Source organism: uncultured Paraglaciecola sp. (assembly GCF_963977085.1).
In the GTDB taxonomy this organism is placed as follows: domain Bacteria; phylum Pseudomonadota; class Gammaproteobacteria; order Enterobacterales; family Alteromonadaceae; genus Paraglaciecola.
On record NZ_CAXBNC010000007.1, the window covers coordinates 115344 to 230686 of the forward strand.

Sequence of the window (115343 nt, forward strand, 5' to 3'; positions counted from 1 at the left end):
CTTTGTAGTCCGTACCACTTTTTACCTGAGTGTGACCAATTGCCTGGGTTACCTACGCCCCCCACAATAAGGCTGCCATCTGGCGCCCATTGCAAGCGATTAACTCCGGCTTCTAATCCTTGGCTAAAACGAAACACCACACCTTGCAAACGACCATTTACCCGCTCGGCAAATACCCGCTTAATTCCACCATGAGTCACATCTCCATGGATCATTTGATTTTGATAAGGGCCAACGTTTAAAGGTGCAGGCTGACTAGCTGAGTTACCAATATCACCTTGGGGTAACCATACAACTGGCAGCGTTTCTTCTAGGTTAGCGGTGCCTTCAAAATCCACCGAGCGTGAGCCATACCAAGCATCTTGCGAGAGTTCGACAATTTTACAGGCAGGCACCCAATCGCCTTGGTTATCGGCAATAAACAATTGGTTACCGATACCACGACCAATACTATTAGGGGTGCGCAAACCCTGGGCAATAAATTCCACTTGGCCGCTATCTTTAGATATTTTAACTGCTTTACCACGGCTCGACGCTTGTGGGCTTGCGCTGGCACCACCGGGTAAAATCGCGGTAGCAAAGGCGGCATAAAAGTAGCCGTCTTGATATTCTAAACCGAAGGCAAATTCATGGAAATTTGTAGTGACAGACCAATCATTAGAAACTAGCTCATAACGGTCAATTATATCATCACCATTGGTATCGACTAAACGCGTCAGTTCTTGCTTTTGTAATACGTAGATCTCTCCATCGACTACCTTTACACCAAGCGGTTCGGCCAAACCTAAGGCTATACGTTTTACCTTTATGTCATCTGGCGCAGCATGGAAATTTTCTACTAAATAAACAGAACCTTCAGGATCCCAAGTCGACACCACCATGCGACCGTCGTCAAGAAAATCAATCCCTCCAACCATAGGTTGAAATGCGTCTGGCCTAGCTTGGCTAAGATCAAATGAAGGGTGCACACCCGCCACTTCCATTTTATCACCAGCAATGCTTTTAACTAAGTTAGGGTCTGTTGATACTGCCACCACTTCCCGCAGATCTTGTTGCTGTACTTGCAACATGGCAGCAGGAATAAGTTCATAGGTTTGTGTGGCTGGGTCCAACCATTGCAACGAAAGAGACGCACCACCACCACCTTGATAGTAAAAGATCTCAAGACTATGTAACCCTGGCTCAAGCTGCACTTCAGCGTCTATGGCAATTGGACCGTGAGCGCCCCAATTATCAATAATTCGTTCGCCGTTTAAATACAGATATGAACCATCATCTGACACCAATCTTAGTCGCGTGTGCACACTCTCTTTTAGGTTCAAGTGTGTTTTGATTTGATACATAAAGTTGCGATTAGTTGGCCGAAAATCATCCTCACTGGGAAGATGGATCTGCGACACTAAACCACCCAATGAAGGCGCATTTTTACGTGTTTTTTCAATATCAGCAGTGTTATCAACTAAGTTATGTTGATAAACATAAACACCTGACATACCTTCCTTAAATTCAGGGGTTTTATTGCTTAACGCTACAGGCACTGCGGGCAGCCCTAGTAAAATATCAGTAGCATCGGCAGTTGTATTGTCAGATTGATTTAAGCTAAAAATATAATCAAGCATGAGTCCTGCATCAGATTCACTTAGTTGTGAATGAGGCGTCATAGGTATTTGCCCCCAACGTCCTGTTCCACCTTGAATAATTTTTTGACTCAGCATCTCTCTTGCACCGCTCAAAAAAGCGTAACGTTGAGCTATGGCTTGATAGGATGGCCCTACGGTTTTGACTTCTGCATTATGGCATCCCACACAATCGCTATTATTAATCAAAACCAAACCAGGATGTTCTAATTCGTTCTGTGATCCATCCTGTAGCGAAGATATTTCTACTATCCCATTATATTCCTGACTAAAAGTTGACTCTCCGTTTGCCAAAAATAAGGTTTTTATCCTTTCATCATAGATTGCTGCGCCAGAAGTTCGCTGAGTATTGGAAGGACTAAGATTATCCAAGGTTAAATCTAGGTTGGCGGGCAAACCTGACACATTAAACTGTCTACTAAATACAAGGCCAGACTCAGACAAAGAGGCCATAGGCGTCTCTTTTATGTCTACTTGCCACTGAACAGCATTTGTTGTGCCTTTTGCTCGGTATAATAACGTTACCTTACCCGCATAAATTTGATGTCCAACATAGGTAACATTGCCACCCTCAATCGACCATTTTGATTGACCACTCAATACATAAGCTTGGCCCATAGCAGTTGGTTGGGGGCCATGTTTTTGATCAAATACGGCCCCTGTAAGGTCCAAATTTCCATGCCACAATTTAAACAGAACCGAATGCTTAGTGTCGTAAGCTGCTGTAATATCATTACCAAGCTTAAGACTAATCACTCTACTCTCGCCATCTAAAGTAGAACGCATGGCTTTAACATCAGAGACATCACCTGTTACGAAAGATTCTGCTAAATTTTTACCCTTTGTTGAATTCGGTGAACAAGCTTGAAAAAAGCAACTACAGCATAAAAGTACGGCAATGCGCCGAATCAAAGGCCAGCAAATAGTATCTTTGAGCATTCTGTTTCCTTATAAGACTTCGCTATACAGAGGAGCGCAATGTTGAGCACATCTGATAAATGTATCAATACAAAAAATTAACAAACTGTGTAAAAGATAAAGTCCTAACCAGAAAATAGATAGATGAATACGTATGCGCGCGGGATCTTAAATGACATTATTCGGATTGGTGTGACAGGGGGAAATTAAATAATAAATTTCCCCCTGTCATGTTTACTGTTGTGCTTCAGTGAGCATCAAGCTGAAATATTTCCTCCATGACTTGCCACTTTCCAGCATTTGCTTGAGTCGAATCAACTCTTTGAAAACGCTCCATTAACCGCTCCCACTGCTGCACTTTGGGGTTAGCACCATCTGCCTTCGCTTTAGCTTCAAAGCTAAAGTGTGGGGCCACATCCAATACCATGACCAATTGTGTACCAAGTCTGAAAATTTGCATATTTTCAATGCCTGATTCACGGATGCTGTCGAGTATTTCGGGCCATACATTTCCTGGCTGATGATACTGCTCGTATTGATGAATCAATTCATCATCATCTTGTAATTCTAGGGAAAGACAATAACGCTGATTATCCATAAATTAAGCCTTGTAAGTGTGATGGGCGCGATAGCCATAAATTGCAATCACCACGTAACATAATAAGGGCAACAAGAATGAGGTTTTTACAGATGGGATTGCGCCAATTAGAGGGGCACCGTCAATCAATGCCGCTTGTAGCGGTGGCATCAACGCTCCGCCAACAATCGCCATGACCAAACCAGCTGAACCTAAACTAGCATCATCGCCCAAATCTTTTAAAGCTATGCCGTATATAGTTGGAAACATCAACGACATACAAGCAGAAATTCCAATTAAGCAATATAAGCCAAGCATACCGTCCAAGAATATAGTGCCCAATGCCAACACAATCCCAGCTAGCGCTAGCAGCATAAGTAAATGTCCAGGACGGATAAAGCCGAGCAAAAAGGTACACACAAAACGGCTGACTAAAAACAGTGACATAGCAACAATGTTATAACCCTGGGCTTCTGATGCTGTAAGACCCACAGCAGTCATGCCGTAGTGGATAATAAAGGTCCAACACATTATTTGTGCGCCAACATAAAAAGCCTGTGCGACTACGCCTTCAATATAACGGCCATTACTAAATAAACGTCTAAATGTAGCGCCTAACTCCTTTAGCGTAAGTGGGCTGTTATGAGAAATAGTACTAGGTAACTTAACGAACAAAAACAACAAAAATAGCAAGACCACTACCGCTGCAATAGCAATGTATGGGCCGCGCACTGTGACTAAGTCGGCGGCTTGCATGGCCTGATGGGCAACAGGCTGATTCACAGCAAATTCGCTTAGCGCAGTTGTCAGTTTTCCATCCACGACACTTGGCAACATTTCAGCATATTCTGGGTGAGCGGCTCGCTCGGCAGCACGAAACTCTTCAACTTGCAGTTTATTTAAAATCACAGTTGAAGCGACAAACATACCGGTCAAGGAACCAATAGGATTGAAGGCTTGGGCTAAATTGAGCCTTTTAGTGGCAGTAGCTGGGTCACCCATCGACAGAACATAGGGATTAGCCGTGGTTTCCAGCAGTGCCAAACCACAAGTCAAAATACACAATGCCGCCAAAAAATAGTTAAATTCTTGCTGCACACTAGCAGGAATAAACAACAAAGCACCTAAAGCATAAAGAGCAAGGCCCAATAAAATCCCAGACTTATAGGAATATTTACGAATAAATATCGCCGCTGGCAACGCCATAATTCCGTACCCTAAGTAGAAAGCAAACTGCACTAAACTACTTTGCGCATTAGTGATTAAGAAAATATCTTTAAAAGCCTTAACTAATGGATTAGTGACATCGTTGGCAAAGCCCCATAATGGAAAAAGCATGGCGACCAGAATAAAGGGAACAATCATTTCTTTTGCAACTACTGGGATTTTAGACATCACACTTTCCTGTCGGTTATTATTTATCATTATTTTCTTCGTTTTTATTTTTAAATTTGCTGGGGTTAATTGAGGTAATCAACATAGGCATAAAAAGCTGGTAGCCTATCTGTTGTTAACTTAGGGTCAGAATTATTAGTAAACCAACCTAATATTTTTACAGGTCCTCTTTCGAGTTTTACACGGAACTCAACTCCAGATGCTTCAGCACCTATGTAATGGGTGTATTCTTTACCATTGATATTAAGAAACGCAAATTGCTTACCGATGGGACTTTGAGCAGGCTTGTCATACATAAAGAGGCGAATACGATATTCCCCAGTATTTTCAACTTGTACTTTCCATGGCAAAGGCTCATAACTACTCGGGTCATGGATCCAACCAGAGTGTGAGTCATCCAAAAATAGTGTTTTAAATCCTGGGTACCAAGCGATTTGACTAGTAGATTCGGCGTCAGCCCAATCATTAGCATTTAATCTTACTGGGTTTTCAAAGGGACTACCGACAATGGGTAACACTTGCCCACCAATATCTGGAGTGAGTTCAGTCCACCATTGTTCTAAATAAGCTCTATGCTCTTGAGCAATGTCTGGATAATTAGATATTAGGTTATTAGTCTGACTAGGATCTTCAGTAATATTGTAAAGCTCTTCAAGACCTGAATCCCGCTCTGATATAAAGCGCCAGTCACGACTAAGTACCGCCATAGGACGACCAATTCTGGGGATATTTACACGCTGATTAGTAATAACAATCTTTCTATTTTCATAAAATGGCGAATCAATTGTTTTAGACTCATTTTCTAAAATGGGTAAGAAACTCACTCCATCCATTTTAATTGGATCACTCTTATTGGACGCAATATCCAACAAATCTATCAAAGTTGGCAACACATCAAAATGAGCGGTCAAACTAGCAATATTTCGGGGGGAACCAAAATTGCCTTTTGGATAATGAATAAAGAAAGGCACTCGATGCCCCCCGTCATAAACTTCATTTTTATAGCCACGCATTCCAGCGTTAATGACCCAGTTTGCATAACGTGGATCCGATTTAAACGACTTCAAAAACTCTTCAGGGTCATTATCACCAAACATAGATGATTCAGGTCGTAAAGAGGAGGTGCCATTGTCTGTCATAAATATCAGCAGGGTATTGTCATCAATTCCCAAATTTATAAGCTCAGATCTTATTTCTCCAACGCCTTTATCGATATTAGTAATCATTGCATAGAATCTAGCCATAGGCTCTGGTAGTCCTAAGTCACGATATATCTGCACTTCAGACTCTGGTGCTCGCCAAGGAGTGTGTGGAGCATTAGTTGAAATATATGCGAAGAATGGTGCAGGTGAAGTAGCCTGCTCACGAATATAACGAATAGACTCATCAAACCAATTGTCGGTCGCATAACCTTTAAAATTTTCAGGCTGACCATTTCGAAAATATGTATCGTCAAATTGTGTATTTCCCCAATAATCACCTGACTGACCGACCCCACCTCCTCCGTGGATAATCGCAGTATCAAATCCGTGATCCTGAGGACGAAATGGATAATTTTCACCTAAATGCCATTTACCAAAAATAGCCGTGTTATACCCGGCTTCCGACAATATTTCAGCCATGGTTTCATGTTCTGCAGATAAATTCGAACGCCCCATAACGGTATGCCACACTCCCGCTCGCATAGAATGCTTACCAGTCATAAGTGCAGCACGTGTTGGAGAACAAGTGGGATCTACATGAAAATTGGTTAAACGAATGCTTTGTTTAGCAAGCTTGTCAATATTCGGGGTTTTAATAACCGGATTTTGATGAGCACCAATATCACCGTAACCTTGATCATCGGTCATAATTATAATGATATTCGGATTTAACTTTTGTAGGTCATTACCATTGCTTATCATGTCAGCCAAAGGGTGTGACTCAATTTGAGAAGTAGGTGAATTTTCAATAACTTGACTACAACTGCTGATACTAAACAGAGTGCCAGTTAATAATAGCCAACTGACAACACTAGCCGCTGATAAAGTTTTAAACGATTGCATTTACCTACTACCTACCATTGATTTCACAAAAGTTAATACATCCGAAACTTCACTATTAAACACCTTTTCTCCATACATCTGTCGAGTATCCGGCGTTTTCAAAGCTAATAACTGGATTTTCCAAGTCTATTGGATCTTCAAGTTCAGTCATCAATTTCAAGAGTTCGTCTTGCAACATCGTCAATTGCTTTCTATAGGCTGGCTTCGCACTAAGGTTATGCAATTCGTCCGGATCATTTTTAAGGTCAAATAACTGTGTTTGACCAATGACGGGATAATATATGAGTTTAAAGTTGTCACTTCTCACCATGCGTTGGTAATGACGATAAGACCCATATATATACTCATTCATGGAATCTTTTTCTTTCCTTAACAAAGGCATAAAACTTGAGGCTTGGACAGATTTTGGTACTTCAATACCTGCCAGTTCAGCGGTAGTGGGAAATACACTATTAAGATAAATATTACCCTTAATTTTTTGGCCTTTATCTATTCCTTTACCTGCAATAATAAAAGGGGCACGAATAGAATGATCATACTGATTTTGTTTACCTAATAAGCCATGTTTACCCACGGCCAATCCATGGTCTGAGGTAAAAATAATAATGGTATTTTCGGCATAGGGAGACTTCTCTAGTGAATCCAATATACGCCCTACCTGTGTATCCATATGATTGATCATGGCGTAATACTCACCAATAAACTGTTTCACTTCATCTGGTTTACGGGGGATATCAAGTAGCACTTCATCACGAACCCAAAAATCGCCCTGATCTACCGTATTTTGCTTTTTAAATGCCTTCGGTAAGGGAATAGACTCCTGTGGGTATTTATCAACGTAATTTTGCGGAGATTGCCTTGTATCATGTGGCGCTAAGAAACCCACATACATTAGAAATGGCTTATCATTAACGTCCGGTTTTTTCTCTAGGTACTCCACAGCTGCGTCAGCAATGATTTCGCTACTGTGCTTTATCGATGGGTATACCTCAGATAATTTGTGAGTTTTTCTATCCAAGTCAACCATACTGGCGTTGTATTGGTCATAAGTCATTCCCCCTTCATGTATGGCGGTACCTAGATCAAAGCTACGAAGTAGCGCTTCTTTTGAGACATGCCATTTTCCAGTCAAGAATGTTTCATAACCCGCTTGTTTAAACGTCTCTCCCCACAAAAGGTATGACGTCTTTTTTTCGAGTTTTAAAGTACCGTCAGTAATGCCGGTACTATAAAGATTTCTTCCCGTATTAATCATTGCGCGACTTGGGGCGCAAACAGCAGGAGACCATGATCCCTGATTAAATGTGTGAGTTATTTGCGTTCCTTGTTGAGCTAACCGATCAATATTTGGTGTTTCTAATTCATGATTACCGGCAGCTCCCAATGCAGAATAACTTTGATCGTCTGTCAAAATAAATAAAATATTAGGTTTTACATTTTTAGCTGATGCACTAGAAATTAGACCTAATACTAATAAAACGCCCCCCATTACTCTTAATATATATTTTGTAATCTTTTGATTTGAATAAACGTTCATGATAACTCCAAATATCGCGATATTAACCATATTGTTACTAGGTACTTAGTAAGTAAAAAATAGAAATTCAGTATTATTACTTTAGTCAATCAAGTTAATAGAGACCGACTGTAGCTGTTGGTTTCGTGAGATGACTATTTCTAACACACCGCGCCATTTTCTTGACTGATAAGAGGCAAGAAGCTCGTTCACGCCTAGCACTTTGTCACTGCCACCAAATTGACTATCAACTACTTCTAAAATAACGTCTGAGGTCTGTATACCTGCAACAGCCATTTTGCTGTTAGGGTCAACTTTCAGTACCATAGCACCGGCTATTTCTGCGATACCTAATGCCGATTGTTCACCCAAAGTTTCCACCGATTTAAGTGTGGCTCCTAACAATTCATAGGTTTTACCAACCTGACTATCTTCAGCCGCAAGAAATAGATCTGGACTTTTAGGCGTTTCAGCCAACGCTTTGAGCGCATCATTTTGGACACCAAATTGATCCATTGGAAAATTTTCAAAACCTAATTTAAGCCCTAATGAACCTTCTGCCAGTTGATAGTTTCCTTGCTCTGGAGCGACAAATTGTGGTTCACCATACTTTGAATGTTTATCTAAACCTAAAGCCTGTGCGGCCTCTAAATCGGCTTGATTCACAAACAAATTGTGATCAATCTGCTGGCCCCAATAATCATTCAAAATTGGTTTATGCCCAGATAACAAAATATTGTGGGTGAACACATCTTCACTGTTTTCAAACCACACATGAGGATGGAAGGAGTTATTCAAAATAATATTGTTAGTCGCAATACGTTTAAAACCTTCACGCAATTTCAAACCACCGCTGAGCATGACATTATTGTAAATTTCATAGTTTGAGGAGCCATCATCAAGATCAATATCCCATCCGTGATCACATTGGAAACGATTATTACGGAGGATAGTTGGTTTGATTGCATCTAAAAGGTACATACCTGGATTACGTTGATTTATGTCATCCATTTTCGCTCGGTCTGGGTGCCAAAACCTGTCTCGTCCCCATGAATTAAATGCACCGTGGTCACCGGTTTCTAACACTGTATCGAACACATCGTTGTATTCAATAATATGCCCCCCCCAAGTACCTTCGCTTACATTAATACCGGCTCTTGGAACGCGATAAATCGAGTTATGACTTACAGTGATTTCAGATGTCATCGACAACTGCACACCCGCCACTTGTTTTTCAATTAACCCGATATCATGAATAAGGTTGTTATCAACTAACGATTGGCTTGGATATTGGTCGGATTTAGGTCCAACCTGAAAATCTAAGTCTGTTTCTGAAACAAACTCATGGTATTCAAAACTAGGTGATCGAACTGCACTTGGGTTGCCCACAAAACTCACGGCACTGGCCCCAATATCATGGATATGGTTATTAAATATTTTGGCAAAACGATTATAATTGCTGACAAAAATAGCATTGCCACCCAATTGACTAAATTTTGAATCATTCACTTGGATATCTTCAGTACCATCTAACAAAATGGCACCTCCTCGATATATCGCCCAGTCACTGCGTAGAAGTGGTTCTTTAGTTTGCATAAAAGTAGGCTGGGTGTGGCTAAATTGAATACCACTAATTTGTACATGTTTAACCGGCTGACTTTGAGTACCACGCAGTTCTATCAAGTTATCGAGTTGCGGCACTTCTACTTTTGCTTGGTGAATATCTACACCTTTAGGGGGATAAAAATAAAGCGTATTATTCGCTTTGTCCAAAAACCATTCCCCAGGGGCATCAAGCTCTTCAAATATGTTTTCTACAAAACGGTATGTCAGGTGCATAGGTGAACGACGGTTATTCTGATAGCCCCCCTCTAATTGCAAACTTTTATCGCTATTTAGGCCAGTAATTTGATAATGCATATCTCCCCAACGGCTTTCGTGTAGTGCATGAACAAAGCCACCAACGGGATTTGACCATGTTGCAATGCGCTCAGGCGCTATTGCGTCTTCTGCATAACCATTAAAAATTGCTACATCGGGGTTAAAATTAGGATACCTAGCCATAGGTTGTAAGGCGCCATTGATATAAAGCTGGGTAAATTCTAGGTCACTAATTTTAGCTTGGAATATTTGTTCGGTATAAGGTTGCCAATTCAACTCAATTGTTTTGGCACCGCTAATAATCACTTGGGCATTCTCTTTTGCTGCAATCACAAAAGGTTGCTCGGCCGTTCCTGAAAATTGTGCGTCTAGCACTATTGTTTGGTTTAAATAATAGGTGCCTGCAGCTAATTCAATCTTCACTGACTGCTTAGTATTAAGTAAAGTGCGGCTATGCTCTATCGCATCCGCTAAATCAGAATAATCAGATGAAACTTCGCCCACAGTTAAAATTCTGGGGACTTGAGATACTTGACTTTCAGTGGCCACATCTTTAGTTTCTGAACAACTAACCAAAGTTGTTATTGCTGTCACGATCAAAGTCAAAAATACTAATCTCATACTTACCTTACCCATATTTGTGTGAATCAAGACGTAAAAATGGGGCGCAATTAAAACGCCCCATAAGTTCAATTAAGTGCTTTAGAACTTAGCACGCACTCCTAATGTGAAGCGTTTACCCACATCTTCCAAACCGCGGTTTATGCCCACTGAATTGAGTTGTATTAAAACTTCATCGGTTATATTGAGTGCTTCAAAATCAATTGATACATTTTCGGTCACGTTATAGCTGGCTGAAAAATCTAACTGACTGTATTCGTCAGTGAACGAACCATCTCCAAAATAGTTTGTGCCATTATTTACAAAACCATCGCGGTAGTTATAAGCAAAACGAGCACCAAAGACGTCGTTTTCGTAATAAGCAACTAGGTTGTAACTGGTCTCTGAAAGGCCATCTAAAGTAAGTAAAGGACCATCTTCAGAAGCTTGTACTTTATCAGCATCTACCAAAGTGTAATTGGCAGCAAATCCTAAACCTTCAACTAACATGTCCAATGGTTGTTGCCAATTAAATTCAATACCGGTTAAATCACTGCCTTTACCATTGTCTGGTAAAAAACGAGTAAAGGTACTTGTCACAGAATTACCACCATCTAAATCACTATAAGTGACTTGCTCTTGGTTGGTAGAAGCCACCACAAAAGAATCGATGAATTTGGCAAAAGGAGCAATCGAGAACATTCCACCTTCTTCAAAATACCATTCAACAGAGAAATCCAGTTGGTCAGCTAAGAAAGGGTCAACGTCAGGGTTACTTGAATTAATCGTTCTGACATTCACATTAATAGTCGTTGCTGGTGATAAAACACTCAACGACGGACGCGACATCACACGAGCGGCACCAAAGCGCAATAACACGTCATCTGTTAAATCGTACTTAATGTTCAAGCTAGGTAATATTTCGGTATAAGTACGGCTAACAGAGCTTTCACTAGTATCAACAAAGGTCTGCGCACCACCTTGGTCAAAACGAATTGTACTAAAGTCTGGAATATTCCCTGAGGATTCCTGATCTGTCGAAACAACCCGGATACCAAAGTTACCGGTAAGACGGTCATTCATACCTTCAAAATTTACTTTCGCATAAGCCGCTAATACGTTTTCTTTAACATTAATCTCACTGGCTCCGCCTTCAGTCAAGGTACCGTTTGACACCAATGTAGACAAAGAAACAGTATCTAACAATTTACCTACATCAGCAGATAACCACTGGCTTGGGTAGCTTGCGGACCCACCATAACCATCAAAGAAACCACTTGGATTATATGCAGTCATGTAAGCACTAGCATCAAAGCTTCCACCTTCGATTGTTGGGTCATAAGTTTCGCCCAATAAACCGGCCAACACCTCGGCACTAACACCTAAACTCCTGAAACCATTAAATTTTTCACGAGCGGTGTATTTCGCACCAAATTCAAGACTATAAATGCCCATACCCCAGTCGACTGAATGATCTACGTCAATTCGAAAATCGGTGCTAGTATCCTCTGTGGGCCGATCAAGATTACCGTTAACGCCTATTGAACGAAAACTACTGCCATCTAGTGGATCATACCCTGCAGAATAACCCACTTCAGGTACACCGCCATAATCGTTACTGAAATCGTAATAAGCATTGGCTCTACCGATAACTTCAAGAGATAAAGTTGAAATGACGTTTTCTGACTTAGCATGAGACAATTCAGCCTCTATTTCCCAATTTTCATTTATTGTGTGTTTTGCTCCAAATGAAAAAGAAGTCAACTTATCATTAGAGTTTGTAGTACGTGCATTATTGCGATTATCAACACCCGCTATTTCTAGGCGCTGAATCAAACCTTCAGAGCCTAATGAGTCGGTAACAATATCGCTGTCCACCACTGAACCTAATACATTGGTCCAACGGAATGAATTAAGCGGTAACGCCCCTACAATATCGAATTCCGAATACATGGTTTCGAGCCAAATATCGGTATCAGCACTAGGACGAAACTGCATAGTGGCTAATAAGGTAGTACGCTCTCTTTCTTCACTTAACTGGGAAAAATTAGTGGCATGGTTAAATCGAAATGAATCATCTGTATCGCCATCTAAATTATAATCAAGAGTAGGAGTAGGTCCTCGACTCCCTTCGCTACCAGGCTCTAGGCCAAATGCCTCATATATATGTGACTCTACTGAACGACTGTCATAATGCGCACCTAAAGTAATACCGAAGGTTTTATCGTCATTAACAAAGTTATACAAAGCGGAAATATCAGGACTGGTCTCTCCTGAATTATCTTCTCTAACAGCTTTAATACTGGTCACCAAAGATGTTTCAGCCGATGTTAATGGGCGAGGAGTACGCACATTAACTGTTGCTGATAAAGCACCTTCTTCCATATCTGCCGACGGCGTTTTGTAGACTTCTAACGCACTTACAAAATCTGAAGGCAAAATAGTAAAATCAAAGCTACGACCACCTGTGGCGGATGGCAATGTACGTCCATTAAACTGAACACGAGTAAAGTCAGGACTAAGACCACGAACAGTAACATCTGATCCTTCACCTCGATTACGAGAAATTTGCACGCCACTAACTCGTTGCAGTGATTCTGCTAAATTTTGGTCTGGAAATTTACCAATATCTTCAGCAGATATAACATCAGCAACCACACTAAGTGAACGTTTAACTTCAGTCGCTTTTTCTAAACTACCTCTTATCCCAGAAACTTGGATGACCTCAACATCATCTTCATTTTCTTGAGCAAAGCTTGGATTAGTAAAAATTAGCGTACTAAGAGCTAAGCCAGTGAAAGTAGTATTCATCACTTTTGTGATTTTATTCTTTTTATAACTGCTTGTACTAGTTGTTAGTTTCATGTGTTTATATCCACTTAGTTATGTCAATTATCAGCGGGGGAAATCATTTTTCACCAGCAAAAAAAATATTTACATTTACAAAACGAGGTAGAGAATCTCACATTTATTTTACAACTGCAACTACATTTCACATGTGGAATTGAATTTTATATACAATAACTTCAAAACCAACCCATAAATAAGAGCTGTAAGACCAGCCCTTAAAAATAAAGTTAACAACTAGTATTAATAAATAAAATTTAGTGGATTTGAGTTGGTCAGGATTAGAACTATTTTTAAGCAATGAATACAACGACGGAAGTCTTATGACTTTTATCCTGGGTCGTACCCTAATGCCACTGAAATATCTCTAGCGGCTTGTTTAATTGTACTATGAGCATCTTCTGCAACAGTTTGATGAGACCCATCTAAATATTCAAAGAAAGGCACAATTAAAGCGGCAACAGCTTGATCTTGATAATCAAACACTGGATAACCAATATCTTGGATCCCCTGAGCTTGGGCACTATGAATACTTTCATAACCTTGACTCAACACCTTCCTAACCATTTTATCAATATCTAAAACGTCTTCATTAGGGTGGTGAACTGGGATACGACTTAACATTTGTTTACGAGTGTATTCATCAGAAAATGCTAATAACAAATGCCCTGAACAGGTATTCATTAACGGCGCTTCTGCCCCCAATCGCACACTAAACACCCTTTCAGAAGGCGAGTCTTGTTGGACTACTACATGCCCTTTGCCTTCATAGTAAATAACAAGGTGGCAAGATTGTTCGATATCATATGACAACCTACGCAAAACAGGTGCAGACACACTCGTCAGCCTTTTAACAGGCGGAAAACGATGGGCTAAACCAAACATTTTAAGTGTGAGGGTATACCTATCACTACCCTGCTCTAGTGATACATATCCCCTCTGTTGTAGCACCACCAACATCCGGAATAACTCTCCCACCGACCTATTAAGTTTTTTGGTAATCTCTGAGATGTTTAAACCTTCTGCTTCTACAGCCAGCAACTCCATAATATCCAGCCCTTTTTCTAATGCTGGAGCACTGTATGTTTTACGTTTTCCTGGCTCTTCTTTTTCAACCTGTTTTGTCATTAATTACTCCTTCTGTGCTGGGCATGAAAATCATGTGCAACTGTAAAACTATAATACTGCGTTACATTCATAAAGAGAACAAGTGGCGACCTTTAGATAACAACTGCCTAAATATTCCATTCAACAGTTACCACTAATCTGTTGACATTTTAACAACAAACCGCTAATTTCATATGCGAGTTTTAATTTCACATATAAATAAGAGCGATTATGAGTCAAACAAACAAAATTATTTCACTGGAAACTCACGACATTCGTTTTCCAACTTCAGAATCATTAGATGGCTCAGACGCCATAAATAAAGATCCAGATTATTCTGCTGCTTATTTATGTTTAGAAACTGAACAAGGTAATAAAGGTTACGGTTTAGTTTTTACCATAGGCAGAGGCAACGATATTTGCTGCGTAGCTATTGAAGCGTTGAAACATTTGGTTATAGGTAAAGACTTTAACGATATCATTAAAGATATTAATCATTTTTACGATTGCCTACGTTCAGACAGCCAACTTCGCTGGCTTGGCCCTGAAAAAGGGGTAATTCATATGGCGATTGGTGCAGTTGTTAACGCAGTATGGGATATGTGGGCACGGGCCGAAAATAAACCACTGTGGCGCCTATTAGCGGATATGAATCCAGAACAATTTGTTAACTGCATCGACTTTAGATATCTGAGCGACGCGTTAACGAAAGAAGAAGCCTTGGAAATAGTCAGCAAAAATCATGCTACCAAGCAGCAGAGAATTCAATATTTAAAACAAAATGGCTATCCTTCCTACACCACATCTGCTGGTTGGTTAGGATACAGCGATGAAAAGCTTGCACGACTTTGTGAAGAAGCCATTGAGCAAGGTTTTAAACATGTAAAATTAAAAGTAGGGCAAGATCTAAAAAGTGACATTAGGCGTTGTGAAATTGCTAGGCAAGTCATTGGTGACGAGACAAAACTAATGATTGACGCCAATCAAATTTGGGAAGTGGATGAAGCCATTAATTGGACTAACCAACTTGCTCATGTGAAACCCTGGTTTATTGAAGAGCCTACCAGTCCAGATGATATATATGGACATAAAAAGATTAAGCAAAATATTGGTGACATAAAAGTGGCAACAGGTGAGCATTGTCACAATAGGATCATGTTTAAACAATTTATTGCTAATGATGCTATCGATATTGTGCAGATTGATTCTTGCAGACTGGCAAGTGTTAATGAAATATTAGCCGTCTATATGCTGGCCGCAAAATATAACAAACCCGTTTGCCCTCATGCAGGTGGTGTAGGTTTGTGTGAATATGTACAACACCTATCTATGATTGACTATGTACATATTTCGGCAGATTTAACTGATCGTGTGGTTGAGTTTGTTGATCATTTACATGAACACTTTACTGATCCCTGCGTGATCAAAGATGGGGCTTATGTTGCTCCAAGCAAACCAGGCTACAGCATTGAAATGTTCGAAAAAAGTGTCGCTGCCTTCACCTACCCAACAGGAAGTGAATGGCAAAAACGTCTTAACAAAGTAGATAAGATAGCCTCCTGATGAATGATTTTTTTGACCCACAATTACCTGATGTAAAATCATTAAAACAAAGAGCGCGCCAGCGTATACCCAGCTTTGCTTTTGATTACCTTGAAGGTGGTTGTCATGATGAAATTGGCTTACTGCGAAATCGAGATGCTATTCAAGCGGTGCAGTTACGCAGTCAGCTTTTAAAACCTTTTGAAAAATCGGATATGTCAGTTGAGCTATTTGGGCACAAGTATTCTGCCCCTTTTGGCATCGCTCCAATAGGGTTACAAGGGTTAATGTGGCCTAAAGCGCCAGAAATTTTGGCTAAAGCAGCGGCCGATTTAAACATTCCTTATGTGCTTAGCACTGTGTCTTCTGCCAAGTTAGAAACCATTGCGGAAATATCTGAAGGTAAAGCCTGGTATCAACTTTATAATCCAACCGATAGCGTTATTCGAGAAGATTTACTTAATCGAATAAAAGTGGCCGGTTATAAAGTGTTAGTAGTCACCGTTGATGTGCCGACTTTTGGGTATCGACCACGAGATATGAAAAACGGTTTGGCGATGCCTCCTAAAATGACCTTAAGCAATATTTTACAAATGCTGAGCTGTCCGCGCTGGTTATACGAAACCGCGCTCGCCGGTAAACCTGAAATGCAAACACTCAAGCCTTACATGCCTAAAGGCATGCCCACTGACCAACTCGCCGCTTTTATGAATAAAACCGTAATGGGCAGAGTGGACATTGACGGACTGAAACCTATTCGTGACTTTTGGCAAGGTCCACTGGTTATTAAGGGCCTAATTAACCAAGATGACGTGGCTGCAGCTATATCCTTAGGAGCCGATGCCGTAGTGATGTCAAACCATGGTGCCCGCCAGTTGGATGCAGGTGAGTCGCCAGTTGCTCCTTTACAAAAAGCGGCTGCCAAATACGCCAAAGATATTAAAATATTTATGGACAGTGGCCTACGATCTGGGACCAATATTGCGTCAGCCCTCGCCTGTGGTGCAGATTTCACCTTTTTAGGCCGCCCTTTTGTATATGGTGTGGGTGCTCTGGGCAATAAAGGCGGTGTACACACTATTAATTGCTTAAAGACGCAGCTTGAACAAGTGATGAATCAATTGGGCTGCTCTTCGGTCGCAGACTTACCGCAATTTTTGGTCAAGCATGAATAGAGTGAATACGATGCAAAATTCTCCACTATTAAAGCAACAGATACCCAAAAAGCAAATCGCAACGACAGATCTAAAAGTTGATACTTTAGGTTTTGGCTGTGCCCCCCTAGGCAATTTGTACCACAGTATCAGTGATGATGAATCTAAAGCAGTATTGAATGCTGCTTGGCAAGCAGGTTTTCGTCACTTTGATACTGCGCCCCATTATGGCCAAGGATTAAGTGAAAGACGCACAGGCGATTTGTTACGCCCTCTGCAAGGCAAAGATTATATACTTTCAAGCAAAGTAGGTCGTATTCTAAAACCCGCTGGTTATGCTAAAGAACGTCATGGTTTTGTCTCACCTATGCCTTTTGATATTCATTATGACTACAGTTACGACGGCATAATGCGCTCTTTCGAAGACAGTCTGCAGCGTTTGGGATTAGATAGAATTGATATTCTGTATATGCACGACATTGGCCGTGATACTCATGGTGCTGAAAATGACAAACATTTCCCCATCGCCATGCAAGGTGGATATAAAGCAATGGATGAGCTTCGCAGCCAAGGCTTGGTAAAGGCAATTGGACTAGGAGTGAACGAATACCAAGTGTGTGAACAAGCCATGGATCATGGTGATTGGGATTGTTTTTTATTGGCCGGACGTTACAGTTTGTTAGAACAAGCATCTTTAACAACCTTTTTACCTAAATGCCAAACACGTCAGTGTTCGGTTATTGTAGGCGGGCCATATAATTCAGGGATTTTAGCGACAGGCGTTAGAGGCAAAGGCATTGCCAATTATAACTATGCGCCTGCTTCTGCTGAGATAATTGAACGAGTGGCCAAAATCGAAACTATTTGTGATGACTATCAAGTCACGTTAGCCGCCGCTGCATTACAATTTCCATTGGCTCACCCAAGTGTCGTCTCAGTCATTCCAGGATTAGGTAACGTCTCTCGTATACAAAAAACTATCGACCTATTTAATCAATCCATACCTAGTGAATTTTGGCAAAGTTTAAAAACCGCCAATTTACTTAGTGAAGACGCCCCTGTACCCGCGATCACCAAATTATCGAGTATTGAAAATGCGAATTGATAGCCATCAACACTTTTGGAAAAGAGAACTTGGTTATTACAATTGGCTAACCGAAGACATGGGCGCCATATACCGAGATTTTTCACCTGAAGATTTACGTCCTCAGTTAAGAAAATCAGGCATTGATAAATCAGTGTTAATACAAGCCGCACCTGATATTGCAGAAACTGAATACATGTTGTCTTTGGCCAACAATACTGACTTTATTGCTGGGGTAGTTGGCTGGGTCAATATGCAAGAATCAGATGCCCCCTTTCAACTTGCACGGTTATCAAACAATCCTTATTTTAAAGGCGTCAGACCTATGATCCAAGATATTGTGGATGATAACTGGATGCTGAACCCTGCTCTTGAACCTGCATTCTTAACCTTGATAGAACTTGGATTGTGCTTTGATGCATTAGTTAAACCCAGGCATTTAAAACAATTATTAACACTGGTTAAACGCTACCCCTTACTGAAAATTGTCATCGACCATGCCGCTAAACCTAATATCCAAGGGGCTGAGTTTGAGCAATGGGCGCTAGACATCCAAGCACTCGCAGAAAAGCCTAACGTGTACTGTAAATTGTCAGGCTTAGTGACCGAGGCGGGATATAACCCTAATTTTGATATTTTAGTGCCCTATATGCGTCATTTATTGAATTCATTTGGAGCCACGAGACTGATGTGGGGTAGCGATTGGCCAGTATTAAATTTAGCCACAGATTACACAGAATGGGTGAGTTTAACTGAAGCCTTCTTAGCCCAATCCAGTGAAGAAGAAAAATCACAGATTTGGTCAAAAACGGCCATTAAATTTTATCAATTACAGCATTTAGATGAGATGTCCTTCACCTCATCTATGAAATAAAAGGTCAACTATGAAGCAGAATTTAACCGATAAAACAGCATTAGTTACAGGTGGTGGCAGTGGCATTGGCAGAAGTATATGTCTGCGATTAGCCGCCGCTGGTGCCCACGTATTGGTACTGGATTTAGACGAGCAAGCAGCAGAAGATACAGTCGTCTTAATTCAATCGGAAAATGGCTCAGCCAGTGCTCACCCATGCAACATAGCTGATCATGACAACGTACAGCAAATCATTAACGATATTTTGCAGGATAGGCAGATTGATATTCTCATCAATAATGCGGGTATAGCCCATGTTGGTAATTTAGAAAACACCAGTGAAGCCGATCTAGATCGCCTCTATCAGGTAAATGTAAAAGGTGTGTATAACGCTATGGCAGCCACCATACCTTCCATGAAAGCCCGCAAATGTGGGGTAATAATAAACATGGCGTCGGTTGCATCTTCAGTGGGGATCGCAGATCGCTTTGCTTATTCAATGAGCAAAGGTGCAGTGTTAACCATGACATATTCTGTGGCTAAGGATTATGTGAATGATGGTATTCGCTGTAATTGTATTGCACCAGGACGGGTACATACCCCTTTTGTGGATAATTTCTTAGATAAAAACTATCCAGAAAACCGTGACGAAATGTTTGATAAGTTGTCAAAAAGTCAGCCGATTGGTCGTATGGGCCAAGCTGATGAGATAGCTGGGTTGGTCGCCTACTTGTGCTCTGATGAAGCCTCTTTTATCACAGGCTCTAACTTTCCCATTGATGGTGGTTTTGTCACCTTAAATAACTAAATTAACCTGACCAAGAATGAAATAATTTAAATATGTATTGGAGTAATAAATGAAATTAGTGCGTTTTGGCCAAAGCGGTCAAGAAAAGCCAGGTATTGTTGATGACAATGATCAGATCCGTAGCCTTGAAGGCATAGTTGACGACATTGATGGACAAGTACTTAACGAGGTAAATTTAGCCAAGCTTAAAACGCTAGATATCACTACCCTGCCTTTAGTACCTGCAGGCGTTCGTATCGGCCCTTGTGTTGCTAAGGTGGGTAAATTTATATGTATTGGATTGAATTACAGTGATCACGCAGCTGAATCAGGAATGGCGTTGCCAGCCGAACCCGAAGTATTCACCAAAGCCACCAGCGCTATTTGTGGTCCAGACGACGATATCATTAAACCCAAAAACAGTACTAAAATGGACTGGGAAGTAGAACTGGCCTTAGTTATTGGTAAAGAAGCCAGCTATGTTACAGAGGAACAAGCTGCATCTCACATAGCAGGTTATTGTGTATGTAATGACGTGTCAGAAAGAAGTTTTCAACTAGAGCGCGGTAGCCAATGGGACAAAGGTAAAGGGTGCGACACCTTTGGACCAATAGGCCCATGGCTGGTGACCAGTGACGAAGTCGGTGATCCTACCGATTTAGATATGTGGTTAGAGGTGAATGGTAAGCGTTATCAAAATGGTAGCAGTCGCACTATGGTTTTTAAGCCCGCTTTTATTGTGAGTTATTTAAGTCAGTTTATGAGTTTACAACCGGGCGATGTTATTTCAACGGGCACACCTCCTGGCGTGGGCTTAGGGCAAAAACCACCGGTTTATCTTAATGTGGGTGATAAAATATCGTTGGGTATTGAAAAGCTAGGTACACAAACCCAAATCGTTGTTGAACACACCAGTTAAGCTATATTTTCGGGCATTTGATTTTCCATAGGATTAAACTTAAGACGCAAAAAACCTATAATACAACACTCGCAATATAGTGGTTCCTTAGCTCTATATAGCCTAAGGAACTACTACTCTTTGGATTACCTTTCAATCAACACCAAGCTCACACTTAAGCAGGCATCAAACTGATTCACTTATGCTGTTGTATGCATCCACGCAGTTTAGGAAAGGGATAATTCACCAATTCGTCAATGTACACATCAACATTTATAGAGTTGTGGCCGTGTATTTTAAGGAGTATTCGTTAACAGTCTGTAAATTATAGAGTGACGTGAGTGGAGATTACTTCCATCTTCATTGAGTTATAAAATCCCAACAAGTCCAATAATTCCTTCCTTCTACAATTAAAATAGCAAAAATATATTTTTCAAAAATTAAAGACGTTTACTGAAAGAAAAGGTTTAGCTTTGCTCCCAGTAAACGTCCATTTTCTAAGTTGAATTATGGCGTAACTTCAATTCGGTCCAGAACGCAGTAATAGCCCCCTGAACTAGCGTTATGAGTACCCGTAGGATAGATTTCAATCGTATGATTGCCAGTGCTCAAGCTTAAGTCTTCAAAGATTTTAACCTTGTGCTGGTGTGACGGGTGATAAGTATCTACAGTGTCAGCAACATTACCATCAATTTCAATTCTACAATCCCCGTGGTTCTTACCCTTTCGGCTATACACAGTTACCCCAGATCCATTAAACGTATAGGTTGCTGTTGTATTAGTCGTATTCGAATAATAAACCGTATTGGAATATGCCTCGTCATTTTCTTGATATTTCCATCCAGCATCATAATCAATATCATGGTGGTTGGCGTCAATCACATAACCATTAGGTAATGTTTCATTCACTTGTATGTAATCTAGATGAACATATTTATTGTTCGAAGCTGGGTTCGTGTCGGCTCTCGCGGTGATTTTTATTTCATGCTCTCCCGGAACCAAAATTTCGCTAGCGAAAACTAATTGCTGGTGAACATAACTTGGCGTGTAGGTATCAACAGTCGCTACTACTTCATTATTAATAGACACATCAAACTTGCCACCATCGGGACCAACTTGTGAGAAAATTTGAAACTTATCTCCTGTAAAAGTGTAGGTGGCCGAAGCATCAGTGCTTCTAGTGTAATGAATTGTATCGTTATAAGATGCACTACGTGTCCGTGAATTCCAATTGCTGTCGTAGGTAAATTGAGCACCATCAACTTTGGTGGGTAACTCAGGGGTGTACAAGATGTGATCAAGATGACAACCAGTGCCCCCAACCGAATTTTTCAACTGAACCGTATGACTGCCTGAAGCCATCATGCCACTGTCGAAGACTTTCTGTTGAAATATGTCAGATGAGCTGTACTGGCTATGAGTACCATGGCTAACACCATCGATGAGTACCTCGCAGTTACCGGCAGTCGAACTCTTTTTCGCCCAAATTTCAACTTGTGAGCCATTAAATGAGAAAGTGGCGGTAGCGCCAATAGTAGTAGAGTACGCAATGGTTCGATCCGAATTCCACGTTTGGCTAATATCTCCATCGAAATTTACATAGACGATATTTGAAGCGGTATTAGAAACGTATTCTTTACCCTTACGCATCACTTGGCCTATTACTTCCATTTGAGCCGCACTTCTAGGATCGATGCTGCCGTCAATGTAAGGCGCCATATTCCAGTTCATTACCGCACCAACAGACCTTGTATCTTTCATATATTCTAAAAGATTGTCCATTGCATATCTTGGATGGTGAAAATAGCTAGGTACATCTTCAGGAAGTGCATCAATCCACCAACCGATATTATCAATATGCTCAACGCGGTGATTGAGTATGCCGTTGCTATCAAATTTCGATACGGGTTTTAAGTAATTTAGATTTTTGTTTTTAAGATGCCCTCCGGTGTAATCTACTATCCCAGCTATTGCAGCATCGTTAGCAAAAGGAATTTGACCGGCTTGCTGACCACCAACGTTATAAGCGATAACGGCATCAGGGTTACCCGCTCTAAGCTTTTGAGCTAATAAAATTCGATCAATATCACTAGAGCCTGGTTTGGCAGTAAGACTCATGTTTTCTAGCCACCAGCCACTTACTTTTGTTCCATATTCTAATGATATCAGCTCAACTAGCTCATAAACGTTATTAAGCCAATCGCCATCGGGGTATCCCCATGCAGCTTTAAAGGCTTCACTTTCACCATCAGCAAACGCATTAAAATAAAAGTACAGTTTAATGCCTCTGGAGTTAAGTTCATTGTAAAGATCCGACATTAAGTCCCTGGTCGCTGTCCGATCGGGTTCACTGAATATATTCTGCAAATTAGTGGAGGCATTCGCGGGCAAAGGAAAAGGTAAGTTTAAATCCCAATGAGTTAGGGTAAACATCAGAAAACTCGCACCGCCCGCTTCGGCTACATCTGCCAGCGCGACGACATCAAAATTTTGAATACGATCATTCCAAGGTACATTAGCGACATCTCTTTCTACGAAATGTACAAATACTCCGTGACCATCTTTGGACATGATTTCTATAGCTTGTTGCGGGGTAGCCATAGCTGTGCCTTGCATAGCGATGAAAACAGTCATTAATGACCATTTCCATAATTGTTTATAATTTAAGAAATTCATATTGTTACAGTTCCTCTTTATGTATGAGTTATTTTTGAACCCCATGAAATCATATATAAAATAATATTTTACATATGATTTCGCATTTATACAGGTTAAAATTTGTACTTTCAATCTTTTATTAACAAAAATTTTACAAGTACTCATTTTTAGGGCGCACTATTCTTAAGCATCATTGGCTAACTCATGGTTCGTATCAGCCAACTAGGAGGACATTTTTCAAACAAAAATTAACCACTAACTTGTTAAAACTGAATCAATTTGAGGTTACAGATTTAGTTGCAATGGTCTAATTATTCTAAACACTTTGTTGGAGATATCATTGCAACAGGTAAATCACCCGATGATAGGGCAAAAACCACCGGTTTATCTTAATGTCGGAGATAAAATATCGCTGGGAATTGAAAAGCTAGGTACACAAAACCAAACTGTGGTTTAGTTGTAATTGTTGTAGTTCTAGTTTGCTATGTGTTTATACTAATTGCATAAACACATAGCGAATATAAATGGCCCCTCTCTTCGATGACATATCAAATATCTATTTTATTAATGCTCTGCATGTTAGTAGTAACACCACTAGTATCAGCCAACACCAAAGACAATTCATCACCCTCATTTGATCAATATATTGGCTCCGATGCCTGCCAAAACTGCCATCAAACTGAGCATCAACTTTGGCAGCAATCAGATCACCACAAAGCCATGCAAGCGCCCAGCACAGAAAGTGTACTCGGTGATTTTAATAATGTTGAGGTTGAGTTTCACCAGATCAAAACGCGCTTTTTTAAAAGCGATAACCAGTATTTTGTAGAAACAACCAATAAACAGGGGGAGCGTCAAACCTTTGATGTAAAATACACCTTTGGTTTCAACCCATTACAACAATACATTTTGGATACCGGCAAAGGCCATATGCAAGCCTTTAATATTGCCTGGGATACGCGGCCTAAAACCCAAGGGGGTCAGCGTTGGTATCACTTGCAACCAGATGAGTCTATCACCCCAGATCACCCTTTTTTTTGGCAACGCCATTTTCAAAATTGGAACAGTCGCTGCGCTGAATGTCACACCACTGGGTATGAGAAAAATTACCAATTAGAAACCAATAGCTTTACGACCCAATTTGCAGAGGCAACAGTAGGTTGTGAAAGTTGTCATGGTCCAGCTAAAACACATCAACAACAAGCCCAACAGGGAGAGTTTTCAACTAACAAAGGTTTTAGCCAAGCATTAGCAACACCACCGGTTTGGGGTTTTGCGGCCAATGACCCTATCGCTAATTTAGTGGGAGACAGTAACACTCAATATATGCAGCAGTGCGCCGCTTGCCACTCTAGGCGGCTACCTATCAATAATGACACTAGTGTTAATCAACAGGATTATCATAATCAGTTTTTATTAGATTTAGTCTCAGCCGGTTCATATTTTGATGACGGCCAAATCAAGGACGAAGTGTTTGTTATAGGTTCATTCTTACAAAGTAAAATGGCCAAAGAAGGCGTGACTTGCTCTAATTGCCATAACCCCCATAGTGGTAAGTTAAAATTTGAAGGCAATCAAGTCTGTACCCAATGCCATAGTGTGAGTACCTATGACGTGCCAGAGCATCATCATCACTCAGCAGAATCAATAGACTCACAAGTGAGTGTACAATGCGTTGATTGCCATATGCCAAATACGACTTATATGCAGGTGGATCCCCGTAGAGATCATAGTTTTGTCATACCCAATGCCGACGTATCTTCTACTGTAGGCTCACCCAATGCGTGTCTCGATTGTCACCAAAAGCAAGGCTTGCCATGGGTAAATCAACAGCTTAAAACCTTATTCAAACAAACAAGCAGCACTACCAGTCAAGCCGCACATTTATCACAACGACATTGGTCACAATTGCACTTACTCGATGGCGATAAAAAAGTAGCCTTCGCACAACAAAAAATGCCAAACTTACCTGCCATAGTCAGTGCAAAATTATTAGAGATCATTAACCAACAACCCAGTCAGGCCTCTATCACGTTAGCCTTACAAAATCTGACTTCCAACGAGCCGATGATAAGACGTGGTGCGATAGCGGTTTTACGTCAATTGCCCCCCGACCAAGCATTTCAATATTTATATCCCCTGCTAAAAGATCCTAATAAGTCGGTTAAATTTGATGCGGCAGGCGTATTGGCTTCTTGGTTGTCGCAAATGCCCAAGCACTTGTTAACAGATTTATCTGCTGTCATAGAGGAATATCGTACATCACTCATGATAACCAGTGACTTTCCAACATCACAAGTTACTCTTGCTCAGCTCGCGTTATCCTTGGGTGATAAAAAACTAGCGCAACAACATTTTGAACAAGCCTTAACTATTGCCCCTAACTTGCCTCTAGCTATGTTGTCTTTCGCTGATTTTTGGAGACAAACCAATAATCAAGAAAAAGAACTAGCATTACTTGAAAAAGCAGTGCAGATACATACCGATTTTTCTGACGTGTTACATCAATATGGTTTACTTTGGATACGTAAAAAAGAATACGTCAAAGCCTCTGAATGGTTAGTAAAAGCCTCTCAATTAGCAGACGCTCAACCTTATTATGCATACGTGGCAGCCACAGCATTAGACACGATCAGCCGTACAAAACACGCAGTTACATTATTGCTTGAAGCTAACCAACGCTGGCCCAAACAACAAGACTTACTTTATTCACTTGCCCTGTATGCGGATAAAACCAAAAACAAAAAAGCGTTACAAGTCGCGATGCTTGACCTCCCCTCTCTGTTGCCAAACAATGCACAAGTTAAACAGTGGATGAATTAACCAAAGGCGAGCTTTTATAGTATTTAGAAGCAGATGTTGGGGAGTCGATATACCTATTTAACGACCCCCTGACATTGTCGATTCACTTAAATCAATCCTCCAATAATGGCCTAAGCATGCCCCTCATGCTCCACGGCCTATTGTCGTAAACAAATTTCATTACTTCGGGAAACAGTTCTACCTTTTGGTTTTTACGGGTTTAGGCATTCCAGATTGTTTTAAGATCAATAGATTGCAAAATTTCCAAATACAGCATCCAAAGCAAAGAATAGAGGCTCGATAAAATGACAGTTCAAAAATATTGTGTAAAAAGTCTGCTTGCCTGGATGCTCGCTTTGCCATCACTTTGCTTCGCTCAAGCAACAGAATTTGATTATGAATACGTGGGCGTAGCATTGCAGCGTGAAGGGATGCATATTTGGGGATCTTCGCCAGTGATTGGGCCAGAAGGCAAAGTTCACCTGTACGTTGCTCAGTGGCCCATGGATACTCAGTCAAACTTCAGTGGATGGTTTAAAGACTGTGAAATTGCTCACTACGTGGGTGACACACCAGAAGGTCCTTTCGAATTTGTTCGCGTGGCTGTACCTGATCAAGACGGTTCTTTCAATTCCCCACATAACCCAACCATTAAAAAAATCGATGGCCGTTATATACTTAGTTTTATCGTTAACGAAAATAACAATTTAAAGACCCAAAGGATCGTCATGTATGTCGCTGACGATTTAAACGATACATGGAAAGCGGCAAGTGGCGCAGAGGCAGATGGAACAATATTACGCAAGTCCACTAAAGCAACAGATTGGAACTATACCGGCCAATTAGGTGTGTCAAATCCGACCTTGATCAAACGTAATGATAAATACTTTCTCTACAACAAGTCGGTAGTCAAAAAGGATCCAAAAGCTAAGCGTGGTAACTATACTTATGGCGTTGCGATATCGGATAAACTCGAAGGCCCCTACCTACATCAGGCAAAACAGGTAACCGAAATAGGGATGGGCATTGAAGACGCTTATGCCTTTAACTTTAATGATTCGGTGTATCTGCTTAGCCGTGATTTTGGAAGAATAAAAGGCTCTCATGGCGGAGGTCTGTTATGGAAATCCGCTGACGGACTACATTTCCCCAACACAAATATAAGCCGATCTTTTGAACACCTTTCCCATTATATTGGCGAAGCTCCACTGAGGGACGCAGTTGTACATAGAGGGGATAAAAGTGGTCGCTTAGAACGCCCACAGATTTTATTTATAGATGAAAAACCCGCATATCTTTATATGGCAACAGGGACCAATGCTACGGCAGGGCATGGTAGCTTGTCCCATATATTTCGAATCAAGCCATAAATAATAAAGATATCTAATGTGATAAATACGCTAGCGCATTTCCCCAACAACAAAGAATCCAAACCTGCCAATTATTTTCTCATTGGCGACCCAATCTCAATTGATTATTACCTTGAGGCGTAAACACAGCCGAAGAAGTAAATACATCGGTGGATCCAACTAAAAAAGTTTCTGATTATGTCAAGATGTTGGCGTGCAAGCATCTAACCAAAAGCCCCTCTATCCAATAACTAATACCGAGGGGCGTAGATCTGTTATTTTAACCTTTGATTCGCCTGAAATTGCATATCACACGTACAGTGGCTTGTTAATCATTGAACAGGTTAAGCACAGTGCGAATGACTATTTTCCCTTCAGCTTAACCCATTATTGGCTATCGCTCACTAACCAAAACTCCGCGAAAACTTTACCATTAGTTATAGTTAAACCAGCATCATGTTCAAAATAACCCGTAATATTTAAAGTATATGGTCTTAATTCGGAGTCCAAGGTGATTTACCTGACTTTTCTTGTAAAAACTTAGCGTCTACATCCACATACCAGTTATGCAAAATTTTGGTTAACTCGTTCAGTTTTTGCGGATTTGTCTCTGCTAAATCCACTAATTCTCCTGGATCCTTACTTAAATTGAATAAGTTTTGGCTGCCATCTTCAAATCGTTCAATCAACTTCCAATCGCCTAATCGTACAGCACTACCAGGGAAACCTCCTTGATTTGAATAATGTGGATAATGGAAAAACAATGGCCTAGTTAAGTCTTTGGTTATGTCATCACCGGCTAACAACGACTTTAACGAAATACCATCAATAACATCTTTGTTATCAGGTTTTATCCCCACTAGCTGGGTCAAGGTTGGATAAAAATCAGTACCAAATACGGGGGTATTGACCTCAATACCGGTACTAGAGGTGTTTGGAAGTTTGACAATATAAGGCACTTTTATACCGCCTTCATACAACCAACCTTTACCACCGCGCAACGGTAAATTTGAAGTAGGAGAGCCTTCTGAGGTTGATAACCCACCGTTATCAGATGTGAATACTATAATGGTATCTTTGTCTAAACCGGTTTGTTTTAGTTTGTCTAATATGCGCCCCACGTTATTATCCATTTCTTCCACCATGGCAGCATATGTAGCATGATTTTGAACAGTTCTGACTTTACGGGGCGTATCCACCGGCCACACTTGTTCTTCCACTTTAAAATCACTATCTTTATTTGTTAGACCTAGCTGTTTAGCTTTATTTTCATATTTATCTACCGTTTCCTGAGGTGCCCCTAACGGTGTATGCACTGTGTAATAAGCCAAGTACATAAAGAACGGTTTATCCTGTTTAGCATAACCATCCAGTAAATTGATTGCTTCATTGGTCAGGCGCTCTGTCAAGTATTCACCTTCTTCGCCATCACTTAAACGTGGGTTTTTGTGGGGTGAGAAATAACCACTTGGACTACCAGCAGCATGACCACCAACATTCACATCAAAACCATTATTTTCAGGCCAATGCTTTTCTTCACTGCCTAAATGCCATTTACCTAAAAATGAAGTGGTATAACCGTTTTCTTGAAAGGTTTCCGCCATCGTTTGCTCCTCTGAGGCGAGAAAGCCTTTAATAGCAGCTGGTTCAAAATTTTCGGCGCGGCGTTTACGCTTATCATGTCTGAAAAAGTCAGTGCTATCGACTCTTGAAGGATGTTTCCCTGTTAATAATGCATATCGAGAGGGGCTACAAACTGGATTTGCAGAATAACCATTGTTAAATTTGGTTCCGGTTAAAGCTAATTGGTCAACGTTAGGCGTTTCATAAAACGAGTTTTGGTTATAGGCCTTAATATCTGAATACCCAAGATCGTCGACTAAAATAAACACCACATTACTATTTTTATTTGCCTCTATTAATGTAGATGTTTTATCAATGTCCTTTGCCATTATATTCGTTTCCATATTCCCACTGCAGGCAACAAATAAATAACTGATTAGGACAAGTACGGCCATTTTTTTCATGTTTAAACCTTAATTTTATTCAAATAATGTGAGTTGTTTACATCTGTATTGTTCAGATCATTTTAATCTCGTGTCTTCACTCGACGCTGGAGGATTTGCCTTTAGAATCCCAAAGGATGAATATAATCCGCGCAACCGTCCATATCAGCTTTCTTACATTCAATTCATTGATACCTGTAGATCCATAACAAAAATGCAGGGTAAAACCGTAAACAAAATGTAATAACTTTATGTGTACTCTTAATGTAAGGTTTATTGATAAGGACATTATGAGAAACATCATATGCGCTAATTAAATAACGGGGAGTCATCAAGACACACTGATAGAGCAAAAAACTAACATCCAATTTTATGTAATACTTTCAATAACATGCAGAAATAAAGCGAAAAAAATAAACTTGTCAGCATGATAAACTGACGTAACGGGCTATCCATTCTTGTACACCAAACATAATATTTGTTTACCCTTCAATAACATTGTTAAATACTTGTTGGCAATTTTACGGTAAAAGTGCAAAACACTGTTTAATCATTAATTGACGTGGCTAATTCTGACAATCAGGATCGCTATAGACCACAAACAACTTGATAATAATTAGGAAACTAGATGAATTTAGCAAATATCGACATCGGTATTTTTGTTGTGTATGTAGTTGGGCTTTTGGTTTTAGCTTTATACATTTCACGAGCCGAAAAAAACCACGAGCGTGACACCAAAGATTACTTTTTAGCGAGTAAATCCTTACCCTGGTGGGCCATTGGAGCATCCCTTATTGCCTCTAACATATCCGCCGAACAAATCATTGGTATGTCAGGTTCAGGTTATGTACTAGGACTAGGTATTGCCTCATATGAATGGATGGCCGCTATTACCTTGATTATTGTCGGTAAATATTTCCTACCAATATTCCTAAAAAACGAAATTTACACTATGCCGCAATATTTGCAGCAACGTTATGATGGCCGTGTTAAAACAATCATGGCGGTGTTTTGGATTGCCGTTTATGTATTTGTAAATTTAACTGCGGTGTTATGGTTAGGTGGATTAGCCATCACGACTATTACTGGGGTTGAATTAGCCTACGGAATGATATTCTTAGGTTTATTCTCTATTGCTTATTCATCTTACGGTGGACTAAAAGCAGTGGCTTATACCGATATAATTCAAGTAGTTCTATTGGTACTCGGTGGCTTAATGTTGACCTATATTAGTTTAGATTTGGTGTCCGAAGGCAATGGCGTATTAGCAGGTTTCTCAATATTAACCGAACAAGCACCTGAAAAATTCGATATGATTTTCGCCGCTGACAGCCCACATTACATAAGCTTGCCTGGCTTATCTGTATTGATTGGCGGAATGTGGGTCATGAATATTTCTTATTGGGGTTTTAACCAATATATTATCCAGCGCGCTTTAGCAGCAAAAGACTTAGCTGAAGCACAAAAAGGTATTGCCTTTGCTGCATGTTTAAAAATATTGGTGCCTTTCTTTGTGGTTGTTCCAGGTATCGCAGCTTCTATCTTGTTTACCGACTTAGACAAGGCCGACCAAGCCTACCCAAGTTTAATGAATTTGATGCCTGTAGGTTTAAAAGGTTTAGTTTTTGCCGCATTAGTTGCGGCGATAGTTTCGTCACTCGCTTCGATGTGTAATAGCGTTTCTACTATTTTCACCATGGATATCTATTCACACTTCAAAAAAGATAAGAGTCAAAGTCACTATGTTAAAGTGGGTAGAATTGTCAGTGTGAGTGCGTTAATTATTGCCATGATCTGCGCCAAACCATTGCTTGGTGAATTCGATCAAGCCTTTCAATATATTCAAGAATTCACCGGTTTCTTCACTCCGGGTATAACAGTTATATTTTTGTTGGGTATGTTCTGGAAAAACATGAATTCGATGGGCGCTATATCAGCTGCAATTGGCTCAGCCGCATTATCTATCGTATTTAAGATTTTACTCCCAACTATGCCCTTTATGGACAGAGTTGGATATGTATTCTTAAGCTGTGTGGTATTGGCCGTAGTGATTTCTTATCTGACCCGAAAAAATTATGTCGCCGGTGGAACAGGTGTTGTGTCTCTCGATGAAGTGGACTTCAACACTAAAGGTTCATTCAACATATTATCCATCAGTATCATCATCATTCTAGTCGCGTTATATGCCACTTGGTGGTAGCGACTGTTAAACGTTAAATCCCAAAGGCAATGCTAATCCCATTGCCTTTTTTATTGTCTATTCAAATATCCATTAACGCCGCCTAATTGAACAACACTCTATTCACAGCACAGAAGTAATGCTCAATCGTATAAAAAACCTTTGCTGATGGTTCATTTATAGCGCTGCAAGCTAATGAATTAGGGCTGCATTCAGTAACAATGAACATGCCTATACCACTAAACAGATATAGGCATGTTTGAGATTATTATCATTTAATCTTTCGATTTTGGTGTTTCCCCATTCAGGTATCATCCAGCATCTTTTAAGTGATTCTTGAGGAAAGGGTTGTTTATTAAACCTAGGTAGGGAAATCTCCAAAAGCCAATATACCGCTTACCTTAAAAGTGAACGGCATTCGCCTTATTAGTCCACTTTATTTCTTTCTTTTATTCACCAAGAACGACTTATGTTTATAAGTTGTAAAAAAAAATCACTTCATGTTACGGCTTTCGACTTTGGATATGTCTAATAAATACTTTAGGAGAACTAGCTGAAAGAATTTTTTGTTAAATCTCAACGAATAAATCTTCTAATTCTATAAAGCCATGATCCGCTAGCAAATGTTTGATTTGTATCATAGCTATCATAATTATTAATAAAATGTACCTGGGAGTTACAATTGAAAAAATTTAATTATAAAAAAACAATTTTGGCAGTGTTAATTGGAGCATATGCGAGTGGCGGTTTTGCCCAAGAATTAGAGAAAAAAGAAAAAACAATTCAAAATGAAACAGAAGTGATTTCAGTTACCGGTTTAAGGGGGAGTAACCTTCGAGCCTTAAATAATAAAAGGTATTCTGACTCTATTGTTGATGGTATTTCTAGTGAAGACCTAGGTAAATTTCCTGATCAAAACGTGGCGGAGTCGTTACAACGTATCACGGGTATTTCTATCGATAGGAATGGCGGCGAAGGACAATTTATTACTGTACGGGGATTTGGACCAGAATTTAACTCGGTACTTTATAATGGACGAGTCTTAGCAACTGAGAACTCTGGCCGTGAATTTAGTTTTGATGTATTGGCTGCTGAAGCTATTAGTGGTGCAGATGCTTATAAGTCAGCAACCTCTGAATTAATTTCTGGTGGCATAGGAGCAACAATTAATTTAACCACGGCTAAACCTATGGATGTAAAAGGTACACGCGCTGCTTTTAGCACCAAAGCAACTCATGACACCTTATCAGAAGCGACTTTCCCCCAAGCTTCGGGCGTTTATAGTATCTCAAATGACACTTTTGGGGCTTTAGTATCTCTTAATTATGTTGAACGAGAATATAGAGTTGATACCGCCTCTACAAACGGCTGGTTGATAGATGATATAAGTTACGTTCCGAATCAAACTGGCTCGGGCGATTTTTCAAACGTTCGTATGCCTCGAGGTATTGATTTCAAAACGGATGAAGGAACTCGAGAGCGCTTGGGCGGAACCGTAGTGATTCAGGCAAAACCCACTGATAACATTGAGATGACCCTAGATATTTTGTATTCAAAATTTACCGTCAAATCATCCGTAATGACGTCAGCAAACTGGATGCACAACTGGACTGATGGTATTGAATATGCAACGGTTGATGAAAACAATACATTACTTGCTTATCAATATGATGACACACGTAATTTTGCAGCTGACTTCGTTCAGCAGTCCTATAACCGTCCTACTGAATCGAAACAAATTGGTTTCAATTTAAATTGGGTAGCATCAGATGATTTGCTCGTTACATTTGATACGGCTTTTTCTAATGCCGTCAATAACAGTGGTGGTACGGGGAAATTTGTGATTACTGGCTCTCCTGAAGCTAACCCCCACTATAGTTTTACTCCAGGGGATGATTATGGTTCATTAGTTTTTGACCGTTCTGTAGATGCGAGTACTTTACGTAGCCATGGTACAACCTTAAATGGTAGTGATGTCAGTGATAAAATTTCACAAACAAGCCTTGATGCCGAGTATATTTTAGATACAGACTATGCTGATAAAGTAACTGTGGGCGTGTACACCTCGAATAGAACTAAAGGCGGTAATGATTACAGTTCTTTTAATGGAGGCGTATTTAGTGGTTATGGTTTTGATGTTCCGGATGATATTTTTGAAGCGGTAGATCAAAGTGATTTTCTCGATGGCAATGTGCCAAGTACTTGGTTTACTTTTGACCCTTACGAATATGTTGATTTTCTTTGGTCAGATGCACACATACAAGAGTTTATTATTGATGCTGAGCATAACTTAGCTGACACTATTCAACTTCGTAAAGATAATGGCGGTGCCTACCCTAGATTACAACAAGATAGCATTCACTCTGTAAACGAAAAAGTGTATGAAGCCTTTGTGAAACTAGACATAATGGCAGAGCTTGGTGATATATCAATGTCAGGTAACGTTGGACTGCGTTACTCTAAAACAGATCTTGTTTCCACTGGTTATACATCATTCCTTACCGATATCACACAGAATCCTAATGACCCAACAGGTTTGATTTTACAATATAGTGATTCAACGCAAATAACAGAAACGAATGATTATTCGTACCTATTACCCTCTTTAAATCTAAAATTTGATGTGACAGACGAGCAAGTTGTTCGTTTTTCATCGTCTAAATCAATTGCTCGTCCAACGTTAGGACGTCTATCGCCAGGATTGGGAGGATATAACGGTCGTCTCAATGCCAGTACAGCAAGTGGTGGTAATCCACAATTAAACCCATATGAATCACTCAACTTAGACTTATCGTGGTCTTGGTATTACGGTGAAGCCAGCCATCTTGGTGCTGCCGTTTTCTCTAAAGATGTAGATAACTTTATTGCTCAAGTGACAAAGCCTGAAGTCGTACTTGAAAATAATGAGTTTGGAGAATTTTTAGTTACAAGGTCTCACAATGCAGAATCTGCAAAGATATCTGGGCTTGAACTAGCTGTGCTGCATACTTTTGAGAATGGTTATGGTCTACAAGCTAACTACACGTTTGTGGAATCAGACGATGATTATAATGCTATAACTAACCCTGATGCATTTGCTTTGGAAGGATTGTCAAATTCTTATAACTTAATCGCATTTTATGATGCCAATGATATCCAATTACGTATTGCTTATAATTGGCGTGACGAATTTTTGCAAAGTGCTTTAGGTAGTCAAAGTCAACCTGAAATGGTTGAGGCTTATGGGCAATTAGATCTTAGTGCTAGCTATGATATTACAGAGAAAGTGACAATATTTGCCGAAGGCACAAACGTTACAAATGAAAACACTCGATCATTCTCAATTTATCAAGAGCGTTATTTAGATTATACCGATACAGGCGCTCGTTTTTCGATTGGAGTAAGAGCTAGCTTCTAAATAAATGTACGTGGTTGAATTTAAATTCAACTAAATTGCACTCATTCCCCGGAACTTTATTCGGGGAATTTTTAGTTATGTTTACATAAGGATGGCCATTTTTCCTATCGCGGTCGTTGTCTTCTTCACTTCATCAAATTGACTCTTCATTTAACCCTATGATTTGTTTGGCCGGTGTGTCATAAAGCATACTCCCTAACCCACCGTTTCTAACTGGTTACCCATTATCCTAATTAACCTTAGATTGTTCGAACCATATTGATAATGGCGTCTCAACTTTAGGGTTTCATTGACAAGTCTGAACCGCCAAAAGTACTAAAAACGAAAACCACACCCCCAACCTAGAATGGATAAAGCAGAAATGGAATAAAGTTATATTTTGGAGTTTCTTCGAACCTAGCGTCAAGTATTAGGAATATAATTTACGGTTTTTCAACCTCAACTTGTTTAATGAGTCAACAAGAGAGTATTCTCTGGGGCCAAGGGCAAACAAATGTTTAAAACATTACAATTCAACCTATTATCAAACAGTTTATTGCGCGGAAATAGCTATGTGTCATCCCTTCCCATGAAAATTTGTATTAACCAGATTCTGAAGCATGTACAGGCTCAATAATATGACAAAAATTTCTCAAATTTTCATTGATAACAGCGACTTTTTAAAGCGCTTTTTAATGAAATATTTGAAGTCAGAACAAGCAATAGAAGACATTGTGCAAGAAGTGTATATCAAGGCACATAACGCAGCTTTAAGTAAGGAAATTGAGTATCCTAAAGCTTTTTTATTTACTATTGCGAAAAACTTAGCGTTAAATGAATTGAATAAAAAATCACTGCAACGAACTGTTTATTTAGAAGATAGCAATAGTGAAGAACATGAGCCAATAGGCGCAACGTTAGAGCAACAGATTGATGCGAATAAATCAGTTGAAATTTATTGCAAAGCAATGGCTGATTTACCCGAAAAATGTCGCAAAGTTTTTTTGTTGCGTAAGATCCATGGTTTAAAGCATCAGACCATTGCAACAGAACTAGGGATATCTTTAAGCTCTGTAGAAAAACACCTTAAAACTGCCATGTTAAGTTGTCGAGATTACTTAAAGCGTCACCAAATTGATTTGCATGGCGTGACAACCGTTGAAAAGAAACAACTAAAATGAAAAGTCGGAAATAAGCATAATGAATCACAATATCCTAAAATTTGCAGCTTCAAAATCCATTGAGGATATCGCCGCAGATTGGCTAGTTAAAATGGACGGTGATTTTGCGCTTAACGAGGTTGAGCGAAAGGAATTCACAGTCTGGATTAATAGTCATCCTAGTCACCGCCAAGAGTTTTTATCTTTGGCCCAAATATGGGACGATGCGCCTGTTGAACAAATCCATCAAATGTTAAGTGCTCACAAAACAACGGAGCAAACACAGACATCGACTTGGCGACAACGTATGCTAAAGCCCGCCTACGCTTTGTGTAGTGTGTTTTTTGTGATGGCGATGTTTCTTGGCTTCTCTGATGATAAAACCAATGAGTATTTAACAAATGGAATATATATAACCAATATAGGCCAACAACAGCAATATCAATTGGACGATGGTTCTTCGATATTTTTAAACACCGATAGTCGTGTTCAAGTCGAATATAATGACCAAACTCGTAACGTCTGGTTAATATATGGTGAGGCTCATTTTGATGTGGCTAAAAACCCCAACAAACCCTTCCGAGTTTATGCAGCGGGCGGAAGAGTGCAAGCAGTAGGCACGGCGTTTAATGTCAGGCTAACAGATAAGCTATTAGATGTACTCGTCACAGAAGGAAGAATAGCGTTGTCTGCGGCCATTGAAGAGTTTGTTGTCACTCCTTTTACGCTTCCCAAAACGGAAAGTGATGCCAGTAGAATGAATACTATTTTGTCCGAAGTTGGCACCTTAGACGCAGGCCAAAGAGTAGAACTTAATGCCATATTTGAAGGACCTGGTGATTTAAAACGCGTAGCCAGCAATATAGAAACTCTCAGTGAAAGCGAGTTAGCCCGCAGACAATCATGGCGCTCTGGTACATTAGTATTTGATGGACAATCCATGAGTGACTTTGTAAATGAAGTATCTAGGTTTACTCATGCAACTTTTGTTATTAACGACCCTCAAGTTGCTAATATTAAGGTAGGCGGACGTTACAAAATAGACAAACTTGATCAAGTATTAATTGCACTTGAAGAGACCTTTAACATTCATGTATCGCAGCTAAGCAATAGTAAATATTTATTGAGCAAAAAGGAAGAAAGTAAACCTTAACCTTTAGCAGTAACTTTATGCTAGTTCACTTTTAAATAACATTAAACATCAGACACTTACAACGTAGGAAAAGTTAAATTTCAATTATGATTTTTACCTGAAAATCGCTACTAATTAATCCATATAATTGTATAATGGCGCTACAAAAAATTAACATTCGTTTTCTGTTTAGGCTGGCAGCGACGACAATTGATGTAGCGCATGTTTTTCAAACAATCCTTGATTGCTTTTTTTCTGTTATTACTGAGTTCTTCAACATTTTCGGCCACCTCAAATAGGTACCCTATTCATATCAAGGCTGGTAAAACAGCCGTATCTCTTGGGGTATTGGCTGAACAAACAGATTTGCTTATTCTTTACCCTTATGAACTTGTTAGCGAAAAAAAATCAGTTGCTGTCACCGGAAACCTAACAGTTAATGAAGCGCTTACAATTTTATTAGAAAATTCTGGATTAGAGGGAAAGAGTAGCCCAAGTGGTCTGTACAAAATTAGTAAAATCCCCGCCCCAGAAATACAGCCGGTCAAAGCAAGTGCAGTCCAAAAGCAAGAGCAAGTAATAGAAGAAATTGAGACCCATCTCGATGAACATCCAAGTGAGATAATTTCTATTGTAGGTCATCTAACCAAACATCAACAGAGGCGTTTAAAACGGCGATATTCTAATTTGATTGTGGCCAACCTAAGCTTAGATAATAATCATAAACACGTTCAACATAATATTGGTGACTTACTTCACTCAGCAGTGGGCACCAGTATCGATTACCGCAAACGAGAAGGTTTATTTTTGACCGTTAGAGGCTTCGGTCCAGAACTCAACACTGTGCTCTACAATAACCACCAACTACCCACCACGAGTTTAGGCAGTGGCTTTAGTTTTGATACCTTATCATCTGAGATTTTTTTATCTTCAGATATCTATAAAACCCAAGCAACAGAGTTAGTATCAGGAGGAGTTGGTGCTACCGTTAACTTAGTAACTCAGCCATTAATCGGTGAAGATAGTTACGAAATTAGAGGGGGCCTGACACTTTCTGCTAGTGATGATGGTGATTATTTTCCTGAGCTATTTGCGTCGTTACATTATTCAGGCAAACAATTTGCCAGTATATTTTCGATGAACTTTCTTCAACAAGACTACCGTATTGAATCAGCTAATACTGACGGGTGGTTCGCAGCAGATTTGAGTGATGTTGAATACAAAGAAGGTAGCCAAGACTATAGCCAAGTATGGGTACCGAGAAATTTCGACTTACGTATAGAGCAAGCGAAAAAGAAACGTATGGGTATCACCTGGGTAAGCAAATTAAAGTTAACACCTGACTTGTACTTCACTACTGACTTAGTCTATTCACGGTTTGATGTGTTGTCGAACATTACATCATCTGGCAACTGGACACATATATATGGGAAGACAGAGAATGATACATTTGAGTCTATAACGGTCGACGAAAATGCTACTTTGACAAGTTACAGGTATAAAGCTGAACAATCATTTGCTAGTGACTTTGTACAATTAGTTCGCAATCGTCCGAGTGAAATGTTTCATCTAGGGTCGAAAATGAGCTACGACTATTCACAAGCATCTAGCATGACTATTGACCTATCTTATGCCCTTGCCAAAAGTGACAATGGCGGCAACCGGCGTTTTTCTGCTGTAGGCTCTCCCAATGCTAATCCTGAATATACGCTCCTACCCAATCGTCCATATGCCAATGTAAGTTTCGAACAGCCCATTCAGGCAGCAGATTTACGTAGTCATATTACCATTGATACTGGTGACGATGTGCAAGACAAAATATTTCAACTCAAGGTAGATATGGAAAGCATACTCAGTGATGATAATTGGGAACAAATTAATCTAGGCTTATATTACGCAGACAGAAACAAACAAAAAGTAGCATTTCGTACCCCTTGGGGGGGAGAATTCGGGGGCTATGAGTTTGATTTGCCAGATGAGTTTTTTAGGCAGATCGATGCCAGTGATTTTTTGGAAGGAGGCGTACCCGAGGTGTGGTATGGCTTTGATTCACAACAATATATAGACTACCTTTGGTCAGACGAGCATATTCAACAAGCTATTATAGATACTCAACATCCATTAGCGGACACCATAGAATTACGTAAACAATTAGGCGGCTTTAACGCCACTGAACTACCAAATAGTAGCTGGCATATTCAAGAGCAGTTGGCTGAAGCCTATATCAAAGCATTTCTAAGTGGACAAATATTCAACTTAAATTGGTCAGGACAAATGGGGTTGCGCCTATCTGCCACAAGGATTAATGCCGATGGTTACGATCAAGCGATCCAAGACCTGACTTTTAGCACCACAGACCCAACTGCTTTGCTCATTACATATGCTGAAACTTTGCCAGTGTTCGACTCAAATAGTTATTTTAATTGGTTGCCCAATATCAACTTTAAGCTTGACCTCAATAACGACAAATACCTTAGTTTTGGCATGTCAAAAACAATATCGCGACCAACCTTAAGTAAATTAGCCCCTACTTTAGGAGAATATGCAGCAAGGGCCGGTGCAAGCACCGCAATAAGAGGTAATCCACAATTAAACCCCTATGAGTCAATTAATTTAGATATAGGGTGGTCTTGGTTTTTTGATGAGACTGGATTGGTCGATCTCACCTTATATTATAAAAGTGTCGACAACTTTATTATGCAACGTGTCGAGTTTGAAACTTTACTTGACCACCCAGAAGGTGAGTTTTTAGTCGCAACACCTTTTAATTTAAGTCGTACGTCTTTCTTTGGCTATGAATTTGTTTATCAAAATCAATTCGAGTCTTTGCCCTTTCCTTTTGATGGAGTCGGGATTGAATTGCGTTATACCCATGTTGATGCCGAACCATTTGAAGCCAATGATATTGATAAAGATGACGTTATTGAAGGACTGTCAGACAATTATAGTTTGGTGCTGTATTACGCTCAGGACAAATTTAACGGGAGTTTAATCTACCATTATCGTGATGAATTTGTGCGTAAACAGAGTGGGCTACAAGGGCAACCAGAAATGGTAGAGGGTTACGGTCAGTTGGACCTAAAATTAAGTTACCAATTGTCAGATAACTTATCTATATCTTTAGAGGGGCAAAATCTGGCCAGGGAAAATCCCCGTAGCTTTTCTCTGTATAACGAACGTTTATTATCTTATGAGCAACATCAACGCAATTTTACTCTGGGTCTAAATTTTCGTTTTTAATTTAATCACCATATAAGCTTAAGCCTGATAACTCGAGTTTAAATTATCTCGACACTCCGATAATGTCGCTTTGTTTTATAGCAGAGAAAAAATCAATCTACCCATAACCGTAAATCACAGAGCTACGTTTTTACTCAGCCAAAATACAGCTCACCCTATATATCAAGAGAATTCCATCCACTTTGACATACCATCAAATTATTAGCTGAATTCAAATAATAGTCTTAATCATTGAACTCTAAACTTAACACCTAAAGTTGCTGAAAAATTAAGATTTCAGGGTTAGATGCGATCCCCCCAATTTAACGCATTCAATGGCAAAACGTTACACTCGATACCAGGAAACTATTGAGTGTGCAATTTATAACGATTGAATATTGAGTGTCTTTATCAATTCTTAATAATTAACTTCTTTGTCTGTTTTCTTTTAAAAAAATCACAAAAAAACTTACGGTTTTACGTTAAAAACTTGTTATACAACTACACAATTTAGAATCAATATCTTTTGCAATGACTTAGGAATATATCCATTAAGATATTCTGTTATTTCCACTAGGTACGAAACAAAAAGGTAATTTATGCCAAGTAACTCTGGTTTAATAAAAACGATCACAATCTTGCTGAGTTTATCGTTTCTTGGTGGCACACAAGCGCAAGAATGGCAAAATCCCGAAATATTTAGAGTAAATAAAGAACCCGCTCGCAGCTTTTTCTATAGTTATGATAATGCTCAAGCAGCCTTTTCAATGAGCCCTTGGGATCAAGCTAACCATATGTTGCTCAATGGTCAGTGGAAGTTTAACTGGGTAGAATCAGTACAAAAAAAGCCAACTGATTTTTACCGTACCGAGTACGATGACAGTCATTGGGGCAGTATTGCAGTACCTGCTAACTGGGAGGTCAACGGTTATGGTACTCCTTTTTATCACTCTCACCAGTGCTTTAAAGCCCAAGCTAAACCACCAGAAATGCCTACATACTACAACCCAGTTGGCAGCTACCGTAAAACATTTACTCTACCTAAAGATTGGCAAAATAAACAAGTCTTTGCTCACTTCGGCGCAGTAAAATCAGCATTTTATCTTTGGATAAACGGTAAAAAAGTCGGTTACTCTCAAGATTCGAAAACCGCAGCAGAATTTGATATTAGTCCTTACTTAAAAGCGGGTGAAAACCAGATGGCCATGGAGGTATACCGCTACTCTGATGGCTCTTATTTTGAATGTCAGGATATGTGGCGAGTCAGTGGTATTGAACGTGATGTGTATTTATTTGCCACCCCTAAAGTGCATATCAAAGACTTTCATGCCTATACCACTTTGACCGACAATTACATCAATGGCGAATTACAACTAACAGCACAAATTAATAACAACTTAAATAAAAGCGTCAATGGTTATCAGCTACAAATACAATTATTGGATTTAGACCAAACTGAATTACTTAATCAAAGTTTAGAAGTCAACAAACTGCAATCTAATAAAAGTGGCCAAGTAAAATTTACCACAAAGCTTAATACCCCAAATCTTTGGAGTGCAGAGCAACCCAACTTGTATGATTTAAAACTCACCCTGTTAGATGCCAAAGGCACAGCCGTCGAGCATATAGGGCAAAAGTTAGGTTTTCGTTCCACTGAGTTGAAAAACGGCAATATTTTGATCAATGGTCAACCGGTATTGTTTAAAGGTGTGAATCGCCACGAACACGACCCTGTGACAGCTCACGTGGTTAGCCGCGAATCAATGCTAAAAGATGTCATGTTGATGAAGCAATTTAATATTAATGCAGTGCGTATGTCGCACTACCCTAACGACCCTTATATGTATTATTTAGCGGATTTATATGGCTTATATGTAATGGATGAAGCTAATACAGAATCACACGGCATTGGTGCGGCAAACCAAGGTCAGGGCTACAACCCAGACAACCACCTAGTCAATAAACCAGAATGGGCTGCAGCTTATATTGACCGAGTCAGTAATATGTACCATGCCACCAAAAATAATCCATCAGTTGTATTACGCTCGTTAGGCAATGAATCGGGTGACGGACCAAACTTAGAAGCCACTTATGATTGGTTAAAAAAACAAGAGCCTAATTCCCCAGTGATTTCAGAACAGGCCCAAATGCGCCGCCATACAGATGCCTATGGACAAATGTATGCTCCTATTAAAGACATTGAGCGTTACGCTAGACGTAAACTTGATAAAAGTCGCCCAGTTATATTAATTGAATATGAACATGCAATGGGTAACTCACTAGGTAACTTTAAAGAATACTGGGATAGCTTTGAGAAATACCCCGAATTGCAAGGTGGATTTATTTGGGACTGGGTTGACCAAACGTTCGCTATGAAAACCCTAGATGGCACACCTTACTGGGGCTACGGTTCTGATATAGAGCCACCCGCTACAGTATCGTCTTTGAGTTTCTCAGCCAATGGCTTAGTGTTCGCTGACCGCACCCCCTACCCTTACCTGTGGGAAGTAAAAAGTGCCCAGCAAAATGTTGGTTTTAGCAGCGAGCAAATACAGAGCGGAAAAATCACTATAAAAAACAAACACTTTTTTATTGACTTAACGGGCTATAACCTAAGCTGGCAGCTAATGGCAGATGGTAAAACAGTAGCCAATGGGCATAACATTGCCTTGAATGCCCCCGCACAACAAATCCAATCATTACAAATTGACTATGGCACTAACCTTAAACCTGGAGTGGAATATTTTGTCAACCTACAGGTAGCAAGTAACGAAACAAATGGTTTAATCCCAAAAGGTCACGTTATTGCATCATCACAGTTATCCATCCCTTTCCAAGAGGCATCAGAATCTGAGAGTCAATCCGATCGAACCCGATTATCGGTCAGCGATAAAAAAAGTTACTACCGCTTCGAAGGTAAAGATTACGACTTTAAAATTAGTAAAGTCAGTGGTTTGATAACTGACATGCAGTATTTTGATACCGCTATGTTAAAAGCTTCTCCTCGCCCAGATTTTTGGCGAGCCCCCATAGATAATGATTTCCCCATTACTGGTTATGGAGACAAATTTGCTCCTTGGCAAAAAGCAGGAAAGGACTTGACATTAGTCTCTATAAAAATGACTAAGGAGTCTAAGTATTCTGCCAAGGTAGAAGTAGAACATCGTCTGAATACGTTTGGTAGCCGATACTTCACCACCTATAAAATTCAAGGTAATGGAGAAGTACAAGCTGATATATATTTTTACGCTGCCCCACATAAAAAGCAGGCTGAAATACCACGTTTAGGCACATTATTTGAGTTGGACAAACAATTTGACCAAGTCAGTTGGTATGGCCGTGGACCACATGAAAACTACTCTGATAGACAAGATTCAGCTTACGTTGGACTATATCAAAGTACAGTTGCTGAGTTATTTGTACCTTATGTGCGTGCACAAGAAAATGGATTCCGTAGTGACGTTAGAAACGTTGCCTTTTATAATAAACAAGGACAAGGTATCCAATTTTCAGGCGAGCCATTAATCGGTTTTGGTGCTCAGTTCCACAGTACTGACGATTACCATGCAAATTCGACTGAAGTTAAAACCAAAAACATTCACCCCCATGAACTCCCCAATAAACAACGAATTTTTGTGAATATTGATTACCTCCAACGTGGTGTTGGCGGGACCAACTCCTGGGGGGCAGAACCGCTTTCTGATTACGTCATTCCCTATTTGGATTACCAGTATTCATTCTCATTTAAACCCTATACACATCGATAAGGCCGATACATATGATCTTTAACCTTCCACCAATTAAATTTATAGGCCTGTTAGGGGCAATGAGTTTGTCCCTATTGGCCACAAGTTGTAGTCAACAGCAAGATGCTGAGGTAGCTCAAAATAGCAGCGATAAACCTAACGTAATTTACATCTTAGTAGATGACATGGGTATTGGAGACATCGAACCTTTTGGCCAAAAATTGATTAAGACACCTAACTTGCAACGCATGGCAGATGAAGGGCTGATTTTTTCTCAACATTATGCAGGCAACCCTGTATGTGCTCCATCTCGCGCAGCATTAATGACAGGACAGCATTCAGGTACTAACCAAATTCGTGGAAATTTTGAATTAGGAGGCTTTGCTGATGAGGAAGAGTTTGGGCAGATGCCATTACAACCAGGCACAGAAACAGTGGCTAAAGTGATGAAAAAGGCAGGCTACACTACAGCCTTAATTGGCAAGTGGGGCTTAGGTGGCCCAGGTTCCTATGGTGTGCCAACCAAACAAGGTTTTGATTATTTCTTTGGTTACTTAGATCAAAAACAAGCACATAACCACTACCCAAGCCATTTGTGGGAGAACGAGGAAAGATTTGCCTTAAATAATGAATACCTTGACCCTCACGGGCAACTTGATGAAGATGCCGATCCTAACGACCCAGCAAGCTATGCAAAATTTAAACGCAGTGATTTCGCTCAGCAAAGGCTCACTGAGCAAGCGTTAGACTATATAGAAGGCAATAAACAAAAACCTTTCTTTTTATACCTGTCTTATGCCGCTCCACATGCTGCACTGCAAGCGCCAGACAAAGAAATTGCGAAGTATGCACACTTTGAAGATACGCCTTACGACGGTGTAGCAGACGGTAGCTACTTACCTGCTTTTAAACCAAGAGCAACGCGAGCAGCTATGATTTCCCATATAGACCAAGGTATTGGTTTAGTTATGGATAAGTTAAAAAAATTAGGACTAGACGAAAATACACTCGTTATCTTCTCAAGTGACAATGGACCAAGTTTCGAAGGGGGGGCTGACTTAGAGTTTTTTAATAGCAATAGTAAATTCAGGGGTTACAAACGTGATTTATATGATGGCGGTATTCGTATGCCTACTATTGCTCGTTGGCCAACCAAAGTGCCTGCAGGTCAAGTATCAGACCATGTATCTGCGTTCTGGGACGTATTACCAACTCTCGCTGAGTTAGTTAAGATTGAAGCGCCCAAAAATATTGATGGTTTGTCATTTTTGCCCACATTGTTAGGACAAGAAGGCCAACAACAGCATTCTAGTTTGTACTGGGAATTCCATCATTGGAATGGCTCCCACAAACAAGCGGTACGTATTCAAGGGCAAAAAGGCGCAGACTGGAAAGCAATTAGGTTCTTTGACACGCAATCAAAAGATGGCACTGCTATTGAACTCTATAATTTAGACATTGATCCGCAAGAGCAAATAAATCTAGCGTCTGAACACCCAGATCTCATTGCCCAAGCAGAAGAACTGTTTGTCTCATCACGTACTCGTTCCTTTATGGATTCATGGAATTTTGATTATTACGAAGGTAAACAATAACAAACTGGGATGTAAAAAATACCAATTGCTTAAATGAAAATATTTATCTTGTTTTATACTTTTGTATCAGCTTATTTCATGCAATTGGATAGGCTAATACAAGGTAAGCTCTACTCAGGCTGGCAATAGTCAGTCTTTAAGTCCCGAGACCCAATATCGTTAGGATAGTAGTAGACGATTTAGGTTGTAGTGATTTTTAGATGCCCTGAAAAACAACAGTGATCTCCAGCGCTAGAAGCTATAACAACATAGATCTTTAGCGCTGGATACTAGTGTATGCACAAAGCCCCCACCTTTTAAATGAACATATAGTATCCACAATTTTGCAGTTTTGGGCTTAAAGCCAACCTGTCGAAAATCAAGTTTTAAGCTATCACGGCGGGATCATGGAGTTGATGGTGAGTAGCTATTCTTCACAAAACAGTTAGTGGATAGTCGTTCATTACACAGCCAACTTATCCCTATGCTTGATGACCCCAAACAATGTTTGATGGAGCAAATCAATTACTCACCAATGGCTATTTAGAGCAAAAACGAGAGACCAATAAACAGTGCATATTTTGCAAGATTAGTAATGGTGCCAGCAATATCTAGCCTGATATTTTTATGCGCTATACCTTTGTTTTTGCAAAAACTCTATCAACATATGTTCAGGTAAAGGTTTACTAAAATAAAATCCTTGGATTTCGTCACAGCCCATAGACGCTAAAATCTCCTGCTGCTCAAGGCCTTCAACCCCTTCAGCAATGACCTTTAAATCTAAGTTGCGTCCTAACTCGATAATAGTGCGCACTATGGATTGGTCTGCGGTTTGATGTTGGATATCATGAATAAACGACTGATCAATTTTGAGCTTATCTATATTAAACTTTCGCAAATAACTAAGAGAAGAATAACCTGTTCCAAAATCATCAATTGCCAAATGTACACCTAACTTTTTGAGTTGCGCTAAGGTATCTATGGCTTCTTGTTCATTGAAGATAATGACTCCTTCGGTGACTTCCAACTCCAAATTTTTCGCTTGTAATCCCGTCTCCTTGAGTACTTTTTTAACTTTACTTAAGAAATCTTTACGACCAAATTGCAGAGGCGAAATATTGACGGCTATCATTAAATCACCGTACCCCAGATTGACTAAATTTTGCGCTTTTTGACAGGCAGTGTGCAAGATCCAATCACCCAGAGTGTCAATCAATCCTGCACGTTCAGCCAAAGGAATAAACTTACTAGGAGCAATCCAATATCCATTACGTTTCCAGCGGATAAGGGCTTCTGCGCCGATTATTTTGCCACTACTTAGGGCTAATTGTGGTTGAAAGTGTAATTCAAATTGGGTCTTCTCAATCGCAAAACGCATATCATCGATCAATTGTTGTTCGTAATGCAGTTTTTCTCCAAGTTGAAGATTAAACAACACATGATTTTTATCTTTACTACTTGCTGATTTATCTAGTGCGGCAAGGGTGTTTTTGTGCAGTTGGGCATAGTCAGTGCCATGCTCTGGAAAATTAGTAAAACCAAAATCTAGTTGCACTTGGTATTGGCAGTGAAAAATTGTTGAGCCTATCCTCAGCTCTATTTGTTCAACCAAAGTATCTATCTGCAATTTGTCTAGACAATTGTTACTTAACACAGCAAAACTTTTTTCACCCGCATGAAAAATTTGATAACCCCTCTTATCAATGTTTGACATGATGTTGATTAACGAGGCTGCCACTTCATTCACTACAGTAGACGCAACTGTGACCCCTTGGCCTGAGATTAACTGACTAAAAGAGCGAATTTCAATAAGTCCAAAGGTAAATTTTTGTTGGGATTGACACAAAAGTGTGACAGTTTTTTCTAGTTCGTAATGATTGAGTAGCCCCGTTTGCGGGTGATAACTTGCTCTATATTGCAATTCTTGCTCAAACATTTTGCGTTCGGTAATATCGGTTAAATGCATGTCCCATTGGCGTAGGTCTTCTAACCAATGGAGATCACATTGAAAGTACAATTCTGCAATCTGATATTCAAATTGTTTAGAGTCTGCTTTCCCCTCGAGCAAGAGTTGCTTTTGATGCGCCTCAATGTCTTTTGCTAATAATAACTCAGCTTTGCCCATGTCTAAGCCTAGCTTTTTGAGTAAATTTTCAGTCGCTGGATTGAAATAGGTCACCAGATTACGATTATCAAGACTAATAACAGGGTTTGGGTTTCGGGTAGAAAACAGTGATAGCCGTTGGTTATAAACAGAAGTAGACAAGTACGCTTTGATCGCCTTTGCCACTATATATGCTACAACTAAAGTGGCTAATCCATATAACACCACAAAAAATCGCACCAACTCAAGGCCATTCAAAATAACCCTTTCCGATTCTTCAACTTTATTTTCGGTTAGGTTAATTAATTGCTGAATTTGTGGGCTAGTCGCCCTGCGTACATCACTAATAGTGCGCAATTGTTGACGAGCTAAATTCCAATTTGTTTCTGTGGACTGAATATTTAACACAAACTCATCGGCGAGTTTGTTCAACTCTTGTAAACTGGACTGAGTGATCTGCAAAGGAGGGATATCACCAAATCTAACTATTAATTCGTCAAAAACCTCTTGTGCCTGTTGATTACTTTGGGCATACCCAAGCTGGAAATCATTTTGCTGCTGCGTAGCATAGAACTCGTACAAAAAGCGTTCTTTTTCTATTAGGCTATTGTTTAATTTACTCAACAAATCGTAAGAAGGAATTTGCTTTGCAATCAGATCTACAGTGTTTTGGGCGATATTATCGCCTTTATAATAAACCACAGCACTGACAGCTACCCCTAAAACCAACACTACAGCAAATATGACGTTAATAAGCTTGTGAGAGAGCTGGTTGACAATATTAATGGACAATGCAAAAACCTATTTAGGTAACATTTGAGTAAAGGTGAAGTGATAGAACAACTTAACAACAACTTATGTTGTGTTTTTTGTTGCCCTATCAATCAGAGTATATTTTAACGAGGTGGCGGTAATCCCCCCATTCCACCAGGAGGCATCATGCCTTTCATATTCCGCATCATTTTTTTCATGCCGCCACCAGACATTTTTTTCATCATTTTTTGCATCTGAGTAAATTGTTTTAGCAGTCTATTCACATCTTGAATTTGTGTACCTGAACCTGCTGCAATTCGGCGTTTTCGTCCGCCTTTAATCACATCTGGGCGTGAGCGTTCACCTGGTGTCATTGAATTAATGATAGCTTCCATTTGAACAAAAGATTTATCGTTGGCCTTGTCTTTAATTTGTGCAGACATATTACCCATACCAGGCATTTTATCCATCAAAGACATCATGCCGCCCATGCTACGCATTTGTTCCAATTGTTCTTTGAAATCTTGTAAGTCGAAACCTTTGCCTTTTTGAACTTTTTTGGCAAGTTTTTGCGCTTTCTGTTTATCTACTTTACGCTCAACTTCTTCGATTAGACTTAGCACATCCCCCATGCCCAAGATGCGCGAAGCAATACGTTCCGGATGGAAAGCTTCCAATGCATCGAGCTTTTCACCCATACCGATAAACTTAATGGGTTTCCCAGTAATATGCCTGACCGAAAGTGCTGCACCGCCTCGCGCATCACCGTCGGCTTTGGTCAATATAACGCCTGTAAGAGGTAATGCATCGTTGAAAGCTTTTGCTGTGTTGGCCGCATCTTGACCAGTCATGGCATCTACCACAAACAACGTTTCTATGGGATCAATTGCTTTATGTAATGCTTGAATTTCTCCCATCATTTCGCCATCAACATGCAAACGACCAGCAGTATCCACTAACAGCACATCAAAGAAATGCTTACGGGCAAAATCTATGGCCGCATTGGCAATATCAATAGGTTTTTGATCTTCTGATGACGGGAAGAACTCTACACCGACTTCAGTGGCAAGAGTTTCAAGTTGTTTAATGGCAGCAGGGCGATATACATCAGCACTGACCACTAGTACTTTTTTATTTTCACGTTGTTTTAATAAGGCAGCTAACTTACCGACACTGGTAGTTTTACCAGCCCCTTGCAAACCAGCCATTAAAACAACTGCGGGGGGCTGCGCCGCTAAATTCAGAGATTCATTGACCTGCCCCATCACCGACTCTAGTTCGGATTGTACAATTTTAATAAAGACTTGACCCGGATTCAGACTTTTACTGACTTCCGTACCAACCGCACGCTCTTTAACTTGAGCAATAAAATCTCTTACAACTGGCAGTGCTACATCGGCTTCAAGCAACGCCATACGCACTTCGCGTAAGGTATCTTTGATATTATCTTCGGTGAGTCGCCCTTTACCGCTAATATTTTTAAGGGTTTTGCCTAAGCGTTCGCTAAGATTTTCAAACATCTACTATGCTACCTACAATTTTCTATGGGGTTATTATATAGAAAATGCTAGCAGATAAGAATCCACAAAAGCATATCTATTAAGAGAATTTCTCAGTTAATGCTTAAAACTGAGTTGAGCTATGTTATGTGCTGAGAATAAGTGTTATTTTCTTACTTAACGTGTTGTTACATTGTGTATGGAAAATTCAGTAAGCAAATGTTTATCTCTCCTCCCAAAACTATTGATTCAGGTATGCTGTCATGTTGATAGTCAGCATTTGTTTTATTTTTTATATGCTGACCTCAGGCATTATTGTCACTGGTATGTTTCGAGAAAAAGGGCCAAATAAACTCGCAGCAATTATGACGGTAAGTGTTGCCATTGGGCTTCACATGCTGATTTTAAGTAGCGGGATCCTGATTGAACCCGAAACGGGTCAAAACATGAGCATGCTCAATGTGGCCTCTTTAGTAGGCTGGCTAATCAGTGTGACTATGCTCTTAGCGTCTTTTAGATTGCCCAATACTATCTTACTACCCGTTGTATACAGTTTTACAGGTCTATTAGTGCTGCTGAACGGTTTAATACCTAACGCACATGTCATGCAAATCAGCGTTAAACCTAACTTACTCATCCATATTGGTTTAGCATTGTTTGCCTACGCCTGTTTAGCCATTGCTTCTCTGTATGCGGTGCAATTGTCTTACATAAATTTGCGCTTAAAAGAAAAAAATGCGTCACTATTACATTCCTCTTTGCCCCCTCTGATGGCAGTAGAGAATATTCTATTTAAATTATTACTGGTCGGCACCGTTTTACTCACCCTATCGTTAGTCAGTGGATTCATGTTTTTAGATAATATGTTTGCCACGGAGCAAGCCCATAAAACTGTTCTGTCTCTTTTAGCATGGGGGTTGTACAGTGTTATCTTAATGGGTCACTCTATGTTTGGATGGCGCGGAAAACCGGTCATTTGGTCAACCATAGTGGGTGGTATATTACTTACCCTAGCCTATTTCGGAAGCCGATTTGTAAGAGAAGTCATACTTAACGCTTGAATAGCAGCTAAATTGCCCTTAAAGTGCGGTTTCATTATTGCCATAGGATTTCCATAGTTGGAAGACATTGCCACCAGTAGTTTATTCATTATTCTCGGTATTTTGATTTTATTCTCAGCATACTTTTCAAGTTCTGAAACTGGCATGATGTCGATTAATCGATATCGTCTCAAACATCTTGAAAATGAAGGCCATAAAGGTGCGTTGAGAGTGCAAAAACTGCTCCAGCGACCAGATAGACTAATTGGGTTAATTCTAATTGGTAACAATCTTGTCAATATTGCCGCCTCCTCAATTGCCACTATTATCTGTATGCGTTTATTTGGACATTTAGGACTGGGAGTAGCCACTGCTATCACTACGTTTTCTTTGACTTTAATCATTTTGATCTTTGCAGAAGTCACTCCAAAAACACTGGCGGCCCTGTATCCAGAAAGAATATCTTTTCCTAGCTCGTTTATTCTATTGCCACTACTTACATTGCTTTACCCCTTTGTGTACTTGGTTAATGGAATTTGTAACGGTCTATTAGCGCTTTTTCGAGTGCGGCCAACTGGTGACGATGGTAATAGTCTTAGCCGTGAAGAACTCCGTACTGTAGTGCATGAAGCTGGCGCTTTAATACCACAAAAACACCAAGATATGTTGATGGGGATCTTAGATCTCGAAAACGTCACGGCTGAAGATATTATGGTGCCACGAAGTGATATTGTGTCTATCGACATTAACGACGAATGGAAAGATATTCAAAAAAAATTGGTCAACTCCCAGCATACTAGGGTTTTATTATACCGAGACAGCATAGATGACGCAGTTGGTTTTGTGCATGTGCGAGACGCGCTTAGACTGCTTTCGAAAGATGAGTTTAGTAAAGCCACCCTGCTCAGAGCGGTGCGTGAAATTTATTTCACACCAGAGTCCACCCCATTACATACTTTGATGTACAAGTTTCAAGAAGTGAAAGAACGCATAGGTTTAGTGGTTGACGAATATGGTGACATTCAAGGATTAGTCACTTTAGAAGACATATTGGAAGAAATTATTGGTGATTTCACAACCAGCTTTTTGCCTGACCACAGTAAAGAAGCTGATTTGCAGCAAGATGGTAGTGTGTTAATTGACGGTAGCGCCAATATTCGCGAACTCAACAAAGAGTTAGATTGGCAATTCCCTACCGAAGGACCTAAAACCTTAAACGGGTTGATTTTGGAGTATTTAGAAGATATCCCAGAAGCCAATATCGGCTTACGCCTTGCCGGTTATCCAATAGAAATTTTAGAAATGAAAGATAATATGGTGAAAACTGTAAGGGTAATGCCCGAATTCCATCGTAATGACGAAACGAACTATTCGGAATAATTCATATTTTGGCGTTTGCGCGATTATTTTTGATTTTATTTTTAAAAAATTCTACTTTTTCGTTCAAGTTTGTCAGGCGATCATAAATACCCTGAAGCTCGTCATCGTGAGTCAGTTGCGATTCATTAACGTGATATTCCAACGCCTGTTGTAAGACAGCTGGTAAACTTTTGCTGATCATATTCAACATATCGGTTGTGACTAAGATTTTCTTAAACTAATTTAAACGGGATGATAAATTTTTTCTATTACACCACTTCCACTGTCAGTATCATAATCTAGCACCACAATACTTGAAGTGTCGAACAACATAGTCTGTTTGTCTCTATGCACCTCTTCTAGGAAATAACTCACAAAAGGCATGTGGCTCACAATCAGTAACACATTGTTTGATGGCGCGTCGTCAATTAGTACTTTAACAAAATCGTGTGCCACTTTTGGGTCTCCCTCAGGCGCCACATCATCACAAATTTTTGTCTCTATGACTGACACTTGAGAGCTAAGTTGCTGCTTTGTTTGCTGTGCTCGGACGTAACTACTTGTTAATGCCAGATCTATTGGTATATCAGCGCCTAGGTAACTTGCCAACCATTTACCGGCGTCTGTCGCTTGTTTTTCACCGTGGCTAGTTAAGATGCGCGTCTTGTCCTGCTCTCGAAACGTTTCAGCTTCGCCATGACGCATAATAATTAATTTCATAATTCTCGCGGAATTTGTGTTTGCCACATTAGAGTATGTTACAGCTAATATAGCAAAAAATTTAATTAAAAATCTGCACCTTTAAAAAATTAGTTTATGCTTGAAATGTCTTATACCAATCAGTATAAAGAATTGCTATCTCAAAACGTCCCAGCCGATTTTGGACAATGTATCGCTATTCAGAAATGCTAATACCCTTTCACAAAGGGTAAACGCGATACAAAGCAACTGGGGCTTTCGGAAGGATCCGTATTATATGTTAAAGATTTAAAGAAGCTTAATCAGACTTGTATGTGATTTGCAGGAGTTCCCTTAGCGGCAGATACGTGAACACCACATTCACTTGCCTTGTTTGGGCGCTGAGCATGTCGTCCATTGCAACTTGCTAAGCGGTCACTTCTTTAAATGGTTCTGTATTTCAACTGAGGAAAAGAAAATTTTGCTTAAAAGTGCCTACGATAATCGTCAATTTAACCACATAGAATTGGCTAATGGCATGCGAATTTTATTAGTACAAGACCCTAATTGCGTAAAAAGTGCCTGCTCTATTACTTTTAATGTGGGTCATTTTAATGATGATAAAGATTGTCATGGAATAACTCATTTATTGGAACACATGTTGTTTTTGGGCAATACTGAGTACCCCAAGGCCAATAATTTTAACGATTTTATTGGCACCCATGGAGGAAGTATTAATGCCTTAACCGGCACCGAATACAGCAGCTATTTTTACGACATTACTACTGAATATGAACAACAGGCATTGGCGCATTTATTTGCGATGTTTAGCCAGCCTCTGTTTGACCAATCTCTCATCGCCAGAGAAATTAACGCTATTGATGCAGAGTTTTTATTAAAACAAAAAGATGATTTACGACGACTTTATCAAGTACATAAAGAGACATGTAACCCAAACCACCCTTTTAGTCAGTTTTCGGTGGGCAATAAGCAAACTTTTGCACCTTTCAGCCCATTGCAACTGCAACAAAAATTGCGACTTTTGTTCGAACGTTTTTATCAACCTCAAAATGCCTGTTTGTGTTTGATAAGTCAGCAACAATTGTCCGTAAGTGAAGATTATGTTCGTAACCAATTTAGCCATTGGTCATCAAATAGTGAATTACATCGGGACGCACTACCAGCTCTTTATCTTGAATCTAACTTAGGAGTTCAAATCAACATATTGCCTTTGCAAAAGGCAAAAAGAATGATTTTGACCTTTGCACTTCCCCAGCAACACACTTATTACAGAAGTAAACCTTTGAGCGTTTTGAGTCATATATTAGGTGATGAAGGTGAAGGAGGTTTATTACATTTCTACAAAACCAAAAACTGGGCGACAAGCCTAAGTGCCGGTGGTGGAATTGAAGGCAGCACTTTTAAAGATTTCAATATTAACCTTCAGTTAACCGATGCAGGTATTAAAAACGCAGATGAAGTCATCACGGCACTGTTTTCGTATATTCAATTGATAAAAGATAATGGAATCGAACGATGGCGAATCGAAGAAACTGCCACACTTAACCAGCTGATGTGGGACTTTCCCGATCAAGCTAAGGCAATTGACGAAGCATGTCACTTTAGTCAGGCAATGTTTGAATATCCTGCACACCACCTAATTGCAGGCGACTATATTCTAGATAAACCGGAAGTGAATATAGTTTTACAGATGTTGGAGTTTTTCTGTCCCCAAAATATGCGCATAAAAACGGTCAATCCATTTGTCAAAACCACTCAAAAAGCCAAGTGGTATCATACGCCTTATAGTGTTACCCCTATTACTACTTCGCGTATAAAGTGTTTTCTTAATGGAAATTGGCGTTCATGTTTTATGTTACCAAAAGCCAATCAATTTTTACCTCCTAAAAAAACGTTAAACGCTATTAATTTAGAATTTGTACGACCAAAAAATATTATCAGCGAGACTGGTTTAGACATTTGGTATGGGCAAGACGATAAATTTAAACAACCCAAGGGAGATTGCTTTTTAACTTTTGATTGCCAAGCCGTAAATGAAGGGGTGCAACTCACTACAGCGAAACGACTTTGGGTCGCTCTATTAAACGAAAAACTTAACCAAAAATATTATCAAGCGAATCTGGCTGGTATGCATTTTCACTTGTATCCTCACCAAGGTGGATTTTCGCTGCAAACCAATGGTTTCAGTGCCAACCAATTACAGTTCTGCACCAATCTATTAACACAAATTGTCGTAAATGAAGATTTCTCTAATAGTTTTTCTCAAGTAAAAGCGAAACAATACCAAGGTTTATCCAATGCTATTTTGAATAAACCTATCAACCGTCTTTTTTCAACACTTGCAGTTATTATGCAACAACAAAATCAACCTACATCAGACATGATACAGGTTATGGAAAATTTGAGCCTTGATGACATTGAATCAACAAAGATAAAGTTACTTGATCAATTTCACTTAGAGGGAATGATGTATGGTGACTGGTCCCCAGAAGATGCGTACCGTGTAAGTGCTGATATTAAAGAATTCCGATTGCGCCATAAAACCGCTACAAAAATTCATAGAGGCGTCGCAGATATTAGGCACAGCACAGCGATTTCTTATCAGGTAGAGTGCCAACATACAGATCCCGCAGTTGTCATCTACTTTCAAGCACCTGATGCGAGCCTAAAAAACGTCGCATTAACTATATTGGCAGAACAACTATTAGCCACACCTTTTTTCAATCAACTGCGTACTGAACAACAACTTGGTTACTTAGTGGGTAGTGGCTACATTCCTTACAACCAACACCCTGGTATAGGCTTTTATATTCAGTCCCCCCACCATCCTGCCGCGTATTTAATAGATGCTATACACCTTTTTTTACAACAAATAGTAGAAAATATTGACCAGTTCATCCACATTTGGGATGCACTCAAAAAAGGCGTTATCAAACAATTAATGGAAAAAGACTCGAATTTAAGCATGAAAAGTCAGAGATTCTGGATGTCTATAGGCAACCAAGATACAGCATTTACCTACAGTGCTAGGATGACCCAAACCATATTGGATATTGACTTTTCCGCCCTGAAAATCTACCTGATTTCATTGGTATCACGACAAGGCTTTGGAGAGGCAATTTTATGCAGCGCGAGTACGCAACATGACCCCTTCACTTTCCAAACTGAAGTGATAACAGACATTCAAAGTTTTAAATCCAGTACCCAATACCTTTGATAATTAGAATATTTAGCTAAAAAAGCAACAATCAGTCACTTTTCACCATAAGACATCTATTTAAACAAGATTAACACTTGTAGCTGCCCTATAAATTAGGCATATTTAGGAATGGCAATATGGATATGCCGACGACGAAACCCAAGTATTATAAGAAGGTAGAAGACTACCTCAAGGTGAGAGTTGCATATTCGTACTTTAATAACATTTCGCAGTTTTTTATTGCCGCTTCTGCTAGGCATCTTTTTGGTGCATGCTTCTCATGCAGCTAACAATGTATTTGTTAAGTATTCTAAATCTCAAGGCCTAGTGCAAAACACTGTCACCAATATCCTCGAAGATCCCAATGGCTTTATGTGGTTTTCTACTTTTGAAGGCTTGAGTCGTTTTGATGGTTATGAGTTCAAAAACTATAGATATTCAAGTAAGGACCCTAACTCACTTCCAAATAATTTCACCAAAAAACTAATTTTAGATTCCCAAGGCAACCTTTGGGTAGCCACCCAAAATGGACTGGCTAAATACAATCCATTGACGGACAACTTTAAAAACTATAACAAAGATAATAGTCAATTAAGCAGTAATGATATTTTTACTATTGCTCTGAATGAAGATAACAAGCTATTAGTTTCCACTAATTCAAACCTATACATTTATGATGATTTAGCCGATAGATTTCTTCCATTAACTTATAGTGGATTGGAGCTTCCCACTCAGATTAAGGTCATTTATAACGAACCGGATAAAACTTGGTTTGGCAGTATTGGCCAAGGTATGTTTATTCTTGAGCATAGCTCAAACACCCTATTCAGCTTACAAAGCTCCAATCCCTGGAATATAAAGATTGATGCGAATGTCATTTTAGATTTCAAATTCATTGACGGTAATTATTGGATAGGAACAGAACAAGGTGCTTACAAAACTGATACTCAAACGTATAAAACCCTGCGACTAAATACGCAAAGTACCCCTTCCATTGTCGGCAATCAAATCAGAAGTATTATCCAAAATCAGGATAATAAAATATGGTTAGGAACGGAAGCTGGCATTAGTATTTTTGACACCGAAACCAACCATGTATTTTCATACAATAATAAAAATAGTACTAGTTTTGGTTTGGATAGTAGTTTCATTCATAGTTTGTTTTTAGATACCAACAAATCCATTTGGATAGGTACCTATTCAGGTGGTTTATATCGCTACAATACTGATAGCTCTCAAATAAAGTTCTTTCAGAAACAAAGTGATAACTCAAACTGGCTCTCAGGAGATGTAGTTTGGGGTATAGATCAAGATTCAAATGGAAAAATATGGGTTGGAACACAATCTAAAGGTCTAAACAAGTTCGATACCAATAATTATACTTTTAAGAGATATTTGGAAAACTTCAAACACAATATATGGTCAGTTGAAGTAGACCAGTTTGACAATATTTGGATTGCGAGTTCAGGTGGTATCTTTATTTATAAGAATGAAAATGAAAACCTGCTGAAAAGTATAAAAACGCTATTCCCAGGTAAAAACATTGGCAAACTTAAATATTTTTCTGAACGTATTTGGTTCCCAGTAGAAGATAATTCCATAAAATGGATCGAGCCAAAGAATTTTGAGGTAGTGTCGATTGAATTGGCGAATAAAAATATCAACTACGTTGATCCTATGCTGCTCGACAGTGACCAAAATATATGGCTCAGAACAAACTTAGGCTTAATGCTATTTAATATAGAAAATCAACAACTCCAACGAATAAACCTGAATTTTGATAATTCAATAAGGTCGTTCAATTCTGTTATCGAAACAGAAGATAGCTTTTGGTTAACAACTCTGACTCATGGGATAATTCAGTTAGATAAGGATTCTTATCAAGTTCTAAGTATTTTGAACACGGAAAGTGACCTAGCGAGTAATCAGGTCATAAAAACTATCCGATACAAAAATAGCCTTTGGGTTTCTCACACCAGCGATGGGATTGACGAAGTTTCCTTGGAAACCGGCAAAGTTTTGCAAAATATTGCCCCAGAAAGATTACTTTACAATGAGCTGAATGAAGACGCGGGTTTACTTTCGCAAACAGGTGAGATTTTATTTGGAGGTTCCGATGGTCTGCTAATGTTCAATCCAGACGAGTTGTCTTTTATCGCAAATAAACAGAAGGCTTCAAAAAACCAACGACTGAATAACAAAGCACCAACCATTACCCAACTACGTTTATTTAATTTACCAATATCGATTCATTCCTCTAACACCCCGCTTTCAAAACCTATCAATTTATCGAATAGTATTGACTTGCCAAATGAATCGTCAAGGATAAGCATAAAATTTGCACAGCTAAACCCTGTTAGTCCAGAAGCCGTAGAATATCGTTATCGACTTTTAGGTTTATCAGACAAATGGATAGAGACCGATGCTGAGTCCTTAAGGAGAGCTGAATTTTCGAATTTGAATTTTGGCAGTTATAAATTTGAGGTACAGAGTAAAAATCCTTTAGCCGCTTGGTCTGAATCAAAATCGCTACGAATCAATATAGCCCCTCCCCTTTGGCTAGAGCAAAACGCCTTAATTTTATATGCGTTTCTTAGCATTCTAATATTGATTTATTGGTTCAAACAAATCCGTTCTAGAAATGCCATACGTCAATCCATTTTAGAAAATGAAGAACGATTAAAACTCACCCTTTGGAGCAGTGGCGATGAACTTTGGGATTGGGATATATACCAAGGTCAGGTGTTTCGTTCCAATACTTGGGGAACCTTAGACTTTCCTCAAGATGATATTAGAGTGAATAGCTCTTACGAAGCCAACATCCACGCAAATGACATTCAACGTGTGCAACAGTCATTGAATGAGCATCTGAGTGAAAAAACCGAACATTACGAAATTACTTATCGAGCGAAAACCTACAAAGGTGACTGGATATGGGTGCTCGACCGCGGCAAGGTGGTATCTAGGGATAACAATCATCAACCACAAAGGATGACTGGCACATTAAAAAATATTAGCCATTTAAAAGAGGCTGAAGAGCAACTTAAATTATTTAAGCGTTCAATCGAAACCATATCAGATGGTGTATTTATCACAGACACCTCCTTTAAATTTATCTCAGTCAACAATTCCTATTGTAAGTACACAGGGGAAACCCGTGAGCAGGCTTTAGCCAGTTATTTAACCTTTCATCAATATCCAGGCGCATTTACCGAAGAAGTCAAAAAATCATTACAACAAAAAGGTAATTGGTTAGGTGAAGTGGAATCCCGTCGTTCAGATGGGGAAAAGTATGAAATGGAATTGAATATAGATGCCATCACAGATGAAGATGGCAAAATAAGCCATTATGTTGGAGTTTTCTCAGATATTACTTCACGTAAAGTCACAGAGAAAGAACTGCTTAAATTATCCAATACCGACCCATTAACGGAGTTACCTAATCGCTCTTTCTTCCAAGCGAGCCACAGTAATATTGTTCGTAGGGATACACAGCACGCCTTGATTTGTTTGGATATGGATAACTTTAAAAAAATCAATGACTCCTTAGGGCACCAAACAGGCGATATATTAATAAAACAAATTGCCAAAAGGTTACAAAAAATAGGTGGTACAAAAGCGACCTGTTATCGCTTAGGTGGTGATGAATTTAGCATTTTAATTGATAACTCTACAGATATTCACTACATCACCCATTTTGCACAAACTATATTGGATAATATGGCTCGACCTTTTATTATCAATAAGCAAGAATTTGTATTAGGCGCCAGCTTAGGTATTGCTTTCTATCCAGAAGATGGCAGTAACCCACAAGAACTCCTAAAAAATGCCGACACTGCGATGTATTTTGCGAAAAACTCTGGTGGCAATAAGTATCAATTTTTTAGCGGCGAAATGAATCAAAATGCCGTTCGTCAATTGCAAATAGAAAACCTTATACGCCATGGTTTAAAAGAAGATTTATTTACGGTTTTTTACCAACCTAAAGTAGATATTGCCACTGGCAAGTTAGTCAGCATGGAAGCCCTAGTGCGTTACGAACACCCTGAAAAGGGCCTAGTTAGCCCTGCTCAATTTATCCCTCTTTCTGAACAGACAGGGCAAATCATTGAGATTGGTGAAGTAGTGCTTAAAAAGGCCTGTGAAGACACTAAACGCTGGGTTGACGCGGGTCTCTTTACTGGTCGTGTTGCCGTTAATATCGCTGCTCGTCAATTTGAGATCCCAGACTTGGATGAACGCATTGTCAGTATTCTGCAAAAAACGGGCTTATCACCATTACATTTAGAGTGCGAAATTACCGAAGGCACCTTAATGCAAAACCCTGAAAATGCCCTTAGGATGATGCAGCGTTTGCGTGAACGAGGTATTCACTTAGCTTTAGATGACTTTGGCACAGGTTATTCATCCCTTGCGTATTTAAAACGCTTTCCTATCAACACCTTAAAAATTGACAAAGCCTTTATCGATGATATTGCAAAAAGTGCTGAAGATAGACATATGACCCAAGCAATAATCACCATAGCCCATAATTTAGGCTTAAAAGTGGTTGCTGAAGGCGTTGAGCATGAGAATCAATTGTCAATTTTACGACGTTATAAGTGCGAAATGTTGCAGGGCTACCTCTACAGTAAACCATTAAATGCCGTCAGATTTGAGCGATTACTCAAAGAAAATCACCAACTACAAAAAGTTATTCAAAACTCTAGCGTTTGAACTTAGAGCCGCATCCCTCACTACAGCCCTTGTACAATAAGACATTAGGGTAAATTATTTAAGCTATTAGTCGAATAAAAAGTGCTATTTCAGTGGTAAATATTATTCACTTGTCAATGTTGGCACACTTCTCGCTTTTATTACTGTGACCGGCAATATAATGTCGGCATAAACGTCAATAAAACAACGAGGAAATGAAAGATGTTAAAATCTTATGCAGTAGCACTAGTATTAGCCACAACTACTCCGGTAGCCCTTAAATCTGAAGAAAGTGTTCAAGCACCTGCCAAAAGTCAGGCTGCTACAACAACAACTGCAGATACTAGTAAAAATGGGATTAAAACTAATACTCAGTGGTAAAGCAAATCGACGCTCAAATTAGTATTAATGAGTGCTTGATTGAAATGTTGCAAATAGTCAAGTTATGACTATCCGTAGCTTAGGATGTAACATCCTTTCAGTATATTTGTAACTAAGTTAACTTAAAAAACAAAAGAGAAGGAACCTCTTTTTTTTTATGCCCAGAATAAAGCTTTACTCAATCCCCTTGCTCTCACTAGTTTGATTCTTTGTCTAGATCTGAATAAAGGATAGATTACTGGACCAAAGACTAATCCCGCCAATGCCCACTTCTTCGCCGTTAACCCCGTTTTAAAAGACTGCACATAATACATCAGACTAAACAGAACTGAGCTTATAAAAAACAACAACAACTTGTGTACTCCTGCATTGGATAAAACTCGCGACCAACAAGTGGCTAACACGATTAAGTTTGTGCTAGTGATTTTATCAAAACAAATCACATAAAAAAGCCCAACTTAGCTATAAGAAAGTTGGGCTTCGAATAAGAAAAAATTATTACCTAATTATTTAGTAAAAAGAACGCCCCTCTTCAGCCATCTTTTTCAAACTTTCGGCTGGTGTAAACTTATCTCCAAGCAAAGCTTGATAATGTTCTAATCTAGCCACAACATGAGCAATTCCTAGTGTGTGCATATAGCGGAACGGCCCACCTAAGAAAGGAGGAAAACCGATACCGAAAATAGCGCCAATATCACCGTCCCGAGCATTGCGCACCACACCTTCATCTAGACACATAGCCGCTTCGTTTAGCATTAATAACACACAACGTTCGGCAATTTGCTCATGACTCATTTTAGACGCCGGAGTAATGCCTAATAAGGTATACAAAGACGCGTCTACTTCTTTTCCAGGTTTCTTACCTGAGTAATCATAGAACCCTCGTTTATTCTTTTTACCCTTACGGTCATCCGCCAAAATTTTGTCGAATCCAGGGTTAGAAGCAAAACGATCACCAAACTGAGCCTGTAGGAAAGGTCCAATTTTAGTGCCAACATCAATACCTACTTCGTCTAACAATTTAACAGGGCCCACCGGGAATCCAAACTTCACTAAAGATTTATCAATGTAGTCTATTGGCTCGCCGCTTAGCAGTACTTCTGCCGCTTCGTTCATGTATGGCGCTAAAATACGGTTAACATAAAATCCCGCTCCGTCTTTCACAACTATTGGCGTTTTACCTTGCTTCTTAGCCAACTCAACTGTGGTTGAAATGGTTTGGTCAGAGGTTTTATCGTGAGCAATAACCTCTGCAAGAGGCATTTTGTCTACTGGGGAGAAATAATGTAGACCTATTACCTGTTCTGGTCTTTTTGCTTTTTCAGCGATTTGTGTAATGGGTATAGAGGACGTATTAGAGGCGAATATTGTATGTTCAGCACAATTCTCTTCTACTTCAGCTACCATCTTTTGTTTTAAGGCTAAGTCTTCAAATACTGCTTCAATGACAACATCGGCGTCACTAAAACCTGAATAATCCACTGAGCCCGTTAACAATGCCAATTGTTTTTGCATCTCGGACTTTTGCATAAACCGACGTTTGACTTTTTTGTTAAGAATATCAAAACTGTACTTAATCGCGTTGGCTATACCTTCAGAACGAATATCTTTAATACGCGCTGGTAGCCCTGCTTTGGTCGCAGTAACAAAAGCGATACCACCGCCCATCAACCCACCACCGAGTACCCCTATTTTCTTAAGCGGTGCGGGTTGCACTCCATCCACACCGGTTTCTTTTTTCATATCAGTTGTGGCAAAGAATAAACTTCTAAGGGAAGCCGATTCAGAACTCATAACCAAATTGCCGAAATGTTTGGCTTCGACCTCTAAGCCCTTTTTAAAACCTTTATTCAAACCTGTTTCAATGCAGTCAATAATAAGCTCAGGAGAAGGATAATTACCTTGCGTCTTACTCGCCGTTTGTTTGCGGGCTTGCTTAAACATAAGATTGCGTCCAACCGAGGTATTTTCTAAGAATTTGCCCATGACATCTAACTTAGGACCTTTACGCTTTGGCTTAGGTTTTTTCGCCATTTCAATAGCAACATCCAGCAAAATGGACTGCGGTACCATATCGTCAACTATGCCGTATTTTTTAGCCTGTTTTGCTCGCACTGAGGCGCCAGTCAACATCATTTTCATCGCTTGCTGAACACTGATCAGTTTAGGTAAACGTTGGGTACCACCACTACCTGGTAATAAGCCAAGCTGAACTTCAGGCAAACCCAATTGCGTTTTTGTATCGTCACTGCAGACTCTATAATGACATGCCAACGCTAACTCTAATCCCCCTCCTAACGCGGGGCCATGGATCGCAGCAACAAAAGTGACTGGCATATCCTCGATACGCTGAAACATATCTTGACCACCTTTAGCGATAGTTGTGGCATCTTCTGCACTTTCACACGCTGCCAGCATACTGATATCTGCACCGGCCACAAAAGAATTGTCTTTACCGCTTATAACCACTACGCCCTTTATGCTGCTATCTGCATTAATTTGCTCGAGTACAGCATTGATTTGTTCGGCGAATTCCACTTTAAGGGTATTCATACTTTCGCCTGGCACGTCCATAGTCAAAATGGCCACACCGTCGTCACGCACATCTAGAGTAAAGGCACTTTGCACGTCTGTTGCTTGCTTATCTGTTGTCATATTCATCACCCTACTCAGTTTCAACTATCATAGCTGCAGCTAAACCACCTGCAGCACAGGCAGTCAGTAAACCAGAACCTCCACCGCGGCGATTCAATTCGTTTAACATCTGCGTAATCATTCGCGTACCTGTTGCGGCAAATGGATGCCCATAGGCTAAAGAGCTACCCATCACATTAAATTTATCCATATCAATCTCACCAGTGGCCTTGCTACGGCCTAATTTTTCTTGGGCAAACTTATCACTGGCAAACATTTTTAAATTAGCTAAGGTTTGTGCAGCGAATGCCTCATGCATTTCTATCAATGTAAGGTCGTTTAATGTCATACCCGCTCTATCTAGTGCCATAGGTGTGGCATAAGAAGGACCCATCAACATATCTTGCCACACGTCGATTGCGGCCCAAGCATAACTTTTAATATAACCAAGTGGGGTATAGCCGAGTTCTTTGGCGCGACTTTCGGTCATCATCAATACAGCAGAACCACCATCGGTTAGCGGTGTTGCGTTCGCCGCAGTAACTGTCCCATGCTTTTTATCAAACACCGGACGAAGTTTGGCATAGCCTTCAAGTTTAGAATCAAAACGTACGTTATTATCTTTTTCTAACGCCCCTCTGAAAGGTTCAGCGTATGCCGTCATGACTTCGTTGGCTAACTTACCCTCGTTCCAGCTTTGTGCGGCCAAAGTATGTGAACGATGCGCCAAAGCATCTTGATCTGCTCGGCTGATATTATGAGTTTTCGCCATTTGCTCTGCGGTTTGTCCCATAGAAAGGCCAGTTGAGTACTCTGCTACTGCTGGCGGTACGGGCATGAGATCTTTCAGACCTAATTTTTTAAGTACTTGCCATTTTTGCCCAAGGGTTTTAGTTTTTTGTAAGTCAGTTAAGGCTCTGGCTAATTTTTTGGAAACACCTATTGGTGAGACAGAAGTGGAATCAGCTCCCCCTGCTATCCCTACACTAATATTTCCGGCCATCATAGACTCGGCGATATTCACTGTAGATTGAAAACTGGTGGCGCAGGCTCTAGAGACACTGTAAGCATCGGTGTGCACATTCATGCCTGTGCCTAGCACTATTTCACGGGCAATGTTTGGAGCTTCAGGCATTTGTACCACCTGGCCATAAATCAATTGCTCAATAATCATAGGATCAACGTTATTGCGCACTAACATTTCGTTGACTACCATTTTTCCGAGATCCACCGCTGGTACGCCATGAAAGTAAGTGGCCATTTTTGCAAATGGCGTTCTTAAACCTGCAACTATAGCGATCCTGTCGCCTTCTCTCGTTTTGACTATCTGCTTAGCTGTCATTTTATGCCCTTGTAAATGTTCAAACGCCAGTGGTCTGACCTGTAAAGTTTAGCTGATTGTACCTAGTAACCATTATGACTTCAAGGCACCTCTATATTTCCATTAAGCAAATGATTAACTGTCTTACAATGACCTATAAAATCCACGTACACTGGCCTCCATAGATGGCCTCCATAGATGGCCTCCATAGCCGGTTCATAGAAGTCTAGATGAAGAATTGGATATCCCAAGAACACAAAGAGTTAATTAGGTGAAGAGTTGTTTAGTCTAAAACTGCTCAATTTTTCTGCATATAGTGTTTTTTAAAGCTTTGTAACATTGTTTTTCAATAGGGGAACCTTATATCGGTTAGCATAGTCAGTAATCTGGGTTTTAAATCTATTATTTCGCTATAACCCAACTCTTTATGAATTCGACTTGAATTAAAAATTTCTGAATTTCCACAAAATTAGAAGGAAGTAGTTAACACTATGGCAGCCGCACAATTTAAACAGTTACAAGCCTATTTAGACAGCCAAGTGGTGGGTCAACAAAGATTAACGCAAAATATTTTAGTTGCGCTATTAGCGGATGGACACTTATTAGTAGAGGGCCCTCCCGGTTTAGCAAAAACCCGCGCGGTTAACGCCCTAGCAAATGGCTTAGAAGGTGATTTTCATCGCGTTCAGTTTACCCCTGATTTACTACCCGCCGATTTAACCGGAACAGATATTTATCGACCAGAAAACGGAAGTTTTGTATTTCAAAAAGGGCCTTTGTTTCATAATTTGGTATTGGCAGATGAAATCAATCGTGCCCCCGCTAAAGTGCAATCCGCTTTGCTTGAAGCCATGGCTGAACGACAAATAACAGTCGGCAATACTACTTATGCCCTACCCGAGTTATTTTTGGTTATGGCCACTCAAAACCCTATTGAACAAGAAGGCACCTACCCGCTACCAGAAGCTCAACTTGACCGTTTTTTAATGCATTTAGAAATCGATTATCCAGGCGCTGAGACTGAACTCGAGATCTTGCGCTTAACGCGTAATGAAGCAATGCACGCAGAAGTAGTAAATCCGCCAAGTTTAAGCCAGCAAGATATATTTAATGCGCGGCAAGATGTATTAAAAATTCATCTAGATGAAGCCTTAGAGCAATATATAGTGCAATTAATTATTGCGACTCGCCAACCCGAGCGTTACGACGCGGATTTAGCTAACTGGATAGAGTTTGGGGCGAGTCCTCGCGCCACTATCGCTTTAGATAAATGTGCTCGCGCACATGCTTGGTTAATGGGCAGAGATTTTGTGGGTCCTGATAATATTCAAGCTGTATTTCATAACGTGTTACGCCATAGATTATTACTCAGTTATGAAGCAGAGGCAGAAGGTGTCAACAGTAATCAGGTACTGGACAAAATTATACAGCTTGTGGCTGTTCCTTAAACACAAGGTTAAGGAAGCAGTATGCAAGACATTGCAAAGTGGTTATCTAAATACTCTAGTGACGGTGTGAACCTAGGTATTAAAGAACTTATTCATTACCAAGGTAAAACCGCATTATTAAATCTGTCGCCACGTAAAACGGTACAAGCCAAACTCGCTGGTGCCTATTTGGCTAAAACCAAAGGTCGTGGCATGGAGTTTGACGAGGCCCGTCATTATCAAGCGGGTGACGATATCCGTGCCATTGATTGGCGGGTAACTGCTCGCACCGGTAAAACTCATACTAAGTTGTATCGAGAAGAAAAAGAACGCCCCGTATTTGTACTCACTGACTTATCTTCGAGTATGCAGTTTGGCACACAGTTTTTATTTAAGTCAGTGCAAGCCGCGCATCTAAGTGCTCTCATTGCATGGTCGGCAAGAAAGCGTGGTGATCGTATCGGTGGCTTGGTATTTAATCAGTATCAGCATATCGAATGTAAACCATTTACCCGTCAAAAAGCGGTGTTGTCGCTATTAAATAGTATGATAAAAGTGCAACAAGGAGCGCAACTAGAGGCACAACCAAGCAATCAAGAACCAATCACTTTAGCAAATGCATGTGCCAGATTGCGTAGGCTGGCCCACCCCGGTAGTTTAGTTTTTATAATCAGCGATTTTAGTCAGTTAGACGAACTGGCTAAGCAACATATCGCCCAATTAAGTAAACATTGTGAGGTGATTGCTTACCCTATCAGCGATCCTTTTGAACACAGGTTGCCACAAGTCAAAATGAGTCAAAGAGTGACTTTGAGTGATGGCCACAACAGACAACAAATAGTGTTAGGCGAAAAAGACACAGAAATGCAGTACAGCAATCAACATCAGGCGCAATTTGATAAAATTGAAAACACCCTAAAACAATGTAAAGCACAGGTTATCCAAATTGACGCAGGTCATCCCCTAGAATTGCAGTTAGATCGATTTTCTGGGAGTAAATATAAATGAATCCACTACAAGATTTAAAAGACATTCACACTCCAGCAGCTATTGAAAACTGGCCACCCGCTTATGGATGGTGGTTACTGGGGATAATCATTGTAGTTGTTCTAGGCCTGTTAATCTTTTGGCTAGTCAAAGCTCGCAAAGAATCACTGGCGAAACGCCAAGCACTAAAGTCGCTACATCAAATAGATGCTTCAAACCCACACAGTGTGTCGCAGCTCAACCAATTGTTAAAGCGCGTTGCCATGACCTACTTCCCAAGCCAAAACGTGCAACAAATGCATGGCTCACAATGGACAAACTTTTTAATTAATACACTTCCTAACAAAAAGGCTAAAGTTTTTTCTGACTCCTTTGAGGCGATGCAACAAACATTATATCAAGCACAGAATTCAGGAAATACTGACTATCCAAGGTACTGCGAGTCAGTTGAAACATGGATTAAGCATGCCCTGCCCCCACGCAAACATGTCCTTCCCCCATTGGAGCAAAACAATGCTTGAGTTTGAATGGTTGTGGGTACTGTTTCTTTTACCTTTGCCTGTTTTGGCATGGCTATTGCCCAGTAAAAAACAAGGTCAAGAGGCGGCGCTACGTGTGCCGAGTCTAACAACAGGCATCGAAGCAAAAAGCCAACGTAAAGGCACTAAAAAACTGAGTTTGTTTTTAGCCACCTTGGCATGGATTGCTCTAATAGTGGCAACGGCGAGACCCCAGTGGTTAGGTGAGCCTGTTAGTATACCTGCCGAAGGGCGAGACTTAATGATAGCCGTAGATTTATCCGGCAGTATGAAAATTGACGACATGCAGGTTAATGGTCGCCAAGTAGACAGACTTAAAATGATTAAATTTGTTTTAAGTGATTTTATCAAACGCAGAGTTGGCGACAGATTAGGACTTATTTTGTTTGCCGATACCGCCTATTTGCAAGCGCCCCTGACTTACGATAGAGAAACGGTAGAGCAACTACTCAACGAATCCTTAATAGGTTTAGTGGGTGAACAAACGGCTATAGGCGACGCAATTGGACTGGCGATCAAGCGCTTTGAAGCCCGTAAAGAGTCAAATAAAGTATTGGTTCTGCTGACCGACGGTCAAAATACCGCGGGGAATATCACACCAGAACAAGCAAATGAATTAGCCGTGAACAATGGCGTAACCATATACACTATAGGTGTAGGTGCTGACAAAATGTTGGTTCAGAGCTTTTTTGGAAGTAGGCAAGTTAACCCCTCACAAGACTTAGATGAAGGCATGTTAACTGATATAGCCACATCAACTGGTGGTCAATATTTTAGAGCCAGAGATGCTGAATCACTCAAACAAATTTATGCCACCTTAGACGAACTAGAACCTATAGCCAGAGAAAGTAAACAAATGCGGCCTTTACAAGCCTTATATTATTACCCCTTAGGTTTAGCGTTATTGATAACCATGTTAATGGGAATAATGCCACTGATTAAGCAGTTTTGGTTAAAGGAGGCGACAAAATGATTGAGTCTTTTTCGGTTTTAAACGAATTTCATTTTATTCGCCCCCATTGGTTGTGGCTAATTATCCCCCTTTTAATAATGGTTGGGTTAATCCGTTATGTACACAAACAACAATCTGGCTGGCAGTCGGTACTTGCCAGTCACCTATATCAGCACCTGATCACTACACAAGGCATCAAAAAAGTCCGCCCTCCACTATTTTTATTAGGATTTTGCTGGGTTTTGGCGACAGTTTCACTAGCAGGCCCTACTTGGGAAAGATTGCCACAACCGGTTTACCAATTAAATGCGGGTAAAGTGGTACTCATGGATATGTCACTTTCTATGCGCGCCACAGATGTTAAACCTGACAGACTCACTCGCGCAAAATACAAAGCCATTGATTTAGTGAATGCCATTACCGAGGGAGAAACAGGATTAGTTGCCTATGCGGGTGATGCATTTACGATCAGTCCTTTAAGTTCAGATGCACAAAACCTTACTACTCTCATTCCCAGCCTAACCCCAGAAATAATGCCTATTGCCGGTAGTGATCCTGCCTTGGGTTTGCAAGCAGCCATCGAGTTACTCAGCAATGCTGGATATCAACAAGGTGAAATATTTTGGATCACCGACGGTATTAACAATCAACAGATGAAAGAAGTCAGCGAAATATTTAATACCTCAATGTTTCGCCTATCGGTACTTGGTGTAGGCACAGAAGAAGGCGCCCCCATTCAACTAATTGATGGCGAGTTGTTAAAAGACAGTCGTGGAGCGATTGTGGTACCCAAACTGACAGTCAATAACTTAAAGTCACTGAGTCGCAGTAGCGGCGGGCGATATGCGTCTATGCAATCTGACGATAGTGATATCAATTATTTGATTGAACAAAATCTAATTGAACAAACACCCACTAAGGATGAAGACGATAACAAGGAAAGCTTTGGGGATAAATGGCAAGAAATGGGACCTTATTTATTGCTACTCATCATTCCCTTTGCTGCCTACAGTTTTAGACGCGGTATTGTGACAGTGCTGTTTATTGGTGTTTTATTACCCACTTATTCCCCCCAAGCGCGAGCCGATTGGTGGCAGGATATGTGGAAAACACCTGACCAGCAAGCCATGCAAGCCTATAATAAAAATGAATATGAACAAGCAGCGAACACCTTTGACGATCCATTATGGCAAGGTACTGCTCATTATAAAAATGGCGATTATCAAGCGGCTTTAGAGTCCTTTTCGCAACTATCACCTAACGATAAACACTATACTGACGCCACTTACAATGCTGCCAATTCGTTAGCACAACTGGGCGAAGTAGACCAAGCTATTGCAGCCTATGAAAAAGTACTAGAACAACAGCCGGATCATGAAGATGCCTTAGCAAATAAAACCTTGCTTGAAAGACTTAAGAACCAGCAAGAGCAGCAGAACGACCAATCTGGCGAACAGTCACAAGATAAACAAGACCAAGATAGCGAAAACCAAGAGCAGCAAGAGGGTCAAAATGACGATCAGCAGCAAGAAGGTGAGCAATCTCAAGATCCCCAGCAAAGTGAAAACTCAGAACAGAGTGACTCACAAGCAGAAGACTCTGAACAACAAAGCCAAGCTGAAAAAGATCAACAAGAACAAAAAGAAGCAGAACAACAGCAAGCCGAAGCAGAGGCCGAAGCAGAGAAACAGAAATCAGAGCAAGAACAACAAGCTCAAGCTTTACAGCAAGGGCAAGAAGAACTGACCGACGAACAAAAAGAACAAATGCAACGTATGCAAAATCTGCTAAATCGAGTACCTGACGATCCGGCGTTTTTGTTAAAACGTAAAATGCAAATTGAGTCACAACGGCGAAAAAGAGAAAGATTGCCAACACATATACAGGGGAATTGGTAAGAGTGAGTAAGTCAAAAATGCCTAAAATTATAGTCTGCATAGTTGTGTTTATGGTTTCGACTATGCTGCGAGCTCAATCAATTGAAGTCAGCGCTTCTGTTGATAAAAATCCAGTGATGGTAGATGAGTCCTTTATTCTATCAGTAGTAGCTAATGGCGAGGTTGATAGAGACGCCTTTGATTCTTCATTCTTGATGAAGGACTTTGTGGTGGGTCGCACATCAGTCAGTTCGCAAACAAAAATGATTAACTTCGATACTACCAGAAGCACCACTTGGTCAACTGTGCTTATCCCTAAAAATAAAGGGCGTTTTACTATTCCAGCTTTTAACATTGAAGGCTCTCAAACCAAACCGATTGAAGTGTTAGTGATCCCTGTCACAGCCAATGCTTCAGAAAACGGACGGGATCTATTTATAACAACTGACGTAGATGTAGAGCAAGCCTACTTGGCGCAACAAATTCGCTACACTGTTAAATTACATTTAGGAAAAGATCTACAAAGAGGCAGTTTGTCTAGCCCTACCTTGGAAAATGCTGACATCAGGCAAATAGGTAAAGACAAAGAATATAACGAAGTAGTTGATGGTCGCCGTTATCGCATTATCGAGCGTTCTTTTGCAATCATTGCCCAACAAAGTGGCACCTACACTATTGAAGGTCCTTTGTTTGAAGGAGAAGTGATTGACAATTCACGGCAAAGTTTTGGTTTCTTTAACCGCAGCAAGGCAGTCAATAGAGTAGGACCGAGTCAGAGTATTACCGTTTTACCTATACCGAGTAATTACGACCAACATTGGTTACCCAGTGCCTTTGTGCAACTAGACGATGAATGGCAAGGCAATACCCGCGAGTTTATCGCTGGAGAGCCCATCACCCGAACTATTACGTTAACGGCAATAGGTGTAGTCGAAGAGCAACTTCCAAAAATTACCAGTGCTTACCCCTACTCTGTGAAAACCTATCCAGATCAGGCGGAAACAACCACTGTTGAAAAAGATGATACGTTGATCGCACAACGTAAAGAAAGCATTGCCATTATCCCAAGCCAAGCAGGTGAACTCATTATCCCAGAGGTAAGGATCCCTTGGTTCAATACCATCACAAAAAAAACCGAATATGCAGTATTAGCCGAGAAAACATTACAAATATTGCCGGCTACCACTCAACCAACCACTGCTATTCCAATTAGCCCTAGTATTCAAACAGCACCTCAAATAACGCCACAAGCCCCTGTACAGTCTGCTCTAACGAATCAAACTAACGATGTACCTCAATATTGGATTTGGCTAACTGCTAGTGTATTACTGTTATGGATAATGACTTTAGCAATGTGGTGGAGACACGTTTCGATAATAAAATCCTCCTCTAAACAGCCAAACAATTCTGTGGTTAGGCACACCCAAAGTGAACAGATACTGTGGAAAAATCTTGAGAAAGCGTTAAATCAAAACGCCTCACTTGATACTCAAAAGTATCTTCCTCTGTGGTTAGGCAGCTATATTAATGATAAAAATGCGACATTAGAACAGAGCCTAAAAGTCATTAACGACACACATCTGTCTGACGCCGTCAACTCATTGCTAGCCTCACGCTATGCAAAAAATCGAAGTGAATGGCAAAGTAAAGAATTACAGCAAATATTGCGTAAAATGCGTAAAAAAGGCAGTATTGAACAACAAACGAAACGTAATTTGTCACCACTGTATCCTGCGACTTAACAAATAAGTAGCATACATAGACAAGTGTTGTTTTATATTTCTCGAAGCTGTGAGGCAAAAATCGGATTCTTTAGCTTTGCGGTATTAAGCCCGCGGTTAGGTATTAACTCACTAGCCAAAACAATGTTGGAATTTTAAATGTTTTCGCGAAAGCAAACTAGCCAAGCCTCGGTCTCTAGTGACATGCTAAATAAACAAAAACGATATGAAGTGTTAGTGCTAGCGCTTCATACTGACATATTCCGTTATGCATGTTGGCTTGTGAAAAACAAAACAGTTGCAGAGGACATAGTGCAGGAGACTTTTCTTCGCGCCTGGAAATCTTTAGATTCGCTCAAAGATGAAAAAGCCGCGAAGTCATGGTTAATTACGATATTACGAAGAGAAAACGCAAGACGATTTGAGCGCAAACAATTTGATTTAGTTGACATAGACGACGTGTCGATAATTGATGACCAATTGTCTAATGAAGTTGAAATTGAACACAGAGAACTTCGCGCAGTCATGGGATCGTTAAGTGAAGAGTACAGAGAACCACTCATGTTACAAATAGTATTTGGCTATAGCGGTGATGAAATTGCACAGCAGCTTAATTTAAACAAAAATACCGTAATGACGCGATTATTCAGAGCGCGTAATCAGGTTAAAGAAGCCTTAGACAAGGCCAATGACAATAGGGGGCGTGAAAATGGATGAGTTAGAGTTTCGTCGTACCTTATATGCGGATCCTAATTGTACCGATGAGAAAATATTAGCCGCAATTGCCGACGATCCTAAAAAGCAGGAGTTCCACAAAGAACTTAAGCAACTCGATAAAAATATGCAGCTAGCGAGCCAGGTAAAAGTTCCTGACGATTTAGTGCACAAACTGATTTTGCGACAAACGATGCAAACTCATAGAGCGAGTAAGGTACGTAACCGTATTCAGCTCGCCATGGCAGCATCAGTTGCGTTTGTGGTGGGCGTGAGTTTTACCATGTGGCAACAACATAATCTCTTGAATATAGCCGACCAAGCAATAGCCCATGTCTATCAAGAAGGCAATTATGCGCTAGAGGCTCAAAACAATGTCTCGCTGCAACAAGTGAATGCCAAGTTGGCGCAGTTTGGTGGTGAGTTCACCGAAGAATTAGGTCAAGTTTACTACGCCAGCATTTGTGAATTCGAAAATGTCAGAAGCCTACATTTGGTGATGCAAGGAGAAAACGGCAAAGTATCGGTATTCGTGATCCCTCACGATGATACCCACGATGCCAAAAGCGAAGCCTACGATCGTGGTTACCAAAGCCAAGCTGTGGATGCCCAACGCGCGAGTATTGTAGTGGTAGGCGAAGAAGGTGCAAATATTCAAGGTGTGAAAGAGCAACTTAAACGCAAAATCCATTTCTCAGCTTAAATTTTTCAATAAAACATTCGTTATTTAAAATGTTAAGAATGCTCCCTTTCTGGGAGCATTCTTTTGAGCGAAAGGGTTAGAGGTGACAGGCTGTTCTGAGCCTAATAGCGGTCAGTCGAGCGTTAAACCTGATGGATATGTTTGCTAAAGTTTCAAATCCACAGTGCCATAGTAATATTTTGAATTTTCGATTAGTTGGAAACGAATATCTGATCTTCAACTATCATGGATGAAATTTGAAATCTATATTTCGAAAAGTTCCATCAGGGTAGTTAACAAGAGTGCTAAATCCTTCTCCTTTTGTGCTTGGCCAGTCCAAAAACAAATGGTTCATCGCCTTTGGATCTGAGAGTACGTAAGAACTATAACACCCTACAGAGTTACATCTTACTTCTGCGCTACCACTTTTTATACTCTCCCTATACTTTTCAAAAAGTTTGGAAATTTCAGATTCCAACTCTAAATCTTGCGCACGTACTTCCGCATTATTAAACATGTTCACTATTTTAATTTTGTCTTTTGGACTAGTGTTTTTTACTGATTCTATTACCTCATCATCTAGATAAAGTGAAAACTCATATTCAAAGAACGCTTCTGAGTATTCTTCATCTTCATTGTGGCTAACATTTGCAGTTTGGGCCTGTAGATCATCTTTATTTACAATGGCAGGATTGTAACTTGGGGCAGTATTATTAATAGCAAAGTTAGGGACTGTATTAGGTTTTTGGTTATTTTTAGTGTCTGAAAGATATGATTCTTTAGAATTTGTTAATTCAAAACTAAGTTCTTTTTCTGGTGCGAGAGATAGTTTTTTCACTTGTTGATATTGATATAAATTAAGAGCAACTGAGCCAATCAAAAGCAAACCAAAAAATTTAGTCAATATTTGCATTTTCCACCACCATTAATTCCTTTAAATCGTATCCTACTTATCTCTAAGACATAAGCAATGCAAAAATCAATTCTGGCGATCCGTTGCTCGCTCATACTGACTTTAGAAACCCGATTCACGACCGCTTGCCTTGTGCAGAGCAGTAACAAGGGAATTGAATCAGGCTGCTGTGAGCCTATAAGCGGACAGTCAAGTTATTCTTTAATTTATGACAGCAAGTGCGACACAGCTGACGTAAGCGATGTTAATTTTCAACGTTACAAAAAAAACAGTTTGGCAGGGAAATTATTATTTAAATTGACTACGCCCCCTATTATACCATTATATTTAGCACTTCAAATTATTCGGGGAAAAACCATCTACAACAGCAATTTGTTCGATTACATTGAAGTATTTTACATTCATACTGCATTTCATAATTGCCACCCTGTCATGTTCCTACGAGTGAATATGGAAATACATATTCACAGTTAAACAATGAGTCTTCAAATCTGGAGAGGTAGGTTTATCGATTGGATCTTTCTATAAACACAAATATCTGTGAGTAATCTTCATAGCAAACAAAAGTAATACCTACCAAAAACACAACCAAAGTGAATATTAGTTCATGCGAAAAAATATATACGAAAGTTGTTGAAAAATTTTACCTTGTACATTAACGTATGTGGCAAGGAAGCAATACTTAAATGGAAATTCTCTACAACTCAATTCTCTAATAAATCCACAAAGTCAAATAATATAATCAATGGCACTTTAAAGCTTGACTAAAATATTGGGGAACATCCTTAAGATTAAACCTGCGCAAAAAAACCTTAAGTTATTGAATATTATGAATATTTAGTTATTTTGTATTTTGTTGGGTGGTAATTTAATTGCGCATCTAAATCTGGTGCGTTTAAAGAAGGATACCAAAAAATGAAAAAAGCGATTTTGTTAGCAGCTATGCTTGGTTTCGCCAGCGCAGCGATTGCTGCACCTAAAACCTGCACAGGCTGCGAAAAAGTTGGGAAAATTTGGATTTGTAATTCTTGCAAATAAACAGAACTAATTTAAGGGATTTTAAAAAATGAAAAAAATTATATTACTTGCAGTCATGCTCGGTTTTACAGGTGCAGCACTAGCTGCTGATAAGAACGAAGTTAAAACATGTACTGGATGCTACAAAGTCCAAGGTGGCTGGATTTGTGAGGACTGTAGTTAGTACGTCAATCAAATTATCAACCGATAGGAAATAATTTTTATCGGTTGTTTTATAAATGGAGGGTTTGTGAAATATATTTTTTCCTTGGTTTTAATAATTGCAATATTTTTTGGTTATTGGCTTTACATCACTTCAATTGAAAGCGACGAAATTTCTGATCCAAAGGCGTCAAGTCAAATTTTAAAATCTGTTCAAAAAAATGGTGACCGCCCCAATGTCATTCAGTTCCAAAACACAAAGGAAGAGATGGAGCCTAGTCGGTTTATCGAGGAAAACTCTAATCAAGAAATTCCAGTTGAAGATAGTTTAGATCAAAAAGAGCGAAAACCAGATAAAGAGAATGTTTCAAGTCAAATGACTGATGCTGAAGTGATAGATATTAGTTCTGACCTGTATAGAGAACTGTTAGAAGATTATCAAATCGAAAAATTTCTAGCAAAAAAAGTAGGTGACAAGGAATTCGTAATAGCTAGGGAGCATCCCCACGGTAAAATTGTATTTACAAAACACAATGAAGATCTAGCTAAATTTGCAAATGAAGACCCTGAGGGATATTTCCAATTTGTCCGACAAAAAATTAGCGAATTAGCAGAAAATGAAGAGAGTGATCCAGAAAATAAATACGAATTTTTGGAATCTCTTTACAACTTATCAGCGGCTCTAAACATTGACATCATATCAACTTATTGTAATGAAAGTAGATGTTACTTCGAGGCTTTGTATTTATCTCTTGAAGAAGCAGATCGTTTACTTTGGAAATTAGAAGAAGATAGCAATTCTTATATAGTAATAACTGCTGTTTTCTCAAACATAGATAAATCATTTGTATCTACAGCTTATTTTAATTGAGGTAACAAAATGTTTGAAAAGATAAAACAAATTACTGTGTTTATTATTATAGGTGTATCCACATTTGTATTGATAAACATTTTTAGTTTTCAAAAAGACCAAGACGAAGTGTTAATTTATGAGGATAACGCAGAGTATTTTGTCAAAGCAAATGATTCAAAACTGCTAATTTTTACAATTGAAAAATGCCCAGCATGCTCAATGTTAAAAGAACATTTAGATTCTGAAGGTATCAAATATCTTAATTTAGATATATCAAATGAAGAAAAATATGAAGCCGTATATAACAAACTGGGATACTCAACTGTTCCTGTAATTAAACACAAAGAATGGACTCTTTTAGGATTTCATCATGAAATTCTCCAAGAAATTCTCTATCTATAAATATATGCAAATACCTTCTGATAGAAAAGTTTCAAACTCCACGAAGTTAATATCTGGAATGACACTCTTTAGTCTATTTTTAATCGGCTTTGGGGTATGGAGTCACTTTAAAAAACCGGCAGTTGAAACCGATAAAGTACATTTAACCGTTCAGAAAAGAACATTTGAAAATAAGATCTCTGCTTGGGGGATTTTGCAGCCTGAATCCGAACAAAGCATTGTAAGTCAGGTGTCAGGGACGATAAAAGAAGTAAAACATAGGGCTGGGGACATAGTTAATAAAGACGACATTATTATACTACTAGATAATCCTTCTTTGGTCAGAAAGTATGAGTATTCGAAATTAAATTATGAAAGCGCTAAAGCTTTGAGTGAAATGGAATTTATACAGTTTGAAGTCAAAAGAAAGGAATTGGAAGGAAATATAAATATTTTTTATATTGAGTGGTTAACCAAAACAGCAGAGGTTGAGGCTCACAGAGAGTTGGCTAAACAAGGGATTACATCACAGCTTTTATTAAGAAAAGAAGAAATGTTGTTAGAAAATGCCAAATTAATTCATTTACAGGCTGTTGAAAAGCTTGAACTAAACAACAAGTTTGAAAATTTATCAAAAAAGAATATTAGGCTAAAGGAATATTTGGCTGAAAATGAAATGTTGTTAGCAAAACAAAATGTCGATTCTTTGATAATTCGGGCGCAAGCATCGGGGGTATTACAAGGAGTAAACGACGAGATTAAATTGGGTGAATATATTTCTGAAGGTGCTTTTGTTGGAGTGATTGCTTCTTCAGATAAACTTTACGCAAAACTTAAAATTGGGGCTAGCTTTGTGAATTCTATTTTCATCGGCCAAGAGGTCAAACTCAATATTAAAGGTAATAGTATTGTAGGTAACATAAAGCGTATAGAACCAAATATACAAGACAATCAAGCTCAAATAGAAGTTTATTTTACAACTGATTTGCCGACGAATGCTAGATCATCATTAGACGTTACAGGTGAAGTAATTGTAGAGCGTATTTTGGAAGCTTTAGTTTTAGAACTTCCAAACAGACTAAATGAAACTGAATTAATTGGAAATGTAAAAGTTAAAAAACTTGATAGTAAAGGATATATAGACAAAAAAATTGAATTCGGTTCATATGCCCCACCACTAATTCACATAATTAGTGGTGTTGATATCGGTGACCAAGTCATTTTTTAGAAATAGGGAAAACACGTATGATTTTAAGTGAAATATTATTATGAATAATCTAATCAAATTAGATAACGTTTACAAATCATTTGGTAAAAAAAATTGTTTAACTAACGCCCTTAGAGGCGCTAGCCTCGATGTTTATTCAGGTGAATTTGTCACTATTGAGGGGCAATCTGGTAGTGGTAAATCTACATTACTATCAATCATAGGTTTATTAGATAAGCATGATGCAGGGAAATATAATCTATTAGATACTGACATTGAGCAATTGAGTAAATATCAGCTCAGTCGTTTGAGAAATAATAATATTGGTTGGATTTTTCAAAACTTCAACTTGGTAAATGAATTCTCAGTTTTGGAGAACGTCTTATTACCCACGAAATATAACACTACTAAACAAACAAACAATTCCAAAGAATTCGCTCAAGAATTAATTCAATCTGTTGGGATGATTGATAAATTAGATTCATTTCCGAACGAATTATCTGGAGGTCAACAACAACGTGTTGCAATAGCCAGAGCTTTGATTAATAAACCAGATTTAATACTTGCTGATGAGCCGACAGGAAATTTAGATAGTGAAAATGCGAAATTAATCTTCCAATTATTAACGAAGCTTCATGAAGTAGGCAATACGATAATTATGGTTACTCATTCAAAATATTTAGCTCAACAAGGTGAAAAAAAATTGACAATGCAGGATGGTGAATTTGTTTAACGCACTAAGCGATTATTAATTATCTAGGTAGATGGAATAGAAATTTGTGAACAAAATTAGTAATACAATAATAAATAATTCAATTTTCATTTTTGCTTTTGGCATATCAATCTCACTTTTGGTTGTCATTTTGTCTTTGGGAAATATTGCGTTTAAGGAAAACCCTGATTGGATTAAACCAGACATTAGATTTGCAACATTGGGAAGACAATCACAAAATAATAATATTATCCATACTAGTATCAACGAAATAGCGGAGATTTCAGAAAAACTAGCTATTAAGAATTATTACCATGTTAGTTTTGAATCTAGCGATCTTGAAATATCTGATAACTTATTCAAAGACATAAAAATTGCTTTATACAGTGACAACTTTTTAAAGCACTTGCTCGACGAATTAGAAGTTGTACCTAATGCAAATATCTCAAATGATGCTGTATTTTTAAGCCATAGGTATTGGGTTCAAGAATTAAATTCTAGTACAGGTGTTATCGGCCAAAAAATTTCAATAGGGCCTAATGGTCTCACCCTTAGTGTTTCTGGAATTCTGCCAGAAATAATAGATTTTCTAGGCGATGAAGCTCCTGATTTATGGATTGCAAGTCACCATGGTGGCGAAATATTAAATGTATCTATGAGTGGCGATGGGGAATTTGATTCTGCGGATCCTGCTGTTGTTGCGTTCCGGCGATCGTTATTTAGAAATATTCCTTCTGCGATGGGTCTATTTGCTCTAGATAAAAATCAGAATATTTCGAATTTAAATGAAGACTTGAGAAGCTTTATGGCGTCTACCGGAGACGTCAATGTAATGTCATCTACTCAAGGTTTAAAGCATATGATTGTTAAAGGGGTTACTTTTAATTACAACGCCAAAGAGCTAATGAAAAAGGAATGGTTGATATTAGCGCTGTTAGGGTTATTTTTTATTTTCAGTAATATTGTTAACTTTTTGTCGAAGTCGTTCTCTAATTCAATAAAGGAAATTGAACTAATAAAACTGAAAACTGCATTAGGTGCCTCAAAATCTCATCTTGCTAGAGAAATTTTAATCAGAGACTTGCCTATTATTATATCTTCAATGTTTATAAGCATTTTTATTTTATATTTGTTAGGAAAATACTTTAAAAAAGCAGAAGTGTTGGCGGGGTTAACTTCGAACGGTCTCATAGAACCGCATTTAAATGTTATTTTATTTAGTTCGGTAATAATCACACTCTTTGTTTATTTGTGCTCTATGCTTCCAACTATTTACGTAAGTAATATGAACTTATTTAGTCGTTCTAGTGGTGGGAGCAAAGTTTTAGGCACACTCACAAAGGTAAATGCTGGAATCCAGATAGGTTTTTCACTGACCTTGGTTTGTTTTTCTCTTAATCTTTATCAAAAAGAAATTTTGATGTTTGAAAACCTGCCTTTTAAAACAAAATCAATGGTGATAGAGCTGAGTACTAACAATAGGAGTGAGGTTAGCCCATACAACATTCTTAGAGCAAGTTTCAATGGTGGGAGTTTTAATTATGCAGCTTCAAATTTAGATTTAACCTTCCCTCAAGGTTTAAGGATGGAGGTAAATACTCCTTTGGACAAAGGACTGGCAGGAGTTTTTGCAACAATCATTCCTGTAAACAAATTTTATTTCCGCTCTTTGGGAATCAATATAATTGAAGACATTGGCCTAGATAACAAAGGTGTAATTATAAACTTAGCTGCTATTAATTCTTTGGCCGCTTCTGGTGAATATTTGCTAGGTCAGTCGTTAAACTTTAAATCAGGAGAAACTAATAATTCCAAACTTGTACTTGGCGTAGTCGAAAATTTTCCTCACTTTGGATTAAGTAATCCTGAGGAACCCATAATATACGAATTAGTAGATAACTTTTCAGCTTTTTCCTCTATACGGCTAATTGTATCGGAAAAGAATACAGAAGACTTTCTAAATTTTGCAAGGAAGGTCGTTGACAAAGAGGACGGCCTGCTAAACTTGAGAGTGAATGGAAGTGTTGAAAAAATTCTTAAAGAAAGCAATAAAGAACTTCAAAATTTAATCAATTTAGCAATTCTATTGAGCACTATTTTGTGTTTATTTGTATTGCTAAGTGTATATTACTCGTCATTTATAGACTTCGAACTGAAAAAACAAAAACTAGGTCTTTTTCTTGCTTTGGGGGCAACTAATAAAGCAGTTATATTGTATTGCAGTAAAAACATTTTTCACCTTTTTACTATCGCTATTCCATTTTGGTTTCTATCAAGCTTAGTCATATACTCTTGGGTAGTAAGTAAGTTTAAGATTGATTTACTAAATTTAAATATATTAATTTTATCTTTTTGTATTGTTTCACTAATTATAGCGTTGGCTTCATTTTTGCCTCTTTTTCAAATATTCAAAAAATCAATAATTAAATTGCTGTAACTATTTAACAGCATTTGTGAGCTGGACGCTATTTGACAAACTGACGCCCTAATAAGATCCAACAACAGGCTAAACTGTGTGAAAACTATTGATCACATTTTGGTCTAAGCTCTATGTTTTTATGATCAAAAAATCTTAATGTGGCAGCCTATTGAATCACCACCTTTAGTGAAATTATATGGTCAGCTAAATCATAGAGAAAACGTGATGGCACATCATATTTTAGGCCAGTCCCCCAGTTCTAAATATCCTAAATTTGCGTCATAATCGCAGAGAAATCAATTTGTGTCTCGGCGGTGAGTTTTCACACAGCCTGAGGTAATTTTTGACTTTAAACAAGATTACTCAACGGCGGAAAAGTGCCTAAATTTCCATTTTTGAACGTCCGCTTTCTTGGGCAAAGCAGTCGTTCGACTACAACAACTTCAATAGCTCAGACCAGTCCATCAGATTAAGCTTGATAAACCATCCCTATATGCATGATCCCGCCATCATCATACTTCTCCCCAAACTCAACAAACCCTAAACGCTGATAAAACTCACTTGCATCAATCTGTGAAGACAAAGTAATTTTCGCTTCAGGATATGCCCCCTTAATATCCTTTAATATGGCGACAATCAAAGATTTACCTAATCCCAGTCCCCTCGCCTGCGCAGCCAACACTACTCGCTCTATTTTCACTTCATCACTCTGTAAGACTTTTCGATATCGGGCATAGGCTATTAGATGGTCTGGGGGATCACTCTCTAAGAAATGAATGGCCTGTTGATCATAATCATCAAGGTCAGAATAAATACTAGCTTGCTCCACTATAAATACTTGCTGACGCAGTTTCAGTAAGGCGTAAAGTTCATCTTTAGTTAATTGATCAAAGGTTTTTGTATACATATTGGCATCTGACTAGCGAATTGAACGTTGAGTTGATAGCATACGACAACAGCTAAAATCTTCATATCTTTTCGTCACTTACTTCTAAGGTAGCTTTCATGGACCCCTTTACTTTTATCTCCCTCGGCCTGTACTTTTTGGTTATGCTTGGCATTGGCTTGTATTCTTTCAAACAATCCAGCACCGACGTTGAAGGTTATATGTTAGGTGGCAGAAGCTTAAGCCCTAAGGTCACAGCCCTTTCTGCCGGCGCATCTGACATGAGCGGCTGGATGTTAATGGGCTTACCTGGTGCCATGTATGTTTCAGGGCTTTCCAGTGCTTGGATTGCTGTTGGTTTGGCTATTGGGGCTTATCTTAACTATTTATGGGTTGCACCTCGCCTACGGGTTTATACCGAATTGGCAAAAAATGCCCTGACTATTCCTGATTATTTCGCGAATCGTTTTAATGATACCAGCCATAGCTTAAGGCTTATTTCTTCTATTGTAATTGTGATATTTTTCACCCTGTATACCTCTTCTGGTGTCGTAGCAGGTGGTAAATTATTTGAATCATCATTTGGTTTAAGTTATGAAATGGGCTTGTATGTCACTGCCGGTGTGGTTGTGGCTTATACCTTATTAGGCGGCTTTATGGCGGTCAGTATTACTGACTTTGTACAAGGCTGCATTATGTTTGTATCTTTGATATTAGTGCCTGTTGTAGTGTTGTTTGACCTGGGAGGATTTAGTGGTGCAGCGACACAACTAGGCACTTATGACGCTGATTTTTTAGATTTCTTTATTAACGCTTCCAACGGGCAAACTATGACAGCTATAGGGATCATATCCTTATTGTCCTGGGGCTTAGGTTATTTTGGTCAACCTCATATTATTGTGCGTTTTATGGCGATCCGTTCAGTCAAAGACATTAAAACGGCACGCCGAATTGGTATTAGTTGGATGCTCATTTCTATTACTGGCGCCCTTGCAACAGGTCTACTGGGCCTTGCTTATGTGACCAAAACCCAAGGCAATATGCAAGATCCAGAAACCATCTTTATTTACTTGTCTCAGATACTTTTCCATCCGTTAATTAGTGGTTTTTTATTAGGTGCTATATTAGCGGCCATTATGAGTACAATTTCTTCTCAACTATTAGTGACCTCAAGTTCTTTAACTGGTGATTTTTATCAAGCTTTTTTACGTAAAGATGCCAGTCAGCAAGAACTGGTTACCATAGGAAGAATATCTGTCGCATTAGTGGCATTAGTAGCAATTTATTTAGCTTACGATCGCAACAGCACAATTCTTGATTTGGTGAGTAATGCTTGGGCTGGCTTTGGTGCCGCTTTTGGTCCTTTAGTACTCATTAGCCTAGTTTGGAAACAAATGACCAGATTGTCAGCCATTCTTGGCATGTTGTCTGGGGCAATTACCGTATTGATTTGGATTTATGCGCCTATCACCATTAACGGCCAATTGTTGAGTGCGTGGATCTATGAAATTGTGCCAGGCTTTTTAGTCTCTAGCTTGACTATTATTATTGTCAGTTTGATAGGTAAGCAAGATGACAAACTAGTAGCGGATACATTCGACAAAGTTCAACATTCACTTAAACAACTCGATTAATGAATATGATACTAATCAGCGTAAAGAATGGGACACTTAGAAATGACTATTTTTTATGCTGATTGTTATTGTTTTTATCTTCAGGTCATTTAAGACTGTGATAGCACAAATAAGAATACAGTTTACTGTCGATTTTTGTTATTGTTCTAGGTATAGAACTTTTTAATATAAACAAACAACTTTGCGTGAGAAAGCCATGTCTAACTCGATCCCTACTGTATCCCATTTAAAGCAACTTGAAGCTGAAAGCATTCATATTTTTCGCGAAGTGGCAGCTGAATTCGACAACCCAGTGATGTTATATTCTGTGGGTAAGGATTCATCCGTGTTATTGCATTTAGCGCGTAAAGCCTTTGCGCCAGGAAAAATTCCTTTTCCATTACTACATGTAGACACCACATGGAAATTTCACGAAATGATCTCATTTCGTGACGAAATGGCCAAAAAACACGATTTGAACCTACTAGTACACATTAATCCAGAAGGATTAAAAATGAATGTAGGTCCTTTCAGTCATGGTAGCTCTAAACATACTGACATAATGAAAACCCAAGGTTTAAAACAGGCTCTCGATCATTATAAATTCGATGCAGCTTTTGGCGGCGCAAGACGCGACGAAGAAAAGTCTCGAGCCAAAGAGCGGGTATATTCTTTCCGTGATGAAAATCACAGATGGGATCCTAAAAACCAACGTCCAGAACTATGGAACGTGTACAACGCACAAATCAACAAGGGCGAAAGCATTCGCGTATTTCCCATGTCCAACTGGACTGAGCTAGATATCTGGCAATATATCTATATGGAAGGCATCGAAATCCCCTCTTTGTATTTAGCGAAACCTCGCCCTGTGGTTAAACGCGATGGTGTGTACTTTATGGTCGACGATGACCGTATGCCGTTGGAAGAAGGTGAAAAACCTGAAATGCGCTCAGTACGCTTTAGAACCTTAGGATGTTATCCCCTAACAGGTGCAGTTGAGTCAACGGCAGCTACTTTGCCAGAAGTCATTCAAGAAATGTTATTGACCAAAACGTCAGAGCGTCAAGGCAGAGTGATTGATCATGATTCATCAGGCTCAATGGAGAAGAAAAAAATGGAAGGATATTTCTAATGGCAACGAACATAGTATGGCATCAGCATGATGTTGATAAAGCTCGCAGAGCTGAAGCAAAAAAGCAGAAACCTTGCGTGTTGTGGTTAACGGGTTTAAGTGGTTCAGGTAAGTCCACTATTGCAAATTTGTTGGAAAAAAAATTAGCTGAACACGGCAAACATACTTATTTATTGGATGGCGATAACGTGCGTCACGGCTTGTGTGGTGATTTGACCTTTAGTGACAAAGACCGAGTCGAAAACATCAGGCGTATTGGTGAAGTCTCTAAACTCTTTGTTGATGCCGGCCTTATCGTGCTCACCGCTTTTATCTCGCCTTTTAAAACCGAAAGAGATTATTGTCGCAACTTATTAGCCGAGGGCGAATTTGTTGAAATATTTATTGATACTCCTATAGAAGAATGCGAAAAACGTGATCCTAAAGGTTTGTACCAAAAAGCCAGACAAGGGGATATTAAGGACTTTACTGGTATAGATTCGCCTTACGAGGCACCAGAAAACGCAGAAATTACTTTGGCTTATTCTGGACAAACTGCGGAACAGTCTGCCGAACAACTTTTTGACCTATTAAAACAAAAAGGGATCGTGGCTTAATGTTAACCGAAGCACTTATTCAAAGTATCATCGATATCAGTCACCAAGCAGGTGATAAAATCATGGCAATCTATCAGAAAGATTTTGCTATTTATGAAAAGTCAGATGCAAGCCCTCTAACCGAAGCAGATTTAGCAGCCCATAAATGTATTGTGGATGGCCTAAGCAAAGTATCAGATTTGCCTATTTTATCTGAAGAGTCAGCCGATATTTCATGGCAAGAACGCAACACTTGGGACACCTATTGGTTAGTTGACCCACTTGACGGCACCAAAGAATTCATCAAGAAAAACGGTGAATTTACAGTGAATATTGCACTAATTAAAGACGGTGTGCCGGTGTTTGGTGTGGTCTATGCGCCGGTTTTAACCCAAACCTATGTGGGCGTTTTAGGAAAAGGCGCGTTTAAGGTAACCGCCGGTGTCAAAGCCGATATCTCTCCCAAAGGTTGGACTAAAGGTGAAACCTGGAAAATTGTAGGTAGCCGGTCCCACCAAAGTCCAGAGATACAAGCCTTACTGGATTCCTTAGAAGGCGAAACTGAATTAGTCGCCATGGGCAGTTCACTTAAGTTATGCCTAGTGGCTGAAGGTGCTGCACATCTTTACCCTCGCTTAGGCCCCACTTGTGAGTGGGATACTGGCGCTGCCCAGGCTGTTGTAGAAGCAGCTGGCGGCAAGGTAACAATAATTGAAGATGCAACAGATGCCCTAAAAGCTGATGCTGCACCTCTTAGATACAATCAAAAAGAATCCGTCTTAAATCCTTATTTTTTGGTGAGTTGCTAATTATGAATAGCGAAAATACATTATTACAGTCCGATATCTTGGGCTACCTAGATCAACATGAAAAGAAAGACATGTTGCGATTTTTGACATGTGGCAGCGTAGATGACGGTAAAAGTACCTTAATAGGTCGTTTGTTACACGACTCTAAAATGATTTTTGAAGATCAACTGGCGGCTATCACCAAAGACAGTAAAAAAGTCGGTACCACAGGTGATAAAGTCGATTTAGCCTTACTAGTAGACGGTTTACAGTCAGAGCGTGAGCAAGGCATCACAATTGATGTAGCTTATCGTTATTACTCTACAGACAAACGTAAATTTATCATCGCAGATACTCCTGGGCACGAGCAGTACACCCGCAACATGGTGACAGGTGCATCAAACTGTGACGTGGCCATCATACTTATTGATGCTCGCGCCGGAGTTAAAACACAAACTCGCCGTCATTCTTTTTTAGTGTCTTTGTTGGGCATCAAACACGTAGTGGTGGCTGTCAATAAAATGGACTTAAAAGACTATAGTGAAACAGTGTACGAAGAAATCAAAGCAGACTATTTAGAGTTTTCTAAACAATTAGAAATTCCTGATATTCAATTTATCCCCTTGTCAGCGCTAGATGGCGACAATGTAGTCAACCCTAGTGAAAACACGCCTTGGTATAAAGGTGAAACCTTGATGACTATGTTAGAAAACGTAGAAATCAATGACGATATTAATGCTGATGATTTCCGTTTCCCAGTACAATACGTGACTCGCCCCAATCTTAACTTCCGTGGTTTTGCTGGTACAGTGGTATCTGGACAGATTAAACCTGGCGATAAAATCACTGCCCTCCCCTCTGGAAAGCAGTCTAAAGTGAAAGCCCTGGTTAATTTTGAAGGTGAACAAGAGATTGCTTATGCACCTCTTACCACTACCATCACATTAGAAGATGAAATTGATATTTCTCGTGGCGACATGATAGTTAAAAGTGACAACTTGCCACTACATAGCAATGCTTACAGAACTAATTTAGTGTGGATGGACGAAGAGCCGATGATGCCTAATAAGCAATACGGTTTTAAGTTTGCCACTAAATTTGTACCTGGCAGTATCACAAACGTGGAATATCAAATTGATGTCAACTCCTTAGAACATAAAGATACGGTACGCTTGGCGTTGAATGAAATTGCCGTAGGTAAAATTAAACTAACCCAACCTGTTGCTTGTGACCCTTACACTAAAAACCGTGCGACTGGTGCATTTATTATCATTGATAGAGTCACTAATGGTACTGTGGGTGCTGGCATGATCATAGACGTAGCCGAAGATACTAGTGCAGGTCAATTTTCTGAATTTGAATTAGAATTTAATGACTTGGTCAGAAGACATTTCCCACATTGGAATGCCACTGATATTAGTAAATTGTAAATCCCAGTTAAGCTGAAAAAAGAATAAGACAATATGGACATTAATCAGTATCTGGTATTAGCCATTTTTGCAGGTACTATAATGGCGCTTGTTACCACTAACCAGCGCCCGTCTTTAATTTTTTCAGCTTCACTTTTAGCCTTGATTGCTAGTCAGCAGTTAGTGCTTGCTGATGTCATTCACAACTTCACTAATCAGGGCTTAATCACTTTAGTATTATTGTTGTTAGTCAGTTCAGCAGTAGACAAAACTTCACTAATCAAACGCTTAGGCAGAACATTAGTCACTGCAAATTTTAAAAGCAGTTATTGGCGACTATTTGGTTTGACCTTCTTTTCGTCTGCACTGTTAAATAACACCGCAATAGTGGCAAGTTTGATTGGTCCGGTAAAACAAAATCAATACCACCATGCTTCAAGGTTATTGATACCTTTGTCTTATTCAGCGATTTTGGGGGGGACTGTAACCCTAATTGGCACCTCTACTAATTTAATTGTAGATAGTTTTTTAATTGAACATGGTCATCCAGGTTTCAATTTTTGGGACTTCACCCTATATGGACTTGTAGCAGGTTTGAGCTGTGGTTTGTTAATGTTTTTAATGACACCTTTATTGCCAGAAATCGCCAATAAAAACACCCAATACAATAGCTATTTTATCGAAGCAGACGTAGATGCAGACTGTGAGTTAATTGGTAAAAGTGTCGAAGAAAACCACTTAAGAAACTTACCTGAATTGTTTTTGATTGAAATCGCCAGAGGCGGCAAACTTATCACGCCAGTTACTCCTGACGAGGTGATTCAACCTGGCGACAAACTCATTTTTTCCGGCAATATTCAACATGTTGGAAACTTAGGTCATATCAAAGGCTTAAAACTTTTTGCCGAGTCCAATGGTCTATTACGGGAAAACCTTACTGAAGTGATCATTTCTAATCGTGCACAAATCATTGGGCAAACCATTAAAGCATTAGGCTTTAGAGCATTATTTGATGCGGCCGTGGTGGCCATTAGACGAGACGGCGAATCCTTATCAGGCAAACTAGGCGAGATCAAACTGCAATCTGGGGATTTTTTACTGCTGGCTACTGGCCCAGATTTTATGCAAAGGCATAACCTCACCAAGAACTTTTTTATTCTCTCGGAAAAAAAGATGGAAACCAAACTCAGTCCCTCACAGGACTTGATCACCCTCGGTGGTTTCCTACTTACCGTTGCTTTGGCTGCTACGTCAATTTTAAACTTAGCCACAGGTTTGTTATTTTTTATTGCCATTTTGGTAATAAGTGGTGTGACGGCAAATAACGAGATTAAGCGCAATATACCTATTAATCTAATAGTTGTCATTGTAGGTGCGCTTAGCCTAGCGACAGCCCTTGAAAAGTCGGGGGTGATTACACAAATTATGGAATTGATTGGCCCTTGGGCTGCCAGTGTCAGCCCCATATGGGCATTAGTAATGGTGTATTTACTCACCCTTATACTCACAGAATTGGTCACCAATAACGCTGCTGCTGCATTAATGTTTCCATTAGCCTATGGGCTAGTGCAAACCTTAGGCCTGCCAATTATGCCTTTTGCATTAGCCGTCGCTTTTGCTGCCAGCGCCAGCTTTATTTCTCCGTATGGCTATCAAACCAATTTAATAGTATTTAGCGCCAGCAACTATAGATTCAAACACTTTATTAAGTTTGGTTTACCCATATCTGTATGTTACTCCACTATAGTATTAACCTTACTCAAATATTCTTATGGGCTGTAAAACCGAATTACAAAAAGCAGTGCTTAATCACACAATAATACTGGTTTAGCTCGCTATTCGGCGAGTTGAATTTCAAACTCAGGTATGGCTTGGATCACTTTTTTGACAGTACAAGTATTGGCAGCTGCCAATAAGGCTTTTTTATACTTTTCAGGGAAATTTTCAGGCAATGACACTGAAATGGCAAAACGTTTGTGATATTTATCCTCGCCTATAGTGACGTGTTCTTGAGTAAGACTGATCCCTTCAGTACTTATGCCCCGTGACTCACAGAATTTTCTAATATAAAAACCAGCACACAGTGGCATACTCGCCAAAAAATAATCAAAAGGTTCTGGGTATGACTCATCACCACCTGCCGATACACTCTGATCACTTATGATTTGGTGTTTACCAAAATTTGCTTGCAATTTTTGCCCTTCAAGTAAACTAATTTCTATTTTCATATCCAATACCTATTACCTAATCCAAACCTAATTTTAGTGTGTGAATGATACTGAGAGCAACCAAGTCATCCGTCAAGCATATATTCAAAACGTTACGCTGATTGATAAATATATGGCCATCAAGATAAAAATAGATTGCTAGAATTGCTGCTTAGTTTATTATGCGCCACCCCGCAATATTTCACCCTTTAATCACTAAGCTTATATGTCTGCCAACGCCCTCTATACCGACCTTTCAAGCTACTACGACTTAATGTGTGTCGATATCGACTACCAAGCTCAAAGCCACTGTATTCAAAGACTACAGCAACTTTTTGGCAACAAAGGTCGTAGCCACCTTGATCTCGCTTGTGGAACGGGACCACATGTTCGCCATTTTATTGATATTGGCTATCAGTGTTATGGTTTGGACATAAACCAACCTATGTTAGATTTAGCCACGAACCGTTGCCCAGAAGCGCAATTTTCACTGCAAAACATGAGTCATTTCAGCCTCGCTGAGCCATTGGACTTAATCACTTGTTTCCTATATTCCATTCATTACAACGATGGGATGGCCAATCTAAAAGACTGTATTCAAAGTGCACATCAAGCATTAAAAGCTGATGGTATTTTTTGCTTTAATGCTGTTGATAAAACAACAATCGACAATCAACTCTATGTAAAACATAGCGCCAAACTAGAAGGCAGTTTATTCACTTTCTGCTCTGGCTGGCATTATCCCGGTGATGGCAATAAGCAATCTCTGAAACTCAGTATTGAAAAAACAACTACTGAAGCAACCCAAATATGGCATGACGAACATGCCATGGTTGCGGTCAGTTTTGATGAGTTAAAAGACATGTTAACGCCATACTTTGAAGTCCATGTATTTGAGCATAACTATCAAAGGCTGCGCCCTTATGAAAAGTCCTCAGGAAACGCTATTTTTATCTGCGTGAAGCGTTAAGAAACGTCCTAATGGCTTATAAAACATGGGCTTTTTAAGAGCAAGATTGCGTTTAAGTTTTGACCCCTACCATCTTAGCTAAAGACTTTTACCTGCTATAAGGTTGGGACTTTAGCGGTGCTAACAACAAGTAAAATATCCAAGCAAACCAAGACACAAAAATGACAGCTAAAATCCATGCTAACTTTTCACCACCGCTAGTACGATCAGACACTCCAATTAGAATAATTGGAATGATCCACACAATAAAAAAGACTAAACCACATAAAAAAGCAAACATATTGAATTCTCCATTTATAACAACGTATTAAAAATTTAGTGATAGTAATTGTATAAAGCAAAGAGCATTCCAAAATTAAAATCCATAATTTTCAATATGTTAGCCACTGCAACAAAGCATCCAATTATAGGTTTTGGCTAAATAGTGGCAGTTTTCACTCAGTAGCTTAATTTCTTATAGTGAGATATCTCGAGAAAACTTATTTAATCATTTTATTAGACATTTCCGTCAACAGCATCTAGGGTAAAAAAACAACCGGTGTCAACTTTCTTTACAATAAATTTACCAAGAGAATTTAAGAAACTTATAACCACTTGAAAAATAAGAATATTATAATTTAGGTAAGAAAAATGCATAAGATATAACAGCAAATATTGCTACAACGCCCAGTTAACACCATTTCAATAGGATGACAATACATATTTTAATTGCACTTAATGAAAGTAAAACGAGTTGTTAGATGGGTAATAAATAAACACATATAAACTTTAAATTTAAAGGAATGATTTATGAAAGTTCTTCTTAAAATTGTTTTTGCCGTTAGTTTTATGTTTGCTATAAATGCAAATGCTAATGTGGTTTTAACTCTCGACCCCGCAAACCAAGACTCCACTATAGGTAGTGTAGTATCCGTTAATGTAATGATTGATGGACTTGGGAATTTTAATCCAGTCACTCTTGCAGCTTTTGATTTAAATATTGGTTTCGACACTAGTGCGCTATCTTTTGTTGGCTACAATATGTTTGATGGCTTGGGTGTCGCCTCTACTGACCCATTAGACTACGTCTTTGGTCTTTCAGAAGCCCTGGATACAAGTGCTGGTGAAGTTGCTCCAGGGGTTATTCACATTGGAGAATTAAGCTTTTTAGAGTTCTTTCAACTTAATCCAATTCAGCCAGGTAGCTTTGCCTTAGCTGAACTCCTATTTACTGTTAACGCCGAAGTGACTAGTGCCATTTCATTTCTAGGCGGAAATCTTGTCAATAGTTCTGGAACAGCCGATGTCATAGCTGATATTGAAATTAATAATGCGACGGTTACAGGTGTTCCAGCGCCAGCCGCCTTAACCTTGCTTGGTTTAGGGATTTTAACTATGTTAGTTAGGCAGAAACGTTATGCACCAAGTATCAAAAGTCTTAATTAACAAGACAAGGTAATTTCAAATTAAATAAAAATATAAAAATATAAAAATTCTTACAAACACCTGTAATAGCTGTCCAGAGTATTTTGGAATTTAAATATTTCAACTTTAATACAAGGAAATAAACATGCATCATGTTAGTAAAATTGCAGCAATGTTGTGTTTAACGTTAAACACAACTGGGGCGCTCGCTGAAAAAGCAAAAGGCGCCGAAAATCTTCTAGCTGACAGAGCAGGTCAAGCTCAAATCAGAGTCGATGAAAACACTGGGTACGCCCGTTTTATTCGCCTAACCCCTACTTCACAACTTGGCCCCGTAAAAGCACAAACAAGAAGTTCATCAGGAACTAGTGCTAAAGTAGATACAAGTGGCATTTCAGTCTCATTTCTACGTGACTATGGTAGTGCCTTTGGGGTACAAGATTTTGATTCTGAATTGACTTTAGTGGGTACTAATAAAGATAAATTAGGCTCAGAACATAGTATTTTTAAACAACAATATAAAGGGTTACCCGTTTTTGCAGGTGAATTAAGAACACACTTCAATGCAAACGGAGAAATGATTGCTGTAAATGGTAAATTTCTTACTGATATAAAAGTCGTCACTAAACCGATTATCACCTTATCCCAAGCGACTAGAACTGCTTTTATGTGGGTCGAACAGGATCCAACCAAAGCGATCACAGCAGAAACTTTAGGTAATAAAGAAGATAAAAGGGGCACCCCTGCTGCACTTTCCGCAAGTTCTAGTACCTTATTGATTTTTCGAGCTGGGCTTATAAAAGGCACGCCTGGTGAGGATCATCTGGCATACGAAATAGAAGTCACTAATGGTGCCGGCAGTGTGCGTGAATTTGTTTATGTTGATGCACTAAATGGTGAGGTGATTGACCAGATAACTGGTATTCATGATGCGTTAGATCGTAGAGCTTATGATGCCGAAAGTGCTGCACATCCAGGACCTAACTATCCAGAATTCCCATTTTGGGTAGAAGGCGATCCACTACCAACAGCCTCAACTGAAGCAGACAACATGATCTATGCATCGGCAGAAACTTATTCATTTTTTGATAACGCCTTTGGGCGAGATTCGTTTGATGATGCTGGTACCACTATGGATGCTATTTTTAATCGCGGTGATGCCTGTCCAAATGCCTCTTGGAATGGCACTTACATTTCTTTTTGTCCAGGATTAACAACGGATGATGTGACTGCTCATGAATGGGCTCATGCCTACACTCAATATACCAATAATTTGATATACCAGTGGCAGTCAGGAGCATTGAATGAATCTTACTCTGACATATGGGGCGAAACGGTTGATCGCATCAATGGTCGTGATGCCACAGCTAGTCCTGACGGGCCTCGAACAGACGGTAGTTGTTCAATTTATAATGAGGGTACAGGGGATGATAGTGTTCGTTGGTTGATGGGTGAAGATTCAACTGCACCTGGATTAACTGGTGCGCTTCGTGATATGTGGAATCCCAATTGTGCAGGCGATCCAGGTAAAGTGACCGACGCGCAGTATCACTGTGCAACTACTGACTTTGGTGGTGTTCACATTAACTCTGGTGTTCCCAATCGTGCTTACTCTTTGATGGTAGATGGCGGCACTTACAATGGCTATTCAGTCACGGGCTTAGGATTGACTAAATCGGCCCATATTCATTGGGCTGCGCAAAATATGCTCACTCCTTCTAGTAACTTTCGAGACCATGCTGACGCACTTGAAACGGCATGTAGTGCTCTAACAGGAATAGATTTATCGGATCTGAGCGATGGCTCAGCAACTGGTGAAGTTATTGACGGCACTGATTGCGCACAAGTTAGCGATATTATCGAAGCAGTCGAGTTTCACACACCACCCACTCAATGTGGTTTTGTCCCCATTTTGGCCGAAGCTCCAGCACTTTGTGAAGGTATGGGCGTTGTTGATTCATTCTTCAGTGAAGATTTTGAAGCAGGTTCTTTACCCGCTGGTTGGAGCGTTAGCGCCCACGATGTAGCGAACCCTACCACTTTTGATAGTCCAGGATGGTTAGTGGTTGATGACTTACCACCTGGCGCAATTGGTGATTTTGCAGCCTTTGCTCCTGACTTAGTTGCTGGTGATTGTGATGCAGATACAGAAGCAGGTGTCGTAAACATTGACAGTCCAGTAATTGTACTTCCTGCTTCACCCACTCCTCATGTTGCCTTTGACCACTGGGTTTCAACCGAAGCGGGTTGGGACGGTGGTAACCTTAAGATTAGTGTTAATGGTGGTCCATTTGTTGTAGTACCTGGTTCATCCTATTCATTTAATCCTTATAACGGTGTTTTGACTACCCCAACTGATAATCCAATGGGTGGCGAAGAGGTATTTACCGGTGCTGACGGAGGCAGCTTAAGCGGCAGTTGGGGCCAATCTCAAGTTGACCTTTTTGGATTGGCATCTCCTGGCGACACTATTAAATTTCGTTTCGACCTAGGTACAGATGGATGTAATGGTACAACAGGTTGGTATGTTGATAGTGTGGAAGCTTATTCTTGTTCAGCTGAAGTTCCACCAGTTTGTGGTGACAGCCAACTTGATATAGGGGAAATGTGTGATGACGGTAATTCAATCGGCGGTGACGGTTGCTCTGCTAGTTGCCAAGTAGAGAGCGGCTTCGCATGTACTCTTCCAACTGATCCAATAAATAGTAGCAATATTGTTGCTGATTGGAGCTTTGAAGGTGGTGTACCAAATAACGATTGGTTGGCCAGCAGTTCCGTAAATGTTGGCATTCCAGAGTTTCCTCTTTGTGGACCTGGTAATAGTTGTAATGGCTTCCCAGCTACTGGAAGTTGGTCTGTAATAATAGGTGGATTATCAACTGGCGTAACCAGCAGTGTGGCACAGGATATTACTATTCCTACAGCAGCTACAGAGTTAACAATGAAAGCTTCGCGAGGAATATGTGACGCTGCTACAGACTTCATTCAGGTAACCCTTGATGGTACAGAAATTGGCAGGGTTGTATGTGATTCAACAGATGGAAATTATGTTGCTTATACTTTCCCTGTTTCGCCTTTTAATGATGGACAGGTTCATAGTCTTGAAATAGGTGGAACAGTCGGAGGCACTAATGGCACACACACAAACTTCTGGGTTGACGATGTGGCTATTGAAGACAACCTTCCAAAACCACCAATGCCTAGTGTATGTAACCTAGTAGTTACAGAGCTAGCATGTAATGTTGACCCAGTTGGTTTCGATCTTGGTATTGCATCGAGCTGGACTGTTGTTGACAATGCTGGAACAGGTGTTATCTGGTCAAGTGTTGCTGATTCTGAGATAGGTGGAAACTTTACCGGTGGTTCAGGTGATGCCGCTACCGCCAATAGTGATGCCCACATATTTACTGAGTTCGACACTGAACTACACTCCAATTCATTCAGTTTAGCGGGTTGGACTGGCGCGACGTTAGAATATCTTGTGGATTACCAGAACCTTGCTAATCTAGACTTCCTTGATTTGGATATAAGCACCGATGGCGGCAGTACATGGAAAAACCTGCTCAGTTGGAACGAAGAACACCCAGTGGGCGGATTGTTTACCACTAGTGGTGAGGCTGTGTCGGTTGATTTAACGCATTATGCAGGTGAAACGGATGTTAAACTACGCTGGCATTACTTTGATCCGAACTCAGGTGATTGGGATTGGTATGCACAAATTGATGATGTTTCTTTATCTTGTGACAATGTGCCACAAGCTCTAAGATGCGACGTTAATCTAGATGGGTTTGTTGACATTAACGACGTAATGTTGATTATGAATTCTCGAGGTCAAGCTGCTGCAGATGGTGATCCCCGCGATAATGATGGAGACGGTGTTATCACCCTCTCTGATTCGCGTCAATGCATGCAAGTGTGTACGTTACCGCGCTGTGCTCCTGTTGCTCCTTTATAGATGTTGCTAGGAGCACTTCCGTAAACTAAAAAAGCTCGGCGTAAGCCGAGCTTCTTTTTGTGGAGAAGATAAATATGTACAAATTAATTTGTGTTTTCTTAATTGCCCTATCAGGTTGTTTTGCTGGCAACGTAATAGTAGCGGAAACCTCTAACGATAAAACTCCTCTATCAGCAATTCAACAAAACTCAACACTCAACCATGAAGCAATAAGTTCTGTCATTCCCCTAGGTACTATACAAGTAGCACATTATCAAAATTTAGAATTGCGTTTAATCGACATAGAAGATTCTCGATGTGCTACCGGTGAGACTTGTTTCTGGGCGGGCCAAATAGTGGTCACCCTTGAAGTTACAAATGAGGCGGGAGAAAAAGTAGCAATAAAATTAATTCGTAAACGCGAAGCAGAAATAGCTTATGCTTTTGGTTTTAGTTTACTTTTATTAGATGTCGCTCCCCATCCCAAAAAAGGCAAAGTGATTCAGTTGAGTGATCAAACTGTAACATTACAACTCGAAAAAGTGATGTAAAATGAAGACAACATTAGCTAATCGATTGCTTAAAAATGCTCTTTAAAATTGGGCAAATTTACTTGTGAATAAATCGTTTATGCCCTAAGAATAATGAATCTAGTGTATAGAATAGAAATTTCACAAATTACAGTAGAACAGCTTCATCTAAATATCGATTAAGCACCAATTTTCATACCGATGCTGTTAACACAAAACGTTTAAACATTTGTAAGCTATTGAAAGCGAGTTCAAAAAAACAGACGCTTCAATAGCAATACATGGTGATAAGGCTTTTAGACTAGCTATTTAACTATAAAACGCTTCAACCTTACCTTTTAGTGTTATCAATAGAGGCTGTCCTCTGCGGTCCAACGCTTTAGGAGAAGGGATTTTTACCCAACCTTCACTGATGCAGTATTCCTCGACATTAGTACGTTCTTTGCCGTTTAAGCGAATACCAACATTGTGTTCAAAAATTTCTTCTACATGATAGCGACTGCGAGGGTTACTCGAAAGGCGATCCGGTAAAGCGGGTAGTGAACTAGTATCGTTCATAGTAATAACCTGATTTAATAAAAGTGCGCTATTGTAGACAATAAAGAATTACTGCTCAAGAAATGCCGCAAGCTTTAAAGGCTTTGTTTAGTGAAATATTATTATTTTAATAGCAGTTACAGAGCTGGCCATTTCTACGCAAAGACTAGGAATCATGACTTAACCCTGTATTATGCAATTTTTCAGTAATTAACTAAAAATTCCAGTAAGTAGTGACAAAAATGTGGTTGAATCAGCAACAAATAAGCGATGTAGCAATACAAGGGTTTCGAAAGTCATTAAAACGCTCCTGCCCCAACCATATTGTGATTGATGACCTATTCACGCAAGCTAAACTTGATGAAGTCCTAAGGATGTTAAAACAATCACATGACTGGCAGCCCCAAAAACACACTTACTCTGCCTTATATGTCAGTAATACCCAATGGCAAAAAACCAACAACGCAGAGCGTTTTGTAAGGCGAGATGTGTGGCGTCGTAATACCGTCAACGCAAATACAGCCAATACCAATAACTTCGAAACAAACATCGCCCAAGACTTTTTATCATACTTACGCGGTAATGAATTTATGACCTTATTATCAGCTATTTTTAAAGTGCCATTAACCGATATAAATGTGGCCAGGCCTGAAATTAACACTAATTATTTTCGCTTAGGGCCTAAAGACTTTGTTTGTGAACATGCAGATGACTCCCCCGGAAGAGAAGTCTGTATGTTGTTGTATTTAAATAAAGAATGGAACCACAACGCTGGGGGAGAATTGATATTTAATAGTAACAAAGAGAGGCCGGTTAGTATTGCTCCACTGCACAACCGCTGTGTTCTGTTTGATCCTTCATCAGAAGGCTCAGAACACTGGGTGAAGAAGTTGAACTGTGAATTCGCTGAAACTTACCGTTATAATGTAACGAGTTGGTATTGGTCTGAATAATTTTTATATAGATAATTGCTGTGCCAGACCTATTCGAAAAACCTATGGGTACTAGCAAACGCAACTCATGCAAACAAATACCTAAACCGCCGTTTTACTCGACCCCTCTACCGCCCTGTTTATCTCATCCATCTCTGCAGTAGTTAAATCACGCCACTGCCCGACTTTTAATCCTGCCAAGCGCACAGACATAATGCGTGTACGTTTAAGCTTCACTACTTCATAACCCAAGTATTCGCACATCCGGCGAATTTGCCGGTTTAATCCTTGAGTCAAGACGATGCGAAACACCATTTTGCTTTGCATGGTAACTTCACAAGGTTTAGTCACTGTGTTTAAAATAGGAATACCAGAAGCCATTTTTTTAATAAAATTTTCGCTTAAAGGCCGATTCACAGTCACTACATATTCTTTGTCATGGGCGTTTTCGGCACGCAAAATTTTATTCACTATATCCCCATCACTGGTCAAAAAGATCAAACCTTCTGACGGTTTGTCTAAACGGCCAATGGGGAAAATCCTTTGTTTATGGCCAATGGCGTCCACAATATTGCCTTTGATATGTAACTCAGTGGTACAGGTGATGCCTACAGGCTTGTGATAAGCAATGTACACCCTGTCGGCTTTATCTGTGGCGCTGGCTTGAATGTGTTGACCATCAACTGTCACTACGTCACCAGGCGCAACTTTAGTGCCTAATTCTGGAATGATGTCGTTGATTCTGACTCTTTGTTGTTCTATTAGTTTGTCGGCTTCACGTCTAGAGCTAAAACCAGAGTCGCTGATAAATTTATTCAGCCTAATCAAGTTACTCATGAGTTAACAAACAAAGGTTCAATTCGCTTCAGTAAAGTGATGTCACTTTTACTTAACGCCCCCGCTCTAATCCACTCTTTAAGCAAAGATAACAAATCCAGGCTATCGCCCGTTTGTAATTTTTGTGCCATCAACTGCATTTGGATCCCTTGACGTTTTTTAGCGTCTTTTTTCGGTGAATCTTGTTGTGCGACTATTTCCATTTTTATGGTTAAATCATCTCTATCAGTATCTACTTTTAGGTCACGAAAACACTGTTGCCATTGCTTATTTAAATGAGTCACACTAGCAGGAATGTCGCTATCTGTTTGCCACTCTTTTAATGCCGTAAATAAGTCTTGATAAGTTTGACTTTTAGCCGCCTTTGCCAGTTCAGCTAATTTGAGTTGCTGTTGTTCAATGATGCTTTGGACGCGTTGTTCTAACGCTTTACGATCACGTATTGGCAAGGTATTGATAGCTTCAATGACACCTTGTTTATCTTGCAAAACATTTTGAACACTAACGGTATCGTCGGCGCTATTAAATCTAGCTTCAAATTGAGTGACCTGTTCTTTGACTAAAGCCACGTGTTCATTCACTTCGGCTTTTTGTTGTTGATGCAACTCCGACTTTTTGGCGAACAGGCTATCGTTTGCTTTTCTAAAAGCAGGCCATAATTGGGCTTCAGCTTTTTTGCCCGCATGCTCAATAGTTTTCCAAGTCTGTTGTAGTTTTTTCGCTTGTTCTATGGCTTCATCCACAGACTCTAACTCTGAAAGCTTTTCCGCTTTAGTTACCAGGGCTTGTTTTTGTTCAGCATTGTCTTGATAAAAAGCCGACACTTTATCTCTAAGTGGATTAAGTAACTTTTGGTAACTATCAAATAACGCATTGCGCTGCTTGAAGTCTACTTCTCCAATATTTTTCCATTTCTGTTGCACACTTCTTAACGCCTTTGCGAGCTCAGTTACGCTGCCTTGTTGCTCGTCTAACCCTTTAATTTCGGCCAAAATTTGCTGCTTCGCTAACATGTTATGTTCACGTTGTTGTTGTTGTTTATCGTAAAACTCACGACAAGGTGAAAATGCTTTTTCTATGGCTGTTTCAAAGGCTACATTTAAAGCTTGGTCAGATTCTGTATCTGTCTTACCTAAACTATTCCATTGAGAACGTAATGACTTAATTGCTTTGGATTGTGCATCAACATCTAAGGGCTGTGTTATCAACGCCTCAACTTCCACCAAAAGTGCGGGTTTGCGAGGGGCGGCAATGTAATCTTGCCAATCTTTTAGGTTTTCAATTTGTTCTTTAACGTTAGTAAAAGCACGTTCTAAATACCCTTGCTGCTTCTCTGGCAGTTCACTAAACCACTTTTGAACTTTTTGATATAACCCCATAGCGGCCTTAAACTTGCCTTGATTTATCAGGCTTTCAACCGCTCTAAGTTTGTTTTTACAACGAGAAACCTCTCCATCTACTTGGTTTTTTAAGACTTTGATTGCTTGTTGCCAATTTTTTAACTTTTCATTCCACTGTTGTGACAACGATTTTGGCATATATTCTTGATAACTAGCGACAGTGTTTCGCCATTGATGCCTTTGTTCTCTGAGGTATTCTTCTGCTGCTTCGATCTGGCTGGCGTCGCTGGGTAAAGTTAAATCATCCATTTTTTGAATCAGTGCTTGGCACTCTTGAATGGCTTTTTGAAATTCAGGGAGACTCGCCAAGGTATGTAAACTAGACGACAATTGATTGTTTAGTTGTTCTAGTTGCCTATGAGTCGTTGATTTAGCTGCGGGCAATTGGCTAATTAACCCTTGTAACCGCTCAGTAAGTTGATTCATTTTTTGCACAAAAGAAGCGACTTCCGATGTACTCATTTCACTGATACGTGTATCTAATTGTATCCCTAGCTCAGTCAAACATTGTTCCACCTCTTGCACCAACATTTGCATGTTTTGAGTAAACGCCAATTCAGCTTGTTTCGCTTGCCACTGCGGCTTTAATAAGGCGATACTGCGTTCAACTCGTGCAGATATATCAGCATATTTTGTCTCAATTTCACTACGCTTAGGTTCAGGTAAACAGGAAAAACGTTCCGATATTTGTGTGTACTGCTGAGTGAGATCTTTTTGCTGTGCTTGAATAACCAATAAATCATTATGATCTTTCAACGCCAATAACCGAGATAGCAACATTTTGACTTGCTGTTCAACTTCAATTGGCGCTTGTTCTGCCCTTAACCAACTTTGAAGTTTATCGTTAGCTAAAGCTTGTAATTCACTTGAAGAGTTTTTTTTGTGGATTTTATTCAGCAACTTACGAGATTGAGCAGTATCCGCTAAAGTTTGTAATATCGCAATTTGCAAACTCTCATTTTCAGTTTCCAACAAGAGTTTATCTTGTAATTGTGGTTTATCTGCTTTTTGCAATAACCCCATTGCAAGTTGGGTATCTTGTTGCACCCATGGTTGCATCAGCAACTTTTCGACTATTCGCATATCCCGTGTTTCAAGAATAAATTTACGCTTTTCATTCTCGGATAAGGCATTATTTTTTTCATCTAACAAAGTACTTTCAACGTATTGCTGGGACTTTTTTAGGACTCTTTCATTTTTGGCAATTTCTGACATTTTGTACCAAAGCGTAAAACTATCGAGTTTTTGCAAGGCAGCCAGACTGACGTTCACATCTGAATCGTTAAAAGCCAGTTCATGTAACACAGACTTTTGTTGCGGATCTTGACTATTCAGGTTTTCTATTGCTTGAAGACGCACCTGAGGATCAGGATTTTGATGTTTGGAACGAAAAAGGTGCTTAAAGATCATCCTGTTTAAACCGCGCTATTGTTTGAATGTTATTAGAAGATTGTTTGAGTTCTTGCTGCAGTGACTCTCGGCTTCGATGCACAATTTCACCGTCGGCCCCCACTGTCATGTGTTGGTCTGATTTGAGTACTTTGGCTTGATAATACATCACCGCTTGCATAGACGTTTCGCGCTGTTGCTCGGTAAGTGGCGAACCGTCCAACCATTTACCCGTCGCCACTGCTTGCAGCAATTTTTGGTAAACTGGCTCAGACATAGACGTTAATAATGCAATATTATCCATTTTCTTAATTAGACCTTTTTAACAATATCAAACGCACTCGGTTCACTATGTACCAAACAAACCCCACTATCGAGACTCCAATTGCAAGGTTATGTTGCAAACCACCCGGCTCCGCATTACCCCAATACATAAATCCAAACCCGGCCACAAATAACAACATGGCAATCATAGATTGAGTCTGAATTTTTTGGCCTTTGAGGTACTTATTTAAGCTTTGTTTACGTGCTATATCTTCGGCATCAGCTGTACCTAAACCAAAACCACAATGTTGACAACTTTGTGCTTTATCTGACATTTTTTTACTACAAGAAGGGCAATCTATTAGTGCCATATCTTTTACTCCAAACTTCGATAGCCTACAAAGGTTCAAAATAGAAAAACGCGACTAATAGCCGCGCCTGTTTCAAACCTTGAAGGGTTATTTATTTTCTTTATTAAACTTGGTCCAGTACTCTGCAACCGAGTCTTTCATTTCTTTTCGCAGTAAGAAAATACCAAATAAATTAGGTAAGGTCATTACTACTATAGCAACGGCAGACAGCGTCCATACTAATGTAGTATCTGATACTGCAGCCCATACAAATCCCGCCACATAAACTACGCGATAAGGCATAACTGACCGAGGACCAAATAAATAGGTCATCGCCCTGTCGCCATAATACGACCAGGCAATAGCAGTAGAAAATGCAAACAACAATAATCCAACGGATACAATATATTTACCCGATTCACCAAAAAATCCTTTAGTAAAGGCTAAGGCAGTAAGACTGGCTGAGTGAATTAATGACTCACCTCTGACAATGATATTATCTTTAACTAAGTTACCATCCACTACTTTTAAGGTACCGGTGAAATTGTCTTCTGGTTCACCTAAAGAGAAAACAACATTGTCTGCAAAGGAGCGAGCATTAAAAATAGTAAAGCCTTTACTCACAGCTTTACCATTAATCACTTGAATCTCACCATTAAAGTCAGTGACACCATGCCCTTCAATACCGTTTATATAGGCGTAAAGAGTTTGTTTATCTTCTTGACTGGATTCAACATAGTCTCCCGCCAATATGTACATGTCGGTGCGATCGAAAGTATTCATATGTTTTTCTTTCCAAACCCCAGAGGAAAGAATAACTAAGCCTGTAATAGTACAGATAAGAATAGTATCGATAAAAGGTTCAAGAATAGACACCATACCTTCAGCTACAGGTTCATCCGTTTTTGCTGCAGCATGAGCAATAGGCGCAGAACCCTGCCCGGCTTCGTTTGAAAATAAGCCACGATTAACACCACGGTTAAAGGCGTAAGCAATGGTTGCTCCTAAAAACCCACCAGTCGCAGCGGAGCCAGTAAAGACATCAGCAAATACAGAAACAAAAGACGGCCCAACATTTTCCAAATTAGCAAATATTACGGTCAAGGCACCCACTACGTATATCAATGCCATAAGAGGCACTATTTTTGACGTAACAGCGGCAATACGGGTGATCCCTCCCAAAATAACCAAAGCTAAAAGTATGCCCAAAATACTGCCTACGAGTAGTGGATCAAAACCAAAGGTCGATTCGATACTGGTCGCAATACTGTTACTTTGCGGCAAATTACCGGTTCCGAATGAGCTGATTACTGTGGCAACGGCAAAAGCGACCGCTAACCATTTCATGTTCAAACGTTTGTCCATGTAATACATGGGACCACCCGCCATAGTGCCGTCTGGGGTTTTATCCCGATATTTATGAGACAAAGTCACTTCGACAAACTTAGTTGTCATTCCGAAAAAAGCAGTGGCCCACATCCAAAACAACGCAGCAGGTCCACCTAAAAATAGTGCGAAAGCTACGCCACCAATATTACCTGTACCCACTGTGCCCGAAAGCGCGGTAGTTAAGGCTCTAAAATGTGAAGTATCACCAGGAGAATCGGCTTTATCATATTTTCCTGTGACTACTTTCCATGCGTGCTTAAAATACCGCACTTGTGGAAATTTTAAGTAGATAGTGAAAAACAAACCAGTACCTAATAACACATATGGGAACCACCAAGCTCCCCCCAACATGCCATCCATCGATTTCAATAAATTATGAAAAGCTTCCAACGATATTCCCCTTAATTTTTTGTCGTTTTATTTTAATTATTCTAATTATTTTTATTGTTTGAAAAATATTTCTAGCGAAGAATATCAACTACAGCGCGCATGGCAATTAATACATCTTCACCTAATTGTTTACAGCGTGCCGGAGACCAGCCATAAACAGGGTCTGGCAAAGTAATATTGTCTTTAAAGGGCATTTCCAAGGTGTAAGATAAACAATCAAATTCATGACCGATAGCATTAGCAGCAACCGTTAAATTGCCTTTACCAGGCTCATCTTTATCGTAACCATGTTCATCTTGAAACTCTGGCGTGGCGACCATTAATGCCGACTTAAAACTGTTTTCTAACGTTTGGAGTCTATTACTATAATTAGGATTACCTTCACAACCGGCCACAAAGTTATAGGGTAAAGCCTCGTCCCCATGTACATCCAAAAACATATCTACACCTGTTACTTGCATTTTTTGTTTTACCAAAAATACTTCAGGGCTGTTTTCCATGCTAGGTGCTTGCCACTCACGGTTTAAATTCACGCCTTTAGCGTTAGTGCGTAAATGGCCTCGCGCAGCACCATCAGGGTTCATATTAGGTACGACATAAAACACAGCTTTATCGAGCAAATGGCGTGCTAAGCCATCATCTTCATCTAATAAACGTTCTAAAAAACCCTCTACTAGCCACTCAGCCATAGTTTCGCCAGGATGTTGGCGAGCCGTCACCCAAATCGCTTTTTTGCCTTCTTCTGGTTGGCCTACTACCAACAAAGACATATCGCGACCATCTAGGGTTTCACCTAAAAATTCTTGACGGCACTCAGCTGAGTTTTGTGCCCAGCTAATTAAGTCTAAGTGCCGCTCATAGCTATAGGGCGCAAAATAGGCATAGTAGATATTTTCAAATTCTGGTGTATGTGCAATAGTTAAGGTGTCACCGTCAAATTCACACTCTACTCTAAACCATTCCTGTCTGTCATAAGACGCCACAGCCTGATAGTTTTGCCAACCACCTGGATAAGCCGACTTTTCTAAATCAGTAATGGTTATCTGGTGAGAAATAAAACTTTGGGTTTCTAACTTAAAATGAAACCACTGATAAAATTCAGATTGGTTGTCTTTGCGGATACTGAGTTGAATATTTAACGGATCTTCTGCGCGGATAACTTGAATATTTCCGCTATCAAAATTGCTGCTGATTCTCACTTTTTGGTCCTGTGGAGATTTGCCCCGAGTAATTTATCACAGTCACTAAAAAAAAGGACCATGGATAGGCGTTTATCCCGAAAAAAACTGCCTTAATCTTAATCCCAAAGCAGTTGAATAGCCGAATGATTTCGCCAGCACTTTTTGTTGTTCGTCCATTATATAGTAGGTAGGATAGCCTTGAATTTTAAATTGTTGTTTCAGCTCCTTGTGACCTAACAAAATTTGACTTGAAATTTGATGTTCATCAGCAAATGTTTGAACTTCTTCTAGGCTTGAGTAATCCAGCGCAATTCTAACAATGTTGACCTTATCAGCATTTAAATACTCAAGGTTACCTATGCTCAATGAGCAGACACTGCACCAAGGCGCAAAAAAATAAATAAGGGTAGGTTTATCTGATTCGAATACTGTGTTTACTTGACCATCAAGCCCAACCAACAATTGTGCATCGAATTCAATATGACTATCTACCTCAAGCATATTGCGTGATTGCCAAGTCGTAATTGCCAAATATATTGCCACTATAACCAGAATATCACGAAGTAGAATATGCCATTTAGTGGCTTTTAGTTTGTTGTAAATTTTGTTCAAAAAAAGCATCCTTTGTAACCCTAATAGAATAAAACCCGCCGAAGCAGGTTTTTATTACATTAGTTTGCAAATAACTGCCCGGTTACCATAATTTACTCGGCAAAGGTTCTGGTAACGTAGGGTATACCAAATCAGCCATATGCTGCAGTACTTTCATTACCTGACAACTATAGCCAAATTCATTGTCATACCAAACGTATAAGGTGGCCCGATTTCCAGCCACTATTGTTGCTTGTGAGTCGACTACTGAAGGGGCCCGTGTCCCCACTAAATCTGTGGATACAATTTCTTTCGAGGCGGTAAAATTAATTTGATGTTGTAGGGGTGAAAATAGCGCTATGTCTCGCAGATAGTCATTGATAGCGGTTTTATCGGTTGACTCGCCTAAATGCAAATTCAATATCGCCAAAGAGACATTAGGTGTGGGCACACGAATTGAACTACCGGTCAATTTACCCTGTAACTTTGGATAAGCCTTAGCGACAGCCGTCGCGGCTCCGGTTTCGGTAATCACCATATTTAATGGCGCACTTCGTCCGCGGCGATCACCTTTATGAAAATTATCAATGAGGTTTTGATCATTAGTATAAGAATGCACCGTTTCTACATGGCCACTTTCGATACGGTATTTTTGATCTAATGCTTTAAGTACAGGGGTAATGGCATTAGTGGTGCAACTGGCAGCAGATAAAATATTATCTGTCGGCAAGATATCATTGTCATTTACGCCGTAAACAATATTTTTAATATCCCCTTTACCAGGAGCCGTTAAAAGCACTTTTTTTACACCTTTAGACTCTAGGTGTTGCCCTAGTCCTTCTTGATCACGCCATATTCCCGTATTATCAACAACTATTGCTTGTTCAATACCATATTTACTGTAATCGACTTCTGTGGGGTTATTGGCATAAATCACTTGGATATAAGAGCCGTTAGCCTTAATCGCATTTTTTTCTACATCGATTGTAATACTGCCATTAAAAGGTCCGTGCACAGAATCCCGTCTCAGTAGACTGGCGCGTTTTTCTAGATCACCTTCTTTACCTCCACGCACTACAATGGCTTTTAGACGCAACTTGTTATTGGTACCTTGCCTTTCGATAAGTAGTCTTGCTAATAATCGCCCTATTCTGCCAAAGCCATACAACACCACATCTTGGGATTTTTGTTGATCTTTAACATTGATAATACTTTTGAGTTGGATAGAAAGATAATCTTCAATAGATTGTGTTTTGTAGGCGGGTTCATAGTGATATGCGTAAGCTAACCTACCCAAATCAATGTGTGCAGGAGCCAATTCCATGTCGTTAAGTGCTTGTAACAATGGCCAACTTTCTCTTAGCCTAAGTTTACTTTGTTCTTTTAACCTAACACTACGATGGGCTTTAATTATATCAATGGCACTGGCGCCCAATAAAGGTCGACCATATACCGATATTTCAATGGCTCTATTACGATAAAGTTTACCTAATACTGGCTGCATTTGTTCGGCATACTCTTGCCTTTCTTGCCAACTACTAATGAGTTCTTGCTCTAACTGCTGATTCATAAATTGTTGCCTAATTCCCGGTAGTCATATCAAATTCGCGGGCATTCTAATCAAGGAAACACAAACCACCAAATTGTTGAAAAATTACCAATTACCTAAAAATTCGTATCTTGGACTCTATTTATAGGTAATTAATTTTCAGTATTAAAGATAAATGGCTCAAGAAGATTGTTAGTATTGATAATTAGCAAAATCAACGATCAAAAAAGCATTTTTAATGTGCAATCATGAAATTAACTTTCATTAAATAACATGACTTTTATAACAAAAAAGTCAAAATTTCCCAGTTAGTTAGGCTTATTTACACGATTATTTGCGATTGGGGTAAATGAACGAATGTTTCTCAAAAAATTGTTGCACTTGTTGTTGTTCTAAATCGAGGTTGATTTCCGATAACCAAGCGATAGCCGAATTGATATCCGGTAAAAAAGCAAACTTTAAGTCAGCCTCTTGATAAGCTGGCGTCAATTGATTTTTAATAGTGTTTGCTATATCCGAGTCGAGGATCACCACTGCTAATGCTTTTAACCCCATAGATTTTCTGATTAAGGTGTGTTTCGCAAATGAATTAAAGGTCGAAGGAGGCATTAAACTCTCACCATACAAACAGCTAAGCGTACCCCAAGGTTTTGATAAGTCTAGTTGTGCTATATTTTCCCCCATTTCTCTAGCTCCCCGTTTCATGGTTTCATCGTTCCAGGGGCCTCGCGCAGAAAACATAATAGTTTGCAGAGAGCGGCTAACGACATAATCTCCGTGCTCAATCGAATGTTTCATTTTACTTCTCTAAACATATTACTGCATATTCAGGCAATTCATCTTATTCTTGACTGTATGCAAAAATCAATTAGTTATCAACTGAACACCTAAATACACATATACTTCTAAATGCCTGCATATGTACTTGTTTTATCAGCACATCAGGTTGTTCGGACCACCTTGCATATCGTGTATCCAGCATAATTCTCCAGCCCGTATCAGCACCCAAATCGGGTAAATGAAAACGTACATCATGGTCACTGGCGTTAAAGACTAATAACCAATGTTCGTGATGTGAGATCTCTTCTCCGTTGGGACCACATAACTCAACCGCAAAGGCTTGATTATTGTGATTTTGCCAATCATCTTCTAGCTTTCGTTCGCCATCGGGTCGGTACCAATTGATTTTTTCAACATTATGGCCCAACGAATAACCGTCATCTTCTAGATTCAGGTGATTGAGGATCTCACTGCCTTTACGTAAAGAAATAGCCTGCTGGCAAAAAGTTAAAAAGTCTTGCTTTTGTTGATTTAATGTCCAATCAAACCAGCTAATTTCATTGTCTTGGCAATACGCATTATTGTTACCTAGTTGGGTACGACTGAGCTCGTCGCCACCCAATATATGGGGGACACCTTGGGACAACATTAAGGTGGCAAACAAATTTCGCTTTTGCCTTTCACGCATAGCAAGTATTTTACTATCTGTAGTGGGGCCTTCAACACCATAATTGGCAGATACATTATGGCCATGACCATCGCGGTTTTGTTCACCATTTGCGTCATTATGACGTTCGGCGTAACTGACCAAATCATGCAACGTAAAACCATCATGGTAACTCACATTATTGACCGAGGTGAGAATTGAACGGGCCTCTTTAGGAAATACATCACGAGAGCCTAATAAACGCGTCGCAAAGTCACTAGTGTGACCTTTATTACCGCGCCAAAACGAACGTACTGTGTCTCGATATTTGTCGTTACATTCCAGCCAATTCGACGGAAACTGGCCTAATCGATAACCGCCGTGACCTATGTCCCAAGGTTCAGCAATGAGTTTCGTTTTGATTAATACTGGGTCTTGACGAATTGTTCGGAAAAACCCTGACAGCGACGAAAATTCATAGGGGTCACGACCTAAACTGGCAGCGAGATCAAATCGAAAACCATCCACACCCATTTCTGTGGTCCAATAACGCAGCGCATCCATGACCATTTTAAGGACATAGGGAAACGCGGTATTGACACTGTTGCCGCAGCCTGAATTGTTGACATATTTATTGTAATCCACCGCACCATATTCATTACGATCGAATAAATAAAATGAAGAATTATCAAACCCTTTAAATGACAATAACGGACCTTCTCCGTCTCCTTCGGCAGTGTGATTAAACACTACATCTAAAATAACTTCGAGGCCTGCTTCATGTAGTGTACTGACCATAGTTTTAAATTCAGCCACACCGTCTTCTACGGCATACCTTGGCTCAGGACAAAAATAATTAATGGGATTATAACCCCAGTAATTTGTCAGTCCTTTATTTGTAATGTAGGGCTCTGGCATAAAAGCAGCCACTGGCATTAGCTGAATAGTGGTAACACCTAAAAATTTCAAATGGCTAATCACTGATGGGTGACATACCCCTAAAAATTTACCTTTATGAGATTCAGGTACATCGGGATGCAACTGTGTTAACCCTTTAACATGAGCTTCGTAAATCACAGTTTGATCAAGAGCAGTCTCGGGTTTTAGAAATTGCTGAGCATTGCCCTGGGGATTTTGCACTATGCCCTTGGGGATCATATGTTGGCTATCCCCTTCATACTGTGTCTTATTCCAAACAGCAGGTCTATTTAGGGCTTTTGCGTAAGGATCAATGAGTAACTTTTGATAATCAAATTTCTGCCCCATATGTACATGGTTTTCTCCAATCACCCTGTATCCATATAATTGACCTGCTTGAATATTATCAAGCTGACAATGCCAAATTTTGCCGGTTTTTGCCGGCATACTTATCACTGCTAGCTGTTCTTCAGTGTCTTTGTTAAATAAACATAATTCAACACCGTCAGCGTTAGGGCAATGCACCGCAAAATTACATCCTACTTTCCCAATAGTGGCACCTAAGGGATAGGGTTGCCCTTCTGAAACAACAAATTTGGACATAGATCAGCCCTTAAATAAAATAAATAAACAAGCCAAAGGAGGAATATTAACACTCACAGAATGTGGCTGGCCGTTCCATGTTTCAGGCACTGACTGCATTTTTTTACTAGTTTTGTATGCACTACCCCAGTATTTTTTATCATCTGTATTCAATATCAACTGGTAAGCACCTTCATCCTGTACACCTAGTTTAAAGTTATCGTAGGGCACTGGCGTAAAATTAATCAACACATACATCTTTTGTTTAGCGTCGGTAGACTTACGTAAAACAGATAGAATACTTTGGTCGGCATTACCGTGATCAATCCATTCAAACCCCTGTTTATTGTGATCTAATTCGTATAAAGCTGGGTACTTGCGATAGGCCTTATTTAGGTCACGATACAAATTTTGGATACCTTGATGTTTTTCAAACTCAAGTAAGTGCCAATTAATCGAGCTATCATGATTCCATTCTTCCGATTGACCAATTTCATTACCCATAAAGTTAAGCTTTTTGCCAGGATGGGCATACATAAATCCAGCATAAGCGCGCAAATTGGCTGCTTGTTGCCATTCATCACCTGGCATTTTACGTAACAAAGAACCTTTGCCGTGTACCACTTCGTCATGGGAAATAGGTAACACAAAATTTTCATCAAAGGCGTACACCATAGAAAAAGTTATTTCATTATGGTGATAACGACGGTAGGAAGGATCTTTAGCAATGTAATGCAAGGAATCGTGCATCCATCCCATATTCCATTTAAAGCCAAAGCCCAAACCGCCTTCAAATACTGGACGTGAGACCTTAGGAAAAGATGTAGATTCTTCAGCAATAGTCATGGCATGGGGGAATTTTTCGTATACTTCTTTATTCATCCACTGCAGAAAACTAATGGCTTCATAATTATGATTGCCACCATCTACATTGGGGATCCACTCGCCTTCTTCTCGGGAATAATCCAGATACAGCATAGATGCCACCGCATCGACTCGTAAACCATCAATATGGTACTTATCCACCCAAAATAATGCATTGGCCACCAGAAACTGGCGCACTGTATCCTTGCCAAAGTCATAAATGCACGAATTCCAATCAGGATGCCAACCTTTACGTGGATCTTCGTATTCGTATACATGCGTGCCGTCAAACCTTGCCAAGCCGTGGCCATCTTCAGGGAAATGCGCGGGCACCCAGTCAATAATCACTGCTATTCCGTTTTGGTGACACTGATCAACAAAAAACTTAAAATCATCAGGCGAACCAAAACGACTAGTGGGTGCAAACAAACCCACTGGCTGATAGCCCCAAGAGCCATCAAAAGGAAACTCAGAAATAGGTAAAAGTTCAATGTGGGTATAACCCATGTCTTTAATATAAGGAATTAGAGTGTCTGCTAACTCCCGGTAATTCAGATACCTTTCAGTCGAATCATTACCGGGTCGTTTCCACGAAGCCATGTGCAATTCATAAATGCTCATAGGCTGTTGATATTTATCTTTCTTGGCTTTCTTAAGCCATGCTTTATCTTGCCATTGATATTGTTTGTGATCGTATACCACTGACGTATGCGAAGGATATTGCTCAGCATAGAAGCCAACTGGATCGGCTTTGTGTGGCAACTCGTTTCCCGCCGCATCCTTAATTTGGTATTTGTATTTAGCTCCAGCCTGAATACCCGGCACCACCAAAACCCAATAACCAAAATCCGTTTTTTGCATGGGTAAACAAGACCCATCCCAATAATTAAACTCACCGATTAGGGAAACGGCACTCGCATTGGGTGCAAATACTGCAAAACGCGTCGCTTGAATAGGTGCATCTAAACCAACATCAAGATCAACCAGTTGTGCCCCGAGTTGTTGATACACATTTTGCGCACTGTGGTCGATAAAGTGCACAGCATGATAAGCTTGATCTTGAAATTGATAAGGGTCAATAACTTGATATTGCCCCTGTTTATTACCCACTTCGAAAGCATAAACCAAAGGGGCTTGTTTAACGGTAAACTCACCGCGAAACAAATGACTACCAGATACTTTTTTTAAGCTACCCAATGCCTTGCCTGAAGCTAAATCAATAACTTTGACTTTTTCAGCATTGGGCAACCAAGTGGTAACAGTGAAAATAGAATTTGATGGCTGAAAATGAGCGCCCAGATGGGCAAAAGGAAAAGTACATTTGGCTTGTTTTAGTGCGTGTTCTAGCTGCATTTTTTCGCCTTAGTAAGGGTGACTCACTGGTTAAGTGAGCCACTGACAGTTTTACTTAGAGGCGAGTTTTCGTGCCTCTGTTAAATTTGCTGCAAGATGATTTAACGAGCTGTCATCAAAAATATCCTGCAAATTGCGTGTTAGCTTACGTCGCCAATTAGGGTACTCGTTAAAAGTACCAGGAATATTAACTGGTTTATCCATCTCTAACCAATCTTCTAATTGTAAGCTAAGTAGTTCACTAGAGCCGCTGGCCATATGCAACTGCATACCAAAATTAAGCGCTTTGCTCATTCCCACATTATGCACATCACGACCCACTTCGTCATTAACCGATTGATGACCGTGCAAGGTGTCTAAAATAGCCTGCTTGTTTTCATGCCTACTAGTATATAGCGTACTTAAAATTTCTTCTGTTGGATACAACCCAAGCTCTTTACCCAACTCTAAATCATGACAATGCCAATAACCAGATAAGGTTGGCATATCGTGGGTGGTAAGTGTTGACATGGATTGTTCAGGATAATGAGATGGAGAGAAAAACCCACCGTCTTTAGCCTGTTCAAAAAAGAACACGCGATAGGAATACACGCCATTATCGGCAAGTTTAATCCTTATTTCTTCTGGCACAGTGCCTAAATCTTCGCCAATCACCAAACTTTGATGCCTATGACTTTCTAGTGCCAAGATGGCCAATAAATCATCCACCGGATAATAAACGTAACCACCTTGCTTAGCGCTATCTCCTTTTGCTACCCACCATAAGCGCAACAAAGCCATAACATGATCGATACGAAGCGCACCTGTAGCACGCATATTAGAATCAAACAATTCTATGATAGGTTGGTATTGTTGTTGATAGAGCTTTTCAGGATCCATAGGTGGCAGTCCCCAATTTTGCCCTAATGGGCCCAAAATATCTGGGGGAGCTCCTACACTGGCGTCGGTACAATATAAGTCCTTATTACCCCAAATTTCTGCACTACCTTCACTGACCCCTACAGCAAGATCACGGTATAAACCAATCAACATATCATTTTCTTGAGCGACTTGATTGGCTAGCTCAAGTTGTAACGCCGCTTGCCATTGCAGCCATAAGAAAAACTTCACTCGCTTGGCATGTTTTTTAGTAAAGGTTTTGACTGCAGAATTGTGGAAATCTGATAATTCTTTGGGAAACACCGGCCAGCCCCAAGAGGCTTTTCCTTGAGCCGCTAGGTTCTCTTGTAACGCATCGTATACCGCCAACGTCTGCAAACTATCGCCACCATCAGCAACAAAGGCTTTGAACGCTTTGTTTAACTTAGTATTTTTAGAGAGATATTGGCTATTTTGATATTCAAAGACTTTTTCTAAGGCGCTTAACTTTAACTCAGTCACAAGCTCATAATCGACTAAATCAGTCGCCCTAACCTGCTGTAGTTTGTGCTGAAAATCGACATCATTGACCACTTCTTGAGTGCTTGCTTGCTTATAACCATCAAGAGAGGTGACATCAATATAAATAAAGTTTAACCAGCGACGAGACGAAGGACCATATGGGCTACAAGCATTAGCGTTAGCTGGGTAAAGGGCATGAATAGGATTGAGGCCAACAAATTGTGCGCCTTGTTTGGCGAGTTTTTCAAGGAGAAAGGATAAATCAGAAAAATCT

The 115343-nt window shown here is 39.6% G+C and carries 77 protein-coding genes (2 of these 77 cut by a window edge); 44 read left to right on the forward strand and 33 right to left on the reverse strand.

Annotated features, from left to right (window positions below):
• The 8 genes from AAC000_RS10530 to AAC000_RS10565 form a co-directional block, all read right to left on the reverse strand.
• Nucleotides 1-2576 carry the 5' portion of a family 16 glycoside hydrolase gene (locus AAC000_RS10530; protein ID WP_339722496.1) on the reverse strand. 1066 nt of this gene lie to the left of the window's left edge, so the window shows 2576 of its 3642 coding nt (coding positions 1-2576); its start codon is at nucleotides 2574-2576; the stop codon falls past the left edge of the window.
• 226 nt (nucleotides 2577-2802) lie between these two features.
• Complete coding sequence (locus tag AAC000_RS10535; protein ID WP_339722498.1) at nucleotides 2803-3153, reverse strand: L-rhamnose mutarotase; 351 nt, start codon at nucleotides 3151-3153, stop codon at nucleotides 2803-2805.
• A gap of 3 nt (nucleotides 3154-3156) precedes the next feature.
• Nucleotides 3157-4527 carry an L-fucose:H+ symporter permease gene (fucP, locus tag AAC000_RS10540; protein WP_339722500.1) on the reverse strand — a complete coding sequence of 457 codons (1371 nt, stop codon included), beginning with the start codon at nucleotides 4525-4527 and terminating at the stop codon, nucleotides 3157-3159.
• Between the two features lie 65 nt (nucleotides 4528-4592).
• Nucleotides 4593-6572 (reverse strand): arylsulfatase, encoded by a 1980-nt coding sequence (locus tag AAC000_RS10545; protein ID WP_339722502.1) that lies wholly within the window; start codon nucleotides 6570-6572, stop codon nucleotides 4593-4595.
• Between the two features lie 55 nt (nucleotides 6573-6627).
• Nucleotides 6628-8109: a sulfatase-like hydrolase/transferase gene (locus AAC000_RS10550; protein ID WP_339722504.1), complete on the reverse strand. Its 1482-nt coding sequence runs from the start codon at nucleotides 8107-8109 to the stop codon at nucleotides 6628-6630.
• 81 nt (nucleotides 8110-8190) lie between these two features.
• Nucleotides 8191-10590, reverse strand: coding sequence for a PDZ domain-containing protein (locus AAC000_RS10555; RefSeq protein ID WP_339722506.1), 2400 nt, complete (start codon nucleotides 10588-10590; stop codon nucleotides 8191-8193).
• Nucleotides 10591-10671: 81 nt separating this feature from the next.
• Entirely contained in the window at nucleotides 10672-13434 is a 2763-nt protein-coding gene (locus AAC000_RS10560) for a TonB-dependent receptor (protein WP_339722507.1), read from the reverse strand.
• A 312-nt stretch (nucleotides 13435-13746) separates the two neighbouring features.
• Nucleotides 13747-14544 carry an IclR family transcriptional regulator gene (locus AAC000_RS10565; protein ID WP_339722508.1) on the reverse strand — a complete coding sequence of 266 codons (798 nt, stop codon included), beginning with the start codon at nucleotides 14542-14544 and terminating at the stop codon, nucleotides 13747-13749.
• A gap of 210 nt (nucleotides 14545-14754) precedes the next feature.
• Between AAC000_RS10565 and AAC000_RS10570 the strand changes: the two genes are divergently transcribed.
• The 6 genes from AAC000_RS10570 to AAC000_RS10595 are packed head-to-tail and all read left to right on the forward strand — an operon-like array spanning nucleotide 14755 to nucleotide 20862.
• Complete coding sequence (locus AAC000_RS10570) at nucleotides 14755-16086, forward strand: L-fuconate dehydratase (protein ID WP_339722510.1); 1332 nt, start codon at nucleotides 14755-14757, stop codon at nucleotides 16084-16086.
• A complete protein-coding gene (locus tag AAC000_RS10575; protein ID WP_339722512.1) occupies nucleotides 16086-17240 on the forward strand; it encodes an alpha-hydroxy acid oxidase in 1155 nt (384 codons plus the stop codon). Before AAC000_RS10570 ends, AAC000_RS10575 begins: the two co-directional genes overlap by 1 nt.
• Before the next feature lie 10 nt (nucleotides 17241-17250).
• Nucleotides 17251-18324: an aldo/keto reductase gene (locus AAC000_RS10580; protein WP_339722514.1), complete on the forward strand. Its 1074-nt coding sequence runs from the start codon at nucleotides 17251-17253 to the stop codon at nucleotides 18322-18324.
• Nucleotides 18314-19177 carry an amidohydrolase family protein gene (locus tag AAC000_RS10585; protein WP_339722516.1) on the forward strand — a complete coding sequence of 288 codons (864 nt, stop codon included), beginning with the start codon at nucleotides 18314-18316 and terminating at the stop codon, nucleotides 19175-19177. Before AAC000_RS10580 ends, AAC000_RS10585 begins: the two co-directional genes overlap by 11 nt.
• Nucleotides 19178-19187: 10 nt before the next feature.
• Nucleotides 19188-19964 (forward strand): glucose 1-dehydrogenase, encoded by a 777-nt coding sequence (locus AAC000_RS10590; RefSeq protein WP_339722518.1) that lies wholly within the window; start codon nucleotides 19188-19190, stop codon nucleotides 19962-19964.
• Nucleotides 19965-20013: 49 nt separating this feature from the next.
• Nucleotides 20014-20862: a fumarylacetoacetate hydrolase family protein gene (locus AAC000_RS10595; RefSeq protein WP_339722520.1), complete on the forward strand. Its 849-nt coding sequence runs from the start codon at nucleotides 20014-20016 to the stop codon at nucleotides 20860-20862.
• 486 nt (nucleotides 20863-21348) lie between these two features.
• Here the strand turns inward: AAC000_RS10595 and AAC000_RS10600 are convergent, their stop codons facing one another.
• On the reverse strand, nucleotides 21349-23517 hold the full coding sequence (locus tag AAC000_RS10600) for a hypothetical protein (protein WP_339722522.1): 2169 nt from the start codon (nucleotides 23515-23517) through the stop codon (nucleotides 21349-21351).
• 522 nt (nucleotides 23518-24039) lie between these two features.
• Here AAC000_RS10600 and AAC000_RS10605 point away from each other — a divergent pair.
• Both AAC000_RS10605 and AAC000_RS10610 read left to right on the forward strand, forming a co-directional pair.
• Nucleotides 24040-26322 (forward strand): multiheme c-type cytochrome, encoded by a 2283-nt coding sequence (locus tag AAC000_RS10605; RefSeq protein ID WP_339722524.1) that lies wholly within the window; start codon nucleotides 24040-24042, stop codon nucleotides 26320-26322.
• 284 nt (nucleotides 26323-26606) lie between these two features.
• Nucleotides 26607-27671 carry a glycoside hydrolase family protein gene (locus AAC000_RS10610; protein ID WP_339722525.1) on the forward strand — a complete coding sequence of 355 codons (1065 nt, stop codon included), beginning with the start codon at nucleotides 26607-26609 and terminating at the stop codon, nucleotides 27669-27671.
• Between the two features lie 473 nt (nucleotides 27672-28144).
• Here AAC000_RS10610 and AAC000_RS10615 read toward each other — a convergent pair whose 3' ends face one another.
• On the reverse strand, nucleotides 28145-29677 hold the full coding sequence (locus AAC000_RS10615; protein ID WP_339722527.1) for a sulfatase: 1533 nt from the start codon (nucleotides 29675-29677) through the stop codon (nucleotides 28145-28147).
• A 607-nt stretch (nucleotides 29678-30284) separates the two neighbouring features.
• Here AAC000_RS10615 and AAC000_RS10620 point away from each other — a divergent pair.
• From AAC000_RS10620 to AAC000_RS10650, 7 genes are all read left to right on the forward strand, one after another.
• Nucleotides 30285-31856: a sodium/sugar symporter gene (locus tag AAC000_RS10620; protein WP_339722529.1), complete on the forward strand. Its 1572-nt coding sequence runs from the start codon at nucleotides 30285-30287 to the stop codon at nucleotides 31854-31856.
• Nucleotides 31857-32517: 661 nt separating this feature from the next.
• Nucleotides 32518-35232, forward strand: coding sequence for a TonB-dependent receptor (locus tag AAC000_RS10625; RefSeq protein WP_339722531.1), 2715 nt, complete (start codon nucleotides 32518-32520; stop codon nucleotides 35230-35232).
• Between the two features lie 617 nt (nucleotides 35233-35849).
• Nucleotides 35850-36392 (forward strand): RNA polymerase sigma factor, encoded by a 543-nt coding sequence (locus tag AAC000_RS10630; RefSeq protein ID WP_339722532.1) that lies wholly within the window; start codon nucleotides 35850-35852, stop codon nucleotides 36390-36392.
• Between the two features lie 19 nt (nucleotides 36393-36411).
• Complete coding sequence (locus AAC000_RS10635) at nucleotides 36412-37524, forward strand: FecR domain-containing protein (protein WP_339722533.1); 1113 nt, start codon at nucleotides 36412-36414, stop codon at nucleotides 37522-37524.
• 201 nt (nucleotides 37525-37725) lie between these two features.
• Nucleotides 37726-40743, forward strand: a complete 3018-nt coding sequence (locus AAC000_RS10640) for a TonB-dependent receptor (RefSeq protein ID WP_339722534.1) — start codon at nucleotides 37726-37728, stop codon at nucleotides 40741-40743.
• A 578-nt stretch (nucleotides 40744-41321) separates the two neighbouring features.
• On the forward strand, nucleotides 41322-44489 hold the full coding sequence (locus AAC000_RS10645; protein ID WP_339722535.1) for a glycoside hydrolase family 2 TIM barrel-domain containing protein: 3168 nt from the start codon (nucleotides 41322-41324) through the stop codon (nucleotides 44487-44489).
• An 11-nt stretch (nucleotides 44490-44500) separates the two neighbouring features.
• Entirely contained in the window at nucleotides 44501-46063 is a 1563-nt protein-coding gene (locus AAC000_RS10650; protein ID WP_339722536.1) for an arylsulfatase, read from the forward strand.
• A gap of 604 nt (nucleotides 46064-46667) precedes the next feature.
• Here AAC000_RS10650 and AAC000_RS10655 read toward each other — a convergent pair.
• Nucleotides 46668-48938, reverse strand: a complete 2271-nt coding sequence (locus AAC000_RS10655) for an EAL domain-containing protein (protein ID WP_339722538.1) — start codon at nucleotides 48936-48938, stop codon at nucleotides 46668-46670.
• A 104-nt stretch (nucleotides 48939-49042) separates the two neighbouring features.
• Nucleotides 49043-50419, reverse strand: a complete 1377-nt coding sequence (gene ffh / locus AAC000_RS10660; protein ID WP_339722539.1) for a signal recognition particle protein — start codon at nucleotides 50417-50419, stop codon at nucleotides 49043-49045.
• Between the two features lie 242 nt (nucleotides 50420-50661).
• Between ffh and ccsA the strand changes: the two genes are divergently transcribed.
• Both ccsA and AAC000_RS10670 read left to right on the forward strand, forming a co-directional pair.
• Nucleotides 50662-51459 carry a cytochrome c biogenesis protein CcsA gene (ccsA, locus tag AAC000_RS10665; protein ID WP_339722540.1) on the forward strand — a complete coding sequence of 266 codons (798 nt, stop codon included), beginning with the start codon at nucleotides 50662-50664 and terminating at the stop codon, nucleotides 51457-51459.
• 57 nt (nucleotides 51460-51516) lie between these two features.
• On the forward strand, nucleotides 51517-52818 hold the full coding sequence (locus AAC000_RS10670) for a CNNM domain-containing protein (RefSeq protein WP_339722541.1): 1302 nt from the start codon (nucleotides 51517-51519) through the stop codon (nucleotides 52816-52818).
• A 222-nt stretch (nucleotides 52819-53040) separates the two neighbouring features.
• Here AAC000_RS10670 and sixA read toward each other — a convergent pair whose 3' ends face one another.
• Nucleotides 53041-53517 carry a phosphohistidine phosphatase SixA gene (gene sixA, locus AAC000_RS10675; protein WP_339722543.1) on the reverse strand — a complete coding sequence of 159 codons (477 nt, stop codon included), beginning with the start codon at nucleotides 53515-53517 and terminating at the stop codon, nucleotides 53041-53043.
• A gap of 439 nt (nucleotides 53518-53956) precedes the next feature.
• Here sixA and AAC000_RS10680 point away from each other — a divergent pair, with 439 nt between their 5' ends.
• The 3 genes from AAC000_RS10680 (at nucleotide 53957) to AAC000_RS10690 (ending at nucleotide 61771) form a co-directional block, all read left to right on the forward strand.
• Nucleotides 53957-56713, forward strand: a complete 2757-nt coding sequence (locus AAC000_RS10680; RefSeq protein ID WP_339722545.1) for an insulinase family protein — start codon at nucleotides 53957-53959, stop codon at nucleotides 56711-56713.
• 183 nt (nucleotides 56714-56896) lie between these two features.
• A complete protein-coding gene (locus AAC000_RS10685; RefSeq protein ID WP_339722546.1) occupies nucleotides 56897-61411 on the forward strand; it encodes an EAL domain-containing protein in 4515 nt (1504 codons plus the stop codon).
• A gap of 201 nt (nucleotides 61412-61612) precedes the next feature.
• Complete coding sequence (locus tag AAC000_RS10690; RefSeq protein ID WP_339722548.1) at nucleotides 61613-61771, forward strand: hypothetical protein; 159 nt, start codon at nucleotides 61613-61615, stop codon at nucleotides 61769-61771.
• Nucleotides 61772-62281: 510 nt separating this feature from the next.
• Here AAC000_RS10690 and fadJ read toward each other — a convergent pair.
• Together fadJ and fadI are read right to left on the reverse strand one after the other, a co-directional pair.
• Entirely contained in the window at nucleotides 62282-64426 is a 2145-nt protein-coding gene (gene fadJ, locus AAC000_RS10695; RefSeq protein WP_339722550.1) for a fatty acid oxidation complex subunit alpha FadJ, read from the reverse strand.
• Between the two features lie 10 nt (nucleotides 64427-64436).
• Complete coding sequence (gene fadI, locus AAC000_RS10700) at nucleotides 64437-65747, reverse strand: acetyl-CoA C-acyltransferase FadI (protein ID WP_339722552.1); 1311 nt, start codon at nucleotides 65745-65747, stop codon at nucleotides 64437-64439.
• Nucleotides 65748-66217: 470 nt separating this feature from the next.
• Between fadI and AAC000_RS10705 the strand changes: the two genes are divergently transcribed.
• The 8 genes from AAC000_RS10705 to AAC000_RS10740 all read left to right on the forward strand — a co-directional run bounded on the left by AAC000_RS10705 (nucleotide 66218) and on the right by AAC000_RS10740 (nucleotide 74646).
• Nucleotides 66218-67174, forward strand: coding sequence for a MoxR family ATPase (locus AAC000_RS10705; RefSeq protein ID WP_339722553.1), 957 nt, complete (start codon nucleotides 66218-66220; stop codon nucleotides 67172-67174).
• 21 nt (nucleotides 67175-67195) lie between these two features.
• Entirely contained in the window at nucleotides 67196-68161 is a 966-nt protein-coding gene (locus AAC000_RS10710; RefSeq protein WP_339722555.1) for a DUF58 domain-containing protein, read from the forward strand.
• Nucleotides 68158-68661: a DUF4381 domain-containing protein gene (locus AAC000_RS10715; protein ID WP_339722557.1), complete on the forward strand. Its 504-nt coding sequence runs from the start codon at nucleotides 68158-68160 to the stop codon at nucleotides 68659-68661. Before AAC000_RS10710 ends, AAC000_RS10715 begins: the two co-directional genes overlap by 4 nt.
• Complete coding sequence (locus AAC000_RS10720; RefSeq protein WP_339722559.1) at nucleotides 68654-69652, forward strand: VWA domain-containing protein; 999 nt, start codon at nucleotides 68654-68656, stop codon at nucleotides 69650-69652. Before AAC000_RS10715 ends, AAC000_RS10720 begins: the two co-directional genes overlap by 8 nt.
• Nucleotides 69649-71529 (forward strand): VWA domain-containing protein, encoded by a 1881-nt coding sequence (locus AAC000_RS10725; RefSeq protein WP_339722561.1) that lies wholly within the window; start codon nucleotides 69649-69651, stop codon nucleotides 71527-71529. Before AAC000_RS10720 ends, AAC000_RS10725 begins: the two co-directional genes overlap by 4 nt.
• Nucleotides 71530-71531: 2 nt before the next feature.
• Complete coding sequence (locus AAC000_RS10730; RefSeq protein WP_339722563.1) at nucleotides 71532-73250, forward strand: BatD family protein; 1719 nt, start codon at nucleotides 71532-71534, stop codon at nucleotides 73248-73250.
• 138 nt (nucleotides 73251-73388) lie between these two features.
• Nucleotides 73389-73946: a sigma-70 family RNA polymerase sigma factor gene (locus tag AAC000_RS10735; RefSeq protein WP_339722564.1), complete on the forward strand. Its 558-nt coding sequence runs from the start codon at nucleotides 73389-73391 to the stop codon at nucleotides 73944-73946.
• Nucleotides 73939-74646 (forward strand): DUF3379 domain-containing protein, encoded by a 708-nt coding sequence (locus tag AAC000_RS10740; protein ID WP_339722565.1) that lies wholly within the window; start codon nucleotides 73939-73941, stop codon nucleotides 74644-74646. Before AAC000_RS10735 ends, AAC000_RS10740 begins: the two co-directional genes overlap by 8 nt.
• Nucleotides 74647-74869: 223 nt before the next feature.
• Here AAC000_RS10740 and AAC000_RS10745 read toward each other — a convergent pair whose 3' ends face one another.
• Together AAC000_RS10745 and AAC000_RS10750 are read right to left on the reverse strand one after the other, a co-directional pair.
• Nucleotides 74870-75538: a hypothetical protein gene (locus AAC000_RS10745; RefSeq protein ID WP_339722567.1), complete on the reverse strand. Its 669-nt coding sequence runs from the start codon at nucleotides 75536-75538 to the stop codon at nucleotides 74870-74872.
• Between the two features lie 827 nt (nucleotides 75539-76365).
• Nucleotides 76366-76572 (reverse strand): hypothetical protein, encoded by a 207-nt coding sequence (locus tag AAC000_RS10750; protein WP_339722568.1) that lies wholly within the window; start codon nucleotides 76570-76572, stop codon nucleotides 76366-76368.
• Between the two features lie 233 nt (nucleotides 76573-76805).
• Between AAC000_RS10750 and AAC000_RS10755 the strand changes: the two genes are divergently transcribed.
• Genes AAC000_RS10755 through AAC000_RS10775 form a run of 5 tightly spaced genes read left to right on the forward strand, consistent with a single transcriptional unit; the run spans nucleotide 76806 to nucleotide 82307 of the window.
• Nucleotides 76806-77588, forward strand: a complete 783-nt coding sequence (locus tag AAC000_RS10755) for a hypothetical protein (RefSeq protein WP_339722570.1) — start codon at nucleotides 76806-76808, stop codon at nucleotides 77586-77588.
• Between the two features lie 9 nt (nucleotides 77589-77597).
• Entirely contained in the window at nucleotides 77598-77972 is a 375-nt protein-coding gene (locus tag AAC000_RS10760) for a glutaredoxin domain-containing protein (protein WP_339722572.1), read from the forward strand.
• A complete protein-coding gene (locus AAC000_RS10765) occupies nucleotides 77941-79179 on the forward strand; it encodes an HlyD family efflux transporter periplasmic adaptor subunit (protein ID WP_339722574.1) in 1239 nt (412 codons plus the stop codon). Before AAC000_RS10760 ends, AAC000_RS10765 begins: the two co-directional genes overlap by 32 nt.
• Nucleotides 79180-79219: 40 nt before the next feature.
• Complete coding sequence (locus AAC000_RS10770; protein ID WP_339722576.1) at nucleotides 79220-79891, forward strand: ABC transporter ATP-binding protein; 672 nt, start codon at nucleotides 79220-79222, stop codon at nucleotides 79889-79891.
• A gap of 46 nt (nucleotides 79892-79937) precedes the next feature.
• The gene (locus tag AAC000_RS10775) at nucleotides 79938-82307 is read left to right on the forward strand and encodes an FtsX-like permease family protein (protein WP_339722578.1); all 2370 of its coding nucleotides are present in this window, start codon (nucleotides 79938-79940) and stop codon (nucleotides 82305-82307) included.
• A gap of 451 nt (nucleotides 82308-82758) precedes the next feature.
• Here AAC000_RS10775 and AAC000_RS10780 read toward each other — a convergent pair whose 3' ends face one another.
• Complete coding sequence (locus AAC000_RS10780; RefSeq protein WP_339722580.1) at nucleotides 82759-83196, reverse strand: GNAT family N-acetyltransferase; 438 nt, start codon at nucleotides 83194-83196, stop codon at nucleotides 82759-82761.
• 98 nt (nucleotides 83197-83294) lie between these two features.
• Between AAC000_RS10780 and putP the strand changes: the two genes are divergently transcribed.
• The 6 genes from putP to AAC000_RS10810 all read left to right on the forward strand — a co-directional run bounded on the left by putP (nucleotide 83295) and on the right by AAC000_RS10810 (nucleotide 90474).
• Nucleotides 83295-84809 (forward strand): sodium/proline symporter PutP, encoded by a 1515-nt coding sequence (putP, locus tag AAC000_RS10785; protein ID WP_339722581.1) that lies wholly within the window; start codon nucleotides 83295-83297, stop codon nucleotides 84807-84809.
• Nucleotides 84810-85005: 196 nt separating this feature from the next.
• Nucleotides 85006-85920 carry a sulfate adenylyltransferase subunit CysD gene (gene cysD / locus AAC000_RS10790; RefSeq protein WP_339722583.1) on the forward strand — a complete coding sequence of 305 codons (915 nt, stop codon included), beginning with the start codon at nucleotides 85006-85008 and terminating at the stop codon, nucleotides 85918-85920.
• A complete protein-coding gene (gene cysC / locus AAC000_RS10795) occupies nucleotides 85920-86516 on the forward strand; it encodes an adenylyl-sulfate kinase (protein WP_339722585.1) in 597 nt (198 codons plus the stop codon). The genes cysD and cysC overlap by 1 nt, the downstream gene beginning before the upstream one ends.
• A complete protein-coding gene (gene cysQ, locus AAC000_RS10800) occupies nucleotides 86516-87304 on the forward strand; it encodes a 3'(2'),5'-bisphosphate nucleotidase CysQ (RefSeq protein ID WP_339722587.1) in 789 nt (262 codons plus the stop codon). Before cysC ends, cysQ begins: the two co-directional genes overlap by 1 nt.
• A gap of 2 nt (nucleotides 87305-87306) precedes the next feature.
• The gene (gene cysN / locus AAC000_RS10805; RefSeq protein WP_339722589.1) at nucleotides 87307-88713 is read left to right on the forward strand and encodes a sulfate adenylyltransferase subunit CysN; all 1407 of its coding nucleotides are present in this window, start codon (nucleotides 87307-87309) and stop codon (nucleotides 88711-88713) included.
• 33 nt (nucleotides 88714-88746) lie between these two features.
• Nucleotides 88747-90474: an SLC13 family permease gene (locus AAC000_RS10810; RefSeq protein ID WP_339722591.1), complete on the forward strand. Its 1728-nt coding sequence runs from the start codon at nucleotides 88747-88749 to the stop codon at nucleotides 90472-90474.
• 53 nt (nucleotides 90475-90527) lie between these two features.
• Here the strand turns inward: AAC000_RS10810 and AAC000_RS10815 are convergent, their stop codons facing one another.
• Nucleotides 90528-90920: an OsmC family protein gene (locus tag AAC000_RS10815; protein ID WP_339722593.1), complete on the reverse strand. Its 393-nt coding sequence runs from the start codon at nucleotides 90918-90920 to the stop codon at nucleotides 90528-90530.
• Between the two features lie 205 nt (nucleotides 90921-91125).
• On the opposite strand from AAC000_RS10815, the gene AAC000_RS10820 reads away from it, so the two are divergent.
• Nucleotides 91126-91869 (forward strand): class I SAM-dependent methyltransferase, encoded by a 744-nt coding sequence (locus tag AAC000_RS10820; RefSeq protein WP_339722595.1) that lies wholly within the window; start codon nucleotides 91126-91128, stop codon nucleotides 91867-91869.
• An 88-nt stretch (nucleotides 91870-91957) separates the two neighbouring features.
• Here the strand turns inward: AAC000_RS10820 and AAC000_RS10825 are convergent, their stop codons facing one another.
• Nucleotides 91958-92149, reverse strand: a complete 192-nt coding sequence (locus AAC000_RS10825; protein WP_339722597.1) for a hypothetical protein — start codon at nucleotides 92147-92149, stop codon at nucleotides 91958-91960.
• 509 nt (nucleotides 92150-92658) lie between these two features.
• Between AAC000_RS10825 and AAC000_RS10830 the strand changes: the two genes are divergently transcribed.
• The 3 genes from AAC000_RS10830 to AAC000_RS10840 all read left to right on the forward strand — a co-directional run bounded on the left by AAC000_RS10830 (nucleotide 92659) and on the right by AAC000_RS10840 (nucleotide 97758).
• Complete coding sequence (locus tag AAC000_RS10830; RefSeq protein WP_339722598.1) at nucleotides 92659-93294, forward strand: cohesin domain-containing protein; 636 nt, start codon at nucleotides 92659-92661, stop codon at nucleotides 93292-93294.
• A 124-nt stretch (nucleotides 93295-93418) separates the two neighbouring features.
• A complete protein-coding gene (locus tag AAC000_RS10835) occupies nucleotides 93419-97228 on the forward strand; it encodes a M4 family metallopeptidase (protein WP_339722600.1) in 3810 nt (1269 codons plus the stop codon).
• A gap of 74 nt (nucleotides 97229-97302) precedes the next feature.
• A complete protein-coding gene (locus AAC000_RS10840; protein ID WP_339722601.1) occupies nucleotides 97303-97758 on the forward strand; it encodes a hypothetical protein in 456 nt (151 codons plus the stop codon).
• A gap of 288 nt (nucleotides 97759-98046) precedes the next feature.
• On the opposite strand, the gene AAC000_RS10845 is transcribed toward AAC000_RS10840, so the two are convergent.
• Nucleotides 98047-98295 carry a DUF3297 family protein gene (locus AAC000_RS10845; protein ID WP_339722602.1) on the reverse strand — a complete coding sequence of 83 codons (249 nt, stop codon included), beginning with the start codon at nucleotides 98293-98295 and terminating at the stop codon, nucleotides 98047-98049.
• Between the two features lie 221 nt (nucleotides 98296-98516).
• Here AAC000_RS10845 and AAC000_RS10850 point away from each other — a divergent pair, with 221 nt between their 5' ends.
• Nucleotides 98517-99227 (forward strand): 2OG-Fe(II) oxygenase, encoded by a 711-nt coding sequence (locus AAC000_RS10850; RefSeq protein WP_339722603.1) that lies wholly within the window; start codon nucleotides 98517-98519, stop codon nucleotides 99225-99227.
• Between the two features lie 81 nt (nucleotides 99228-99308).
• Here AAC000_RS10850 and rluF read toward each other — a convergent pair whose 3' ends face one another.
• From rluF to malQ, 12 genes are all read right to left on the reverse strand, one after another.
• Nucleotides 99309-100043, reverse strand: a complete 735-nt coding sequence (gene rluF / locus AAC000_RS10855) for a 23S rRNA pseudouridine(2604) synthase RluF (protein ID WP_339722604.1) — start codon at nucleotides 100041-100043, stop codon at nucleotides 99309-99311.
• Nucleotides 100040-102853 carry a DUF349 domain-containing protein gene (locus AAC000_RS10860; protein WP_339722605.1) on the reverse strand — a complete coding sequence of 938 codons (2814 nt, stop codon included), beginning with the start codon at nucleotides 102851-102853 and terminating at the stop codon, nucleotides 100040-100042. Before AAC000_RS10860 ends, rluF begins: the two co-directional genes overlap by 4 nt.
• Nucleotides 102843-103136, reverse strand: a complete 294-nt coding sequence (locus AAC000_RS10865; RefSeq protein WP_339722607.1) for a DUF1315 family protein — start codon at nucleotides 103134-103136, stop codon at nucleotides 102843-102845. The genes AAC000_RS10860 and AAC000_RS10865 overlap by 11 nt, the downstream gene beginning before the upstream one ends.
• Before the next feature lie 4 nt (nucleotides 103137-103140).
• A complete protein-coding gene (locus tag AAC000_RS10870; protein WP_339722608.1) occupies nucleotides 103141-103467 on the reverse strand; it encodes a hypothetical protein in 327 nt (108 codons plus the stop codon).
• A gap of 87 nt (nucleotides 103468-103554) precedes the next feature.
• Nucleotides 103555-105225, reverse strand: a complete 1671-nt coding sequence (locus AAC000_RS10875; RefSeq protein WP_339722609.1) for an AGCS family amino acid carrier protein — start codon at nucleotides 105223-105225, stop codon at nucleotides 103555-103557.
• Nucleotides 105226-105296: 71 nt separating this feature from the next.
• Nucleotides 105297-106424 carry a M14-type cytosolic carboxypeptidase gene (locus AAC000_RS10880; protein ID WP_339722611.1) on the reverse strand — a complete coding sequence of 376 codons (1128 nt, stop codon included), beginning with the start codon at nucleotides 106422-106424 and terminating at the stop codon, nucleotides 105297-105299.
• 72 nt (nucleotides 106425-106496) lie between these two features.
• Nucleotides 106497-107027, reverse strand: a complete 531-nt coding sequence (locus tag AAC000_RS10885) for a redoxin domain-containing protein (protein ID WP_339722613.1) — start codon at nucleotides 107025-107027, stop codon at nucleotides 106497-106499.
• A 73-nt stretch (nucleotides 107028-107100) separates the two neighbouring features.
• Nucleotides 107101-108567 (reverse strand): glyceraldehyde-3-phosphate dehydrogenase, encoded by a 1467-nt coding sequence (locus AAC000_RS10890; protein WP_339722615.1) that lies wholly within the window; start codon nucleotides 108565-108567, stop codon nucleotides 107101-107103.
• A gap of 309 nt (nucleotides 108568-108876) precedes the next feature.
• Nucleotides 108877-109344, reverse strand: a complete 468-nt coding sequence (locus AAC000_RS10895; RefSeq protein WP_339722617.1) for a hypothetical protein — start codon at nucleotides 109342-109344, stop codon at nucleotides 108877-108879.
• 70 nt (nucleotides 109345-109414) lie between these two features.
• Entirely contained in the window at nucleotides 109415-111493 is a 2079-nt protein-coding gene (glgX, locus tag AAC000_RS10900; RefSeq protein ID WP_339722619.1) for a glycogen debranching protein GlgX, read from the reverse strand.
• Nucleotides 111494-111496: 3 nt separating this feature from the next.
• The gene (glgB, locus tag AAC000_RS10905; RefSeq protein WP_339722621.1) at nucleotides 111497-113689 is read right to left on the reverse strand and encodes a 1,4-alpha-glucan branching protein GlgB; all 2193 of its coding nucleotides are present in this window, start codon (nucleotides 113687-113689) and stop codon (nucleotides 111497-111499) included.
• 51 nt (nucleotides 113690-113740) lie between these two features.
• Nucleotides 113741-115343, reverse strand: the 3' portion of a protein-coding gene (gene malQ, locus AAC000_RS10910; protein ID WP_339722623.1) for a 4-alpha-glucanotransferase. It continues 593 nt past the right edge of the window; only the last 1603 of its 2196 coding nucleotides appear in the window; the start codon falls outside the window, past its right edge; the stop codon is at nucleotides 113741-113743.

Coding starts and splice junctions, on each gene's coding strand:
- AAC000_RS10715 (WP_339722557.1), top strand. CDS start 68,158: ATGAATCCACTACAAGATTTAAAAGACATTCACACTCCAGCAGCTATT.
- AAC000_RS10870 (WP_339722608.1), bottom strand. CDS start 103,467: ATGGCACTAATAGATTGCCCTTCTTGTAGTAAAAAAATGTCAGATAAA.
- cysD (WP_339722583.1), top strand. CDS start 85,006: ATGTCTAACTCGATCCCTACTGTATCCCATTTAAAGCAACTTGAAGCT.
- AAC000_RS10575 (WP_339722512.1), top strand. CDS start 16,086: ATGAATGATTTTTTTGACCCACAATTACCTGATGTAAAATCATTAAAA.
- AAC000_RS10565 (WP_339722508.1), bottom strand. CDS start 14,544: ATGACAAAACAGGTTGAAAAAGAAGAGCCAGGAAAACGTAAAACATAC.
- AAC000_RS10765 (WP_339722574.1), top strand. CDS start 77,941: ATGAAATTCTCCAAGAAATTCTCTATCTATAAATATATGCAAATACCT.
- fadI (WP_339722552.1), bottom strand. CDS start 65,747: ATGACAGCTAAGCAGATAGTCAAAACGAGAGAAGGCGACAGGATCGCT.
- AAC000_RS10850 (WP_339722603.1), top strand. CDS start 98,517: ATGTGGTTGAATCAGCAACAAATAAGCGATGTAGCAATACAAGGGTTT.
- AAC000_RS10780 (WP_339722580.1), bottom strand. CDS start 83,196: ATGTATACAAAAACCTTTGATCAATTAACTAAAGATGAACTTTACGCC.
- AAC000_RS10605 (WP_339722524.1), top strand. CDS start 24,040: ATGACATATCAAATATCTATTTTATTAATGCTCTGCATGTTAGTAGTA.
- AAC000_RS10635 (WP_339722533.1), top strand. CDS start 36,412: ATGAATCACAATATCCTAAAATTTGCAGCTTCAAAATCCATTGAGGAT.
- AAC000_RS10835 (WP_339722600.1), top strand. CDS start 93,419: ATGCATCATGTTAGTAAAATTGCAGCAATGTTGTGTTTAACGTTAAAC.
- AAC000_RS10550 (WP_339722504.1), bottom strand. CDS start 8,109: ATGAACGTTTATTCAAATCAAAAGATTACAAAATATATATTAAGAGTA.
- AAC000_RS10720 (WP_339722559.1), top strand. CDS start 68,654: ATGCTTGAGTTTGAATGGTTGTGGGTACTGTTTCTTTTACCTTTGCCT.
- AAC000_RS10810 (WP_339722591.1), top strand. CDS start 88,747: ATGGACATTAATCAGTATCTGGTATTAGCCATTTTTGCAGGTACTATA.
- AAC000_RS10615 (WP_339722527.1), bottom strand. CDS start 29,677: ATGAAAAAAATGGCCGTACTTGTCCTAATCAGTTATTTATTTGTTGCC.
- AAC000_RS10705 (WP_339722553.1), top strand. CDS start 66,218: ATGGCAGCCGCACAATTTAAACAGTTACAAGCCTATTTAGACAGCCAA.
- AAC000_RS10610 (WP_339722525.1), top strand. CDS start 26,607: ATGACAGTTCAAAAATATTGTGTAAAAAGTCTGCTTGCCTGGATGCTC.
- AAC000_RS10590 (WP_339722518.1), top strand. CDS start 19,188: ATGAAGCAGAATTTAACCGATAAAACAGCATTAGTTACAGGTGGTGGC.
- AAC000_RS10725 (WP_339722561.1), top strand. CDS start 69,649: ATGATTGAGTCTTTTTCGGTTTTAAACGAATTTCATTTTATTCGCCCC.
- fucP (WP_339722500.1), bottom strand. CDS start 4,527: ATGTCTAAAATCCCAGTAGTTGCAAAAGAAATGATTGTTCCCTTTATT.
- fadJ (WP_339722550.1), bottom strand. CDS start 64,426: ATGACAACAGATAAGCAAGCAACAGACGTGCAAAGTGCCTTTACTCTA.
- AAC000_RS10585 (WP_339722516.1), top strand. CDS start 18,314: ATGCGAATTGATAGCCATCAACACTTTTGGAAAAGAGAACTTGGTTAT.
- AAC000_RS10820 (WP_339722595.1), top strand. CDS start 91,126: ATGTCTGCCAACGCCCTCTATACCGACCTTTCAAGCTACTACGACTTA.
- AAC000_RS10545 (WP_339722502.1), bottom strand. CDS start 6,572: ATGCAATCGTTTAAAACTTTATCAGCGGCTAGTGTTGTCAGTTGGCTA.
- AAC000_RS10740 (WP_339722565.1), top strand. CDS start 73,939: ATGGATGAGTTAGAGTTTCGTCGTACCTTATATGCGGATCCTAATTGT.
- AAC000_RS10890 (WP_339722615.1), bottom strand. CDS start 108,567: ATGAATCAGCAGTTAGAGCAAGAACTCATTAGTAGTTGGCAAGAAAGG.
- AAC000_RS10535 (WP_339722498.1), bottom strand. CDS start 3,153: ATGGATAATCAGCGTTATTGTCTTTCCCTAGAATTACAAGATGATGAT.
- AAC000_RS10770 (WP_339722576.1), top strand. CDS start 79,220: ATGAATAATCTAATCAAATTAGATAACGTTTACAAATCATTTGGTAAA.
- AAC000_RS10885 (WP_339722613.1), bottom strand. CDS start 107,027: ATGCTTTTTTTGAACAAAATTTACAACAAACTAAAAGCCACTAAATGG.
- AAC000_RS10690 (WP_339722548.1), top strand. CDS start 61,613: ATGTTAAAATCTTATGCAGTAGCACTAGTATTAGCCACAACTACTCCG.
- AAC000_RS10745 (WP_339722567.1), bottom strand. CDS start 75,538: ATGCAAATATTGACTAAATTTTTTGGTTTGCTTTTGATTGGCTCAGTT.
- AAC000_RS10860 (WP_339722605.1), bottom strand. CDS start 102,853: ATGATCTTTAAGCACCTTTTTCGTTCCAAACATCAAAATCCTGATCCT.
- ccsA (WP_339722540.1), top strand. CDS start 50,662: ATGTTGATAGTCAGCATTTGTTTTATTTTTTATATGCTGACCTCAGGC.
- glgX (WP_339722619.1), bottom strand. CDS start 111,493: ATGTCCAAATTTGTTGTTTCAGAAGGGCAACCCTATCCCTTAGGTGCC.
- cysC (WP_339722585.1), top strand. CDS start 85,920: ATGGCAACGAACATAGTATGGCATCAGCATGATGTTGATAAAGCTCGC.
- AAC000_RS10630 (WP_339722532.1), top strand. CDS start 35,850: ATGACAAAAATTTCTCAAATTTTCATTGATAACAGCGACTTTTTAAAG.
- AAC000_RS10650 (WP_339722536.1), top strand. CDS start 44,501: ATGATCTTTAACCTTCCACCAATTAAATTTATAGGCCTGTTAGGGGCA.
- AAC000_RS10845 (WP_339722602.1), bottom strand. CDS start 98,295: ATGAACGATACTAGTTCACTACCCGCTTTACCGGATCGCCTTTCGAGT.
- glgB (WP_339722621.1), bottom strand. CDS start 113,689: ATGCAGCTAGAACACGCACTAAAACAAGCCAAATGTACTTTTCCTTTT.
- ffh (WP_339722539.1), bottom strand. CDS start 50,419: ATGTTTGAAAATCTTAGCGAACGCTTAGGCAAAACCCTTAAAAATATT.
- AAC000_RS10865 (WP_339722607.1), bottom strand. CDS start 103,136: ATGGATAATATTGCATTATTAACGTCTATGTCTGAGCCAGTTTACCAA.
- rluF (WP_339722604.1), bottom strand. CDS start 100,043: ATGAGTAACTTGATTAGGCTGAATAAATTTATCAGCGACTCTGGTTTT.
- AAC000_RS10555 (WP_339722506.1), bottom strand. CDS start 10,590: ATGAGATTAGTATTTTTGACTTTGATCGTGACAGCAATAACAACTTTG.
- AAC000_RS10645 (WP_339722535.1), top strand. CDS start 41,322: ATGCCAAGTAACTCTGGTTTAATAAAAACGATCACAATCTTGCTGAGT.
- AAC000_RS10760 (WP_339722572.1), top strand. CDS start 77,598: ATGTTTGAAAAGATAAAACAAATTACTGTGTTTATTATTATAGGTGTA.
- AAC000_RS10595 (WP_339722520.1), top strand. CDS start 20,014: ATGAAATTAGTGCGTTTTGGCCAAAGCGGTCAAGAAAAGCCAGGTATT.
- putP (WP_339722581.1), top strand. CDS start 83,295: ATGGACCCCTTTACTTTTATCTCCCTCGGCCTGTACTTTTTGGTTATG.
- AAC000_RS10830 (WP_339722598.1), top strand. CDS start 92,659: ATGAAAGTTCTTCTTAAAATTGTTTTTGCCGTTAGTTTTATGTTTGCT.
- sixA (WP_339722543.1), bottom strand. CDS start 53,517: ATGAAATTAATTATTATGCGTCATGGCGAAGCTGAAACGTTTCGAGAG.
- AAC000_RS10580 (WP_339722514.1), top strand. CDS start 17,251: ATGCAAAATTCTCCACTATTAAAGCAACAGATACCCAAAAAGCAAATC.
- cysQ (WP_339722587.1), top strand. CDS start 86,516: ATGTTAACCGAAGCACTTATTCAAAGTATCATCGATATCAGTCACCAA.
- AAC000_RS10735 (WP_339722564.1), top strand. CDS start 73,389: ATGTTTTCGCGAAAGCAAACTAGCCAAGCCTCGGTCTCTAGTGACATG.
- AAC000_RS10560 (WP_339722507.1), bottom strand. CDS start 13,434: ATGAAACTAACAACTAGTACAAGCAGTTATAAAAAGAATAAAATCACA.
- AAC000_RS10570 (WP_339722510.1), top strand. CDS start 14,755: ATGAGTCAAACAAACAAAATTATTTCACTGGAAACTCACGACATTCGT.
- cysN (WP_339722589.1), top strand. CDS start 87,307: ATGAATAGCGAAAATACATTATTACAGTCCGATATCTTGGGCTACCTA.
- AAC000_RS10895 (WP_339722617.1), bottom strand. CDS start 109,344: ATGAAACATTCGATTGAGCACGGAGATTATGTCGTTAGCCGCTCTCTG.
- AAC000_RS10825 (WP_339722597.1), bottom strand. CDS start 92,149: ATGTTTGCTTTTTTATGTGGTTTAGTCTTTTTTATTGTGTGGATCATT.
- AAC000_RS10640 (WP_339722534.1), top strand. CDS start 37,726: ATGTTTTTCAAACAATCCTTGATTGCTTTTTTTCTGTTATTACTGAGT.
- AAC000_RS10620 (WP_339722529.1), top strand. CDS start 30,285: ATGAATTTAGCAAATATCGACATCGGTATTTTTGTTGTGTATGTAGTT.
- AAC000_RS10840 (WP_339722601.1), top strand. CDS start 97,303: ATGTACAAATTAATTTGTGTTTTCTTAATTGCCCTATCAGGTTGTTTT.
- AAC000_RS10710 (WP_339722555.1), top strand. CDS start 67,196: ATGCAAGACATTGCAAAGTGGTTATCTAAATACTCTAGTGACGGTGTG.
- AAC000_RS10815 (WP_339722593.1), bottom strand. CDS start 90,920: ATGAAAATAGAAATTAGTTTACTTGAAGGGCAAAAATTGCAAGCAAAT.
- AAC000_RS10600 (WP_339722522.1), bottom strand. CDS start 23,517: ATGAATTTCTTAAATTATAAACAATTATGGAAATGGTCATTAATGACT.